Origin of the sequence: Parabacteroides sp. PF5-6 (assembly GCF_029504695.1) — a bacterium.
In the GTDB taxonomy this organism is placed as follows: domain Bacteria; phylum Bacteroidota; class Bacteroidia; order Bacteroidales; family Tannerellaceae; genus QVMG01.
In genome coordinates this window covers 1-115,343 of sequence record NZ_JAQFIN010000003.1, presented here as the reverse complement: position 1 = coordinate 115,343, position 115,343 = coordinate 1, and the positions used below count along the sequence as shown (strand labels likewise).

The following is a 115,343-nucleotide window of genomic DNA, read 5'->3' as shown; positions in this document are numbered from 1 at the left end:
GCCCAATCCGGTCCTCTCGACCATGGAACACTTCTGGGATGAATACATTGCGCATGTGAACAAGAGCTGTCCGTCGCATCAGTGTACGAAGCTGACGCAGTTCTATATCAACCCCGAGAACTGTAAAGGCTGTACGGTCTGTGCCCGGATCTGTCCGGTACATGCCATTATCGGCGAACGCAAAGTACCACACGTGATCAACTCGGCCGAGTGTATCCGTTGTGGCTCTTGTCTGGAGAAATGTAAGTTCAACGCCATTTATGTCATCTAAGTCTAAAGAATCATGGAAACAATCAAACTAATCATAGATACAAAACCTGTAGAAGTAGAAAAGGGAGCGACCATCCTGGACGCGGCCAAGAAGTTAGGGATTCGCATCCCGACGCTCTGCCACCTGAATCTGCATGAGTTTAATTATAAGAACGAACCGGCTGCCTGCCGCATCTGCGTGGTGGAAGTCGAAGGACGGCGCAACCTGGCTCCGGCCTGTAAGACGGCGTGTACGGAAGGTATGGTAGTCAAGACCTATAGCCCACGCGTAGTGAATGCCCGGCAAGTTGTGATGGAACTGATCCTGTCGAACCATCCGAGCGACTGTCTGATCTGTAGCAAGAACGAGAAGTGCGAACTGCAGACCGTGGCTTACGACCTGCACATGCGCAACGTACGCTACGAAGGCAAGAAGGTATCGAGCCGCAAAGACCGCTCGGTATCGATTGTGCGGGATATGAGTAAATGTATCATGTGCCGCCGTTGCGAGACGATGTGTAACTCCATCCAGACCGTGGGTGCGCTCTCGGCCGTGAACCGTGGGTTCGAGTCGACCGTGCAGACGGCGTTCGATAAAGATATTGCCGACAGTACCTGTACGTTCTGCGGCCAGTGTGTGGCGGTTTGCCCGGTGGGTGCACTGAGTGGCCGTAGCCATACGCAGTTCGTTTTGGATGCGATCGCCGATCCGACTAAAACAGTGATCGTACAGACCGCTCCGGCTGTACGTACGGCACTGGGTAATGACTTTGGATTCCTTCCCGGCTCGTTGGTGACCGGTAAGATGGTAACTGCCCTTCGCCTGTTGGGCTTCGACTATGTGTTCGACACCGACTTTGCTGCCGACCTGACGATCATGGAAGAAGGCACTGAGTTATTGGGCCGTTTGGGTAGCCACCTCAAGGGCGACAAAGAAGTGAAGCTGCCATTGATGACCAGTTGTTGTCCGGGATGGGTCAACTTTGTAGAGAAGAACTATCCCGATCAGAAAGAACACCTATCGACCGCCAAGAGTCCGCAGCAGATGTTCGGTTCGATCGCCAAGAGTTATTTTGCCGAGAAGTTGGGTATCAAACGGGAAGACCTGGTGGTTGTCTCCGTTATGCCTTGTCTGGCGAAGAAATACGAAGCCGGACGGCCGGAGTTCGCGGTGGATGGCAATCCCGATGTGGATGTATCGATCTATACCCGTGAATTGGCGCGCCTGATCCGCTATGCGAATATTGACTTCAAGAACCTGCCCGATAGTGACTTCGACCAACCCTTGGGCGAGTCTACCGGTGCATCGGTGATCTTCGGAGCAACCGGTGGCGTGATGGAAGCGGCATGCCGTACGGCATATGAAGTGCATACAAAGAAAACGCTCGAAGACGTGAACTTCGAATGCCTCCGCGGTTTGGATGGTGTGAAGACAGCAACGGTCGACTTCGACGGCATCCCTGTTAAACTGGCCATCGCCAGCGGCCTGGGTAACGCCCGCCAACTGATGGAAGAAGTGAAAAACGGCACCTCGCCTTACCATGCCATTGAGATCATGGCCTGTCCGGGCGGTTGTATCAACGGTGGCGGACAACCTTTCCATCACGGTGATATCGATGTGGTCAAACGGCGTGCCTCCGTCCTCTATCAGGAAGACCGGGATAAACCGCGGCGGAAGAGCCATGAGAATCCGTATATCGTCTCTTTGTATAAAGAATACCTGGGTGAGCCCTGTGGCCCGCTCTCGCATAAACTCCTGCATACGCATTACCACGACCGCCGTCCTCATCTGCCGAAGAACAAAGCTGATGAGTTGCTGGCGATCTGCGCCCGCTACAATAACGATCCGGGCGAACTGATCAATGTCTTGCACGCGACGCAGGGACTATTGGGTTATATCCCGAAGGAAGCACAGGAAGTGATTGCCTCCGGCCTGCAAATCCCTGTATCAAAGGTGTTTGGTGTGGTTTCATTCTATTCTTACTTCACGATGACGCCGAAAGGGAAATACCCGATCTCAGTTTGTATGGGAACGGCCTGTTACGTGCGCGGTGCGGAAAAAGTCTTGGATGAGTTCCAACGTCAATTGGATATCAAGGTAGGCGAGACAACAAAGGACGGCTTGTTCTCGATCGACTGCCTGCGTTGTGTCGGCGCTTGCGGTTTGGCTCCGGTAGCGATGATCGGCGACCGGGTGTACGGACGAGTCACACCGGAAAAGGTACGCGATATCCTAAGTGAATATTACACAAAAGAAGGATAGGAGAGTTGAAAATCCTATGTGGAAAGTGTATGTGTAAATAAAAAACTATACATTTGCACGAGAAAGGGGTAGGGAGGATCTCTACCCCGTGTAATTTGCTTGGTACAATATACTTCAATGAAACAGATCTTGATAACCGGGGGGGCCGGCTTCATTGGCTCTCATTTATGTGAACGATTACTCCAGGAAGGGAATGATGTGATATGTCTGGACAACTACTTTACAGGCTCAAAGGATAACATCATCCATCTCTTTAAAGATCCCCATTTCGAAATGATCCGTCACGATGTGACGATCCCTTATTTTGCCGAGGTAGACGAGATCTACAACCTGGCCTGTCCCGCCTCGCCGGTCTATTATCAGATCGATCCGATCCAGACCGTCAAGACTTCGGTGATGGGTGCGATCAATATGCTGGATCTGGCACGGCGTACTTCGGCGCGGGTGCTTCAGGCATCGACCAGTGAGGTGTATGGCGATCCGATCGTTCATCCGCAGGTCGAGTCGTATTGGGGCAATGTCAATCCCGTAGGGCCGCGCTCCTGCTACGATGAAGGCAAACGTTGTGCCGAGACGCTCTTTATGGACTATCACCGGCAGGGGAACCTGACCGTGAAGGTGGTGCGTATCTTTAATACCTACGGGCCGAAGATGAGTATCAACGACGGACGTGTAGTTTCCAATTATATTATGCAGGCGTTGCGCGGAAAAGACATCACCGTCTATGGCGATGGCTTGCAAACCCGCAGTTTCCAGTATGTCGACGACCTGGTAGAAGGCATGATCCGCATGATGCGCACCGATGATTCCTTTACCGGACCGGTCAATATCGGTAATCCGAATGAATTCACCATCCTCGAACTGGCACATCTGGTGATCCGCCTGACCGGAACTTCCTCCAAGATTGTCTATTGCCCGCTTCCCGGCGATGATCCCCGCCAACGCAAGCCCGACATCAGCCTGGCCAAAGAAAAGCTCGATGGCTGGCAACCCTCTATCCAACTGGAAGAAGGATTAAAGAAAACCATTGCTTATTTCAAATCGCTGTAAGCTTTTATAAGTAGTTAGTAGTTGGTAGTTAGTAGTTAGAAGAAATACCGCATTGCGGCGACTTACTACTAACTACCAACTACTAACTACTCTTTTTTTTGTACTTTTGTATCTTCTTTTAAAGTGCGAAGTATGGAAGAGTATCTCAAACAATTGAATGAAAGCCAACGGGCGGCGGTTACCTATACCGACGGCCCTTCTTTGGTGATTGCCGGCGCGGGCTCGGGAAAGACCCGGGTATTGACCTATAAGATCGCTTACCTGTTGAACAAAGGCATTCCGCCCTATGCGATCCTGGCGCTTACCTTTACCAATAAGGCGGCGCGGGAGATGAAAGAGCGTATCGCGACGATCGTAGGTGAACCGACAGCCCGCCGCCTGTGGATGGGCACGTTCCACTCGATCTTTGCCCGTATCCTTCGTTCGGAAGCCGAGTTTATCGGTTATCCTTCCCACTTCACGATCTACGATTCGGCCGACTCCAAGAGCCTGATCAAAGCGATTATCAAAGAGATGCAACTGGATGATAAACTCTATCGTCCCGGTATGGTGCAGAGTCGCATCTCCAACGCCAAGAACGCCTTGATCACCGCCCGCGCCTACGAACACAACAAAGACCTGGTCGAATACGATATCAAAGCGAAGGTGCCCCTGATCCGGGATGTCTATAAACGTTATGAGAGCCGGTGCCGACAGGCGGGAGCGATGGACTTCGATGACCTCCTGTTGCAAACCAATATCCTGTTTCGCGACCATCCGGCGGTATTGGATAAGTACCGCCAGTTCTTCCGCCATATCCTGGTGGATGAGTATCAAGACACGAACTTCGCCCAGCACCTGATCGTGCAACGCCTGAGCGAAGGGCACGGACAGCTCACCGTCGTGGGCGACGACGCGCAAAGTATCTACTCTTTCCGCGGGGCGAATATCGATAATATCCTGCAACTCAAACGCGTCTATCCCACGTGCCGCACCTTCAAACTGGAACGCAATTACCGCTCGACGCAAAACATCGTCAACGCGGCAAATAGCCTGATCCATAAGAACAAAGAACAGATCCACAAGACCGTCTATTCCGAAAAGGAGCAGGGCGATAAATTATTGGCTTTCTCGACCTATTCCGATTACGAAGAAGGTTATGCCGTGGCCTCGAAGATTGATGAGATGCGGCGGAAGCGGAACTATGAATATGCCGACTTTGCCATTCTCTATCGCACCAATGCGCAGTCGCGTATCCTCGAAGAGGCCTTGCGCAAGCGTGGTATTCCCTATAAGATCTATGGCGGACTGTCTTTCTATCAGCGGAAAGAGATCAAAGATGTGATTGCTTATTTCCGCCTGATTGTCAATCCGCACGACGAGGAAGCGCTCAAGCGCGTGATCAATTATCCTGCCCGGGGCATCGGCGATACGACGGTGGGCAAACTGATCGCGGCGGCCTCCGAACGGGGTGTCAGCCTCTGGTCCGTCCTGAAGGAGCCCTTGGAGTACGCCGTGAAGATCAATAACGGAACGGCACAGAAACTAAATACTTTCCGGGAGCTGATCGGGGAGTTTATCACCTATAGCCAGGAGAATCCGGCGGAAGAGACGGCGGCCCATATCGTGAAGCAAAGCGGCATCTATTCCTCTTTCCTGGTCGATCAATCGGTCGAAGGCATCAGCCGGCGGGAAAACCTCGAAGAGCTGTTGAAAGGTATTGCCGAGTTTGTGCAGATCCGCCGGGAAGAAGGGCTTGAAAGGGTGTCGATCGCCGATTTCCTTTCCGAAGTGGCCTTGTTGACCGATCAGGATAACGACAAAGAAGAGCAAGCCAATAAGGTTACGCTGATGACCGTGCACGCGGCGAAAGGCCTTGAGTTTCGGAATGTATTTGTGGTTGGCTTGGAAGAAGACCTCTTCCCTTCGATGATGGCGAAAGACAGTATGCGGGCGATCGAGGAGGAGCGGCGCCTGTTTTATGTGGCCATCACCCGGGCGGAAGAGAACTGTATCCTGTCGTATGCCAAGAGCCGTTTTCGCAACGGTAAGACCAGTGTCTGTTCGCCCAGCCGTTTCCTGCGGGATATCGATACACAATTTGTGGAACTGCCTGAAGATCCTGCCGCACGAGCGGATTCGTTCGACAGCGAAAGGGAACGCTACGGCGCCCGTCCGGCTTTCCAGTCGCCATTCCAGCAACGCCGCGCGGCAGAAGAGCCGGTTCAAATCGTTAAACCAACCCCTCCACCGGCGCGTATGCGTAAAGTAGAAGCTACAGCCTCACCAGCTTCCGCTTCATTACCCTCAGCTTCCCAAGCTGATGTTCATGGTTTGCAAGTCGGCACCCGCGTCAGCCACGACCGCTTCGGCGAAGGCGAAGTCACCGCCATCGAAGGCGAAGGCGGCAATGCCAAAGCTACGGTCGTATTCCAACACTTCGGACAAAAGCAGTTATTATTGAAGTTTGCGAAGCTTACAATCCTTTCACCTTGATGATTATGGGGTTCGCGTCTTCATCCATTTGAGAGGCGAACTGCCGGATCTGCTCAAACTTCTCGCCGTACGTGTCTTTCTGTTCCTGATGATTTAAGGAGAGTACCTGCTCTTTGAAATCTTCTGCCTGCATCCACATACTCATGGTACCGTCTTCTTCGATCTGCTGCGGGAAGAAGTTCACTCCTCCGTTCAGGTCGTTCACGATTCCTTTGTTGCCTATATTCTTCGTTTCCCCTGTTCTTTTATCAAAAAGAACATACTGGAAGTTGTCGCTGGCTCCCCAAATGAGTGTGATATACAGATAATTTTTATCTTCACATATACGATAAACCAAAAGCTTGGATGAAAGCTCCTCCATCTGCTGCTCTGAAAAACCGGCGGTATTCACTTCGCGCTTCATGTAACCCAACGAACAAACGGCATAGGTTTCGTTCGCTCCTTCGTTTGTGATGACCTTCAGCGTGTCATTGCCATAATCCATATAATGGATCCTGTCTTCATATTTGTAGAAAGGAATCGGACTGACGATCATGCCATTAAACGTGGACTCGATCGGAGAGGCATTCGGAATTTGTCTGATCACACGGCCGGATGTATCCATTTCGGCAAAAGAATAAATAGGCGAGGTGTCACCAACCTTTTTGAAAGTGCTGCCCAGATAGATCAGGAACTTATCCGGCCCTGTCATCAACCCGGTATATCCTCTGATGCTTTTGTCCTGAAAAGAGCGGGAGGTCATAAAGTCGGCCTGCTGGTCATAGACAATCATTTTACCGGATGTCAATAGATAGAGATGATGCGATGCGTCATCTTTGATCAGGGTATTGACGTAGTTGTAGTCCGCCGGGCCGGAACCTTTATTCCCGATCTTTTTGATGTGTTTACCTTCCGAAGTAAAGGCGTGAAGATGACTGAAATCAGTAACCAATAACTGATCGTTATAATAGAGGTACTGATGTACTCTCTTCAACAATATATCAGAAGAAGTTTCCAGCGGTATATAATCAATCTGTTTGGCTATCTCCGAAAGAGAGAACGGCTCTTCTTCCGCAAGGGCTTTTTCCAGGTCGATGGAATAAGGAGGTGTCAACCCTATTTCTTCCTTCTCTTTTTTTTCTTCCTTCTCTTTTTGTCCCTTTCCGGAACATGCTCCGAAAAAGAGACAAAAGAGAAAAAATAGACAGGTGAGTCTTTTCATATGCAGATTATAACTTAAACGTAATCGGCACCGTATAGCGTACATGCACCGGCTGACCTTCTTCCTGGCCGGGTGTCCATTTCGCCATCAGGGCGGCTACGCGCAGGGCTTCTTTGTCCAAAGCCGGGTCGATGCCTCTGATCACTTCGAATTCGGTCGGTGTCCCATCTTTCTCCACAATAAACGTCATCACCACCCGTCCCTGGATTCCGTTGTCTTTGGCCGCTTTCGGGTATTGAATATTATCCGCTAAGAACTTCATCAATGCCGGATCGCCTCCCGGATACACAGGCATGCGGAAAACAGAGGTGTACACCTTTTCACCTTTGTGTTCTTTGGCCAATGGCTTACTCTCGACAGGCGTTGATTTTGTTGTGTTTTTCTTTACCGGTTCGGAGGGACCCCGGTTCATCTTGAATTGAATAGGCACGGTGTATTTCACCCGCACGATTTTCCCTTCGTTCTTGCCCGGCGTCCATTTGGGCAAGGTGTTGATGACCCGAAGCGCTTCCTGGTCTAATGACGGATCGATCGATCTGACCACTTCCGCTCCGCTTATACTTCCGTCTTTCTCTACCGTAAAACTGACAACCACCCGTCCCTGTATGCCATTCTCAAAGGCTATGACCGGGTATTTCAGATTGGTAGAGATATACTTCAACAGCTCGGCGTCGCCACCCGGGAACTCGGGCATCACATCGACCTGGGTGTACACCTTGTCGTCGTCGGGTGGGATAGGGGCTTCCACTTCTATGGCAACGGTTGCAGTCGCCGGTTCAATAGGCTCGGGTGCGATCCGCGCCATCACATCCATATTATTGGCAATCAACAAAGCCGCTGCCAATGGCGCAAGGGCCAGATATTTAACTACTCCGGCACGATGCATTCTCTTTTTATTCAGCATGGTAATTCTTTTCTTTAAAGGTAAAACACTAAAATAATTATATAGGTTTGCTGCAGCCATAGGGGGATGTTTCAAGCCGATCAGGTGATACTGGTATTCTTTTTTGTTGAATCCGGCATCCATAACTTCTTGATCGGCAATAAATTCATGATTTATACTTATTTCTTTCTTTAACAACCAGGCAAAAGGATTAAACCAACACAGGATCGTTACAATCTCGCCCAATACGACATCCAGCGAATGGAGCTCGCGTACGTGCGTAGCCTCATGGATCAGGATCTCGGACAATGTGCGCGGATTGTATTTCTCCGGCTGGATAAAGATCCGGTCGAAGAAAGAGTAAGGCTCTTCTATCTCGGATGAAACATATACGGGTATGCCGTTGATTTCCTGTTTCCGGCTTCTTCCGGAGATGCGGTAGATCGATAATAGTTCAGCCATACAGCGGAAAAACAAAACGAATATACCGGATAAATAAAATAGAGTGCCGATTTTTCTCCAGTCGATCGCCGGGGAAGGAGAGAATGTGGCTTCGGCTTTACCGGCCGGTTGCACCTCGGCTTCCTGCATCTCTATGGTATAAGAAACGGCCTCGTTGGACTGATAAACCGAAGAATACGCCTGGACATATTCAACCAATAGCGGTTGCTGTGCGACCCAGTTCTTTATATCGGGCAACGGATACAGGAAAGCCAACAAGATAATGCCCAATAAAGTAAGCCTTCTCAGCCGGAAGAACGTATCCTCCCGGAACAACAGGCGATACACCATATATAATAGGCCCAGGGCCAGATTCACTTTGATAAAGTATAGTCCCATACTTGTACTCAATTAATAATTAATAATTAACAATTAATAATTACTCTTCCTTCTCAATCTGCTTCATCAGCTCTTCCAGGTCACCCCGCGTGATCTTCCGGTCGCGTACAAAGAAAGAAACCATCTCTTTATAAGAACCCGTGAAATAATCGCGCACCACATGCGACATAAAGACCCGTTTGTATTCGCTTTCTTTGATGATAGGCGTAAATTGTGTGATCACCCCGAACTTCGTCGGCGACACGTATGCCTTGCGTTCCAGATTACGTACGACGGAAGCCACACTGGTATACGGCGGTTTGGGCTCCGGCATCTCATTCAGGATATCTCGGATAAAGCAGGGACCCAGCTTCCAAATGTACAACATGATCTCTTCTTCCTGTATTGTCAATCTCTCCATTTTGAATCAATTACTAAGATTTAGTACTAACACTCCGCAAATCTACTTAAATTTAGTAGCTCTGCAAGTTTTTCGTAAATAATAATTGTTAATACGCTTTTTTTGCTTCACGCTTGCACAGTAGCTGAAGCAGATCGGCTTACCCTGCCCTAAATAATTTCAAATCGGCCAGAATCTGAAAATGCTGATAATTGTCGGCACAAGTGCCGATAGCTATCAGCACAAGTGCCGATAATTATCAGCACAAGTGTCGACAGTTATCAGCACAAGTGTCGATAGTTATCAGCACAAGTGCCGACAATTATCGGCACTTTACGACTTCGGCAGTATGAGATTTAAATTGCCTATATTTCAATTGTTTACTGGCTTTCCGGATTGGTCACCAAGTTTTGCGAATTTTTACAACGTTTTTAGGGAGAAAAGAGAAAAGAATTTGACGATTTTTCTGTCAAGTGAGAAAAAGTCATTATACTTGTCATAGTATAAGATATGGTTTCAATAAAGAATATGCAGATGAAAATAAATTTCTTGTTCATATCGTTATTTTTGATTGGAAGTCAGGTGATTGAAGCCCAATCAAAAACAGGTGACATACCCGTATTTAATTTTACGAAAAACTATCCTCAAAAGAAATTGAAGCTACATGATATAGCTGATATTGAATATGTACCGCTTGAGACCACCGACGATATTTTGTTGGGTGGGATGGCAGCCCTTTCTGCTGTTACTGAAAAATATATTCTTGTACATGAGGGGCAACTGGGAGATGTATTTGTTTTCGATCGTCATACGGGAAAACTCTATTCGCATTTCAATCACAAAGGGGCAAGTGGTATGGAATATACATGGATTAAAGACGGTACGGTGCTGGATGAAAAGAAAGAGGAAATCTATGTGTGTTCTCACAATATTCAGGTCTATTCGTTAAAAGGAGAGTATAGGCGAACGTTGAAAATTAATATGTATGGGAGTGATAAGAAAGTTCTGAATTTTGATGATGAATCTTTACTTATCTATGATGATGTAGTTATAGAACCCGGCCGCGAAAAAGAAACAAAAGGAGACCCTTATCGTCTTGTGTCAAAAAAAGATGGCAGTCTTATCTCCGTATTGGGTCTTCATTTTGAGAAAAGATACTCAAAAGCGATTGCTCAACATCTTGAGAATGGCATGTGGAGGCCATATAAATTTTTTTATCCCCAAAATATGCATTATGGTTCGGATTTAATCATTGCGGATATATCATCCGATACGATATACCAAGTATCTTCCGACAAAAGGCTAATGCCGTTATTGACTCGTAAACCCTCGATACATACCACTGATCCTCGAAGTATATGGGTACCTCTTTTAACAACCGATAAATTTATGTTGTTCGGTACGTTCGTTTTAGATTTTAATACGACAGGAGGAAAGATTCCGACATTCATGTATGAATATGCAACGAATGAAATAAATAAAGCCCCTATATTGGATACTGAATATGATACAAAACCCTGGAGTGAAGGCAGATGGTCTCCGGAGACATGCCCTGCCATCACCAAAAACAGGACTGCCGATTTGATTCAGGCGTCAGCAGTCCTGGAAGCCTATAAAGGAAAACGATTGAAAGGAAACGGTGAACAAGTAGCCAAAAAACTGAATGAAGATGATAATCCGGTAGTAAGGATTCTAACATTTAAGTAATATGATAAAAAAGTTAACCTATACGAGTCTATTATGGATTGTGTTCTCTTGGGCCGTCCCGGCTCAAACGGGGAATGATACCCTTTTCCATACGGTAGCCAAGCGCTTACATGAATTTCAGTACAATACTCCCCGTGAGAAAGTGTATGTTCATCAAGACCGGACGCAGTATGTGGCCGGAGAGACGATGTGGTTTAAGGTGTATCAGTCGTCTTCGCCCGAGTTTCCGGTAGAAAGCGGGGTGGTGTATGTAGAACTGATTAATGGTATGAACCAGGCCGTGGCTGAAACGAAATGGAAATTGGAGAATGGCAGCGCGGCAGGACATATCGAACTGCCCGACACACTGACCAGCGGCCTGTACCAGCTTCGCGCCTATACCCAATGGATGCAGAATTTCGACGCGGAGGGGTTCTTTACCCGGGAACTCCGGATTGCCTCCCGTTATACTGAGCCCTGGGGCATTGAAACCGAATTTTCCGTATCGGGCAATACGCTTTCGGCAGCTTTACGGTTTATGGAAGTTCCACAAGGACGGTTGCGCTATAAACTACGACTCAATGGAGAAGTTTCCCGTTCTTTCCCGTTAGAACCGGATGAAGAGGGAATTGTGCTTTTGGATATAGAGCTTCCCACCAATAGAGTGTTGGAAGGAACTCAGTTCTTTATTGTGGAAACCCCGGAAGGGCAACGCGAGTTTCCCATTCCTTTTTCGTCTCCGGTAGAGCTTAGTTTCTTTCCGGAAGGAGGACATTTAGTTGCCGGACTACCTTCTAAATTAGCTTTTAAGGTAACCGATCGCCAAGGGAAAGGGATTGAAGCTTCGGGCGTGATTCAAGACCTGGAGGGAAATGAGGTGCGGCGTTTTGAAACCCAATACCAGGGAATGGGTTCTTTCTCTTTTGAACCGGAGGCAGGAAAACGTTATATTGCCCGCTTAGATGACTCGGAGGTGCGAATGACATTGCCTGATTCCTATGCCAAAGGGTTGGTGATGTCGCTGGGGTATCGCGATGACCGTTTGCGCATCACCCTTCGCCATAATTTGGATACCCTTCGTGCCTTGATGCCTTTTTATCTGACGATCCATCAAGAAGGGACGTCGTGGTTTAATGCCCGCGTGAATATGCAGCAGCGAATGAATGTCTTTGATATACCGAAAGAGAAACTACCGACGGGTGTGTTTGTGATAACGATTTACGATGAGAACCTGTTTGCCTATACGGAACGGCTTGCTTTTGTGAACTACCCGGAACGATTGGAAATGAAAATGAAGCCGGATAAGGCGGAATATGGTATCCGGCAAAAGGTAACGGTAGAAATGGAGATTCCCAAGCAGGGTGGAAATATCGCCAGAGATTTTTCTGTCGCGGTGGTGAAATCGAACCTGGACGATGCAAATACACGGAACAATATCTATACGGATTATTTCCTGACAAGCGAACTGAAGGGACGTATTGACAATCCGGAGTATTACTTTAATCAAAGCGATAGTCTTATCGCGCAGCACCTCGACCTGCTTTTACAGACGCATGGCTGGCGGCGTTATTTATGGGACAGGGTTGTTTCGGAAAGGGTTCCGGATATGCATTTCCCGGTAGAAAAGAGTTTGACATTCTCGGGCAGGGTATATCCCCGCAGTAAGAGTCAAAAGATGGAAGATATCGAATTGACCGCTTCATTCCGTCAGGATACGATTCACGATATCATCTCCTTCCATCCCGGTGAAGAAGGACTGTTCATGTTTACCAATTATGATTTCCGTGATACGGCTGAGGTAATCCTGTCGGCACAAGACCATCGGAACCGTATTCTGGATATATCGCTTATTGAACATCAGAAAACGCTTTTTGATTATTACTCCTATGGAGAGGGTTTTACGAAAAAGGAGAATCAGGAATTATATGTAGAACTGAAAGGCACAATGCCACAGGGAGGTATCGTGGGGATAGACAAAATCGTACATCAGCTGCCCGAAGTGAGTGTAACGGCAAAAAAGAAACGTCATCCCCATAAGATTCATAATGAAGCCTTTTCCAATTTAATATATGAAGTTCGGAGAGACATGTCTTATAGTGCCAGAATAGGGGCCGTAGGCATTTTGTTATACGTTCCAAATGGAACAGCAAGAGGCTTAGGTAGCAGGTTTTTAGGCAGCAGTAGTGGTGACCGGATTAATGTGGATGGAACAAAGACTTTTGTATTGTTGGATGGAGTACGAACTTCAGTAGAAAATTTAAAATCCATTCCTCCAGGCTTTATTGATCATGTAGAGATGCTTTCTATGGGTTCGGTTATGCATTATACCAGTGGAAGTACAATTACCGATGATGTTTTTTACCCCATTGCTTTTTGGACAAGAGACCGGATGTCGTATGCGCAACCGGTGAGAAGTGTGACCTACAAATTCCCCGGTTATAATCAACCGAAGGAATTTTACTCTCCCGATTATGCAAAGACAAATGAATACATCAATCCGGATCACCGCAACACCCTCTACTGGCAACCTCATGTAACGATCAACGCGGACGGGAAAGCCGAATTTAGCTTCTTTACTTCGGACGACAAAGGAGAGTATGTGATTCATTGTGAAGGGAAAACAGAAGATGGAGAAATTGGAACTGGTTTTTCTTTGATTCAGATAAATTAAATAATATAAAAACTAATATTTATGAATAAAAATCTAAAACAAATTCTGATTCTTCTTCTTTCCTTACTGACGATAGTTCATACAGATATCTATTGTCAGAAATTGGAAGGAGTTGTTTTTGATAGAAATAATCAGATTCCTGTTTTCAATGCGAATGTGTATCTGGAAGGAGCTACTTTGTTCACAACAACAGATAGTCTTGGCCGATTTGAATTAATGGCAAAAGAGGGAATAAATACTCAACTTGTTATCAGCCATGTTTCTTATGAAACGGTTTTTATACCTGAGCCTTTTTCCTTTTTGGCAGATACTATTTTTCCTGAAGAAAGAGTTTTGCTTATAGGCGAAATCATTGTTGAAAAAGAAACATTTGATAGGGAACAGATGCTAAAAGCATTTTACAGGCAATTTCTGGGAACTTCCCGAAGTGCTCGTTCATGCAAGATTCTAAATGAAGAAGATATTATTTTGTACTATGATAAGAACGAACGTCTTTTATCTGCTGTTTGTTACAAGCCCATACGCATTGAAAACAGGCATTTGGGATATAATATACATCTGGATTTGAACTATTTCAATATAAAGTATCGTGGCAAAACAATACGGGGGGATGATGTGAGTTCCACCGGATTTGAGGGGAGTTTCTTTTTTGAAGATATTTTTCCGGATAATGAAACCATAAAGAAGCGGCGGCATCAGGTGTACGACGGTTCTGCCGCTCACTTTCTTCGTACCATTACTAATGGGAAGTGGGAAAAAAGCGATAATATTATTTATCGGGATGCTGAGTATATACTTTATAAAGATGGCGATCGATTGGGACGTTATGCGGAGAATTGTTTCACTATTTCTGATTCGTTATCTTATAAAAAAGTAATGCTTGATTATATTATTCAACAACGCAATGCAACTTATGAAGGAAGACCTCTTGTGGCTAAATTATATGTCTTACGTAATGAAAAAAAGTCGGAACTAATCTTCTTTAAGGATCAATTTATTGTGGATGGTTCCGGTCTTATGCAAAATCCGGAAGATATTCTATTTAAAGGGCATATGGGCAGTCAACGCATAGGCGACCAGTTGCCTGTTGACTATGGGCTGGAATAAAACTTTACTCCTTTGGCGGTACAAAGCCGATAGGGTTTCGGGGTTTATCGGATTGCTTACGGTCGGCTTGCAGCTCGGCAAGGGATTCGTTGATCAACTCCAACTGCATTCGGGTGTCTTCATGCAGGTCGTTGTAGTCGGTGAATACTTCTTCGATATACGCTTTGAGTTCCCGCACTTCGGTTTGGTGTTCGGTGTATTTGTCGATCGGCGGATTGGCCAGTAGTTGCCGGACGGCCACAAAGGCACGCATGATGGAGATATTGACTTCAATGGCTATATCAGAGTTAAGTACACTGCTGAGCATCGAAACACCTAACTCTGAAAAGGCATAGGGTTGATATTTAGAATGTTGGCCACGTCCGGTGTTTAAGGTGCAATTTCTGCACCTTAAAGAATTATATTCTTCTCGGGTTAACTCAAACATAAAATCCGAAGGAAAGTGTTTGATAAGGTCTTGGTATTCAGCTCTGTAATATTATCTTTTAAACTACTGGTAGTTTGTGAACAAAATATCAGTAGTTTGCGCACAAAATATTAGTAGTTTGTCGACAAACTACCGGTAGTTTATTTTTATAGTCATAAGTGCGGCTGTTTGGCTGGCTGCGCTGATACAGAAATTGAATAGGAGAGACTTTTTCACTATCTTTGTCGCCTCAATATAATCCGATCATCAAATGATACTTATCGATCAAATTCCTTCTCCCTGTTATGTGATGGAAGAAAGGCTGTTACGGGAAAACCTGGCGCTTATCAAAAGTGTGAAGGAAAGGGCAGGGGTCAATATTATCCTGGCATTCAAAGCTTTTGCCTTGTGGAAATCTTTTCCGATCATCCGTGAATATATCCCTTATTCTACGGCCAGTTCCGTTTACGAAGCGCAGTTGGCCTATGAGGAGATGGGCAGTCGGGCGCATACCTATTCGCCGGCTTATACAGAGGCGGATTTTCCGGTTCTGTTGAAGTATAGCAGTCATATTACTTTTAATTCGCTCACGCAATTCGGACGGTTTTATCCCCAGGTCGTTGCCGATGGGAACAAGGTTTCCTGTGGCATACGGGTCAATCCGGAGTTCTCGGTCGTAGAGACGGATCTCTATAATCCTACGGCGCCGGGATCGCGTATGGGGATTGTCCGCGATCTATTGGGCGATGAATTGCCTGAAGGGATTGAGGGTATTCATTTTCATACGCTTTGCGAATCGACCTCATACGATTTGGAGAAGACACTGGAGGTGGTTGAGCAGCGTTTCGGGTGTTTCCTTCCCCAACTGAAATGGCTAAATATGGGCGGAGGACATTTGATGACTCGCAAAGGGTATGATGTGGAACATCTGATCGGCCTGTTGAAATCGTTTAAAGCGAAGTATCCGAACCTGGAGATCATCATGGAACCGGGAAGTGCCTTTGTCTGGCAGACCGGCTTTCTCTTGACCACGGTGGTGGATATCGTTGAGAATCACGGCATCAAAACGGCTATTATCGACGCCTCTTTCACCTGCCACATGCCCGACTGCCTGGAAATGCCCTATCAACCGGTGATCCGGCAGGCGGTGTCCGAAGCAGAAGGCCGTTACAGCTACCGCATCGGTGGGAATAGTTGCCTGAGTGGTGACTTTATCGGCGACTGGCACTTCAAGAAACCGCTGCAAGTGGGTGATAAACTGATCTTTGAGGATATGATCCATTACACCACCGTGAAGACCAATATGTTCAACGGAATACCGCATCCCGCCCTGGCCTTATGGAGCAATGATGACCAATTGATCATGTACCGCAAGTTCGGATACGAAGATTATAAGAACCGGATGAGTTGAAACTGCTATTTGGTTTATACGTTTATTATTCGTATTTTTGTGAGAGAGAAATCGTTATAACATAACGATTTGGCAAGAAGTTTTTTACAACTAATGGATCAGATTAAAAATGAATTACAACGTATCATTCTCGGAGATGAACAAGTTGGCGATACAAGCAAACTCAAAGCCATACAAAGTTTCCTTAGAAAAAATGCGGGAATCAGTTATGGCAGTGAAAAGCCAAAGTCGATCAAAAGAGAAGAAGAAAAGCTTTTATAACACTTGATAGTCCTTCGAAGTAAGAAGTATCAATTAAAAACACTATTTTCGCACATTATTTTAAAAATGAGACAGTAGTAATGGGTATTTTCAGCTTTTTCAATAAAGAAAAAAAGGAAACATTAGATAAAGGTTTATCGAAAACGAAAGAGAATGTTTTTTCCAAGTTAACCCGTGCGGTTGCCGGCAAGAGCAAGGTGGACGACGAGGTATTGGATGACCTGGAAGAAGTATTGGTCACCTCGGATGTGGGAGTCGATACGACCTTGAAGATCATCAGTCGGATTGAAGATCGTGTGGCAAAAGACAAGTATGTCACCACGAACGAGCTCACCTCCATCCTGCGCGAAGAGATCGCTGCATTATTGACGGAGAACCATACGGAAGATGGCGAGGGATTCGATTTGCCGGACAATAAGAAGCCTTATGTGATCATGGTGGTAGGGGTTAATGGAGTAGGCAAGACGACGACGATCGGCAAATTGGCTTATCAATTCAAGAAAGCCGGGAAAAGCGTGTACCTCGGAGCTGCCGATACCTTCCGTGCCGCCGCGGTGGAGCAGCTTGTGATCTGGGGCGAAAGGGTAGGAGTTCCCGTTGTCAAACAAAAGATGGGATCCGATCCGGCTTCCGTGGCGTACGATACCTTGAGTTCAGCCAAAGCCAACAACGCCGATGTGGTGATTATCGATACGGCCGGCCGCCTGCACAATAAGATCAACCTGATGAACGAATTGACCAAGATCAAGAACGTGATGAAAAAGGTGGTGCCCGATGCGCCGCATGAAGTGCTCTTGGTATTGGACGGATCGACGGGACAGAATGCGTTCGAACAGGCCAAACAATTCACGGCGGCGACGGAAGTTAATGCCTTGGCCGTTACCAAGTTGGACGGAACAGCTAAAGGAGGGGTTGTGATCGGCATATCCGATCATTTCCGTATTCCGGTGAAATATATCGGGCTTGGAGAAGGAATAGAAGACCTGCAGGTTTTCAATAGAAAGGAATTTGTCAATTCCCTGTTTGGAGAGTAAAAAGGCCTCTCCAACCTCCCCCAAAGGGAGGCTTAAAAATGCAAAAAAGAATTATGTAACATAACAACAGCTCTTTTAGCCTCCCTTTGGGGGAGGTTGGAGGGGCTTTTTTTATATGCGAAAAAATAAAGTAGATATCATTACCCTGGGTTGCTCGAAGAACCTGGTAGACTCGGAACAGCTTTTACGTCAATTCAAGGCAAACGGTTATACGGTCGCTCACGACCCGGAGAAAATCAACGGCGAGATCGTTGTAGTCAACACCTGTGGCTTTATCGGCGACGCGCAGGAAGAATCGATCAATATGATTCTGGAACTGGGCGAAGCGAAGAAAAAAGGCAAGATCGGCAAGCTCTTTGTAATGGGCTGCCTGTCGCAACGTTTTCTGAAAGAGATGAAAACCGAACTGCCCGAGGTCGATCGCTTCTACGGTAAGTTCAATTGGAACGAATTGATCACCGACCTGGGCAAGCCCTATTTTCAGGAACTGGCGAACGACCGGATCCTGACCACTCCCAACCATTATGCTTACCTCAAGATCGGGGAAGGCTGCAACCGGACCTGCTCGTATTGCTCGATCCCGTTGATCACGGGGAAGTATCAATCGCGCCCCATGGAAACTTTGGAAGAGGAAGTGCGTATGTTAGTGGATCAGGGCGTCAAAGAATTTCAACTGATCGCCCAAGATTTGACGTATTACGGACAAGACCTTTACAAGCGGTTAGCTCTGCCCGAACTGGTCGAGCGGATCTCGGATATTCCCGGCGTAGAATGGATCCGCCTGCATTATGGCTATCCGGCTAAGTTTCCTTATGATCTCTTGCGGGTGATGCGCGAGCGCGATAATGTGTGTAAGTATATGGATATTGCCTTGCAACATATCAGCGACCACATGCTGAAAGTGATGCGCCGGAATATTACCAGCCAGGAAACCTATGAACTGATTGCCCGGATGCGGGAAGAGGTGCCGGGATTGCACCTGCGGACCACCCTAATGACCGGTCATCCGGAAGAGACAGAGGCGGATTTTGAAGAGATGGTCGAGTTTATCCGCCGAACACGTTTTGAGCGCATGGGCGCCTTTGCCTATAGCCATGAAGTCGGTACCTATTCCCACAAACACTATGCCGACAACATCCCGCAGGAAGTGAAAGAGGAGCGATTGGACTATATTATGCGGATCCAGGAAAAGATCTCCGCACAGATCAGTGAAGAGAAGATCGGAAAGACGTTCCGTACGCTTGTCGACCGCGAAGAAAGCGACTTTTATATCGGCCGCACCGAGTATGATTCGCCGGAAGTCGACCCCGAAGTCCTGATCGCCAAAGACCGCGAACTCCAACCGGGCGAATTCTACGAAGTCCGGATCACGGATGCCCAGCCTTTTGAACTTTATGGGGTCGTATGAATCCTGATTCGGATTTATTATTTGTTTAATTCCTAAATATTTAGTAATATAGCACCCGAAAAGATAAAACGGGTGTTGGAATGAAAAACAAAGAGCTGGTTTCCGAATTGGCGAAACGCATGGAATGGACCCAACAGGAAGTAACGGATATGATGGCCGCTTTAAGCTCGGTGGTAAGCGCCAAGCTGATGGATAGCGATACCGTTTATTTCCAGGGATTTGGGCAATTCGAAGTAAAAAAGAAAGATGAGCGCATTACAGTAAACCCTGTAACAGGAAAGCGCTACCTTGTCCCTCCAAAATTGGCGCCGGTGTTTAAACCCGGAACGACGATCAAAAACAAATTAAAAGCATTGAAAGAGAATGAATAACCGGTTCACACTACAAGATCTGGCCGGTATATTAGCTACGCAGACCGGTCGCACCCGAAAAGAATCCGAAGAGTTCCTGAAAGAATTCATCGCCGTGGTTGTCGATGGCGCTTTCACGGATCGAATTGTCAAAATCAAAGGACTGGGCACCTTTAAGGTCATTGAAGTGGAAGACCGGGAAAGCATCAATGTCAATACCGGAAAACGCTTTGTCATCCCCGGCCACTACAAATTCAATTTTACTCCGGACAAAGAACTTAAGGAGTTGGTAAACAAGCCTTTCTCTTTCTTTGACACGACAGAAATCAACACAGAAGATAACCCTCAGGAAATTCAAGGCGAGAATTTAGAAATTCAAGGCGAGAATTTGAAAAAAGAAGGGGAGAATTTGGAAATTCAAGGCGAGAATTTTGAAGAAGAAGGGGAGATTGAAACAGAAGCTGTTGAAACGGCAGAAACTATAGAGGAAAAACCGGAACCACAGCCGGCAGTAGATATTCCGGAGAAACCGCAAACTGCGCCGCGGAAGGGAAATAAAATTGGGTTGATTGTCTTTCTTATTCTTCTGGTTGCCGCTATCGGTCTGTCGGTTTACTATTTTACCCGGCATTCTCCGCAACCCAAATTCCAATCAGCGGTGCCGGTTGAAACAACCCAGCAAGAATCCGCCCGTGAAACGCCGGAGGTGACTGCCATATCGGACAATCAACCTTCGGCAGAACCGGAGCCTGCCGAAACCACTCCAACAGCTTCGACCGAAACCGCCACTTCCGACAGCATACTGGGTCATATCACGATCGAACCCGGAAGCCGCCTGACCCTGATCTCCCTTGAATATTATCAACATAAAATCTTTTGGGTCTATATCTATACCTATAATAAATCACTTATCGAAGATCCCAACAACATACCGGTAGGAACAAAATTGGCCATTCCGGCCCCTGAAGTGTATGGGATCAATGCGAATGATCGTGAATCCATCGAAAAGGCATCCCTTTTGCAGACTGAGATTATCGCCGGTGAAAAGTGAAAACTTTTTTCCATTTTATAATTTAAATAAACCCCGTATGTCAGTTATAATAATTTAACTGCAAAAGTTTATCCCACGTATTTAACATTTCTAATTTTGTGCAACATTTAAAAAATAATAAAATCTATGAGTCAGACAGTAGATATTCGAGAGTTGAATGAGCGAATAGAAAGTAAAAGTTCGTTTGTGAATATGATTACCATGGGAATGGATCAGGTAATTGTTGGTCAGAAGCATTTAGTGGAATCTTTGTTGATAGGTTTGTTATCGGATGGACATATCTTACTGGAAGGGGTTCCCGGTCTGGCTAAGACCTTGGCGATTAAAACACTGGCGTCACTGATCGATGCCAATTACAGCCGTATCCAGTTTACCCCTGACTTGTTGCCGGCCGACGTGATCGGTACGATGATCTACAGTCAGAAAAACGAAGAGTTTCAGGTGAAACAAGGGCCGATCTTCGCCAATTTTGTATTGGCCGATGAAATCAACCGTGCCCCGGCTAAGGTACAAAGTGCCTTATTGGAAGCGATGCAGGAGCGTCAGGTCACGATCAGCGAGCATACCTATAAATTGCCCAAGCCGTTTTTGGTCATGGCCACACAAAACCCGATCGAGCAGGAGGGGACCTATCCGCTGCCGGAAGCGCAGGTCGACCGTTTCATGCTGAAGGTGATCATCAATTACCCGAAAAGGGAAGAAGAAAAACTGATTATCCGGCAGAATATATCGGGCGTAACGCCGGAAATCAAACCGGTATTGACTAAAAAAGAAATCCTGGAGGCACGTGAAGTCGTTCGTGAGGTGTATCTGGACGAAAAGATCGAGCGTTATATCGTAGATATCGTATTTGCTACCCGTTTCCCGCAGGAATATGGCATGCCGAACCTGTCTAATATGATCTCTTTCGGGGCTTCTCCGCGTGCATCGATCAATCTGGCCCTGGCCGCCCGTGCTTACGCGTTTATCAAACGCAGAGGGTATGTGATTCCGGAAGATATCCGGGCGGTTTGCCACGACGTGATGCGCCATCGTATCGGCTTGAGCTACGAAGCAGAAGCTAATAATCTTACTTCGGATGAAGTGGTAAGTGAAATTCTGAACAAAGTAGAAGTACCTTAATGGAGACAAGTGAACTACTCAAAAAAGTTCGTCAGATAGAAATAAAGACCCGTGGGCTTTCGCGGAATATCTTTGCCGGACAGTACCACTCGGCGTTCAAAGGCCGGGGGATGGCGTTCAGCGAAGTGCGCGAATACCAGTTCGGTGACGATATCCGGGATATCGACTGGAACGTAACAGCCAGATATGCACGTCCTTATGTCAAGGTATTTGAAGAAGAACGTGAATTGACGGTTATGCTTCTGATCGATGTATCGGGAAGCCGGGAGTTTGGTACGGCCAGCGTCATGAAAACGGAGATTATCACCGAGATAGCCGCCACATTGGCCTTTTCAGCCATTCAGAATAACGATAAGATCGGGGTGATCTTTTTCTCCGATAAGGTAGAGAAGTTTATTCCGCCGCAGAAAGGGAAAAAGCATATCCTTTATATCATTCGTGAATTGATCGATTTCCATCCCGATGATCAGGAAACCGATATCAGCCAGGCGTTGAAGTATCTGACGAATGCGATAAAGAAACGGTGTACGGCCTTCCTGATCTCAGACTTCATCGATAAAGGTGACTTTAAAGACGCCTTGACCATCGCCAACCGCAAACATGATGTGGTGGCTATCCAGGTGTACGACCGTCGGGAAGCCGAACTGCCGGCTGTCGGATTGATGAAGATCAAAGATGCCGAAACCGGCATGGAACGGTGGATCGATACCTCTTCGGCCCGCGTGCGCCAGGTGTATAAAGAATGGTGGGAGAAGAGACAGACCAAAATGAATGACTCATTCAAGAAAAGTCGGGTCGATTCGGTTTCCGTGCGGACTGAAGATGATTATGTGAAAGCATTGATTGCTCTTTTTCAAAAACGAAATTAAAGAGAAGGAATGAAACAAATACATAAATGCATACTGTTACTTTTATTGATAGTCGTTGGGACGGGAGAGAGTTTGTATGCACAACGGACATTGATTGATGTTTCCCTCGATTCGGCGGCAATCCTGATAGGCGAGCAAACGACATTGAGCCTAACGGTGACAGCCGACAAAGATCGGGCGGTCCAAATCGTCTTGCCCGGCGACACAATCATGCGGGGCGTAGAAGTATTGGCCATTTCGAAGCCGGATTCCTCCGTGATTGAGAATGACCGGCTGTTGATCAAACAGGATATACTGATCACTTCCTTTGATTCCCTCTTGTATCTGTTGCCTCCCATGCAGGTGATCGATGGAACGGATACGATCCATTCCAATCAGGTCGCCCTTAAGGTGAGCACGGTGCCTGTCGACGTAGAGAATCCGGAACAGTTCTTCGATATCAAGGAAGTATGGAAACCTCCTTTCGTTCTGGCTGATTATTATCCGTTGATCTTCGGCATCTTATTGGGGCTTTTCCTGATCTGTGTCGTATTCTATCTGGTCAAACGTCTGCGCAACAAGAAGTCTCTTATTCCTTTCAAAAAGGAAGAGCCCAAACTGCCTCCGCATTTGCAGGCGATCAAAGAGCTCGACGAGATCAAACAACAGAAACTGTGGCAACAGGGACGCAACAAAGAATTCTATACCCTCATTACGGAGACCTTGCGTCGCTATATGGTAGAGCGCTTTGGCGCCGGCGCTATGGAAATGACCTCGGGAGAGATTCTGGATTTCATCAAGAAGCAAACGGAAGCCGATTCGGTTTACGAAAACCTGAAACAGATCCTTCAGTTATCCGACTTGGTGAAGTTTGCCAAGATCCATCCGCTGCCGGATGAAAATGATTTAAGTATGATGAATGCTTATCTCTTCGTTAACCAGACAAAGATTGAAGAAGCTCCCAAGCCGGGTGAGAAACCGGAAGAGGAAGGCAAGGATGAAGTAACGGAAGGTAAATCAACTCTAAATCAAGAATAAAATGGTATTTGCAAATCCTACATATCTCTATCTCTTATTATTACTGATTCCGCTGATCGGATGGTACGTTTATAAGCTGCGCAAAACACAGGCCAGCTTACAGGTGTCCGCTTCCGACCCGTTTGATCTGCCGCAGGCCAAGTCGTGGAAAGTATATCTGCGCCATGTGCCGTTTGTCTTGCGGATGGTGATCATTGCGTTGGTGATTATTGTCCTGGCTCGTCCGCAATCGACGAACAGTTGGCAGAACTCATCCACCGAAGGAATCGACATCATGCTGGCCTTGGATATCTCGACCAGTATGCGGGCGGAAGATTTGAAACCCAACCGCCTGGAAGCAGCAAAAGATGTGGCGGCTTCTTTTATCAACGGTCGTCCAAATGATAATATCGGATTGGTAGTTTTTGCCGGAGAGAGCTTCACGCAATGTCCGTTGACCACCGACCATACCGTGTTGTTGAACCTGTTCAAAGATATCCAGATGGGAATGATCGAAGACGGGACGGCAATCGGACTGGGGCTGGCCAATGCGGTAAGCCGCATCAAAGACAGCCAGGCGATCTCCAAAGTGATCATTCTGTTGACCGACGGGGTGAATAATATGGGAGAGATTGCTCCGGTAACCGCTGCCGAAATCGCAAAGACTTTTGGTATCCGGGTCTATACGATCGGGGTGGGGACACAAGGAACAGCTCCTTATCCCTTTCAGACCCCGCTGGGCTTGCAGTATAGGAACATCCCTGTTGAAATTGACGAGCCGGCGTTGAAGCAGATTTCGGCCATTACAGGCGCTCAATACTTTCGTGCCACGGATAATGCCAGTTTGAAAGCGATCTATTCGGAAATCGATCAATTGGAAAAGACCAAGATCAGCGTACAGCAATTCAGCAAGAAGCAGGAAGAATACAAAATGCTGGCGATTTGGATCTTTATCCTGTTGTTGTTTGAGATCTTGTTGAGAAATACATTGTTGAGGAATATACCCTAAATCAGAAAGCTTATGTTTCGTTTCGCAAATCCGGATTATTTATATCTGTTATTTATACATCCTTTTCTCGTCGGCTTTTATGTTTACGCTTTGATTGCGAAGAAGAAAGCCTTGAAGAGATATGGGAACCCCCAATTGCTTTCGGAATTGATGCCGGAAGTATCGCCTAAGCGGCAATATCTGAAGTTCTGGCTATTGTTTGCCTCCATTACGCTGGTTATTTTTATTATTGCCGGGCCGCAATTCGGTTCCAAACTGGAAACCGTGAAGCGGGAAGGAGTGGAGATCATGGTCTGCCTGGACGTTTCGAACTCGATGCTGGCAGAAGATGTGGCGCCCAACCGTTTGACTAAAGCCAAACAGATGCTATCCCGCCTGACCGATGGCTTTTCCAACGACAAACTGGGATTGATCGTTTTTGCCGGGGATGCTTTCACGCAGTTGCCCATTACTTCGGATTATATCTCGGCCAAGATGTTTCTCTCTTCGATCGATCCCTCGATGGTTTCGACCCAGGGAACGGCAATCGGGGCGGCAATCAATCTGGCTATGCGCTCGTTTACACCGAATGAGACTTCGGACAAAACGATTATCCTGATCACCGACGGCGAGAATCATGAAGACGATGCCATCGGGGCGGCCAAGAAGGCAGCGGAGAAAGGAGTGCATGTCAATATCGTAGGTATGGGACAACCGCAGGGGTCACCCATTCCGTTTGGCGGAGGCAATAACTTCATGAAAGACAAAGAAGGAAATGTGGTGGTGACCAAACTGAACGAACAAATGTGTCAGGAGATCGCTGCTGCCGGAAACGGCATGTATGTGCGGGCCGATAATACCAATGCTGCCTTGAAAGCCTTACAAAGTGAAATAGAGAAAATGAATAAATCCGAACTGGACAGTAAAGTCTACTCGGAATATAATGAGCAATTCCAGGTATTGGCATGGATTGCCTTATTCCTCTTGATCGTTGAGTTCCTGACAATGGACAGGAAGAATCGGATATTCAGAAAAGTCAAATTATTCTCTTAAATCAATTGAAGAAGATGAAGTATATTCGGAAAACGATAGTGTGGTCGATCGCATTACTTTTTGGAAGTGGAGTCGTTTTTGCCCAAAAGGCAGAACGGAAGAATGTTCGTGAAGGGAATAAACTATACACGGCTGAAAAGTACACAGAGGCCGAAATCGCTTATCGCAAAGGAGTGGATGTGAACCCCCGTTCGGCGGAGGGAACTTATAATTTAGGAAACGCGTTGTATAAACAAGGGAAATTCCCGGAGGCGGCTGAGCAATATCAACTGATTGCCGGACAAAGTCAGAAGATGATGGAGACCAACGAAGGGAAAGAACGGCTGGCCGGCGTTTATCATAACGTAGGCAATATCTTTATGCAAGAGAAAGACTATGGCAAAAGTGTCGAAGCCTACAAACAATCGCTGCGCATCAATCCGAAAGATGATGAGACGCGTTACAATCTGGCGTTAGCCCAGAAACTGTTGGAAGATCAGCAGAACGAAGACCAGGGTCAGGATCAGCAACAAGACGAGCAGAATCAGGACCAGGAACAAAATCAAGATCAACAGGATCAACAGCAGAATCAAGACGATCAGAAAGAAAACAAAACGCAGGAAGAAGAGCAACCCAATGAACAGATGAGTCAGGATAATGCACAACAAATCCTGGATGCTTTCCTGCAAGATGAAAAAGATACGCAGGAAAAGGTAAAGAAAGCACAAATGGAGCAGCGCGAACGCCGCAGAACCGAAAAAGAATGGTAATTTTGTGTGGTCTAATTGGTAAAAAACGAAAAAGAGATATAAAGATGAGAAGAATTCTTTTCTTGTTTTCACTTATTGTAGTTGCCGGGCTTTCCGGTTTGAAAGCCCAGGATGTTGAATTTAAGGCGATAGCTCCGGAAGCGGTTGTGGTAGGGCAACAGTTCCGGCTGACTTTCTCCGTCAATGCGGAAGCCAAAGATCTGCGGGTTCAGGAATTGCCCGACTTTGACGTGTTGATGGGCCCGACGCCGTCTCAATCGCATAGTACGGTCATCACTAATGGAAAAAGAACGAGTGAGACCAATTATAGTTTCACTTATATTCTAATGGCCAAGAAGGAGGGAACGTTCAATATCCCGCCGGCAACGATCAAAGTAAAGAATGCCAACTATACTTCGAACGCATTAGTCGTCAAGGTACTGCCAGAAGACAAAGCCAGTGAGGCAGCCAACCAAAACGCACAGGGTGCAACCGGCATATCGGACAAAGATCTCTTCATGCGCATGATCGTTTCCAAACGGAAGATCTACGAACAGGAGTCTATCCTGGTCACCTTCAAGCTTTATTTCCTCTCTTCCGTTACCCCTCAGAACTTTAAATTCCCGACATTTGAAGGTTTCCTGGTACAAGAGATCGAGCAACCTCAAAATGGAATCCCAACCAAGATGGAGAATTACAACGGCCGGAATTATCAAACCGCTGTGATGAAAGAAGTATTGCTGTTCCCGCAACGCAGTGGCAACCTGACCATCGAAGGCGGAAAGTATGAGATCGTTGCCCAGGTAAGAAATACGAATCAACGGAGACAGAGTTTCTTCGATGATTTCTTTGATATGTACCGGGACGTAAAAGTGACCTTAACGACTGCACCGGCAACGATAGAAGTCAAGCCACTGCCGTCGGGTAAGCCGGCCGGATATGGCAATGCGGTGGGTAACTTTACGATGACCTCCAGTATCAGTGCCACGGAGGTGAAAGCCAATGAAGCGGTGACGATAACGGTGAAAATAAACGGTACGGGTAACCTGCGTGTGATCAAGAACCCGGAAGTAGTATTCCCGAACGACTTCGATGTCTTTGATCCGAATGTCTCTCTGAACGCTAAGAACTCGACCTCGGGCGTAAACGGCTCTAAAACGATCGAGTATATGGCGATTCCCCGCTATGGTGGTGAATTTGAGATCCCGGCCATTACATTCTCTTACTTCGATCCGAAGACAGAAACGTATAAAACGATCCAATCCGAGCCGTATAAGCTGCAAGTGGAAAAAGGAGAAGGAGAGGGGAATGCGCCTGTTGTCTCCAACTTTACCAACCGGGAAAGCGTACGCGTCTTGGGACAGGATATTCGTTACCTGAAAGTGAAAGGAATCAATTTCGTTTCGAATGAAGAGATCTTCTTCGGCTCTTTCCTTTATTATATGGCTTACCTGATTCCGACCATTCTGTTCATTATCTTCTTCTTTATTTACCGTAAGCAAGTGAAGGAGAATGCGAATATTGCTTTGGTACGGACAAAGAAAGCGAATAAGATGGCCGTCCGTCGTCTGAAGAATGCCGGTAGACTTCTGAAAGATAATAAGAAAGAAGAATTCTATGAAGAGGTATCGCGTGCATTGTGGGGATATTTGAGTGATAAACTAAATATGCCTCAGGCGAAGCTGACGAAAGACAATGTAGAGACCGAACTCTTGAAGTATGGAGTCAATGAAGAGTTGATCAAAGAATTCCTGGATATCCTGAATACCTGTGAGTTCGCCCGTTATGCCCCTTCACAAGCCTCGGATGCGATGGATCAACTCTATACCTTGACGGCAGATGCTATCGGTAAAATGGAAAATACAATCAAAAAGTAAAATGAAGACGAAGACAAATCAATATATGAAAAGGATACTTTTTTTCTTGTTTATCTTTTGTGCCGGTTTTTCCGTTTATGCACAGGATGAAGCGATAAAAGAAGCTGAAATGGCGTATACACAGGAAAACTATGAAGAAGCCATTCAAAAGTATGAAGCGATACTGACCAGTTATGGCGAATCCTCGCAGATCTACTACAACCTGGGGAATGCGTATTACAAAGCCGGACAGATTGCCCCGGCCATATTGAATTACGAACGGGCACTTCTGCTCGATCCGGGAGATGCTGATATTCGTTTCAACCTGCAATTGGCCAAACAAAGAGCTGTCGATAAGATCGAACCGGTAGGGGAGTTCTTCCTCACGCGATGGTTCCATGCCATAGCTAATATGGGATCAACCGATTCCTGGGCTAAGTTAGGTATATTCTGCTTCCTGTTGTTTATCGGTTGTCTGTTATTATTCTTTTTCTCCCGTTGGGCCCGGATGAAGAAAGTCGGGTTCTACCTGGGCATTGTCTTATTGGTGATTGTGATCTTCTCGAATATCTTTGCCCGGAATCAAAAGAATGAACTGATCAACCGGACGGAGGCGATTGTCTTTTCTCCGACCGTGACGGTCAAGAGCTCGCCCGATGCCAGCGGAACAGATTTGTTTATCTTGCATGAGGGAACGAAAGTCTCGATTAAAAGTACTTTGGGCGAATGGAATGAAGTCGAATCGGAAGATGGCAATGTGGGATGGATGCCTAAGAAAGATATTCAGATTATCTAAACTATATCTAATACATGCTTGAAAAAATCCTGGACTACGAGAGGGAACTCTTTTTTATGCTTAATGGCAGTGACTCTGTTTTCTTAGATCACTTCATGTGGCTGTTTTCCGGGAAAATTGTTTGGTTGCCCTTGGCATTGTTCATCTTGATAGTCCTGACTTATAAAGTAAACTGGCGCGAATCTCTCTTGGTGTTATTGGCTATAGTGCTGGTGGTTACGCTTTGCGATCAGTTTGCTTCCCATCTGTTCAAGCCCCTTTTTATGCGTTTCCGACCGACCCATCATCCGGCGTTTATGGATGAAGTGCAAACCGTGTTCGGGTATCGAGGCGGTAAGTATGGCTTTATCTCGAGCCATGCCGCCAATGCTTTTGGATTTGCCATGTTTATGACTTTGCTTTTTCGGTACAAACCCCTGTTTACCAGCACTGTTTTTCTTTGGGCAATAGTTACGGCTTATACCCGTATCTATTTGGGAGTTCATTTTATTTCGGATATCGTTCCGGGCATTCTCGTCGGATTAGTCTTCGGCTATCTGGTTTATCTTTTGTATGCTTGGGTCAGACCGAAAATAGTCGGATGGGGTGGGAGAGATGTGCCTCCGATTTCTGTTGTTTACCCGATCCGGCGACAGCGATTAATCGTTATTGCCATTCTTATTACAGTTATTCTTATCATGCTTTTGAACGCCCAGCTGGTTTCCATGTTGCGGTAAGCTTTTATTCCTCCTTTCTGCCGTAAAGCATATTTATTTGATTGTCCCGCATACATATAATGGCTAAGTTAGTAGCATATTTAATGCTTATTAATTTTCTAAATAGAACAAGTTATGATGACAAAGACAATCACTTTTAATGAATTGCGAAGAGTCAAAGACAGTTTACCAGACGGAACTTCCCATCGGATAGCAGATGAGTTGGGCGTATCCGTCGAAACTGTCCGGAATTATTTTGGAGGACAAAACTTCAGGGACGGGAAAAGTTGTGGAATTCACATCGAACCGGGACCTGACGGAGGTTTAGTTGTCTTAGACGATACCACGATATTCGACCGTGCTTTGGAAATACTGAATGAAAGCCGTGCAGTAGCCGAAGCACCCAGTTTATAACGAAAACTCGCATTGTTCTCTGAAAGTCCCGATGTCTGCATAAGAATTTGGGACTTTTTTGTAACTATTCAAACTTAAGTATTGTTCTATTAATACCTACTAAACTAAAAAAATATGGAAGATAAACTAATCACATTAGCAATCCACACCTACGAGAAAGCTCAGATATTGAAGACTTTACTGGAAACGGAAGGGATAGACGTCTACATTCATAATGTAAATCAAATCCAACCCGTCGTTTCGGCAGGTGTGCGTGTAAGAATTAAAGAAAGCGATCTGCCTCATGCCTTACGAATCATAGAAGATAGTAATTGGTTGAAAGAATCGGACGAGGAACCGAAAGAAAAAGAAGTCAAACAGAAAAAGATACTGATCCCTGTCGACTTTTCCGACTACTCGATCCGTGCCTGTGAGATCGGTCTGAACTATGCCGCGGCAATCCAGGGCGAAGTCATGATTATGCATGCCTACTTCAGCCCGTATTTCCCAACCGCCATTCCTATTGGAGACTCTTTAGCCTATCAGGTGAACGAAGAAGAAAACGCGCACCATGTATTAAAAAGAGTCCAGGTGGATATGGACAATTTATCTAATCTAATCAAAAGAAAAATAGAATCCGGAGAACTTCCCCGAGTGAAATTCGACTGTATCCTACGCGAAGGCCTGCCCGAAGAAGAGATTATAGCCTATAGCAAGGAGTATAAACCGACGTTGATTATCATGGGAACCCGTGGAAAGAGCCAGAAAGAAATGGATCTGATCGGAAGTGTGACCGGCGAAGTTTTTGAAGCACATAAAACACCGGTTTTAGCTATTCCGGAAAATACACCTTTCAAAAATCTGAAAGAAATAAAAAATGTTGCGTTTGCTACTTCGTTTAATCAAAGAGATTTAGTTATCTTTGACAAGTTTATGGAGTTGGTCAAAGGATTTGACTTCACTATTCATCTCTTTAATATCTCAACCAGTAAAAACGAATGGAATGAGATTCGTCTGACAGGGATAAGTGAATACTTTAAGCGACAATATCCTGAGGCTAAAATCAACCATACGGTGTTAGCAGATGGTGATCTGCTTTTGGCGATTGAGAAGTTTGTCCGCGATGAAACGATCGATGTGATTGCTTTAGGCACGCAAAGACGAAATGTCATCGCCCGGATGTTCAATCCGAGCATAGCACGAAAGATGCTGTTCCATACGGATACACCTTTGCTTGTTATGCATTCGTGAAGATTTCTTTGCTCTTAATGAACATTCTGATTTTGTTTGTTGTTATAGAGTAAAGAGAGTTTGTTAGTAGTATTTGTTTTTTCATATAAGTAGAGTTTGTTATTTGTTTGTCCGTATATGGCTGTGAAGTTGTATACGGATCTTTTTTTGTACCTACCGGTAGTTTGTTCACAAACTACCGGTAGGTTCTGAGGGAGATATTGACGCCTCATTTTCAGCGAGTTGCAAATATCCCTCTTATTATCACTTAATTAATTTATAATTACGATTATGTTTAATTGATTTTGTCTGGAGAGAATCTAAAGTGTATAGAACGAAAAAAGCTGTCCCCTTCTTGGAGACAGCTTTTCTTTTTTATCGGATCGACTATAAGATTAATTGATCTGGTTTGAGATTCAGTTGATCTGATTTCTGGATCAGTTGGTCCTGATTCCGGATCGATGATCAATTGTTCATCTTGGCTTCGATTTCTTCAAATTCTTTACCCATAGAGAGATTATAATAGATACCTCTCAAGGCTACCATATATTCTCTTTGTTCGGGTTTAAGCTGATGTGCTTTTTCGAAATACGGACGTGCTTTTTCGAACAGAGCTTTAGCTTTTGCAATTTCTTCCTGATACAGTTTGTTGTCGCTGAGCATATTGGCATCACCTTGCGCACTAATTGCCTGATTGTAATAGACACGCCCCAGGTTGGACAATGCGTCAACATAATCGGGATCTAACTCCAATGCTTTCGCGTAGTTCTTTTCGGCATTGTCGAAATCTTTCAAACCGGATTCGTATACACTTCCTAAAACATCGTAATACTGTGCGTTGTTCGGTTCGGCAGCGATTGCTTTAGTCAGATAATCGATTGCTTCTTCGTTTCTGTTCGTATAGATATAGATGTTGATCAGATTAAGGATGAAGAATGGTTCCTGCGGGAAGATCGCAAGACCTTCTTTGGCCACCATTTCCATGTTTGCCGTATCTCTCAACTCCTGATATTCGTAATACAGGTATTGATACGTATCGCTTTGTCTGTAACCATATTCTTTTGCACGATTAAGAGTAGCAATTGCTTTCTGCCGATCGCCCAGCTGTGTGGCAGCCACTCCGGCATAGAACTGAACCGTCATGTAGTTTGAGTCTCTTGCAGCGACTTGTTCACCTGCGAACATCGGTAAATCAGAGATTTTCAGATACTGTTCGAATGCTTCAGAAGCATTTTTATAATCTCTTTCATCAAAGTAAAATGCACCGGCGTTGATGTAATACACATGGTTGGCGCTTAATATTCCTTTGATGTCTTTGGTGAATTTAGGTTTTACCTTTCCTTTAGCATCGGGCAACTGGTCTAATTCATACGCTTTTTCCAGATAGGGTAATATATTCAAAAGGGCTTGATACATCACCGGTTGATTAGGCTGTTGGCCTAAGAGTTCTTTCATTCTTTCCGCACTGAATTGTTGATCTTCAACATATCCGGCAACATACCAAGTCTTTGCATCATCTTTAGTTTCAGGATCTTGCAAGGCGCCTTTGACTAAGGTTCTTGCTTCTGCAAAATCAGCATTATTTCCCTTAGCGATACTTTGAGCCTGGCTAACAGCTTTCTTTTGTGCAAAGGCACCTGTTGCTGCCACGCATAGTGCAATTGATAATAATAATACTCGTTTCATGCAATTTCTAATTTGAGAGATTAATATTCTATTTATTATTCTGTTTCTTCTTCACGACCTTCTGAATCATCGTTTGGTTCATCATCATCCGGCAGATCGGCAATCACATCCGGAGTCAGGACGGACTCATGCACTTCCCTTTCCAACAGGGCATCACGTTCCGCTTTTTGTTCTGCTATCTCTTCATCCGTTTCAGACAAGACTTTACATACAGAAGCGATTTCATCGTGTCGTTTTTCCAGATTGATCAGACGAACACCTTGCGTAGCACGTCCTATCACACTGATATCCGCCACTTTCATCCGGATCGTAATACCTGACTTGTTAATAATCATCAGGTCATTATCTTCTGTGACATTTTTCATGGCCACAAGTTTACCCGTCTTATCGGTAATATTAATAGTTTTTACACCTTTTCCACCTCTATTAGTAATTCGGTAGTCTTCGATGTGCGATCTTTTTCCATATCCTTGTTCGGATACAACCAGGATGGTTTCTTTTTCCATATCTTTGATTGTCACCATTCCGATTACTTCATCTTCCTCGTTGTCGAGGGTCATTCCTCTGACTCCGGAGGCGGTTCTACCCATCACCCGGACAGCGCTTTCATGGAAACGGATTGCCCGTCCATTCTTATTGGCAATAAGCACTTCGTTATCTCCATTGGTCATCTTCACCTGGATCAAACCGTCGTCTTCGCGAAGACCGATGGCGTTGACACCGTTCTGACGCGGACGGGAATAAGCTTCCAATAAGGTTTTCTTGATCACCCCTTTCTTGGTACAGAACAAGAGATAGTGTGAATTGATAAACTCGAGATCCGAGGTCAGTTTCTTCACACGGATAAATGCCTGTATCTTATCATCCGGCTCGATATTCAATAGATTCTGGATGGCACGTCCTTTGGCATTCTTGGCTCCTTCGGGTATTTCGTAGACTTTCAACCAGTAACATTTACCTTTTGCCGTAAATATTAATAAGGTAGCGTGCATAGAGGCCGGATAGATATATTCCACAAAGTCTTCATCACGGGTTTCAGAACCTTTAGCCCCTACTCCACCTCTTCCTTGCGCACGGAACTCCGTCAGCGGTGTGCGTTTGATATATCCCATGTGTGAGATGGTGATGATCATTTCATCATCCGAATAGAAGTCTTCCGGATTAAGCTCTTCCGAAGCATAGATAATATCGGTTTTTCGCTTATCGCCGTATTTATCTTTCACTTCCTGCAATTCGTCTTTCACCACCTGCATACAGACATCTTCGTTTTCGAGGATTTCTTTCAAGCGGGCAATCAGTTTTTCTATTTCTTCGTATTCGGCGTGCAACTTATTCTGTTCCAGTCCGGTAAGCTGACGCAAGCGCATCTCGACAATCGCCCGTGCCTGTATATCGGAGAAAGAGAAGCGTTCGATCAACCGTTCGATTGCTTCCTGCGGGCTACGGGAAGAGCGGATAATAGAAATCACTTCGTCGATATTGTCGGAAGCGATAATCAATCCTTCCAGGATATGTGCCCGTTCTTCGGCTTTCTTCAGTTCATAACGGGTACGCCGCATGACCACATCCTGACGATGATCGACAAAAGCTTTGATCATATCTTTCAGGTTCAGCTGTCGTGGACGGCCGTTGACCAGTGCAATATTGTTCACGCTGAACGACGACTGCAAGGCAGTCATCTTATAAAGCTTATTGAGGATCACATTGGCATTGGCATCTTTTTTCACATCCACAATGATTCGCATACCGGAGCGGTCGGATTCATCGTTGACATACGAGATACCATCCAGGCGTTTTTCGTTAACCAGGTCAGCAATATACTTGATTAACTCCGCTTTATTGACTAAATAAGGAATTTCGGTGATCACGATCCGGTCATGGTTCTGTGCCGGTTCAATTTCCGCTTTTCCGCGCAGGATAACACGTCCCCTACCCGTTTCGAAAGCTTCTTTGACGCCGGCATAGCCGTAAATTGTGGCTCCCGTGGGGAAGTCCGGTGCTTTCACGTACTCCATCAGTCCTTCCACATCGATCTCTCCACGGCTATCGATGTAGGCTACACAGCCATCCAGTACTTCGGACATATTGTGCGGCGGCATGTTTGTTGCCATCCCCACGGCGATACCGGAAGCTCCATTGACCAACAGGTTGGGAATACGGGTGGGCAGAACCGTCGGTTCCTTCAACGTATCGTCGAAGTTCAGCTGAAAATCAACCGTATCCTTATCGATATCCCGAAGCATCTCTTCGGCCAGTTTACTCAACCGGGCTTCGGTATAACGCATAGCCGCCGGGCTATCACCATCGACGGAACCAAAGTTTCCCTGTCCGTCTACTAACGGATAGCGTAACGACCAGGGTTGCGCCAAACGCACCATGGCATAATATACGGAGGAATCGCCGTGCGGATGATATTTCCCCAATACGTCCCCCACTATTCTAGCGGATTTCTTATAAGGTTTATCTGAATTGTTACCTAATTCATTCATACCGAACAAAACACGGCGATGAACCGGTTTGAAACCATCTCTTACATCAGGAAGCGCACGTGAAACAATAACCGACATTGAATAATCAATGTACGCTGATTTCATTTCATCCTCAATGTTAATCTTTATAATTCTGTCTTGATCAACCATTTAGCTTTTTATTTAATACACTCACAATTTCATCACTGAAAAACCGCACTAAGGTAAGGCTTTTCCCTTTACTACAAAAGTATTTGGGCCGAAATTTTGCTTCGAAAGGCTTTTCTAAACTCAATTCAAAACAATGGCATGAATTTTGCTGTTTAGATGATAGAGATTATTAATTTTGCATATCTATAGTACATTATATAATAGGATGAAAAGTAACTATTCAAAGAGATTGATCGATGTGATCGAGTATGGCCGGGAGGAGGCTATCCGCCTTCAAAACAGCTATATCGGACCGGAGCATCTGATGTTAGGGATTTTACGGGACGGTGAAGGAAAGGCCATGCAGATCTTGCACGAGTTGAACGTGACCGGCCTGGACATTAAGAGAAAGATTGAAGATGAAATCCGTCATACAATCGAAGGAGAAGACAGTATCCAACAGGAGATTGCCATTACCAAAACGACTGAACGCGTATTGCGTATGAGTATGCTCGAAGCCCGTATGTTTAAGAGTGATGAAACGGATACCGAGCACCTTTTGCTGGCTATTCTGAAAGAAGAGTTCAACGTGGCCGCCCGCATTTTAACGAAAGAGGGCGTGAGCTACCGAGCGGCATACAACTATTTAATAAGCGGAACGGGATTGTCGGAATACGAAGAAGTAGAAGAGATCAGCGACGGCTATACGGACGACGAGGACGAGGATGAAGAAGAATTCGCCTCTCCGCGTGATCCCCGTGGCGGACAGTCTGCGGCTAATCTGCCCAAATCGCCCAACGATACGCCTGTATTGGATAATTTCGGAACGGATATGACCCGTGCCGCGGCAGAGAACCGCCTGGATCCGATTGTCGGACGCGAAAAGGAGATCGAACGCCTGGCGCAGATCTTAAGCCGGCGCAAGAAGAACAATCCGGTATTGATCGGTGAGCCGGGTGTCGGTAAGTCTGCCATTGTGGAAGGTTTAGCTTTGCGCATCACGCAGCGCAAGGTCTCGCGTATCCTTTTCGATAAGCGGGTGATCAGCCTCGATATGGCTTCTATCGTTGCCGGAACCAAGTATCGCGGGCAGTTTGAAGAGCGTATCAAAGCGATACTGAACGAGTTGTCGAAGAATCCGAACATCATTCTCTTTATCGATGAGATCCATACGATTGTCGGTGCCGGCTCGGCTTCAGGTTCAATGGACGCGGCCAATATGTTGAAACCGGCGCTGGCCCGTGGCGAGATTCAATGTATCGGAGCCACCACGCTCGACGAATACCGCAAGAATATCGAGAAAGACGGTGCCCTGGAACGTCGTTTCCAGAAGGTGATTGTCGATCCGACTACGGCGGAAGAGACCTTACAGATCCTGAAGAACATCAAACCGCGTTACGAAGAACATCATAATGTCGCTTATACGGACGCGGCTTTGGTCGCGTGTGTCAAATTGACAGAGAGATATATCAGCGACCGCAACTTCCCCGACAAAGCCATTGACGCGTTGGATGAAGCCGGTTCGCGTGTACATATATCCAACATTATCGTGCCCAAAAGCATCGAAGAGTTGGAAGGCCGGATCGAGGATACCAAAGTAGAGAAGCTGGCTGCGGTCAAATCGCAGAACTTCGAACTGGCCGCGAGCTTTCGCGATAAAGAACGCCAGTATCTGTTGCAGCTCGAAGCCGCCAAAACGAAATGGGAACAGGAGATGCAGGAACACCGGGAAACGGTAGATGAAGAAAAGGTGGCCGAAGTGGTTGCCATGATGTCAGGTGTTCCCGTGCAACGCATTGCTACGGCAGAGAACATCCGCCTGCTTGAAATGGGTGAGATCCTGAAGAAACAGGTGATCGGTCAGGATGAAGCGGTGCAGAAGATCGTCAAAGCGATCCAGCGCAACCGTGTCGGACTGAAGGATCCGAACAAACCGATCGGCACATTTATGTTCCTCGGGCCGACAGGCGTGGGTAAAACCTACCTGGCAAAGAAATTGGCGGAATATCTTTTCGACTCGGCCGATTCGCTGATCCGTATCGATATGAGTGAGTATCTGGAGAAGTTCGCTGTCTCCCGCCTGATCGGTGCCCCTCCGGGATATGTGGGGTATGAAGAAGGCGGACAGCTGACGGAAAAGGTACGCCGTAAACCCTATTCGGTGGTCTTGCTCGATGAGATTGAGAAAGCACACCCGGATGTGTTCAACCTCTTGTTGCAGGTCTTAGACGAAGGACGCTTGACCGACAGCCTGGGGCGCCGGATCGACTTCAAGAACACGATCCTGATCATGACGTCGAATATCGGTACGCGCCAGTTGAAAGACTTTGGGCGAGGCGTCGGTTTCAACACCGCCGGGCCGAACGAGACAGACAAAGACTTCTCCCGCGGCGTGATCCAGAAAGCCTTGAATAAAGCTTTTGCCCCCGAATTCCTGAATCGTGTAGACGATATCATCATGTTCGACCAGTTGGATAAAGCTGCCATTCACCAGATTATCGATATCGAACTGAAAGGACTCTACAAACGTGTCGCAGATCTGGGCTTCCAACTGCGGATCACCGATGAAGCCAAAGACTTTATCGCCACGAAAGGATACGATGTGCAGTTTGGTGCCCGTCCATTGAAACGGGCTATCCAGAAGTATGTAGAAGACGAAATGGCCGAAATGATCATCCGTGCTTCTGTTGGCGAAGGCGATGAGATTGTTGTCGACTTCAACAAAGAAGAACAACAGATCAAGACGCAAGTGGTCAAAAACGAAAATAAAGTCCATCCGGAAGTCCCGAATCCGACGGAAGAGGGTTTGCATTAATACAATAGTGAGTTGCTACAAATAAAGCCGGCGCTAAATCCTTCAGGACTTAGCGCCGGCTTTGTCGTTTTTCCTCCCTATATATCGTTCGCTTGGCCGGACTATGTATTCAACTCCCGTTGCCGAACGAATTCCACCTTCTCCATCTCTTCCTTAAGCCTTACCGAAGGCCGGAAAGAGATGCTTTTGACCTTGACTTTCCTGGGCTTCAGATCCTCTTTCGTACTTACCACATCACTGGTGATCGAAGCCGTAAAGATGCCCAACTCCCCCATCTGAATGCTCCGTCCGTACTTCAGCTCCATCTCGATCTCCTCGGTCAAGGCCTCCAATACTCCTTTTACGTCCGCGCTGGTGAGCGAACACCGGTCGGAAATCTTCTGACACAACGTATGGGTTGTGATCATGCCGGAGGGCACTTTGCCGGCGAAATAACCTGTTTTCTCTTTTCCGGGGATTACACTGACCATCTTTCGGGGTTTGTAAATAATACTCATATCGCTTTTGTTTTATAAGGTTTATATAAACATAAAGATACGGCCGTTTTTACACGATGTCAAGACTTTTTCCGCAACTCCAGCCTCTTTTTTTGACAAAATAAGTCGGAAAAACCAATAAGAGGCAGGTATAAAACATGTAAGAGGTACCTCAAAACAAATTATGACGTACCTCAAAACGGATTATGACGTACCTCATACTCATTTTTGAGGTACCTCTTACCAAAAAACCCGGCCGGTAATGCCCCTAAAAGACCGACGCAGAGCAAAAAATCGCTCTGCGTATTACCCAAATCAGAGCATATGAATTTCCTCGGGGGCTAAAAGTTTTATTATATTTGCACCCTTATAAAACGACACGACATGAATAGACATGAACTCTGCTGTATTGGTCATATCACGCTCGATAAGGTGATTACTCCGCAAAAAGCGGTGGATATGCCGGGGGGAACGGCTTTCTATTTCTCGCAGGCGATCAAAAAGTTTGATGATGTAGACTATGCATTGGTCACTGCAGTGGGAGAAGCGGAGATGCATGTGGTCGAACAGCTCCGTCAGGAGGGTATTCTTACCCATGTCATGCCCAGCCGCCATTCGGTTTGTTTCCAGAACATCTACAAAGAGAATCAGGATAACCGCACCCAGCGGGTGACGGCCAAAGCCGATCCGTTTACGGTCGGTTATCTGCAAGAGATGGATGCGGAGATCTACCATCTGGGCAGTTTGCTTGCCGACGATTTCCCGGCGGAGGTCGTCAAGTTCCTGGCGGGGAAAGGAAAGATATCGATTGATTCCCAGGGCTACCTGCGGGAAGTGCGCGATACGCAGGTGTTTGCTGTCGATTGGCCCGACAAAAAGGAACTTTTGCCTTATATTCATTTTCTGAAGGCGAACGAACATGAGATGGAGGTATTGACCGGATACAACCGGATTGCCGATGCGGCGAAACAGTTATACGACTGGGGCGTGAACGAGGTGTTGATCACATTGGGCAGTCTGGGTTCAGTCGTTTACGACGGGCATGCATTCGCGCGCATCCCGGCTTATACGCCGCGCGAGGTGGTTGATGCCACCGGTTGTGGCGATACGTATATGACCGGCTACCTGTACAAAAGGGCTAAAGGCGCCGATATTGAAGAGGCCGCTTGCTTTGCTGCCGCCATGTCGACTTTAAAGATCGAAAAGCACGGTGCGTTTCAGGGAACCGTCGCCGACGTGATCGCCTGCAAAGCGCATTCCACCAGTTGCCAACTGCCTCACTTATAAAGCTTGGGGTACGGACTGTCGGCACGCGACAGGTAGCGGATCAGCTCGCAGGTCAACTCAATATCCTGCACGACCCCCGACCAATCCCATGTTGGGTCGTAATTGTCGTGAGGCGTATGATATACATTCCGCACAAAATCATTATACGTCTTTTCCGCCCATTCTTTCCCATGCGTTTGACTGTCGTAACAGCCCAATGCCCAGGAAGAAGCCACTCCGGCTTTATAGAATGAATAATGATCGCTCCGGAAAAAGAGACCGGATTCCGGCTCCGGGTCGGGAAGGATATACCGGCCTTGCTTGTCGGCATAGATACCGAACAGCGAATCCAGTTGCGAATGGCCATAGCCGATGATCGTCAGGTCGTTCATCGCCCCGCGCGGAATCATGATATCATTATTGAAGCAGGCAACCGTTTGGCTCATGGGTACGATCGGATGTGCCGTGTAATAAGCGCTACCGATTAGTCCTTGTTCTTCGGCGGTTGGGAAAAAGAGAATAAGGGATCTTTCCGGTTTTATCTGACTTTCTTTTATCAATCGGCCGATCTCGAAGGCCCAGGCGATGACCGTTGCGTTATCGACGGCTCCGTTGAAGATCGAATCTCCCCTACTCGCTTCGCCAATCCCGAAGTGATCCCAGTGTCCGGCAACGACGATCGCTTCCTCCGGCCGTACACTTCCTTTCCAGATGCCGGCGACATTGTGGGAAACATTGCGCACCACTGTGTTTTCAAGCGTAACGCTGATCGATGCCTGCATCGGAAACGCGTTGACCGCCCGGCGGGCCGACTGGCGACGGAGCTCTTCGATATCGTATCCCAAGCGATTGAACAATCGCTCGGCTGCTGCGGCAGAGATCCAACCGGCCAGCTTGCAACGGTCCCATACCGTAGCGTCGTCGATATAGAGATGGGAACTGATCGCGCTGTTGCGTGGCACGTTATAGCCATATCCTGCCCCGGTCTCTTCGTGAATGATCAGGATGCCTTCGGCACCCAACTCCGCGGCTTTCTCAAACTTATACGTCCACCGCCCGTAATAGGTCATTTCTTCGCCTTTGAACAAGGAGGGGTCGCCGGTGTACAGTCCGGGGTCATTGATAAATACCACAAGGGTCTTGCCTTTCAGGTCCATCCCTTCGAAGTCGTTCCATCCGTACTCCGCTGCTTCGATGCCGAAACCACAGAATACCAGTTCGGAAGCCTCGATCGTTATCTGCTCCGCAGGATACGGCGCGTGGATGGCAATCTCATCGGGTGCATCGAATACAATCGTTTCGTTGCCGAGCGCGATCGTACAGGCGCCCTTAACCCGGGACGTAGCTTCCAGTACGGGTACTTCCTGTAAGTACGAATCGCCGAAGCCCGGCGCGTAACCGATCTTCTGCAGCTCTTCCTGTAGATAGTTTAGGGTGAGTGCTTCTCCTGCAGTGAATGGTTTTCGGCCCATGAACGCATCAGAGCCTAAGGTGGAGCAAATCCTTTTCAGGTTGTCGACGGATACTTCCGCATTTTTATCAGATAGGTGGGAACAAGCGACCAGAAGGGACAATAATCCCGGCAGCAGGTATGCAAGAGGAGTTTTCATGTTGGCGTTTTTTAGGTTTAACAGAAGCAAATATAGTATTATTTCTTTTCCGCCGGATCGCTTAGTGATTATTTAACGCCAGGGGGATACCTATTCCCATGTTCTCTTCGAAAGCATTGAGCTTCTCTTTCTCGCCAGCCAGTAAGAGTGTGTCATGTGCTTCGAAGGTGAAGTCCGGAGCGATCGTGATCGTGGAGACATCGTCGCGCTCGATATTGATAATCATGCATTCGGTGCGGCGTTGTATGTCCAGTTCCTCAAGGGAACGGCCAATCATAGGCGAGCCGTTCTCCACGATGTATTGCGAAAGGCTGACATGGCATTGCGGAAGATCTTCCTCTACCGTCCCCTGCTCGCGATAGGCAATGAGCTGAATCATCTTTTGCAGGTTCTCATCCGATCCGGCAACAATGATCTTATCGAAGGGGTAAAGCCGTTCGTCGGCCTCAGGGATATTGATCTTCCGGCTGCCCCGAAGGATGGTGACAATATGTACGCCCAGGTTCTTACGCATATCCAGTTCGCGTAAAGTGCGCCCGGCCTTGGGCGAAGCGGGCGATACCTCAATCTCTTCCAGATGAATGTCTTTCGACAGGAGCGCATGGGCGATCTTGGGATGGATAGGCGCTTTGCGTTCGTCGGCGTACTGTTTCTGGTTCAGGTTCGCCAGAAACTGGGCTTCCATCATACGCGATTGCGTCTTAAAGCCCTGAAAGAAGATAATAAAAGTGACTACCCCACCGGAAATAACGAATTGCAGGATCATCGTATTGGGAAACAATGGCACCAAGACCATCATCACCAGAGCAATGCAGATCGTTACCCGCAAAGCAATCAGCGAGATCAATGCACCCCGGTTGAAATGATTATCACTCCACAGTTTGCGGAACTCTTCCGAACGGTTCTTCTTCATCATGATGGCACGCAGGAAAGGAGCGATCAATAACAAGGTCAGGGCGGCGGCGAGTGCACGTCCCCAGACGGTCGGGATATAAGAAAGGATGAAAGGCGTGAATACCTGTTCGCACAGATAGATCACTGATAAGGAAATCACGGCGTAAACCAACGTAAACTGCAGGCTACTCTTCAATAGACGGGTCCAATCGTTCTTTTTGTTGACTACTTTCAGGTTCGACGAGGCATAACCTTCGATCAGGCGCCCCCATGGGGAAGGGATGTAACGTTCGATAAAGTGGTACAATGGCGTAGATAGCTTGATGAAGTAAGGCGTAGTAAAGGTCGTGATGATCGAAACCGCCACGATGATCGGATAAAGCGAGTCGCTGATCACTCCCAGGCTGTTCCCCAATGTAGCAATGATGAAAGAAAACTCTCCGATCTGCGCCAGACTGAAGCCTGCCTGCAAGGCGACTTTCAAGCCCTCGCCCGAAGCGAGCACACCGATCGTGGCAAAGATCACCCGACCGATCAATACCACGAAGGTAAGGATCAGTATCAGACCAACATTCTCAACGATCACACCGGGATTCAGCATCATTCCGACCGAAACGAAGAAGATCGCACCGAACAGGTTCTTGATCGGCTCAACCAGGTGTTCGATCTGCTTCACCTTGATCGTCTCCGCCAGGATAGAACCCATAATGAACGCACCAAGAGCAGCGGAGAAGCCGACCTTAGAGGCAAACAATACCATACCCAGGCACAAACCGATGGAAACGATCAACAGGGTTTCGTCGTTGAGGTAGCGCTTCAGTTTCTTCAGCAGGGTAGGTATCAGGTAGATGCCTACGATAAACCAAACCATCACGAAAAAGATCAAGCGCAACAGGCTGTTCAACAATTCCATCCCTTCGATCGTATGACTGACAGCCAAGGTAGAGAGCAACACCATCATCAGGATCGCCGCCAAGTCCTCCACGATAAGCATGCCGAACACAATGCCTGCAAAACGCTGCTTCTGCAAACCCATATCATTGAACGCTTTGATAATAATAGTCGTCGACGACATCGAAAGCATCCCGCCCAGGAAGAGACTATCCATCTGCGACCAGTCTAAAAGCTGCCCTACGATATAACCGATCAGGATCATCGAACCCATATTGATCAATGTGGCAATGGAAGCCGTGCCACCTACGTCCATCAGTTTCTTGAAACTAAATTCCAGGCCCAAAGCAAACAAAAGGAAGATCACCCCGATCTCCGACCAGACTTCCACGTTGCCCATATCGGTGACGGTAGGCAGAAACGTGATGTGAGGACCGGCAATAAAGCCCGCAACGATATAACCCAGAACGACGGGTTGCTTCAACCATTTGAATAAGATTGTGGCAATGCCTGCGGAGATGAGAATTAACGCCAGGTCGCCAATAAAGTCATGTAGATGCGTCATAGTCAGATTTTATTTATGTTACAAAGATACGAAAAAGGAGGAATTTTGCAATAGAAGGTGACAGATCTGACACTGCAAAATTGGCAGAATTAGATAAAAAGAGAGCGATTAAGGCCTTTGGCATTTATTTTGCTGATAAGAATAGCGAGTGGCTACCCCGAAGTGGGTTCAACTTTAATAAGAAGTAAAACAACCAATATATATTAAATAAAAGAAATTATGAGTAAACAAGGAAACATTGGTGTTACAAGTGAAAACATCTTCCCCATTATCAAGAAGTTCCTTTACAGTGACAATGAGATTTTCTTACGTGAGTTAGTATCCAACGCGGTCGATGCGACGCAAAAGCTGAAAACACTGGCTTCTGTCGGCGAGTTCAAAGGTGAACTGGGTGATCTGACCGTTCGCGTGAAGTTTGACGAAGAGAAAATAACGATCTCCGACCGGGGCATCGGTATGACAGGCGATGAGATCGATAAATATATCAATCAGATCGCTTTCTCAGGTGCGGAAGAGTTTGTAGAGAAATACAAGAACGATGCCGCTTCCATTATCGGGCATTTCGGGCTGGGTTTCTATTCTTCTTTTATGGTTTCCAAACGGGTAGAGATCATCACCCGCTCCCATCAGGAGAATGCGGTCGCCATGAAGTGGAGCTGCGACGGTTCGCCCGAATATACGATGGAAGAGACTGAAAAAGAAGACCGCGGAACGGATATCATTCTCTATATCGACGACGAAAGTAAAGATTTCCTGAACAAACAGAAGTTGGAAGGTCTATTGACCAAATACTGCCGCTTCCTTCCGGTGCCTATCGCTTTTGGCAAGAAACAGGAATGGAAAGATGGTAAGTATGTCGATACGGATGAAGACAATATCATCAACGACACCACGCCGGCATGGACCCGTAAGCCGGCCGAGATGACCGACGAAGACTATAAAAAGTTCTATCAGGATCTTTATCCGATGAGCGAAGAACCGCTGTTCTGGATCCATCTGAATGTGGATTATCCCTTCAACCTGACCGGTATCCTTTATTTCCCGCGCATCAAGAGCAATATGGACCTGCACCGCAACAAGATTCAGTTGTATTGCAACCAGGTGTTCGTTACCGACTCGGTGGAAGGTATCGTACCCGAATTCCTGACTTTGTTGCACGGGGTGATCGACTCACCGGATATTCCGCTGAACGTTTCCCGTTCCTACCTGCAAAGCGATCAAAACGTGAAGAAGATCTCCAGCCATATCACCAAGAAGGTGTCCGACCGCCTGGAAGAGATCTTCAAGAAAGATCGCCCTTCCTTCGAAGAGAAATGGGACAGCTTGAAACTCTTTATCCAATACGGTATGCTGTCGGATGAGAAGTTCTACGAACGTGCCGCCAAGTTCGCTTTATTAAAAGATGTGGACGATAAGTATTTCACTTTCGAAGAATACCGGACACTGACCGAAAGCAATCAAACCGACAAAGAAGGCAACCTGATCTATCTCTACACCAACAGTAAAGAAGAACAGTACAGCTATATCCACGCCGCGAAAGACAAAGGCTACAGTGTCTTGTTTATGGACGGTCAACTGGATTCGCACGTGATCGGGCAGTTGGAACAGAAGTTCGAAAAGACCCGTTTTGTCCGGGTCGACAGTGATGTGGTCGACAACCTGATCCGCAAAGAAGAGAACGGTAAGATTACTTTAGATCAAGAGCAGCAAAACGCGCTGAACCAAATGTTTAAGAGCCAGATGCCAAAGATGGAAAAGACTGAGTTTATGGTTGCTTTCGAAGCTCTGGGGGAAAATGCGAATCCGGTCATGCTCACGCAAGGCGAATATATGCGCCGGATGCGCGATATGGCGGCGATGCAACCGGGCATGTCGTTCTATGGTGAACTGCCCGACAGCTACAACCTGGTATTGAATACCGACCATGCCCTGATCCAAAAAGTATTGGCCGACGAAGAAATTGCTCTGAATGAGAAACTGGCGCCTATCACCGCTGATATCAAAGGCTGGGAAGCCCGTCAGGCCGATCTGCGTGAGTCTCAGAAAGATAAGAAAGAAGAAGAGATCAGTACGCAGGAGAAAGAAGATATGACGAATACGAACAAAAAGTTGGATGAACTACGTGAACAGCGTGATAGCATCATTTCCGAATATGCCGCCTCCAACAACCTGGTAAGCGAATTGATCGACCTTGCCCTATTGGGTAACGGCATGCTCAAAGGCGAAGCCCTGAGCCGTTTCATCAAACGCAGCGTACAGATGATCGGATAAAAAAGGATATATAAAGGGTATATAAAAAGAGATCGTCCCTCGAGGGAACGATCTCTTTTTGTATGTATTCTCAAAGATTCTTAGTCTTCCAAAGCAGCCTGAGCAGCCGATACGCGGGCGATAGGCACACGGAACGGTGAGCAGGAGACGTAGTTCAGACCTACCTTATGGCAGAACTTCACCGAAGAAGGTTCGCCACCATGTTCGCCGCAGATACCGCATTTCAGGTCAGCACGTGCTGCGCGGCCTTTCTCGGTTGCCATACGTACCAATTGGCCTACGCCGTTCTGGTCTAACACTTGGAACGGGTCGAACTTCAGGATCTTCTTTTCCAGGTAGATCGGCAGGAAGGAAGCGATATCGTCGCGAGAGTAACCAAAGGTCATCTGCGTCAAGTCGTTTGTTCCGAACGAGAAGAACTCGGCATGCGAAGCGATACGGTCGGCAGTCAAGGCGGCACGTGGGATCTCGATCATTGTTCCCACCTTGAAATCGATCTCATCACCCATTTCAGCGAACAGCGCCTTGGCGGTGTCACGGATGATCTTTTCCTGTTCCAGGAATTCGTATACGATACCGGTCAGCGGCACCATGATTTCAGGAATAGCCGTTACGCCTTCTTTCTTCAGTTCCAAAGCAGCGCCAAGGATCGCGCGGGTTTGCATTTCCGTAATTTCAGGATAGGTATTACCCAAACGGCAACCACGGTGTCCCAGCATCGGGTTGAACTCTACCAAGGCTTCTACACGACGACGAATCGTTTCCACCGGCAAGCCCATAGCTTCCGCCATTTCGTTCTGGCCTTTATCATCGTGGGGAACGAACTCATGCAAAGGAGGATCCAACAGACGTACAGTCACCGGACAGTCGTGCATCGCTTTGAAGATACCTTTGAAGTCTTCTTTCTGATACGGCAAGAGTTTCTCCAACGCTTTCTTACGGTCTTCCAACGAGTCGGCCAGAATCATCTCGCGCATGGCACGGATCTTATCGCCTTCAAAGAACATATGTTCCGTACGGCAAAGACCGATACCGCAAGCACCAAAGTTACGGGCTACCGTTGCATCGTGCGGCGTATCCGCATTGGTACGAACGCCCATCTTGGTATATTTATCCGCCAGTTTCATCAGTTCTTCGAAGTCGCCGGTTACTTCGGCTTCCATCGTTTTCACCTGGCCGTCGTATACTTCACCGGTCGTTCCGTTCAAAGAGATAAAGTCGCCTTCGTTGAATACGCGGCCATCGATCTCTATGGTTTTCTTCTTGTAGTCGATATTCAAAGCGCCTGCTCCGGATACACAGCACTTGCCCATACCACGTGCCACAACAGCAGCGTGAGAAGTCATCCCACCACGAGCGGTAAGGATTCCTTCGGCAGCCGCCATACCGGCCAAGTCTTCGGGAGAGGTTTCGATACGAACCAGCATGACCTTTTTACCGGCTTTATACCATTCGGTCGCGTCTTCGGCGAAGAATACGATCTGGCCCGTTGCCGCACCCGGAGAAGCCGGAAGCCCTTTGGCCAATACTTTTGCACTCTTCAAGGCAGCTTTGTCGAATACCGGGTGAAGCAGTTCGTCGAGTTTCAACGGCTCGATACGCATTAATGCAGTCTTTTCGTCGATCATGCCCTGACGCAACAGGTCCATAGCGATCTTTACCATTGCTGCACCGGTACGTTTCCCGTTACGGGTTTGCAAGAACCAGAGCTTGCCTTCCTGAACGGTGAATTCCATATCCTGCATGTCGCGGTAGTGGTTCTCCAGTTTCGTTTGGATGGCATCCAGTTCTTTATAGATCTCCGGCATCGCTTCTTCCATAGAAGGATACTTTGTGGCGCGTTCTTCTTCAGGGATACCGGCACGCTCGGCCCATACCTGTGAACCGGCCTTGGTGATCTGTTGCGGCGTACGGATACCGGCCACTACGTCTTCACCCTGTGCGTTGATCAGGTATTCACCGTTGAACTCATCGTCTCCGTTTCCGGCATCGCGAGAGAAACATACACCTGTAGCGGAAGACTCACCCATATTACCGAAGACCATCGCTTGTACGTTCACGGCCGTTCCCCACTCAGCAGGAATACCTTCCATCTTGCGATAGAGGATAGCACGGTCGTTCATCCAGGAGTCGAATACCGAACAAACGGCACCCCACAACTGTTCGTAGGCATCGGTCGGGAAGTCTTTGCCGGTCTGTTCTTTGACAGCCGCTTTGAACTTACGCACCAGTTCTTTCAGGTCATCCACCGACAATTCATTGTCCAGATGAACACCTTTGGCTTCTTTTACTTCTTCGATGATCGCTTCAAACGGATCGATCTCCTCTTTGCTGGTGGGTTTCATACCCAATACCACGTCGCCATACATCTGCACAAAACGACGGTAAGAGTCCCAGGCAAAACGGGCATTCCCTGTTTTGCGTGTCATTCCTTCCACCACTTCGTCGTTCAACCCCAGGTTCAGGATCGTATCCATCATACCCGGCATCGAAGCGCGTGCGCCTGAACGAACGGAAACAAGTAACGGGTTTTCTATATCACCAAACTTGGAGTTCATCAGTCCCTCAATCTCTTTAATTGCCTTCTCCACATCGGTCTTAAGTAATTCAACCACCTTGTCTTTGCCCAGTTCATAGTACTCGGAGCAGACTTCGGTTGTGATCGTAAATCCCGGAGGCACGGGTACGCCGATCAGGTTCATTTCAGCAAGGTTAGCACCTTTTCCTCCCAGCAGGTTTTTCATCTCTGCTTTTCCTTCGGCCTTTCCATTGCCGAAAGTGTAAACTCTTTTTCTTTCCATAAGAATAAATAAGATAGTGTATATAGTATAATAGTTGGCTTTCCTCTCGCTTTTGCCATGTCGAGTTTGCAAAGATACGAATAGTTCTCTAATTCACAGCATAACTTTCAATCGTGAAAAAGAATTAATAATGTGTTTTATAACTATATGGAAGCAGAGATAAAGCTTAAATGCGTACATTTGCGTGGCGAAATTTTTAAACGTAAAAACATTGGCAAGGAAAAACAAACAGCTCCCCCTGTTGGAAAAGGTAGAAATAACCGATATAGCCGCTGAGGGTAAGGCGATTGCGAAAGTAGATGAGAAAGTAGTCTTTGTACCTTTTGTCGCTCCCGGCGACGTAGTAGACATCCAGATAACCCGTAAAAAAAACAAATATGCGGAAGGACGAGCCGTCTTTTTCCATACATATTCCGAGCAACGAAGCGAGCCTTTTTGCGAACACTTCGGTACGTGTGGAGGCTGTAAGTGGCAACATATCCCTTACGAAGAGCAGATCCGCCATAAACACAAACAGGTGATCGACAACCTGACCCGCATCGGGAAGATCGAAGCCGAAGAGGTATTCCCTATTCTGGGATCGGAGCGAACGACGTTCTACCGCAATAAACTGGAGTACACTTTCTCGAATAAGCGTTGGCTGACCGAAGAGCAGATCAAGTCGGGCGAGTCGTTTGCGATGGATGGCCTGGGTTTCCATATCCCGGGTATGTTCGACAAGGTATTGGATATCCGCAAGTGTTGGCTACAGGATGACATCTCCAACCGGATCCGTCTGGCTGTTCGGGAGTACTGCCTGAGCCATGAAGGTTATCCGTTCTTCGACTTGCGCAATCAGGAAGGACTGATGCGTACGTTGATGATTCGTACCACTTCGACCGGTGATCTGATGGTGGTGGTCGTATTCTTCTACGAAGACCGCGAACGCTGCGAGGCGCTCCTCTCCTACCTGGTGGAGCAGTTCCCGGAAATCACTTCCCTGCAATATGTGATCAATGGCAAGGCCAACGATACGATAACCGATCAGGACGTGATCGTCTTCCACGGCAAAGACCATATCATCGAACAAATGGAAGGCCTTTCCTTTAAGATCGGTCCCAAGTCGTTCTATCAGACCAATAGCGAGCAGGCGTATACCTTATATAAGGTCGCACGCGAATTTGCCGGCCTGACCGGTGATGAATTGGTGTACGACTTATACACCGGTACAGGCACGATTGCCAACTTCGTTTCCCGCCAGGCGCGTAAGGTGATTGGCATCGAATACGTGCCCGAAGCGATCGAAGATGCCAAGGTGAACTCCGCCTACAACAAGATAGAAAACACCTTGTTCTTCGCCGGTGACATGAAAGATATCCTCAATGAAGACTTTATCACGGAACATGGCCGTCCGGATGTGATCATTACCGATCCGCCCCGTGCCGGCATGCACGATGATGTGATCAAGACTATCTTGTTTGCTGCTCCCGAGCGGATTGTGTATGTAAGCTGTAACCCGGCGACACAGGCGCGCGATCTGCAGTTACTCAACGATCTGTATGCTGTAAAGAAAGTACAGCCCGTCGATATGTTCCCCCATACACACCATGTGGAGAACGTCGTCTTATTGGAGAAAAGATAATGTTTTTAATACATAAAAAACAACCTTTCCACCACCGCAAGCGGCGGTTCCCAATTCCCCTCCTGCCTGAGGAGGGGTGCCCGAAGGGCGGGGTGGTGGGAGTCCAGGAGAGGAGCCGAAATAGTATTTCATCGCTATTAAAATGGAGTACCTTTTTTCTTTTACTGATTACATTATCCGCTTGTCAATCTAGGGAGAAGAAAAAGGAAGCAGTGCCTTTATCCAAAGATCTCCCCCAACTGATTGAAGAAGGGGAAATCACCGCTGTTACCCTGTATAGCTCAACGACATACTTCCAGTACAAGATGGATGAGATGGGTTATGAATACGACCTGATCAAAGACTTTGCCCGGAGTCAGGGGTTGAAATTAAAGATCAAGGTGGCAGAGAACAGTTCACGCCTGATCGAGATGTTACAAGCAGGCGAAGCCGACGTGGTGGCCTACCCCATTCAGGTGACTAACACCTTGAAAGAGACTGTTCTCTTCTGCGGCCGCGAAACCCAATCGACGCAAGTATTGGTGCAACGGACCAACCGGGGCGATACGATCCTGAAAGACGTGACGGAGCTGATCGGTAAAGAAGTACACGTACAGGCCAACACCCGCTATGCCCGCCGGTTGGAGAACCTAAACAAAGAACTCGGCGGCGGCATCCATATTCAATACATCGCCAAGGACACCGTTGCAACGGAAGACCTGATCGAGATGGTCTCTACGGGCGAAATCCCCTATACGATCAGCGACGATAAAACCGCCCGGCTCAATAAGACATACTTCTGGAACATCAACGTCGATCTTCCCGTTAGCTTTATGCAACGCTCTTCATGGGCAGTAAATAAGCACAGTCCGTTATTGGCTGCCGCTATTGATGAATGGGCTTCCGGACAAAGTGGGAAGCAGAACTACCGGGCGATCGTTAAGCGTTACTTTGAACTGAGCAAACAACCCCTCGAGTCGACGATGCCCGAAGTGAAAGACGGGCATATCTCTCCTTACGATGATCTTTTCAAGAAATACGCCTCCCTCCTGGGTTGGGACTGGCAGCTCTTAGCCTCTATCGCCTATCAGGAGTCGCATTTCAATCCGCAGGTAGTCTCCTGGGCGGGTGCGGAAGGACTGATGGGCATTATGCCCAATACGGCACGGGCTCTGGGGGTTAGTCCGCATGAACTGAAAGACCCGGAAGTGGGGATCCGTAGCGGAGTTGAAGTGCTTCGCCGCTTCCGTCAGGGCTTTTCTAAAGTAGAAGACCCGACCGAGAAGATTAAACTTACCTTAGCTTCCTACAATGCCGGTATCGGGCATATCTACGATGCCCAACGCTTAGCGGAGAAATACGAACTGGATCCTAATGTCTGGGATAAGAATATCTCTGAATGCATTCGCTGGAAGAGCGACCCCGCCTATTATAACGATCCGGTCTGCAAGCACGGTTATCTGCGCGGACGGGAGACGTTGAACTACGTGTATGAGGTGATGAACCGCTATAACTATTATAAGGAGAAGACGAGTAAGCCCTAAAAGGAGTTTAAAGGATTTAAGGAGTTTAAGGGGATTAAGGAGTTTAAGTTTAAGGGGAAAAGAGATTTAAGGAGTTAAATCTTTAATGAAGGTTTTCCCGAATCATTTCTTCTAACCACACCGTCACCTTGGGCAGGCTTAGCGGGATGCCATCCAAGGCTTCTTTTATTTCTTCGGTACTAATTATAAAAGTGTTTTGATCGGTTTCATAACGGAAACAGATGTTCACTTCGGGATTGCCGGTGATTGTTGTGGCAACGGTTGCCGCCAGGTCGCCCCAGGGGGGACAATCGATATGGCTGGCGATAAAACGGGCCGACACATCGGTTCCTTCGCCAGGAACGGAAGAGATCACGACCTTTCCTCCCGTCTGTTCGGCGTTCTGGATCAGGAAAGGCAGGCCCAGTCCTACTTTTCGGGTGGTGCGGGTGGTATAGAAAGGATTAGTCACCCGTTGCAGGGTTTCCTGATCCATGCCGCAGCCATTATCCTTTACCTCGATAGTAATCGTCTCTTTTACAGCTATGGCAAGCGTCACCTGCGTGGCACCTGCCCGAATACTATTCGCTACAATATCTGTGATATGAAAACTCAGGTTGTTCATTTTCTTTTAGAATTCACCGCCAAAGGTAGAAGAGATCGAACAGCCCTCCTGCCGGCGAAAGGCACGCGCCAGATTCTCAAAGGTAAGTGAAGGGACTTTGAGTAATGCGCAGGGATCGCCGATCTGATCCGGATAATGGGCGTCAGAAGCGCTGTACTGCGTATAATTATTCAGATAGGAATGGCCTTTCAGAAGCTTTTCGAATCGCCGTTGGCTGTTATACTCGATGGCGTCGATCGGCAAGGCGGGATCGATAAAACCCAATTGCCCGATCACACTATTGGACGGACGTTCTACATGTGCCGGGATAAACAGACAGCCCAACTGTCGGGCATAGGCCGCGACCTGATCGATGCTCTGCCGGATCGCCGAGATCAACAAATAGGGATAAGTGCCCTGTATCTCTTCCCGCCGGTTCACCCATACCTGATCGCCAAAGCGTTCCGGGTCATTGGGAATAGGCGGTAGATGTTTTTCAAGATAGGCTTGGAACTGCTGCCGCACTTCCTCCGAAGGAAACAATACGATGCAATGCGCCTCTTCCCGTGTGGTTACTTCCACCCCGGCAAAGACCGTCAGGCCCGCCTCCTTCCCTAACGCCTGTATCTCGGGGCATTGTAAGGTCGTATTATGATCGGTAATGGCAATGGCCGACAAACCATTATGAATAGCATTACGCACAATAGCCGACGGGCTCATCTCCAGATCCCCACAAGGAGAGAGACAAGTATGTATATGCAGGTCGACCCAGTACTCGTTCATCACGCTTTCAATAACTGATAGATCAAACCACTTACCTCAAAGGCCGATAGTTCGGTTCCAAGAATAGGAATAGCCTCTTCCCTGCCTTTGTCCAACATCTCATCGTCCGGCTCATAACCATTGACGATCAAGACAGCGGCAGCATCTTTCAACGAAGCGACCGCCACCACGTTCTGATGGGTCTGCATCGTCACCCAGATCATACCCTCTTCGATATTACCCATCACATCACTCAATAGATCACTGGTGTAGCCACCGGTTACTTCATTCGTTACTCCCTCTTCTCCGCAGAAAAGGGTCAGCTCTAACTTCTCAATCAGTTCATTGACCTTCATATTTAGCTCCTTTCTTATAACAATCTTTATTTAAGCGGTCTTTGCCCCATGTCTTTTCGATCAGGCGGAAAGCATGTTCTTTATCCAGCTTGCCATGCTTCTCCATATTGCGTTGCATAAAGATGCAATCGCTGAACTGGGCTTCCTGGCGCACGATATCCTCGGCCAGGTTGCGGCAGTTGGGGCTTCCGCAAGCGCCACAGTCGATGCCGGGCAGGAAACACATCATATCCCTCACCTGCTCCATCTTTCGCAGTATCTCTTCCCGGGTACCTTTGTACAACAATTTCGTTTTAGGCTGAATAGGTGGCATGGTGATATGTTGTTTTAGATACGCCAAGGCTTCCAGGTCTTCCGAAGCATAGATCATCGGGATCTTATCGCGGTTTTGCGAACGCTTCATCATACGTTCGGCAGTCAGGAAGCGGTTGGCTACGGTCAATACACCTCCGGCACAGCTTTTATTACAAGCCCTGAGCTCGAGAAAGTCGACATTGCGCACTTCATCGGTCGTCTCCATCCGTTCCAGGAAGTCGATCACATTGTGAATCTCATCGATCGCCAGGCTACGGCCGGGGAAGTGTTTGGCTTCTCCTCCGGTCTGGCTCCAGCGCATCTCTTTCTTGGTCAATGAAGGCGGCATCTTGCAATCGATGGTATAGTCTTTCGGGCGGTTCTTCAACACATGGTATACCTTATTATATAATGTATCCATATTGATTACCCCTTTGATAGCCGAGGTATACCCCTCCTCTCCTTTCAGGGCAGCGATCTTCGCGGCACAGGGCGTGACGTAGAAGATGCCGATATCGTCGACCGCTACACCCTGGTCTTCCAACACCTTATGGTAATAGGTGGCTGAAGCGTTCACCGGTGGTTTAACCAACAGGATATTATCGACCAACATCGGAAAGCGAATCTGGATCAATCGCACAATGGCCGGACAGAACGAGCTGATCACCGGCTTCTCCTCGGCATGCTCCATCTGGCGCATCATCTCCCGGTGCACCATATCGGTAGAAAACTCCACCGGGAAGACATGGGTAAAGCCCAATTCATAGATAGCGCTGATGATCTCTTCTTCGGTGGTGTACTTGGAGAACTGCCCGGTGAACACCGTCGGCAGTAAAGCGACCCGACAAGGATAGTCGAAGATCTTACGGAAGTCGTCTTCTTCGACGTAGATCGCCAGCGTTGGACAAGTCTTCAGGCATTCTCCGCAATCGACACACCAGTCTTTACGGATCTGTGCTTTCCCGTCGCGGATGCGGATGGCTTTTGTCGGGCATTTAGTCATGCAACGCGTGCAACCCAAGCAACGGTCATGATCTATCTCCAGGGCATGATAAAACTTCTCTTCCATGGTTCTTATCCTCCTTCATTCGTAAACCGGGTGATCATACGGACATTCGTTCCGACACCGATACGACTCTCTATATGTAGTTCGTCTACGTTCTTTTTCATATTGGGCAACCCCATACCCGCACCGAACCCCATCTCACGCACAGCCGACGAGGCCGTCGAATAGCCTTCTTGCATGGCCAAAGGAATATCCGGGATGCCCGGTCCTTCATCGTTGAGTGTCAGGGTGATCTGATCGGCCTCCACATCCGCCAATACCTCTCCTTTCCAGGCATGGGCCACCACATTGACCTCGGCTTCATACAAGGCCACCACAATCCGCTTGATCACTTTCGGATCAACAGACAATTGCTTCAGTGTCTTTTTGATTTCACTCGACGCGTATCCTGCTTTGGAGAAGTTTCCTCCTTCCAGTTCATATCTGAACAGCATAGACTTATCCCCCTTCCTCGTTAATAAATGGGTTTTAATCCATTCGTATATAATTCGCCTACCGTACGAAACATAGAGTGTTCGGTGGTCATCAGAACCATCTGGTTCTCATTAGCCAACTCGATCATATCGGGCGTGACCTTCTTGCCACGCACAAAAAGGATACAGCCGACTTCGGCCATCTCCGCCGTGCGGATGGTTTGCAGATTACATAATCCGGTGATTAACAAAACATCATTGCAGTCCAATGTAAGCACATCACTCATCAGGTCGCTGGCAAAAGCGGAGAGCAACTCTTGCTCTTGCCCATTCTCTCCGCATACGACAGTTGCTTCGGTCAGCATCTGTATCTGTTGAATATTCATAATCTCTTTCTTATTAGTATATAAGGCGCTCAAACAAACTCTCTTTCGCAATGCAATATAGGAATAAATAACAAATTTCCAATTGTCAGTTCTTAATTTATCCCTATATTTGGTCGCATCTATAAACAAAAAAGACAAACTATGTTCGCAAAAGAAACTTACATCGCCCGCCGGGCGAAGCTGAAACAAGCCGTTGGATCAGGCTTATTATTGTTTATCGGCAACGACGAAGCCGGTATGAACTACGCCGACAACACTTATCATTACCGGCAAGACTCCACCTTCCTTTATTTCTTCGGACTGCCCTACGACGGGCTTTCGGCGGTGATCGATATCGATAACGACCGGGAAATTATCTTCGGTGATGAATTGTCGATCGATGCCATCGTATGGATGGGCACGCAACCCACGCTGAAAGAAAAGAGTGAATTGTCGGGCATGAAAGAGGTATTGCCCGCCAAAGAGATCGTAGCTTACCTGAAGAAAGCACAAGAGAAGAAACAGGAGATCCATTACCTGCCGACTTACCGGCCGGAACATCAGATCAAACTGCAGAACTGGCTGGGTATTTATCCGGGAACCGAGAAACCGTCCGTGCCGTTTATCTATGGCGTGGTCAACCAGCGAAATTACAAGACGGAGGAAGAGATCGTCGAGATCGAAAGAGCATGTAACGTAACGGTCGATATGCACGCAGCAGCCATGCGCATGATCCGTCCGGGTATCAAAGAATATGAAGTGGCCGCCGTTGTGGCCGAAGCGGCCAAGAAACAGGGTTGCGAACTCTCTTTCCCGATCATTGCTACGATCAACGGGCAGACGCTTCACAACCATTACCACGGCAATACGCTCAAGAGCGGCCAGATGCTTCTGCTCGACGCCGGAGCGGAGACCGATTCCTGCTATGCCGGCGATATGTCATCGACCATTCCGGTCGATTCGAAGTTTACGACCCGCCAACGGGATATTTATGATATCCAGGTCGCTTCGCACGAAGCAGCCGTTGCCGCTCTGCGTCCGGGCGTTAAGTTTGAAGACGTCTATGACCTGTCACTGACGGTGATTATGGATGGATTGAAAGAGCTCGGCTTTGTGAAAGGCGATACCAAAGAAGCCGTTAAAGCCGGTGCCGCTGCCCTGTTTATGCCTTGCGGACTGGGCCATATGATGGGTATGGACGTGCACGATATGGAAAACCTGGGTGAAGTCTACGTCGGTTACAACGGACGGCCGAAAAGCACACAGTTCGGACGCAAGTCCTTGCGCCTGGGACGCGAATTGGAACCGGGCTTTGTATTGACTATCGAGCCGGGTATCTATTTCATCCCCGAACTGATCGATCTGTGGCGCAAAGAAAACCGCTTCGCCGAGTTTATCAATTACGATAAGGTGGAGACGTACAAAGACTTCAGCGGTATCCGCAACGAAGAAGACTTCCTGATCACCGCCGACGGCGCCCGCCTGTTGGGTAAGAAATTGCCGCTTCACGCCGAAGATGTGGAAGCCTTGCACTGCTAAAATAACTGTCCGAGGAAAAAAGAGAAACGAGGACATCCCGTTGGGGATGCCCTCGTTTTCTTTAGGGTCTCTATTGTTTGATCAATAAATATTCTCTTCGACCAAATCCGAATTCGGCGTTTCGTACCAATCTTTATTATTCAATCCGTTCGATTCCACCCATTCGGTGAACTGGGGATACGCATCATTGATGTCTTTTCTCTCCAGAACCCACTGGAAATCAAGCTTAGGAACATCCAGAGCAAAAGGATAACGCTTGTCGGCTACGTAATAGATGTTACGGTCGGGATCCGATTTGTCATTCGATTGCCCGAACAGACCATAATCCATGAAAGGAGTCGGACGCTTGTTGATCAGATGCACCTCATGTTCTCTGCGGCTGTCGGAATGCACAATGATAAAAGGATTATAAGGAGGAACAAGCGTTGAAACCTGGCCTTCGACAAACTCGGTTGTGACAACAATCGGCTCGCCCATTACGATTTTTTTCATATTATCCAATAAGATCATCGTCTGCAGAGCCTGTCCCGGCTCGGATTCCTCACCGTTCATAAAAGTTGAAGGCTCTTGTACGCCATAGTCGATAACCGAACTTTTCACCTGGCCCACCTGTACATCGTCGTACTGATAACCAAAACCACTGATGATCGTTCCCCCGTAATTCAACGGAGTAAACGTATCCACCACCCGGGTGATCATATTGTTTTTATCACGTTCGATAATCGATTCGTAACGCATCACGATGTCATTGATATCGTAGTCGCCTTTGCCCGGCCATAAGTCTTCGAACATCACCACCCCACTGCCTTCGCTGACAGCTACGTCTTCGCCTTCTTTCGGAGGTAAGGGATTCATATTATCCGTATCGATCGCATTGGCTTCGGCTACAAACACACTGAACAGAGCATCGTTGAAGTCCTGGTCCCAGGCCGGACAATCTTCGAAACCTAAAGCGATCATCTGGTTTGTTCCTTCTTCATAAAGAGCCACGGCACGGTTCTGCCCGACAGGATAGGTTGAGCTATTCAACGCCTTGGTCGTGTAGATAATATTAGCTCCATCTTTGATATTTCCGTCTTCATAGGCATCCTCAGCGATAAAGAAGCCGACACTGTAACCGGCCGGGAACGTAGCAGTCAAGCCGTTCTCACCGGGAAACATCAATTCGATCTGATTGCCCGCCTGCAAAGGGAGAGGTAATTTATACGGGTTATTCGTTAAACGCGGGAAAGTAACCATATAGTTCTTCACGTCGGCAGCAGTCGTCGGCGGGTTATTTGTTTCGTACACATAATAGCCGGCAGTGTTCTGATAGCTACTGTTCGACTGGAGATAAACCATACTGATCTTGGTGTCTTCAATAATATGGATATCCATACTCTTATCGGCCGCAAAGATTTCCGGATTCCTATCCCAGATCGCATCACCACGCCCTTCTTCTTTTCCACCAAACATATAATACATATCTTCCAGGAAATTGGAATAGAACGTATGATTCTTCGAAAGCAGATAATCCGGTAAACCGGCTATGTTCCAATCACCCAGTGTCACCCAATCTTCGTTGGGGAGTGTATAGCTGTTAGCCGCACGGGTTTTTGTCGTATTGAGCAGGCTCGCCAGGTATTCCTTCTGATTGAAAGCGATCGTTCCATTGGCAACCGGCACTTCTACCAGCCCCAGTGCGCCAAAATGATTACAAGCCAAAAAGACCGTTTTCAGCGCCGACGGCAAAGTGATCGTACCGGAGAACTTCCCGGTCTTATCCGTCCACGCACTATACAAAGGCAAAAGGCCTTCTTTCTTTGTACGATTACCGGCCTGATCATAATCATAAGGCATCTCATCATACAGATTGAACAGTACCTGATAATTCCCACCGGCAATCAAATCGCTAAAACCATAGTCAATAGACAGATCGATTCCCTCTTTCATGTTAAAATCAAAGAAGTCATCATCGGTAGGCTCTTCTGTTATGGGATCGGTTTTCCCATTGTCCTCAGAAACATCTTCATCCCAACAGCTTTGAAGGGAAATTGCGAACAAGAAACTTAACGCAACGAAAAAAACGGATTTCAAATTTAAATGTGTTGTCATACTTCTTAAAACGGTATTACTATTAGAATTTTCTTTTATTTGATTTTCATGACTTAGAGGCTATTTACACGCATCCGGTCATATAACAATTTTGTTTTCTTTTTGTTCGCCCGACACTCCATTTTTTTAAACATCGCACTTTGGTCAACCAAAGCGCAATGTTTTGTTCACCAAAGTGTAATGTTTTTTCGCCCAAAGTGCAATGTTTTGGAAAAGGGGGTTTTGGCGGGGTTCAAGTATTTTGAGATGTGAAGATTTTTGAAGCCGCATAGCGGCTGTCTGTATTCAGCCCCGTGCGGAAGCGCGGGGTCATGGATATCCCAATCAAACAGCGCCACGTAGTGGTGCTATGTAGATGGATGACAAACGCATAGCACCACTACGTGGCGCCTTTTCTTTTTATATACCAGCAACCCCGCGCTTCCGCACGGGGCTGTATGCAGTTGGCCGCTATGCGGCCTCCAGGACACCGGCCCACCTTCCCATTTCCTTCGATACGAATGGACCTTGCAGATTTCTAAATCATTGAAAATGAATCGTTAATATTCTCTTCAAAAACTACCGGTAGTTTGCGCACCAACTACCGGTAGTTTGGCGACAAAATATTAGTAGTTTGCGCGCAAAGTACCGGTAGTTTGAAAAAGGGGGGTGTGGGAGGTTTCAAATATGGATACCCGGCACAAAAAAAAAGCGCCTATAACTGCCGGGAGTTATAGGCGCTTTTGTTGTTCTACCAAGACTCGAACTTGGACAAACAGGACCAGAATCTGTTGTGCTACCATTACACCATAGAACAATCGCGAATGCGGAAATCGTCATTTCCGGCTGCAAAGATAAGTACTTTTTTAAAAGATACAAAAAAACGGATATTTTTTCTTATTCAGTAGACAAAAGTGAAGCAATCAAAATTTAGAGTTATATTTGCACCTTGCAAACAGTAAATAAAGTAAATGGATCAAGCAAAAGTTTTAGTAGACACAATTGTAGCAGGCCTTCAGGAAAAGAAAGGCAAGAATATCGTCACAGTAGATTTAACCCAATTCTCCGGAGCCATCTGTCGGTACATGGTGATCTGTGAAGGGAACACCCCTTCGCAAGTTTCCGCCTTAGCCGATTCGGCATGGGAATTCGCCCGAAGAGAAATGAACGAGAAACCGCTTTCGACCGAAGGCTATCAGATGGCTCAATGGATCGGAATGGATTATGGCACGGTTCTTGTCCATCTCTTTGTGCCCGAGCTGCGTTCCTTTTACAACCTGGACACGCTCTGGGAAGATGCCCAATTGACCCATATCCCGGATATGGATTGAACCGGTTCATAAAAGATAATTGTTAGATAAAGAGTTTATGGAAAATAAAAATGATATACCCAATAAGCCTCCCCGGCCGAACAACAATAACAAGCCGAAGCTTCCCCGTGTCAACCTGTATTGGATGTACGGGCTTATCTTATTAGGGCTGGCGGCGCTTTGGATGACCAACGATACGTCGAGCACGAAAGAGCTGGGATGGACCGAGTTCCAACAGTTGACCCGGGAGAATGTCTTCGAGAAGATGGTGGTTTACAACAAGAAGAACCTGATCGAAGCTTCTGTCAAACCGGACAAACTGAGTGTGGTGTTCAAAGGAGATACCTCCAACTTAGGTGTGGCTCCCAAAGTGTTCATCAAGATCCCATCAGCCGATAAGTTCACGGATTTCTACGAGAGCGCGGTCAGCGAATACCAGATTGACGCTCCGATTCGTTTCGAAGAAGGGGATGATGTGCTCTGGAATTCGATCCTGACCTTATTGCCGTTTATCCTGATCATTGTTATCTGGATCTTCGTGATGCGGAGGATGTCGGGTGCCGGAGGGGGTGCCGGCGGTGCCGGGGTCTTCAATGTCGGGAAGTCGAGAGCCCAACTCTTCGATAAGGATAACGACCGGAAAGTGACCTTCAAAGATGTTGCCGGACTGGCCGAAGCCAAACAGGAGGTGGAAGAGATTGTCTCTTTCCTGAAAGATCCGGGCATATACACCGAACTGGGTGGAAAGATCCCCAAAGGAGCGCTGCTGGTTGGTCCTCCGGGAACGGGAAAGACCCTGTTGGCCAAAGCGGTAGCCGGAGAGGCGAACGTGCCGTTCTTCTCGTTGTCGGGCTCCGACTTCGTGGAGATGTTTGTCGGCGTCGGGGCTTCCCGTGTGCGCGACCTGTTCCGCCAGGCGAAAGAGAAAGCGCCCTGTATTGTTTTTATCGATGAGATCGATGCCGTCGGGCGTGCCCGTGGCAAGAATGCCAATATGAACAGTAACGATGAGCGCGAGAATACGTTGAACCAGCTCTTGACCGAGATGGATGGATTCGGCTCCAATAGCGGAGTGATTATTCTGGCAGCCACCAACCGGGCTGACATTTTGGACAAAGCGTTATTGCGCGCCGGACGTTTTGACCGACAGATCCATGTGGAACTGCCCGACCTGAACGAACGGAAAGAGATCTTCGGCGTGCACCTGCGTCCGATCAAGATCGATGAGACTGTCGATACCGACTTCCTGGCCCGTCAGACGCCCGGCTTCTCCGGTGCCGACATTGCTAATGTCTGTAACGAAGCGGCATTGATCGCTGCCCGTGGCGGAAAGAAATTTGTGCAGAAAGACGACTTTATGAATGCGGTCGACCGGATTGTCGGCGGACTGGAAAAACGATCACGCATCACCACGGCCGACGAGCGCAAGAGCATTGCGATTCATGAAGCGGGACATGCGACATTGAGCTGGCTGTTGGAACACGCCAATCCGTTGGTGAAAGTCACCATCGTTCCCCGCGGGAAAGCCTTAGGCGCCGCCTGGTACCTGCCGGAAGAACGGCAGATCACGACCCGCGATCAACTGCTGGATGAGATGTGCGCCACCCTGGGTGGACGGGCTGCCGAAGAATTATTCATGGAAAAGATCTCCACCGGAGCATCGAACGACCTGGAACGGGTGACCAAACAAGCCTATGCAATGGTGGTTTATTTCGGGATGAGCGATAAGCTTCCCAACCTGAACTACTACGATTCCACCGGGCAGGAATGGGGATTCACCAAACCCTACAGCGAAGAGACAGCCAAGCTGATCGACGTGGAAGTGCAACGCATCATCAACGAACAATATGCGCGCGCCAAACAAATTCTCACCCAGAACAGCCAAGGACATAACACCCTGGCGGAAGTCCTGCAGGAAAGAGAAGTGATCTATTCGGAGGATGTCGAACATATCTTCGGTGCACGACCCTGGAAGTCGAGATCCCAGGAGATTATGGCCATACAGGAAGAAGAAAATAAGAAGAAACAAGAAGAGCCGGAAGCCATTCAAGCGGAAGATGTATCGGCGGAAGACAATTAATTCTTTATATTTACAGGCAAAACAATTACTATAGCTGTGTTAAGGAATCTAATAAAAAGAGCGTGCACCGGTATTATATTCGTAGCGGTCATCATCGGTGCCATCTGGCTTCATTCTTATTCCTACCTGGCGCTTTTCAGCCTGGTTGTCGCTCTTCTGTTGTGGGAGTTCTACGGATTGGTGGAGCAATCGGAAAAGGCTTACCTCAAACACCTCTTGTATTCCCTGGGCGGAGTCTATCTTTTCTGCGCCAGTTTCACTTATTCGCACAGCCTGTTGAGCAGTATGGTGTTCCTGCCCTATATCCTGTTCCTGATGGGCGTTCTGATTGCCGAATTGTATATCAAAGGTGCCAATCCGATCCGGAACTGCTCGTTGGCGATCTTCGGACAGCTTTATATCGCCGGTTCTTTTTCCCTGTTGAACTTCATCTCCGCCCAACCCAATACACCGGGCGAGATCTCCTACGTTCCCATCTACGTATTAGCGATTTTTGTTTTTATCTGGCTGAACGATACGGGCGCTTACCTGATCGGTTCCCTACTGGGCAAGCATCGTTTGTTTGAACGTATCTCACCGAAGAAATCATGGGAAGGTTTCTGGGGGGGATTCATCATTGCCCTGCTCTCCTCGTTGATCTTTCCCCAAACGCTTACCGGTGCCAACGGGCTGATTTGGCTTGGGTTTGCCACTGTAGTGGTGATTGCCGGAACGTATGGCGACCTGTTCGAGTCGTTAATGAAACGGACGCTTGAAGTGAAAGACTCCGGTAAGATCCTTCCCGGACATGGCGGGATGTTGGACCGGTTCGACAGTATCATCTTCGCGATCCCTGCCGCTTATATCTATATTGAAATCTGGATGCAGCTCTGAATCGTGCCGGATGGATGCCGCGGAAAGAGAAAGCGGCTCTCCGGATCATGCATTTGGCCGACTTACGGCTCTCTGTTGGTGACTAAAACCTTATCGATACGCGCGCCGTCCATATCCACTATTTCCAGATCGAATATCATCCAGGTCAATTTCTCTCCCGTACGGGGAACATGTTCGAGAATCTCGAGTATCAATCCGCTCAACGTATTATAATCATGCTCGGCATAGAGGTCTACCAGATCAAAATACTCCAGGAAATCATAAAAAGAGAGTTGACCGTCGACCAACCAGGAACCATCCGCCCGTTGAACGATCTCCTCTTCTTCGCCTTCTTCCGGCACAGCGCCGACCAATCCTTCGAGAATATCTTTCATGGTCACAATGCCCTGGATACCGCCAAACTCATCGGTAACGATTCCGTATTTGTCGCGCGCGCCCTTGAACTGTGCCAGTGCATTGTACACGCTTTGATTCTCCGGAAGATACTCTGCCGGACGGATCACGTTCTTCAGGCTGAAGTCCGGCTTGTCGAGATACAGGAAGAGGTCTTTGAGGTAGACCACGCCTTCCAATTCATCCAGCTTGCCGTCGACAACGGGATATATATTGTATAGGTTTTCCTGCACTTTCTCCCGGATTTGCGCAGGCGTATCGGCGATATCGAGCCATACCAGGTCGCTGCGGTGCGTCATGATCGAACCGACGTTGCGATCGCCCAGGTTGAATACACGTTCGACAATATCCTGTTCCACTTCCTGCACCTCTCCCCCATCAAAGCCCTCCTGCACAATGGCTTTGATCTCTTCTTCGGTCACTCTGTTATCATCCGAAGCTTTCAAGCGCAAGACCTTCACCACCAAAGCCGTGCTTTGGGAAAGGATCCAGACAAAAGGCGAAGCGATGACCGAGAGATAATGCATGGGTTTGGCGATTACCTTCGACACGGACTCGGCAAACCCCATTCCGATACGTTTGGGTACCAGTTCACCGAAGATCAATGTCAGGTAAGTCACCAGAATGACAATCGTCGTTTTGGCAATGCCCAAAGCATACGGCTGCAACAAAGGGATGCCCGCCATGACTTCCGCCAGGTCGCCGGCAAAGGCTTCACCGGAGTAAAGACCGGTCAGGATACCGATCAACGTAATACCGATCTGAACCGTCGAAAGAAACCGATCCGGCTCATTGGCCAGCTTCAACGCGGTTCTTGCGGATTTATTTCCTTTTTTGGCATCGATCTCCAGACGGGACTTACGGGCTGAGACCAGAGCGATCTCCGACATAGCAAACACACCATTCAATAAGATTAGCCCGAGAATAATGATAATTTCCATTTACTCCTTAACGTTTAGAATACAAATATATTCATTCTGCAATACCTTTACATAAAGAACAAGAAGAATTATGGATTGTTTATTCACTTTGACCGCAGGCGAGTTCTTATTTTTTTCTTGCACCATTCAAAAGAAAGGACTACTTTTGCGTGTCTAATTTGAAATTGGGAATAAAGATGCTCGATAAAATCAAAACACTTCGGCAGGAAGTGGAGAATATCAAGGCGGCGAATGCCGACGAACTGGAAGCTTTACGGATCAAATACCTCAGCAAAAAGGGGGAGATCTCCGCGTTGATGAATGACTTCCGTCATGTGGCCGCCGAACAGAAACGGGAAGTAGGAAGTCTCTTGAACGAACTGAAAGACTATACCCAGGGAAAGATCAACGCACTGAAAGAAGGATTTGAAAACACCCAGACCTCGGACGAGGATATCGACCTGACGCGTTCGGCTTACCCGATTGAATTAGGTACCCGCCATCCGATCTCTATCGTGAAGAAAGAAATCTGTGATATCTTTGCTACCCTTGGTTTTTCTATTGCCGAAGGTCCGGAGATCGAAGACGACTGGCATGTGTTTACCTCCCTGAACTTTGCCGAAGACCATCCGGCACGCGATATGCAGGACACATTCTTTATCCAGCATAACCCGGATATCTTGCTTCGCACACATACTTCTTCCGTACAGACCCGGGTGATGGAGAGAGAGCAACCGCCGATCCGCATTATCTGCCCGGGACGTGTCTACCGCAACGAAGCCATCTCTTACCGTGCGCATTGTTTCTTCCACCAGGTGGAAGCCTTATATATCAATAAAGATGTATCTTTTGCCGACCTCAAGCAAGCCTTATTGTTCTTTGCCAAAGAGATGTTCGGACAAGAGACAAAGATCCGTTTACGTCCCTCCTACTTCCCTTTCACCGAGCCTTCGGCCGAAATGGATATCTCCTGTAACCTCTGCGGAGGCAAAGGATGTCCGTTCTGCAAGCATACCGGCTGGGTGGAGATTCTGGGTTGTGGTATGGTCGACCCGAATGTGCTCGACAACTGCGGCATCGACAGCAAAGTATATTCCGGTTATGCCCTGGGCATGGGGATCGAACGTATAACGAATTTGAAATACCAGGTGAAAGACCTACGAATGTTCTCGGAGAACGATATCCGTTTCCTGAGGCAATTCGAATCGGCCAATTAAATTGTGATCTGAGAAATCTTACCAGCCCCCCGGGGTCCACTCAAAGAGCCCGGGGGAAACACACAAGTGGGACAATCCCCATTCTGGCTTATGCGTAAAGAAGAGCGTTACAAAGGGGTTATCAACTGGTTCCGGGAGAATATTCCGGTAGCCGAAACCGAACTGCACTACGACAATCCGTTTCATTTATTAATTGCGGTGATCTTATCGGCGCAATGCACCGACAAGCGGGTGAATATGATCACTCCCGCCCTGTTCGAAGCCTTTCCCACGCCGGAAGTATTGGCGGCATCCTCGCCCGAGGTGGTCTACGAATACATCCGCACGGTTTCTTATCCCAACAACAAAGCGAAACATCTGGTCGGCATGGCGCGTATGCTGCTCGACGACTTCGGCGGCGTGGTTCCTTCCGACGTCGACGAATTGCAGAAGCTGCCGGGTGTAGGGCGAAAGACGGCGAATGTCATCGCTTCGGTCGTCTATGATCTGCCCGCTATGGCTGTCGATACCCATGTTTTCCGCGTGTCGAACCGGATCGGACTGACCACCAACAGCAAAACTCCCTTAATGACGGAGAAAGAGCTGGTAAAGTATATCCCCGTTGAATTAGTAAGCCGGGCGCATCACTGGTTGATCCTGCACGGCCGTTACGTCTGCCAGGCCAGGAAACCGAAATGCGAGAGTTGCGGCTTGAAGCCCTGGTGTAAATATTTCCTCAAGCAGCCATGAAACGGTACGTCAGGGAAATATTCACCGCTTTGTTCCTGATTCTGGCGTTGATCGCCGGTATTCTCTATTTCTATCAGCGCATTCAGGCCGGAAAGCGTACTGAACTGATCAACCTGCATACCCTGATCGCTTCCCAACCCGAGATGATTATCCGCTTGAACCGTCCGCAGGTGGTTGCCTCGCTTATTCTGACGCATAAGGACGTGAAGAGCCTGTTTCATTCGGTTGTTCCCGGTGTTTTCCTCTCCTTGATCGAACAGAGTCCCTCCTCTTCCACCCCGCTCCTGTCGGTTCATCCGCAAGGGATTTTATTTTATACCAAAGCGGAAGACAAGGATGTGAAAAGGTTTGAGAAAGAGGTATTCAAAAGGCATTTCCCCGCCTATCATCCGACAGTGGAGAAGAAAGACGATATAACTTACGCCTTCTATCCCGACACGGCCAATCGCTTCTTCGGCTATTACCACCATGAAGGGGTCCTGGTGGCCGGATACAACCTCAAACTATTGGAAGAAGTAGCTGTGCGGCAGCAGGATATACTCCGCGATTCAACTCTTTCTTTGCAGATGGAGCGCTATAGTTCCGACAAACAGGCACCGATGAACCTGTTCTTCCCGGTATCGACGTTCGATCTGCACTTTGCGCTGAATGATTCCGTCACCTGGCATGCCGGGAAGGAATGGTTCGCGACAGATATCTTCAGCAGCGAAGGGAAAATATGCTGTTATGCCCGTTTGGAAATGCCGCAAGCGCTCGATTCATTGCATCTCTCGCTGGCGGCCGATACGTTGTCGCGCCAGATCGAGCGGTTATTGCCCGATCTCGAGATGGAATCGCAATGGTTTCAGGAAGATAATCTCTTGAATTATACGGGTTGTACCTCTAATCCGTCGTAAGCCAGAAAGACATTCGCGGGCAATGCCTCTGCAACGATCCGGTGAAGACCGATCTTGTGGCTCATGTGAATCAGGTAGGTACGTTTCGGCCGGATCCGTTCGATCTGCTGCAACGCTTCGCTTACACCTTCGTGGGAGAAGTGGCGCGAGTCGTGGCGTAAGGCATCGAGCACCAGTATATCCAGGTCTTTCAGGTGGGCATACGACGACTCGGGAAGGGTTTTCAGGTCGGTCAGGTAAGCCATCGCGCCGATGCGGAAGCCCAGGATAGGCAGTTGCCCGTGCATCACACGGATGGGTTGCACCCGGATCCCTGCCGCGTCGAATGCTTCCAACCCGACAGCTTGAAGATTCAGTTGCGGCACGCCCGGATAAAGATGCTCGCGGAAAGCATAAGGCAGGCGGGTACGGATAGCCTCTACCACATCTTCTTCCGCATAGATCTTCAACGCATGGTGATACAGAAAGGGGCGCAGGTCGTCCAACCCACTCACATGATCGTAATGTTCGTGCGAAAGCAAGACCGCATCCAACTGTTCGATCCCCTGCTTGAGCATCTGCCAGCGAAAGTCAGGGCCGCAATCCAGCAAGATCCGCTTTCCATCGGTCTCCACCAGTACGGACGTGCGCAACCGCCGGTCGCGCGGATCCCGACTGCGGCATACTTCACAATGACATCCTATCTCGGGTACACCCGTCGAAGTGCCCGTGCCTAAGAACGTGATCTTCATTATCCTACATATTTTACTTCAGGCATCAGTTCAACACCGAATTTGTTTCTGACGGCGTTGCGGATACTCTCGGCCAATACGGCGATATCATTGCCGGAGGCCTCTCCGAAGTTGACCAATACCAAGGCTTGTTTCTCATAGACACCCACCGATCCATAGCGCTTGCCTTTGAATCCGCATTGCTCGATCAGCCAACCGGCGGAGAGCTTCACCCGCCCATCCGCGGCCGGATACGAAGGCAGTTCGGGGTAAGACGCTTTTATCTTTTCAAAATCAATGGCGGAAACCACCGGATTCATAAAATAACTGCCGGCATTACCTACGACTTCCGGATCGGGCAGTTTCGATGCCCGGATGCCGATCACCGCCTCCCGAATGCGCTGCGGCGAAAGGGCTTTGCCTTCGAGTTCCTTTTGCAACAGCCCGTAATTGAGGCAGAACGTTTGGGGCGCTTTCGTCAATCGGATGACAATGTAGGTGATGATATACGGATCGTTATGTTCATCTTTGAAAAAACTGTGACGGTAGGCATACCGACATTCCTCCGGCGTGAAAACACGCTTCTCCGCTGTGAGCTGGTTCCAGGCTTCCACCGCGACGATCACCTCTTGGATTTCCCGGCCGTATGCCCCGATATTCTGAATGGCGGCAGCACCTGCCTCACCCGGGATATGCGAAAGGTTCTCGATCCCTCCCCATCCGGCCGATACGGCATAAGCCACCACATCGTCCCATACTTCGGCGGCACCCACGCGTAAGATCACATCCGTTTCGGTCTCTTCAACCACCTCCATGCCCCGGATCGCGGAATGCAATACGATCCCGTTGAAATCGTTCAGAAACAACAGGTTACTCCCGCTCCCGATATGTATCGACCGGTTCTCCTGAAAATACTCATCGCGCAGGATCTTCTGCAACTCCTCTTCATCGGCGTACTCCATAAACCAACGCGTACTGACCGGAAGGCGGAACGTGTTCCACTTCTCCAGGGAAAAATTCTCTTCTATTCGCATTCTTTTCTGTCTTTAACTTCGAGTAAACAAAAGTACGTGTTTTTTCATCGACATCGGGAAGAAAAATCGGAAAAGTACGGAGCAAATCCGGAAAGACCGGGCAGGAAAATCAGTAAGAGGTACCTCTAAAATTATTTTGACGTACCTCTAAATCGATTTTGACGTACCTCTAAATTACTTTTGACGTACCTCTAAATAATTTTTGAGGTACCTCTTACCAAAAAAGGCGGCCTATCTTTCGCAAAAAAGACCGGGATAGCGCGAAAAAAATACCTACTTTTGTAGCGTTTTTACTTAATTTATTCCCATGAGAAACCGATTAATTTATATCACTGCAGCACTATTAAGTATGATGAATATGAGTCAGGCACAAAACAACCCCTTTTTAGGGAAGTATACGACACCTTTTCAGACGCCGCCGTTCGACCGGATCCAAACCGCGGACTACGAACCGGCTTTTGAAGAAGGCATCCGCCAACTGGCGGCCGAAGTGGAATCGATTGCCGCGAATCCCGAACCGCCGACATTCGGCAATACGGTTGTCGCCCTCGAACGCAGTGGAGAGTTGCTGGAGAAAGTCAGTTCGGCATTCTTCAACCTCTTGCATGCCGAGGCAAACGACGAGATGATGGAGATCTCCCAGCGTATTTCTCCGAAACTGTCGGAGAGTTCAAACCATATTTACCTCCATGCCCAGCTGTTCGAACGCATCCGGACGATCTATGAACAAAGGGCCAGCTTGGGGCTTTCGATCGAGGAGGCTAAATTATTGGAAGATAAATACATATCCTTCAAAGAACACGGTGCTACTTTAAGTGGCGAAGCGAAAGAGAAATACCGTCGGTTGAGTACGGAATTAAGCCTCCTGGGTCTTCAGTTCGACCAGAACGCTTTGAAAGACAAGAACCGCTTTGAGATGCTCTTGACCGACGAAAAAGACTTATCGGGCCTGCCCGAAAGTATCCGCGAAGCAGCGGCGGCACTGGCCCAGGAGAAAGGGCGGCAAGGCTGGCTTTTCAACCTCTCGGCGCCCAGCTATCAGCCTTTCCTGCGCTACTCCGATCAGCGCCACCTGCGCGAAAAGATGTATCGCGAGTATATGAGCGTGGCCAATAAAGGCGATGAATACGACAATAAGGAGATTATCCGCAAAATCGTGAATATCCGCACGGAGATTGCGCATCTGATGGGCAATCAGACCTTTGCCGAATACAAACTGGAACACACGATGGCGGGGCGGCCCGAAGCGGTCTACAGCCTGCTCAACGAACTGTTGGAAGCTTACCGTCCGGCAGCCCTCAATGAGTATAATACGGTCAAAGGATTCGCCATCGGCCTGGAGAAAAAGGATATAACGGTCATGCCCTGGGACTGGAGTTATTATTCCGAGAAGCTGAAAGACATACGCTTCGAAGTGAACGACGAGATGACCCGCCCCTACTTCGAACTGAATAACGTCAAGAAAGGAATCTTCGGACTGGCTACCCAATTGTACGGGATCACCTTCCGCGAGAATCGGGAAATACCCGTGTATCACTCGGAAGTGCAGGCCTACGAGGTGTACGACAAAGACGGAAGTTTCCTCTCCGTACTCTATACCGACTTCCATCCGCGCGACGGCAAGCAGTCGGGCGCCTGGATGAACGACGTCAAACCGCAGTTCCGCGACGCAAGCGGGCAAGACAGTCGTCCGCAAGTCATTATCGTCATGAACTTTACCCGTCCGACGGCGACTAAGCCTTCGTTATTGACCTTCGACGAGGTAGAGACGTTCCTGCATGAGTTCGGCCACGCCCTGCACGGCATGTTGGCCCGGGGAACCTACGCCAGCCTCTCGGGTACGAACGTGTACCGCGACTTTGTCGAGCTTCCGTCCCAGATTATGGAGAACTGGCTGACCGAAGAAGCCTATCTCGATCAGATCGCCGTTCATTATCAGACGGGCGAGAAAATACCCCGGGAGCTGATCGGCAAACTGGTCGATGCGTCTAACTTCAACGTCGGTTATGCCTGCCTGCGCCAGTTGAGTTTCGGATTCCTCGATATGGCATGGCACACACAGACCGAAGCGTTCGAAGGCGATGTGATCGCTTTCGAGAAAAAAGCCTGGGCACCTGCCGCCATCCTGCCCGAAGTGGCCGGCACATTGATGAGCAGCAGCTTCGGACATATCTTCTCCGGAGGATACGCCGCCGGATACTATGGTTATAAATGGGCGGAGGTATTGGATGCCGATGCCTTCTCGGTCTTCAAAGAAAAAGGCATCTTCAACCGCGACGTGGCACAGTCGTTCCGCAATCATATCCTTTCCAAAGGCGGAACGGAAGATCCGGCGGCGCTCTACCGCCGTTTCCGTGGACAAGACCCTACAATCAAAGCGTTGTTGGAAAAGAACGGAATAAAATAAATTACTTATCTTTGTCTGTTGAGCGAATAGATGAATGAATAGATGAATGAATGAATAAGTTACTTGTATATCTTCAAGAGGAAAAACAAGCCAAACGAAAAGGAGGCTTGTATCATAAGACGCAGGTAAACCTGGCTTATAATTCCAACCGGATAGAAGGAAGCCGGTTGACTGAAGAACAGACACGTTATATCTTCGAAACCCGCACGATTGGATTCAAGGATCAGGAAGCTGTTCCGGTAGATGATATTATTGAGACCTCGAATCACTTTGTGGCTTTTGATTATATATTGGATACGGCAAACGCGCCGCTTACTTTGCCGGTTATTAAAGAGATTCATCGTATTCTGAAGAGCGGAACAGCAGATGCGTCCATCGATTGGTTTGCCGTTGGCGACTGGAAAAGAAGAGCCAATGAAGTCGGTGGCGTTCAAACCGCATTGCCACAAGAAGTGGATCGCGAGATGAACGGGCTAAGTGAGTGGTATCATTCCCTGCCGGAAATCACATTCGAAAACATTGTAGAGTATCACTATCGCTTTGAGAAGATACATCCATTCCAGGATGGAAACGGACGAGTGGGGCGATTGATCTTATTCCGCGAATGCCTGAGGAATGATATCATTCCGTTTATCATTGACAACGAACATAAACAATTCTACTATAGAGGACTGCATGAGTTCGCTTCGATACGAGGTTTCCTAATCGATACTTGTCTTTCGGCACAGGACACGTATACGGAGTGGATCAAGTACTTTAGTGTCGAGATTGTATAGAAACAGAGGAAAAAATGAGTGAGAAAACGAATAAACAATACGAAGTCGATAAGCGTTACCTGCGCATGGCATTGGTTTGGGCTGAGAATTCCTATTGTGAGCGTCGAAAGGTAGGAGCATTGATTGTAAAGGATCAGATGATAATCTCGGATGGATACAACGGGACCCCTTCGGGTTTTGAAAATGTCTGCGAAGATGAAAACAATGTGACCAAGCCGTATGTTCTACACGCAGAAGCAAACGCCATCACCAAGGTAGCAGCATCATCCAACAGCAGCAAAGGGGCAACGATCTACGTTACGTCGGCTCCCTGCATTGAATGTGCCAAACTGATTATCCAGTCGGGAATCCGCCGGGTGGTTTACTCGGAGAAATACCGCGTGGAAGATGGATGCCAGTTACTTCAACGTGCCGGCATTTCCGTTGAATTTATAGAGATGTAAAGATTAAAACAAATGATGAGTAATAGAAAATTAGCTGTCTGGCTTCCGGTGATCATCGCCTTTAGTGTGGCTCTGGGAATCTTTGTCGGGAATTATTATCTGAACCTGTCGAAAGGCAAAAGGGCGCAGGCGTCCTATTACGGGGGAGGAAATAAGATCAATGCGGTGCTCGATATCATCAACCGCCAATATGTCGATACGGTGAACATGGGCAAGCTGATCGAAGGAACGATCCCCAAGATATTCAGCGAACTCGATCCCCACTCGGTCTATATCCCTGCCGAAGATGTGGCCATCGCCAATGAAGACCTCGAAGGATCATTCAGCGGGATCGGCGTATCGTTTAATATGCAGACAGATACCATCCTGGTGATCAGCGTGATCAGCCAGGGACCGGCGGAGAAAGCCGGACTCCTGCCTTTCGACCGGATCATCACCATCAACGATTCGATCTTTGCCGGCCAACAAATCAGCCAGGCGAAGATCATGCGTACGCTGCGCGGCGAGAAGAACAGCACAGTAAAATTGGGTGTCAGACGGGGAGGCAACGAAGATTTGATCTATTTCGATGTGACCCGTGGCGATGTGCCGGTTCATTCGGTCGATGTGTCTTACGCGGTCAGCGATGAAATCGGATACATCAAATTGAGTAAGTTCGGACGAACGACATACAATGAATTTATTACGGCCATTGCCAAACTGAAACAGGAAGGCTGCAACTCTTTTATCCTTGACCTGCGGGGAAATACCGGAGGCTACATGGATGCGGCAATCAATATGATCAATGAATTTATGCCCGAGGGACGGTTGATCGTTTACACCGAAGGGAAATCATTCCCGCGCTCCGATGTATATGCCAACGGCACAGGCACGTGCAAGGAAGATGCGATAGTGCTTCTGACCGACGAATCGTCGGCTTCTGCCAGCGAGATCTTTGCCGGAGCGATACAGGATAACGACCGGGGACTGATTATCGGACGCCGTACGTACGGCAAAGGATTGGTGCAGACACCGATCAGCCTCAATGACGGTTCGGAGATCCGCCTGACGATCGCCCGCTATTATACGCCATCCGGCCGGAGCATTCAGAAAGAGTACGAACTGGGCAAAGGGGATGATTACGACCTGGATATCTACAACCGCTATATGCACGGCGAATTCGATACGGCCGACAGCATCAAATTGGATGAGAATATGCAGTACGAAACGGTGGGCGGACGTACCGTTTACGGCGGCGGCGGCATCATGCCCGATATCTTTATCCCGCGCGATACAAGCGGGGTGACTTCGTATTATACCAGTGTGATCAATACCGGAACACTCTATCAGTACGCCCTGGAATACTCGGACAAGAACCGGCAGATGTTCTCCGCATTCAACCACTGGAATGAATTATATGACTACCTCAAAAGCCAGCCATTACTGAATGACTTCATCCATTATGCCGCCAACAAAGGCATAAAGAGACGCCCCAACCTGATTGCCATATCCGGTTCGCTGATCGAAAGACAATTGCAGGCTTATATTGTCCGTAATTTCTTTGATGAAGAAGGCTTCTACCCGATCTTCCTCAAAGACGATGTGACGTTGCAACGTGCCGTGAAAGTATTGAAAGAAGGGAAATCCCTTTCCACCACGCAATTCATCAAACAATCCGTAGAAAATGGAAATCTCCAAAGCCAAGCAGGCGCTGCGAAAAGATATGGCCTGTCGAAAGAAAGAATATTCACCGACCTGGTTGTACGCACACTCTCTTGAAGCCCTAAACCGCCTCGAGACATTGGACGTTTTCAAGCAGGCCCGGCGCATCGCCCTCTATCATGCCCTGCCCGGTGAAGTCGAAACAGCCGATTTCATCGAGAAGTGGGCCGAAACAAAGAGCCTATTCCTGCCCGTAGTCGAAGGAAACGACCTGAGCCTCCATCCCTACCGGGGAAAAGAATCTCTTCAGTCGGGCGCTTTCGGTATTATGGAACCCGGACGGGAAGAAGCCTGCCGGGTGGACGAGATAGAGCTGATGATCGTTCCCGGTATCGCCTTCGACCGGCGATGTAACCGCTTGGGACGGGGAAAAGGATATTATGATCGGCTACTGACAACAGGCTCCATACCCAAGATCGGACTATGCTTCAGCTTTCAGCTTGTCGACGAGATCCCGATGGAACCGTTCGACATCCCAATGGACTGGGTAGTCACCGATAAAGAAATTCATAGAACTCCTTAAACTCCTCCCCCCTTAAACTCTTTAAACTCCTAAAAACAATATATGGAAAAGATAGCGAAACAGTTGACCGACCTGATCGGTCGGACTCCCTTATTGGAGTTAAGCCGGTATAATCAAGCGAAAGAGATAGCAGCCCGGATCCTTGCCAAGTTGGAGTACTTCAACCCGGCCGGCAGCGTAAAGGACCGCGCGGCATTGGCGATGGTCGAAGCGGCCGAAGCGGAAGGTGCGTTGCGACCCGGCGGAACACTCATCGAACCCACCAGCGGGAATACGGGCGTTGGCCTGGCTTTTGTCGCGGCAGTCCGCGGCTATAAGCTGATCCTGACGATGCCGGAGACGATGAGCATCGAACGCCGTAGTCTGTTGAAGGCGTATGGAGCGACCCTGGTCCTGACGCCGGGAACGGAAGGCATGAAAGGAGCCATCGCCGAAGCGGAAAGGTTATGCAGAGAAACACCGGGTGCGATCATTCTTCAACAGTTTGAGAATCCGGCCAATCCGGAGATCCATCGATCGACAACCGCCGAAGAGATATGGAACGATACGGACGGCCGAGTCGATCTGTTCGTTGCCGGAGTAGGTACCGCAGGTACGATCAGCGGGGTGGGCAGAGGATTAAAGCAACATAATCCGGCTGTGCGGATCATTGCCGTCGAACCCGCCGCCTCACCGGTATTGGAAGGAGGAAAGCCGGGACCGCATAAGATACAAGGGATCGGTGCCGGTTTCATTCCCGGAAACTACGACCCGGATGTCGTAGATGAAGTGATCGCCGTAGCGAATGAAGCGGCTTTTCAAACCAGCCGGGAAGTAGCGCGTAAAGAAGGTCTTTTGGTTGGCATCTCTTCCGGCGCAGCCCTCTATGCCGCCACCCAGGTTGCTTTGCGACCGGAAAACAAAGGGAAAAACATTGTGGTTCTTTTGCCCGATACGGGAGAAAGATATTTATCTACGGCGCTTTTCCAGTAAAATATAAAGCAATAATGCCAAAAATAAAAGGGTAGCCGATTAAAGCTACCCTTTTGTTTTATAAGCGAAATCCGAAGATCAGAAGCAATAGCCTACCCGGACGGCAAACATCGCCTGATCGAAGTCTTTCACGATATTATACTTCACTTCCAGCCCTACGGTGATTTCACTGGTTGCATACACTTCACCGCCTAAACCGATATTGGCTCCGAAACGCGTCCAGTCCAAATGCTTACCGGCATCCCAGAATGAAAGGCTAAGGCCTCCCAAAGGATAGAAACCGAACATATCGCTCAAACGAACGATATAATGCGCATTCATGTCGAGCATCCAGCCTTTCAGGCCATTACTCTTCACCATGTGGGTGATAGACGGACCCAAACGGAATTCGTCGGTCACACAATACCGGTAATCCACTCCTAAAGTGGCGTTCTCCGTGTCAAAACCATAGCCTACATTAAAACCGAGTGACGACTGACCTTGACGGTTTTGGGCAAAGGCCGTCAGACTGACAACGGCCATCAAACAGATAACTACTAATCTTTTCATACCTAAATAATTTAATTAAATATATAAATGGAATTATTCCGAAACTTTCAGTCGGTCGCCGGCCGAACGGACAATACTGCGATAGTATTCTTCATCGTAACCCGGGAAGTCGGGATAAGCGGACAATCCGTAGCCATTGGTCATGAATTGGCCGTTCTCCTCTTTCTTTACGTTGCCGTCGATATACTTCACGATCAGGTATTCACCCAGTTTCTTCCAGCGGGCAGTCGCATCATCGGCGGTAGTGGTGCTGAACCAGGTCAGGAATTTACGGGCTTCCATCGGATCTTTGGCGTAGAGTTCCGCCGCTGCTTTGTCGATGGCCGGCAACGTGGCTTTGAAGCCGTTCTCCAACTCCTGTTGTACCTTGCGGATATCCTCAATCATGAAACTATATTTGTGATAAGCCATGTTAGCCACCCAGTTGTGCACCCAGAAGGCAGACGTCCAGGAGAAGTTCATCATATCGCCATTGCCTACACGGAAACACTCCGGTGAATCGAGGATACCGCAGTAGAGCGGAGTGAAAACCGTCATGTCGGGGTCGTCCGTTCCGAACCAAAGGATACCACCAATGGCATCGGGCAGCCAATCGCGCATCTGCGGCACGATCACAAAACCAGCTTGCTGCGTAGCAATCGCTCTTTCATTCACGTATGTTTTACCATCGACTGTGAAATTCATCGGACGCCAACGATACGGCACTTTGTACGGACCGGCACCGGCATCTTTCGTCATATCCAGGTCGGTTCCTTCGTAATGGTCGCGCATAGCATTTTGCACATCCTGTACGGAAAGCTTACGATCGGGCTTGATATACAAAGGCATCGGTTCTTTAGTCGGGTCGCCTTTGATGAACTCCGTGTATTGATCCATCGATTTATCGTACTTGCGGAAGAACGACCATACGCGTGCTTCACAACCACGCAAGCCACTGAAATCATACGGGTTATAGGCCTTAGCAAAGCTAAAGTCCTTATCGCTTCCTTTATAATAGCCTTTCTCACGTGCCAACGAAACGACATCGGGCGAATACATACAGTTTTCTTTATCGGCAAAAGGGATCTGTTGGATCCGCGACTGATTGGCATGAGCGGCAATGCAATCGTCCGGGATCCGGATAGCCACCCATACGGCGCCTTTCTTGCCCGGGCCTTTACCGATCATCTCCATGATCCAGGCTTCGTTCTTATCGGCGATAGAGAACGACTCGCCACTGCTGCAATAGCCGTAATCACGCACCAGGCCGGTCATCACTTCGATGGCTTCGCGCGCCGTCTTGGCACGTTGCAAGGTGATATAGATCAAACTTCCGTAATCAATGATACCGGTCGTGTCGACCAATTCGTTATGTCCGCCCCAGGTACTCTCGGTAATGGCCAACTGGTGTTCGTTCATATTGCCGATCACCGAATAGGTATGTTCTACCTGCGGAATCATTCCCGTCGGCCGGCCGGTATCCCACTCGACCACCTGCAACATCGAGCCTTTCGCCCAATTCGCAGCCGGCCAGCGATAAAGCTCACCATACAAAGAATGGGAATCGGCCGAATAACTGATCATGACCGATCCGTCTACCGAAGCTTTTTTTCCCACTAACAGACCCGTACAGGCCATCGCTTCCATACTTCCTAATAGAATTGCACAGGCAATCCCTACTTTCCATTTCATTTTCATACATATAAACGTTTAAGTAAATAAACAACGCCTATAACGCACACGATGCGCTAAATTTCAGTATACAAAAGTAAGATAAATATTGGGACCCGTCTGTTTTTGCAGAAGAAAATGATTTTTAGACGAATTTACTTGCACATGTGACGAATGTTGCTTAACTTTGGGTTTTCATAGTTAAGGTTTTGGTTAAATGTGGAAAGGATGACTTGTGAAAGTGGTCCTTTCATTTTTTTGTCCCTTAGCCAACACTCTCCAACGCCCCTGTCAGTTCCTGTACCGATTGAAAGCCATGCCGGTCGCAATAACTATTCAACCCATCGATGACCTGGATCGAGACGGTCGGATCCACAAAGTTATACGTGCCGATCTGAATCGCCGTCGCACCGGCCAATAGAAACTCAACGGCATCTTTCCAGCCCGAGATACCCCCCAGCCCAATGATCGGAATCTTCACCGCTTTATAGACTTGCCAGACCATACGCAGCGCAACCGGTTTGACGCAAGGACCCGATAATCCGCCGGTTACGGTAGATAAGACCGGTTTCCGCTTTTCCGCGTCGATAGCCATGCCCAACATGGTATTGATCAGCGATACCGAATCGGCACCTTCCGCTTCGACCGCACGGGCGATCTCCGTGATATCCGTCACATTGGGAGAGAGCTTCACGATCAAGGGCTTAGGATATACCTTCCGGACGGCACGTACCACCTCGGAGGCACCGGCACAGGTCACGCCAAAGGCCATACCACCTTGTTTGACATTGGGGCAAGAGATGTTCAGCTCGATCGCCGGGATATGTTCCAACGCGGCCATCTTCTCGGCACATTCCACATACGACTCAATGGTAGAACCGCTAACGTTCACGATCATATTCGTGTCCAAACCTTTGATCTCCGGGTAGATATGTTCCACGAAATAGTCCGCGCCTTTGTTCTGCAAGCCAACGGCATTCAGCATACCGGCAGGTGTCTCCGCCATGCGGGGGTAGTTGTTGCCTTCACGGTGTTCCGCTGTGGTGCCTTTCACAATGATCCCGCCCAAGCGTTCGATATCGATGAAATCGGCATATTCCACCCCGTAACCAAAGGTGCCCGAAGCCGTCATCACCGGGTTTTTCAGCGCCAGATCGCCGATCTTTACATTCAGATTTGCCATGATAATTCCTTTATATTAAATACCGGTCCTTCGGTACAGACACACACATTATGATTTTCTTTTGTTTTCTCTACACAGCAGAGGCAAGCGCCAATGCCACAGGCCATCGTATTCTCCAGCGAGACCTCACAATCGATCGCTTGCGAAGCGGCATACCGGGCCACGGCCATCATCATCGGTTTGGGGCCACAGCTATAGATCCGGTCAAATCGTTCCTTGGTAAGGATCGAATGATCCGTCACATAGCCGCGTTCACCAGCCGAGGCATCTTCGGTAGTCAGATAAACCGGACCGATCGTTTCGAACGCTTTGATTTGCATCAGATCAGCCTCGGAACGGGCGCCCAATAGGAAATGGGGCTGGAAACCTTTTTCTTTCAGGCAGTATCCCATATATAACAAGGGAGCCGTGCCGACTCCGCCACCGACCAACAGGAACTTTTTGTCTTTCTCGTCTGCCGTCGGAAAGCTATAGCCATTACCCAATGGAAGCATGATATTCACCATCTCACCAGGCAAATAAGCCGCCATCCGGCGCGTCCCGTCACCAATAAGCTGTACCAATAGCCAGAGTTCATTCTTCTCTCTGTCCACAAAGTTAATCGAAATCGGCCGACGCAGGAAAGTAGAAGTAGAGCCCTCGACCTTAACCTGCACAAACTGCCCGGGAATCATCGGCGGCAAAGCCTCTTCAGCTGTAAACTTTAACAAACAATAGTTCGCATGAAGGCGAATATTCTCTACCACCTTCAGATCCAACAGATATTTCTTCATACTATACATTATATTATAGGGCAAACATCCTATCTTCAATTAATCTTGCAAAGATAGTGAAAGCCGAGCGGTAAAAGCCAAGCTCGCTTGAGATTTTACCCGAGGCGCCTCTATCTTCGATTCCATTTATGGAATCAAAGATAGTGAAAGCCGAACACAGAGGCAAGCTTGCTTGACTATGTTGCTGTTTACGCCTTTTGTTCCGGAACTATTTCCGGAATAAAGGTATCGAAGGTATTATCGGAATAGAAGAGCATAATTTTGGTTACTGTTTTTGCAGGCGCTTCTATGATCTTAACTTGCTCTATTTTTGGTATTTCCGGTATATGAACAGGTGGATTTGGCTTGATTTCCTGCGCATATTTGGTAACATCTGTATCTTCGTCGGGAAATAACGGCGTATTTTTAAACAAATGCGGCACTTCAGTCGTGTTTTTTGTATCCTTATACATTTCTCCCTTGCCGAATAACAACCAATCCGAACTGACTCTCGGAAAACGATGCAATATCTTAGTCACCACATCCAGACTCGGATTATTCCGCCCGGTCAATATATGTGATACCGCTGCCCGTTGAATCCCGATCTCTTCCGCAAAGCGGGTCGAGGTCAATGCCTCTTTCTTCATAATCTGATCTATACGCTCTTTCATGGTCTATAGCTTGTTTATCTTGTTTCCTTTTACGCCATTTTGTCCGTATCCGCATGTTTAGTATCGTATACATAACCGAGCAACAAATATAACAAAAAAATCCATACGACTATGTATGATTATATATTTGTGATCGGATACAAATCTAATCGATAAAAATACAAATATAACACACAAGATACATCGGTAACGGAAAGCGTAAAACAAGGGTTGAATTATTCATTCGCAATATTGCGTTATTTCATTGGAATATAGACATATAGTGAGAGAATATAATAAGAAAAAGACCTTATATATCTTATAATATACAAGAATAACGTCGGTCTTTCATTTAAACTTCAGATAATAAGTATTTATATATGGATATCAAGTATTTAAGCTGAATTTAGTTGTGTATATTATAGAGCAAAGAAATTAAATATATATATAGCGATACAACTGTCTTTGTCTATGTATACAAGATAATACGCAAATACGGGACGTAACATTATACATAAATACACATATACGGGATACATTTATATCGTTATCTTTTATATTGGCTTAAACAGATGTATTCACTTGTATTCTTGCGTTTATTTACATTTGTATCAGTCTGTCATTTTGTCCCATTCCTTTTATTCGATACAAAAAAATCATCCCGGTTTCAGGAATGTAAACATTCTTATCCTCGATAATTTGCGTATTTGTATACATCTGTACGGTTATTTCAAAATATTAAAATCTTAGCGGGTTAAAATCCACATAATTCCCTATATATCAATAGGCAAACAACAAAACAAAATAGACTCTTTTCTTCTCTTCCAAGAGAACAAGAAGAAAACGCGTGTTTATCGGCAGATATATTATTTCTGCTGCCGAAGAGAAGCTGTTTCCGATTAAAGGTAATTGGAGAATCGCTTAGTGAAGTATTTTATAGAGTAGCTCTTTCAAGAGCTCGCCATCACCGGCAGAAGGATTGCCTACTCCTTTCGAGCGGGCGTCGGTGGTGCGGATATCGCTGATCAGGTTGAAGACTTTCATCGCCGGGTAATGGCGCATACCGGTCGTATAATCTTTCACCTGAAAGCTATTGCGAAGGCCTAAGGCATTCATCAGGCCTTGTTCCGAACGGTCTTTCGCATAATAACAGATTAATAGGTTGGAGAAATAATTGAAAAGAATAGGCAGGGTGACCTGGATGGGATTGTTTTTCGGATTCTTCTCGAAGTATTGAATGATACGGTTGGCCTTCAACACATCTTTGACGGCGATGGCTTTCAAGAGCTCGAAGTTATTGAATTCCTTACTGATGCCAATGTTTCGCTCGATCAGTTCCGGCGTGATGCGTTTAGGAGCATTCTCAGGCAATAAAAGCGTCAGCTTGTCTAATTCCTTATCCAGGCGCACCAGATCGTTGCCAAGAAAGTCGGAAAGCATCTGAATGGATTTCGGATCAATGCCAATATTGCGTTGTTGCATCAAGGATGAGATAAAGGCGGGCATTTTGTAATCGGGAATCTTTTTCGAATCGAACAATACACCGTTCGCTTCCGTTGCCGAGGCCAACATTTTCCGTCGGTCGAGGGTTTTGTATTTGTAATTGACCACCAATACGGTTTGCATCAATGGTTTCTTCACATAATGTGCCAATAATTCAATATCCCGGATCATTTGTGCTTCGCGAACCACGACAAGCTGATAGTCGGACATCATCGGGAAACGGCGTGCCGCGTTAATCACCTGAGCCGCATCGGCATCCGCGCCGTAGAGAATGGTTTGGTTGAAATCCCTTTCAGCTTCGCCCACCACATTGTCGATCAACAGGTCGGTGATCTTATCCATAAAGAAAGGCTCCTCGCCCATTAAGATATAGACCGGTGCAAACTGCTTCTGCCGGATATCCTGACAAATTCCCTCAAATGTATGTTCTTTTTTAGCCATTTTTCTGTGTATTCATTATGGGCTTCACCAACTGAAGCGGATATGCTGGATGGTTTTCTTTTCTTCGATAATCTGTCGCAGTGTTTCAACGCCAAGAATAACATGTTCGCCGGCAAACTGTTGGGTTACTTTCCGGTCGCTTTCTTCGGTTTTGACTCCGTCTTCTTCCAACGGTTTGTCCGAGATCATCAATAAGGCTCCGGTGGGGATTTTATTGGCAAAGCCGGCGGTAAACAAGGTGGCCGTTTCCATATCCACTCCCGTCGCATGGGTTTTGATCAGGTAATCCTTAAACGAGCTGTCGTATTCCCAAACGCGCCGGTTGGTGGTGTAGATCGTACCCGTCCAATAGTCTTTGCCGCAGTCCCGAATCGCCGATGAAATGGCTCTTAACATCGAGAAAGCAGGCAATGACGGCACTTCCGGCGGCAGGTATTCATTCGAGGTACCTTCCCCCCGGATCGCAGCGATCGGCAACACATAATCTCCCAACGCATTTACTTTCTTGATGCCTCCGCATTTGCCCAGGAAGAGAACCGCTTTGGGTTTGATCGCCGACAATAGATCCATGATCGTAGCCGCATTGGCGCTTCCCATACCGAAATTAACGATCGTCATCCCATGGGCCGAAGCATTGGGCATAGACGATTTCAGTCCCAGTATGGGCACATGGAAGTGTTCGGCAAAGATCTCCACATACTTGGTAAAATTGGTAAGCAATATATAATCGGTGAAATCCTCCAACTGCCTTTCCGTATACCGAGGCAGCCAATTCTCAACTATCTCTTGTTTTGTTTTCATAAATCCCTACCTTTGTTGTTGCTACAATATATTCACGGAGTATTATCCAAAAGAACAACAAATATAATAAATGCTTGCTTTAAACCTACCGATATTCCCGGCAAAAGTAACCGAGAGAAAGGGAAAGAAACTGATTTTTGATCTTGTGCGCCGAAAGTACGTCGCCCTGACTCCCGAGGAATGGGTGAGGCAACATTTTGTGCACTACCTGATTACAGAAAAAGGATATCCGGCCGAATTGGTGGCGAATGAAGTGGCGATTAAATTAAATCAAACGAATAAAAGATGTGATACGGTGGTTTACGATCGTTATCTGACTCCGGTGGTGGTGGTGGAATACAAATCGCCGGGGATAGAAATCACTGATCGTGTTTTTGATCAGATTGTTCGCTACAATATGGTATTGACGGTTCCTTATCTGATGGTAAGCAACGGACTCTCTCACTACTGCTGTCAGATCGACTACAAAACGCAGACTTATAGCTTCTTAGAAGATATTCCTCCCTATGAAGATTTAACTACTCCTTAGGATGTTTTTTTACCACATAAAAAGTTAAACCCAGCCTTTCACCTTTCACCCGGTCGCCAGATCCCTGCATTGATCAGCCTTTCGGGTGAAAGCTCCACCGCCTCTTCACGAATCTTCCCGAACCGAAGGCCGCTTAGCGAAGCGTAAAGCAAAATCTTGTGGAGTCTATTCGCATTGAAGAAAATCGGAAGATTTTCTTCGGTAGTTAGTAGTGGGTAGTTAGTAGTTAGTAGGCGCGCAGCGGTAAATCGAAGAAAATCGGAAGATTTTCTTCAGTAGTTGGTAGTGGGTAGTTAGTAGTTAGTAGGCGCGAAGCGGCAAATCGAAGAAAATTTGAAGATCAATTGTCTGAATCAGGATTATCAGGATTGAATAAATGGGCAGGATTAAAGCCTGTGACACTCGCTTCGCTCGCCTCTAATCTTGTAAATATATTCAATCCTGATAATCCTGATTCAGACAATGGGACCTTCCAACCTCACAATACTTGAATATCCCGCGAAATACCCATGTTGGCCTTGGCAAAAGAGGAAAGGAAAAGAAGTGTTCTGATCTCCATTCACCCGAAACGCTGATCAATACAGGGATCTACCCTCGGGGTGAAGGGTGAAAGGGGATGTGAAAACTTTTATGTGTAGAGGAGTTGCGAAAAAGGCCGCCGGGGTTTTCCAAAAGGCCGTCGGAGTTTTCTAAAAGGCCGTCGGAGTTTTCCGAAAGGCTGCCGGGGTTTTGGGAAGGTTGGCGGGGTTAAAGTTTGAAATCGTACATATACCGATTGGCATAAAAGACAATGGAATCGCTATTTTCGATAGTATCCACCGTGTTGATCCGGGTAGAACGGGTGTCGACAGGTATGGGTTTGTTTATCACCTTCTCTTCCTTTTTATCGATGAAAAGGGAATAAAACAAGATAACTGCGAAAAAGGATAATATCAGAGGCTTCATGTCAATTCTTTTTTTGTACTACATAAGCTTAGATGCTATTAGAACGGGGAATGCTGCACGATATTGTGTAAGATAGAGGAAAAAGAGTTAAAGGAGGTTAAGGGAGGATTAAGGGGATTAAGGGGAGTAAGGGGAGTAAGGGGGATAAGGGGTGTAAGGGGAGGGTGAAAGAAAAGGAGCTGACTAAATAAATAGCCAGCTCCTTTTCTTTATTTGATTATCCGAAGTCATCATTCGATTATCCGAAGTCGTCGAAATGCAACATTTCGCGGGGAACACCCAGGCTGTCGAGCATGCCTTCTACGGCTTTTGCCATCGGGCCGGGACCACACATGTAGTATTCGATATCTTCCGGTGCGTCGTGATCTTTCAGGTAGTAATCGTGGATTACCTGATGGATAAAGCCTACCGGGCCTGTCCAGTTGTCTTCCGGACGCGGTTCCGAAAGGGCGATATGGAACTTGAAGTTCGGGAATTCCTTTTCGATAGCGCGGAAATCTTCTTCGTAGAAGATCTCGTTCTTCGAACGGGCACCATACCAATAAGAAACGGTACGGTCGGTCGTTTTCAGTGTCTTGAACAAATGCAACAGATGCGCACGCAGCGGAGCCATACCCGCACCACCACCGATATACAACATCTCGCGTTTCGTATCCAGGATATGGAAGTCGCCATAAGGACCCGACATCTTCACTTTATCCCCCGGTTTGAGGTTGAAGATGAACGAAGAACCGATACCCGGCTTGATCCCTGCTTTCCAGGTTCCGGTAGCGCGATCGAACGGCGGCGTAGCGATACGCACGTTCAGCGTAATGATATTTCCTTCCGCAGGATAGTTGGCCATGGAATACGCACGAATGGTCTCTTCTTCGTTCTTGCACGCCAGATCCCACATCTTGAACTTATCCCATTCTTCTTTGAAGCGGTCTTCCACAGCGAATTCCGTGAACTTCAGGTCGTATTTGGGAATCACGATCTGTGCGTAGCTACCCGGTTTGAAGTTCATCGCTTCACCTTCCGGCAGACGTACCGTAAATTCCTTGATAAAAGAAGCCACGTTGTGGTTGGAAACCACCGTACACTCCCACTCTTTCACGCCGAACACCTCTTCGGGTACAACGACCTTCATATCTTCTTTCACCTTCGTCTGGCATCCCAGTCTCCAGTTGTCTTTGATCTGTTTGCGCGAGAAGAACCCTACTTCCGTGGGCAGGATATTGCCACCGCCTTCCGGGATCTGGCAACGGCACTGGCCGCAGCTCCCACCGCCTCCACAGGCAGAAGAAAGGAAGATACCCTGGCTTTGCAAGGTTCCCAATACCGTTCCACCCATTGGCACGTCGAATTCTTTCTCGTCATTGACTACCATCTTGATGTTTCCGGATGGTATAAGTTTTGCTTTCGCGAACAGCAACGCACCCACCAGGATCAGGGTAATCAAAAGGAAGATTACCGCTCCGGCTATGATTGTAAGTCCGCCTGACATTAATAAAATCATTTTCTTATCTATTTAGGGCCCCTCCAACCTCCCCCAAGGGGAGGCTAAGAAACCTTGTCATTACTTATTAATCTCTCTATCTCCTTTTTCCCTTTAGCCTCCCTTTCGGGGAGGTTGGAGGGGCCTCTTTTATATACTTAATCCCGAGAAGCACATAAATCCAATCCCCATCAGACCGGTAATGATAAAGGCCATACCCAGTCCTTTCAGTGGTTTGGGAATATCGGAATACGCCAGTTTCTCACGGATAGCCGCCATACCGACAATCGCCAGTATCCAACCGATACCCGAACCCAGTCCGTAGACCGTCGCAATACCGACATTCGCGAATGCTTTCTGCTGCATAAACAAAGAACCTCCCAGGATCGCGCAGTTTACGGCGATCAACGGCAGGAAGATACCCAAAGAGGAATAGAGGGCGGGTGCGAACTTCTCGATCACCATCTCAACCAATTGCACAAAAGAGGCAATGATCGCAATAAAGATGATCAATGAAAGGAAACTCAGGTTGACTTCCGCATACTCCGGGCCTAACCAGCTCAACGCGCCTTCTTTCAGTACATAATTCTCCAACATATAATTGATCGGCAGCGTACAGACCAGAATGAATGTCACCGCGATACCTAATCCTAATGCCGTCTTCACGTTCTTGGAAACCGCCAGATACGAACACATACCCAGGTAGTATGCGAAGATCATGTTCTCCACAAAGATCGAACGTACAAATGTGCTTAAAACTTCTCCCATTTTATGATTTCGTTTTTAAGGTTACACATTAATTTTCTTCCAATAGCTCTTTGTTCCTCGAACGATGCACCCAGATAATCGCCGCCACCACGATCAATGCCATCGGCGGCAGAATCATCAAGCCGTTATTCACATAGCCCAGGTCGTAGAACGCCTGCGGTACCACCTGGATACCCAGTAGCGTACCCGAGCCAAAGAGTTCACGGAAGAATCCGACAATCACCAGGATAATGCCATACCCCAGTCCGTTACCGATCCCATCGAGGAACGACTCCCACGGACCGTTACCCAGCGCGAACGCCTCCAGACGTCCCATCAGGATACAGTTGGTAATGATCAATCCCACAAAGACCGAGAGTTGTTTGTTTACATCGTAAGCAAAGGCTTTCAATACCTCGCTAACAATCGTCACCAACGCAGCCACGACCACTAACTGAACGATGATACGGATCCGGTTCGGGATCGTATTACGTAATAGGGAAATGATCACGTTCGCAAAAGCCATTACCGCTGTCACGGAAAGTCCCATCACAATCGAAGGCTCCAGTTTGGAAGTTACCGCCAGAGCGGAACAAACCCCCAGCATCTGAACGATGACCGGATTGTTCCGGCTCAACGGGCTTGTCAGTACTTCTTTATTCTTATTTGATAATAATGCCATATCTTATTGGTTGTTTGAAGTTAAAAAAGGAACGTAACCTTTCAGGCTATTGTAAATCATCTGGTCAACTCCCTGGCTGGTAATCGTACCGCCCGAGATCCCATCGACATAATCCTGTCCGGCCGCGCTTTTACCGGGTTTCACTACCGCGATCGACTTGTATTCATTGTTCATGAACAGTTTCTTTCCGGCAAACGGGGCGCTGAAACTTTTAGTGGTGATCTCCGCACCCAAGCCCGGCGTTTCTCCCGCATGACTGAAGTCGGCACCATACACCGTATTGCGGTCGTCATCCAGCGAAAGATAGCCCCAGAGTGGTCCCCAAAGTCCGGCTCCATATAATGCCATGATGTATTTGGTTTGTCCGTCCACATTGGCTACGAATACGGGATAAAGGTTTTCAGCAAACGACTTCACCGGGTCAGCGGCAAAGGCATCTCCTTCCACCTTCTGTCCCTGGGCATTCACCAGAAAGGCTTCTTTAATCAATTCATTGTATTGGGCTTCAGCCGCGTCGGCTTTCACATCGACATGGATCGAACGCAGGATCTGTTGCCGCTTATCGTTATCTTCATTCTGCTTCTGGAACGAACGCAGGGATTGAGAGGTAAACGCCAGAACGACGGCTACCAACAACACCATGACCGAAGCATAGATGATCGTATATACATTACTGTCTCTATTCATAATCTTCTATTTTACAGGTTATTTCAAGGCTCTCTTCAAGCGGCGGTTAATATTGGCATCCACCACATAGTAGTCGATCAGCGGAGCGAATGTATTCATCAACAGGATCGCGAGCATCATGCCTTCGGGATAACCCGGATTCAGTGCACGGATGATAATCGCCATGGCTCCGACTAAGAAACCATAGATATATTTCCCGGTTTCCGTACGGGCCGAAGTCACCGGATCGGTTGCCATAAAGACAGCACCAAAAGCAAAACCACCCAGGAACAGATGATCTACAGGCGATACGGTCATCACCACGGTCGTTCCGATCAGATTGAAGATCGCCGCCACAGCCGCTCCCCCAACAAAGACGGAGAGCATCGTTTTCCAGCTTGCGATGCCTGTATAGAGCAGGATGATAGCCCCCAACAGGATGGCGATCACTGAAGTTTCACCGATAGAACCCGGAATAAGACCTACGAAATAATCCCAAGTAGTCAATGGGTTACCCAGGATATCAACCGTTTGGAACGAGCCGATCAGTTCTTTACCGGCCACACCGATCTGTCCCAGCGGAGTCGCTCCGGAATAAGCATCTACCACTTGTCCGGCGCCGATGCCAAAGGTATCTGCCGTACGTACCCAAACCGAGTCGCCCGACATGGCTGCCGGATAGGCAAAGAACAGGAACGCGCGGGTGATCAACGCTACATTAAATATATTATACCCCGTACCTCCGAATACTTCCTTGGCAAAGATCACCGCGAAAGCCGTAGCGACTGCGATCATCCAAAGCGGCGTATCCACCGGTACGATCATCGGGATCAGAATACCCGATACCAGGAATCCTTCCTGGATCTCTTCGTTCTTCCATTGGGCAACGACAAACTCGATACCCAACCCAACGACATACGAAACAATGATCTTCGGCAATACTGCCAGTAGACCGTAAATAAAAGTCATGCAGAAGCCCGGATCGGCGCCCACGGCCAGGTAATGTTGGTATCCGGTATTATACATACCGAAAAGCAAAGCCGGAACTAAAGCGAGCACCACAACGATCATGGTACGCTTTGAGTCTACACTGTCGTGAATATGCACGCCTGATTTCGAAGTGGAGTTCGGAGTAAACAAGAATGTTTCGAATCCATCGAACACAGAACGGAACATCGCCAGCTTACCGCCCGGCTCGAAGTTGGGCTTAATCTTGTCGAGATAATTCCTTAACGCTTTCAATGTATTATGTTTTTAATGTTATTAATTCATTTCTTTATAAAGCAGATCCAGTCCGTTGCGCACGATCTTCTGTATCTCGATCTTCGAGGTATCCACAAACTCACACAGGGCAAAGTCTTCGGGCGCTACCTCATAGATACCCAGGTTTTCCATCTTATCGATATCGAAAGCAATAATCGCTTTCAACAGGTATTCGGGCAGGATATCCATGGGGAATACCTGATCGTATTCGTTCGACATGATCATGGCACGCTTGCCGCCCCGGATACGGGCGTCGATATCGTAGGCTTTGTTCTTGCCCATCATCCAGGTAAGGAACGTACGGCTCACACTGTATTTCTCCAAGCCGGGCATTCCCCAACCCAGGAACTCATGTACATCGTCTCCTTCGGGAATCACTGTGATCTGATTGTCATAAGCCAACAGATAGTCGTCGAGGCTCACCTTCGTTCCGGTCAGTACGTTTCCGCTGATGATACGAATATGCTTCAAGCCCTGGAAGCCGTTCAGGAAGGTCTCTTCCTCCACTTTGCCTTTCAACAGGCTGGCGATGGAGCAACCGGCAATGGCGCGCACATATCCTCTTTCTTTCAGTTCCGAACCGGTAAGCACAACCAGACGGCTGAAGTCAGCGATTCCTTTATTGAACAGGCGGCCAATCAGAATAACATCCTGCGGGTTGACCACCCATACTTTCTCGTCTTTGTTGATCGGGCGGATATGATTGATCTGCACCCCTACATTGGCAGCAGGGTGAGGTCCTTCGAATTCAACGACTTCAACGCCTTTTAACTTCAGCGAGGAACCCGGACGCAGACCGACATACACCTTTCCGGCGGTCAGCTTGGCCAGCGCATCTAATCCGGTCTGGAAATCCGCTTCCTGCCCACCGACGATAAACTCGAAACTGGGTGCCAACGGAGCCGAATAGAATGCCGAGACAAAGATGTCGCGCGGCGTATCCGAAGGCGAGGCTACGATATCGTACGGACGTTGCCGGATAAACGGCCAGAGCCCCCCGTCGAGGAGCGCTTCCTTGATCGCTTCCGCTTTCAGGGAAGCTACGTTTTTCTTACCGAACGCTTCGTATTCGATCTGCGTATCGGCCTTGACCACAATGCTCAGCACTTTACGCTTCTCTCCACGGTTGACGGCAAGCACTTCACCACTGACGGGCGAAACAAACTTGATTTCCGGACGGTTCTTATCCACCATAAGGACAGAACCGGCTTTGACCTTCTCTCCCGCTTTGACAATAACCTTGGGATAAATACCGTTATATGAGTCGGGAACGATCGCGTACGTCGCGCTTGGCTTCCCGGCCAACAGTACCTCCGAGGCTTTGCCTTTGAGATTAATGTCTAAACCTCTTTTAATCTTAATCACATTTGCCATGATACAACAAACATTGTTTAATTATTCGCCTGGCGTACCGACATCCTCCAAACCTTTTGGCGTCTGCTTTGGCTTCTTCAGGCGTTGTTATTTTCTAATTTGCCGCAAAAGTACATAATTTTTCATGCTTAACGACATAAGTTTCTAAATAAATAAAGAAATAATTCCATAATATTCCTGTGTGACCGTTTCTCCGGATTTCTTCTGCTTGGTGTAGGTGAAAAGAGGAAGAAAACCTCACACAGATTAATTCTGTTTTATATAAAAACACTACATTTGTATTGAACTAATTTTAGTTAACACCAATTTTAAGTGATATGATAGTTATTAGTTCGGCGGAATTACGCAATAACATGAAAAAATATTTGGATTTAGCTAAGGATGAAACAGTAGTGATCCAGCGTGGGAGATATGAAACGTTTGTATTGCATGCTGAACAGCGCCTTATTCCAGATGCCGATCTCGCACGGGCTATAACAATGGATGAGTTGCTTGTAGGAGTGAAAGATGATTTACGGACAATGTTTGAAAGAGGCAAAAAATGAGGGTATTAGTCTTGCCCGAAGTTCGGCTATACCTTAACGAGTTGTCGCAAATACTCTATGAAAAGGATTATTTCAGTTATCTGGAAACATCCGAAAGGTATGTAGAAGAATTGTTTGAAGCAATTAAGACTACTCTTCCACGAAAACAAAGACGATATGCATCTCCATTTTTCGATCGCTACGGAAAAGACATGTATTATTCCATTTTTCGGAAGAACAGGCAGACACAATGGTATGTGTTCTTTAATATCTACGAAGATAAAGGCGAATTAATTTACTTGGTGCGTTATATAAGCAACAATCACATGATAGCACATTTATTATGAAAAAGACTTCTCCATTTACATACATAGGGATACGATATCTCGCTTTGTTTCTTTTTGTTTTATCTGTTTTTTCTCTTTCCGCGCAAGAGATTTATCAGACGGATGTGTATGATAAGATGGTGAAATCGCTTCAGGTGGGGGTTGCGGGAGAGAGTCTGTCGAGCCCTTATATTACATTGAATGGAGAACAGGCGATCGGGATTTGCTTTGATGTGCTTGAAGAAGGACATCAACGGTATGCCTACTCGATCGTGCACTGTGATGCCGACTGGAAGCCATCCAGCCTTATCCCGATGGAATATATCAACGGCTTTCAGGGATTACCGATCGAGGAATATGCTCCCGGGATGGGGACGACGGTGTCGTATACCAATTATTACCTGGAACTGCCCAATGCCGATATCCAGTTTAAAGTATCGGGCAACTATGCGGTGCGCATTTACCGCGAAGATCAACCGGATGAAACAGTCTTAACCGCCTGTTTCTACGTTGTGGAAGAGCAGGAACTTCCGATTATGGCTAATCTGACGACGAACACATTGATCGACACCAACCGGTCGCACCAACAGATCAATTTCAGCCTCAACACCTCCCGCTTCACCATCAACCACCCGCAAACCGATCTGAAGATATGGGTTTATCAAAATAACCGGCGCGATAATGCCGTATCCGGCATCATGCCTTCGACCATCGGTGGCAACCGGATTGAATATGCGAACCTGCGGGAGCTTATATTTGAAGCGGGCAACGAGTATCGGCGCTTTGAGTTTCTTTCTACTTCATATAACGGAATGCATATCGAAGAGCTCTCTTTCCACAATCCGTATTATCACGCTACCTTGTATGCCGATGCCCCGCGCAGCCGGAGTGCTTACCAATACGATCAGGATCAGAACGGGCGTTACCTGATCAACTGCCGCAGTTGCAATTACCCGGACACCGAAGCGGATTACTTTGTCGTGCATTTTGCCTTGGATATCCCGCCTTTACTCGATGGAAAGATTTATATCCTGGGCGATCTCTTTCATAATGTGTTGGATGAGAAAAGCCGGATCAACTATAACCCGAAAAGCAATCTCTTCGAGAAAGTTCTTCTCCTGAAACAGGGACATTATAATTATCAATACCTGTTTGTTCCCAATGGAGAGAAAAAAGGAACGACCGCTTTATTTGAAGGAAACTATGCACTGACGGAAAACGAATACGCCATCCATATTTATTACCGTCCGATGGGAGAAAGATACGACCGCCTGATTGGAGTCAATCAGATCAGCGGCTCATTTTAAATAAAGAAGAGAGAAACGCCTAACACGCTGATAACAGCACCTATTACCTCGCGTAGCGTAATCTTTTGTTTAAAGAAGAAGTAGGAAGGCGCCAGGATGAGAATCGGCGTCAGCGCCATCAGTGTGGAAGCAATGCCCGCCTCGGTGTACTGCACCGCCATAAGCGAAAGTGAAACCCCAATGAAAGGTCCGAAGAACGTTCCTCCCGTAGCCGAAGCCATTGCTTTCCGGTCTTTAAGTGAATGGATCAGGGCTTTTCCCTGGCGGGTCCAGCACATAACCGAAAGAAATCCGATCAAACCGACAACGGCCCGGATCTGTGTCGAGGCAAAAGGTACCAGATTGACGGCTACCGTATCCTGCAGATCGACATGTTGCATATAGTAATTCATCCCCAACTTACTGAATACAAGGCCTATCCCCTGTCCCATTCCGGCTCCTATCCCCAACAATACCCCTTTGAGGGGAAGCTTCAGGTTGATGCGCCGCGAAGAAGGCTCTCTCTTGCCGAATATAGAAAGCCCTATGCCCGACATCGTCACAAACATACCCAGCCAGGCATTGACCGGCAAGGTCTCGCCCAAGATAAAGTAACCGGCAACGGCAGCCGACGGCGGTGCCAGTGTCATAAAGAGCTGTCCGAAACGGGAACCGATGATAATATAGGAGGTAAACAAACAGTAATCGCCTAACACATAGCCGATAAAACCCGAAACCGCCAACCAGAACCAGGCTTCCCTTCCGGCATTCACCGGAAAGAACGAACCGGTGAAGTAGAGTAGCGTCAGTCCGAGCATACCGATCGCCAACGACAAACGGATGATATTCAACGACAGTGTCCCTACCCGTTTCCCGGCAAATTCAAAACAAATAGCGGTGATCGTCCACGAAACAGCGACGAACAGGGAGATAATCTCGCCGAGATAATTTCCGTACATCACTTTATCGTATTAAAACGGCATCTCATTCGACCTTGCCGGCTGCAGGAAATCAGACTCCGCCGGAGAGATAGGCGGCGGGGCGCCCATGGTATTCATCGAAGAAGAGTATTCCATAAAAGAAACATCCTCATCGACATTGGTAAACTTGGCGTATTCGTTGCGGAACTTCAGGCGCACATCACCGGTCGCCCCGTTACGGTGCTTGGCGATGATGATCTCGGCGATTCCTTTCAATGAATTGCCCCGTTCATCTTCCAGTATCTTATAATATTCCGGGCGATGGATAAAACACACCATATCGGCATCCTGCTCGATGGCGCCCGACTCACGCAGGTCGGCCAACTGCGGGCGTTTCCCCTCATTCCCCTGACGGTTTTCCACCCCACGGTTCAACTGGGACAGCGCAATAATCGGGATATTCAGCTCCTTTGCCAGCCCTTTGAGCGATCGGGAGATCATACTCACTTCCTGCTCGCGACTGCCGAAGTTCATGCCACTGGCATTCATTAATTGCAGGTAGTCGATGATTATACATGAGATACCGTGCTCACGAACCAACCGACGCGCCTTGGTTCTCAACTCGAAAACCGACAGACTTGGGGTATCGTCCACATAGATCGGGGCATCATATAGCTCTTTTAGCTTAAAGTCCAGTTGCTGCCATTCATGTTCCTCCAAACGTCCGCTCTTGATCTTCTCACCGGGAAGCTCACAGACGTTTACAATCAAACGGTTGACCAACTGCACATTACTCATCTCAAGCGAGAAAAGGGCAACCGGCGTATTAAACTGTACCGCCATATTCTTAGCCATGGAAAGCACAAAAGCCGTCTTTCCCATCGCCGGACGGGCGGCAATGATAATCAGGTCGGACTTTTGCCAACCCGAAGTAATCTTGTCTAACCCTTCAAAACCGGTACGTACACCACTCAGCCCTTCTTTCTGGTTGTACGCTTTCTGCAACATCTCCAGGGCTTCGCCGATAACCGGATTGATCTGTGTCACATCTTTCTTCACATTCCGCTGGGAGATTTCGAAAAGCTTGCCTTCCGCTTCCTGCATCAGGTCGTCTACATCGACCGTATCATCAAAAGCCTGGTTCTGCACCTGGCTCGAGAAAGCGATCAGCTCCCGGGCAAGGTACTTCTGGGCAATGATACGGGCATGATATTCAATATGCGCCGTACTGGCTACCTTACTGGTCAACTGAGAGATATAAAACGCGCCACCGACCTGCTCCAGATCGCCCCGGCGCTTCAACTGCTCGGTCACCGTCAGCATATCCACCGGCCGCTGGCTGACCGCCAGATCGACAATGGCGGCATAGATCAGTTCATGCGATTTGAGGTAAAAACATTCCGGCTTAAGCAATTCACTGACGATCGAATACGCATCTTTTTCCAACATTAACGCACCCAAAACGGCCTCTTCCAATTCAGGGGCCTGGGGTTGCAAACGCCCCATATCCGGGACGATCACTGTCTTTTGCTTACTTCTACCGGTGTTTTTTGCTCTTTCCGCCATGCTTTCTTTTTTATCGAACACAAAATTACAACATTTATTCCATTCGCTTCCGATCGAAACGCTTTTTCTATGAACACTTGCATTTAAGTTATGAACACCGGAAAGAAAAAACCGGTAACAATCCTTGATTTTTCAGAAACAAGCCTTGATTTTCCGGCAACAGGCAGGTACAAAATCAGTATGACGTACCTCTAAAATATTTTTGACGTACCTCTTAGCAAATTATGAGGTACCTCAAAACAGATTATGAGGTACCTCTAAATTATTTTTGAGGTACCTCTTAATAAAAATGCGGCTCCGCCTTATCGGAAAAAGTCCCCGGTAGCGCGGAAATGCCTTCGGTATGCCGCAAAAAAAAGCAGGAGAGAAACCCAAGCTTCTCTCCTGCCCTTTTGTTGGCCGCTTAATTCTCAGCGTTTTACTTTACCTTGTTGATTTCGAACACATGACTGGTCAGGTGGCGGCTCGACAATAGAGGCAGGCCGACTTTCATCAGGTAATCGCCCGAATAGGTTTTACCACTGAAGCGCATGGGGCGCGTGCCCGGGATCAGGTTGATCTCTTCGATCGTGTACTGTGCCTCCGGATCGAGACCCTGCAAACGCACAGGCTGTGTGATCTCCGAATAGCGCGGATGAATATCAAAAGCATAGAGAACCGCTTTATCTTTTGCTTCACTGACGTACATCTGCGAAGCATGATCGGTTTGGTAAGGAGAGACCAGACGGTACAGATCGCCCTCGAGAATCACCGGTTGCAGGCGCTTGAAGTTCTTTACCACGCCTTTGCAGTATTGTTGTTCCGGTTCCGTCATCTCATGGATGCGGATATCGAAACCAAGCTTGCACATCGATGCCACATCGGTACGGAACTTCACCGGCTGCTTGCCCCAGGAAGTCACATGCGCCGCCATGGCTTTCGAAGGGAAGAAATGGCTGTATCCCCACTGGATAAAGATACGCTCCACGCCATCGGTATTATCGCTGGGCCAGAACTCGGTGAAATATTCCAACGCTTTATAATCGGAGCGTCCGCCACCACCGGAGCACAACATCATCGGCAGATCGGGGTATTTGGCTTTCACTCTTTCCAACACATTGTACAATCCGCGTACATGTTCGATATACAGATGCGACTGTTTGTCTTTCAGGTAAGGAGAATAGATATTTGTGATCGGGCTATTGCAGTCCCATTTGAAATAAGCGATGCCCGGATACTTGGTCATCAGATCGTCGACCACGCCAAAGACATAGTCTTGCACCTTGGGGTTGCTCAGGTCTAACACCATCTGGTTGCGGAAGTAATACTCATCGCGATTCGGCAAATGGATGACCCAGTCTTTATGGTTCTCGTAGAGTTCACTCTTGGGATTGACCATTTCGGGTTCGATCCAGACGCCGAACTTAATTCCCTTAGCTGTAGCTTCTTTCACCAACCGACCTAAACCATTAGGTAACTTACCGACTGTCTCCTGCCAGTCGCCCAATCCCTGACGGTCGCTGCTTCGGGGGTATTTATTGGCAAACCATCCGTCGTCCAAGAGGAACATATCCACTCCCAGGTTTACGGCTTCGTCCATGATGCCGATCAGTTTCTCTTCATCGAAATCAAAGTAGGTAGCTTCCCAGTTGTTCAACAGGGTCATGCGCGGTTTGTCGCCGTCTTTCAATTGATAGGCAAGCGCCCAGCGATGAAAGTCGCGACTGGCCTTCCCGGTTCCTTCGGTGCTGTAGGTAAATACAAATTCGGGGGTAAGAAATACTTCGTTCGGCTGCAGTGAATATTCAGAGCCGTAAGGGTTTATACCCGAATGGATGCGCAATTGGTTTAACTGATCCACTTCAAAGGTAAAGCGGAAGTTACCCGTCCAGTTAATCGTTCCGAGCAGTACATCGCCTGCATTTTCCTGCGCCTTATCGTTCAAGGCAACCATAAAGAAAGGCGATGCCTGCATATTGGCCCGGCTGCCCAGTTTGGTATCGACCATACGTTTGCCGAAATCCAATTCATGTTCCGCCATATTCACCTCATGCGCCCATTCGCCCGTGAAGTCGGTCAGGAAATACTTTCCTGCATTCAGATGCAAAAGCGAAGAAGCATAATTGTAAAGGGTAACCGGTTTCTTTTCCTGGTGGCTGATCTCGGTATGTTGCTTGATGATATTCTCTTTGGCGAAAGCCGTAAAGAAAAGTTTGACGGTCACCGGATACTTATCATCTTTCAGGGTGATGACCGTCTCCGTAACATTGGGTTTTGTTGCGTCTTGTGTATGCGAAACATACTTCAACAATAAAGAAGGGTTGCCATCGTTATGCAATACGCGGATCGCCGGTTCGAAATAATCCTCCATCCCATGCGTCAGGTAGGCTTCTTTGCCCAACGGAAGGTTAGCGATATCGGCATCATACCGGAGTTTCTGCCCCAGGTAGCTCTGATACAGGCGTCCGTTCTCTCCTACCTGATAGATCAGGTTGACATTGTCGGTTGCGACCTTAATTACCGTCCGGTTTTGGGCGTATAAGCTTCCGGACACACAGATTAATGCGATTAAAAGGAATAGGTTTGCTCTTTTCATGATCATTAGACTTTAGAGATACATATATTTATTATCAAAACTTTCGGAAGAAGTAGGAAGTCTCTTCGCTACGCAGGATCAATTCGCCGCCCGAACATTTATCGACCGAGAAAGAACGGCTCTCCGACTCCCAATCGGTCAGCGGCAGGAAAGACTCCACCGCAACGGGGCTCGATTTCAACTCCAGCCGGATGCGCGTATCATCTTCCCAGGTCTTAAGCCCGTAGATATACCGGTAAGTATTATTATTCGGTTCATACAGTTGGTACATAAAGAGTGTACTCTGGAAATTATACCAAACCGTATCTACCGCGTGCGCTGTCCCGTCGGTATATACAACGCGCTTCAACAGCCATTTGCCCGCCAGGTAATCGCCCCGGTCGGGCTCGCACGCGGTGAGAATCAGGATCGTTGCAACGATACCGATCCATGAGAAGATCCGTGTGATGCGTGTATTCATAAGGCTCAGAGTGTTCCTTTGGTGGAGGGTAGTTCGTATTTATAGATATCCCGCCGGATGGCCATGCGGATCGCCCGGGCCAATCCTTTGAAGATACTTTCGATCTTATGGTGTTCGTTTGTTCCTTCGGCCTTGATGTTCAGGTTCATTCGCGCCGAATCGCTCAGGCTCTTGAAGAAGTGGAAGAACAATTCGGTCGATACATCCCCAATGCGTTCACGGAAGAAGTCCGCCTCCCAAACGATCCAGGGACGGCCGCCAAAGTCCAGGATCACACTGGCCGCACAATCATCCATCGGCAGACAATAGCCATATCTCTCCGTTCCCCTTTTATCGCCTAAGGCTTTATACAAGGCCTCGCCCAGCGCGATAGCGGTATCTTCGACCGTATGATGCTCGTCGACGCGCAGGTCGCCTTTCACCTTGATGGTCACATCCATACCGGAGTGCTTTCCGATCTGTTCCAACATATGATCGAAGAAACCCAAGCCGGTGGAGATATCCGACTGGCCCGTACCGTCGAGCTTCAATTCGATCCGGATATCGGTCTCTTTGGTTTTCCGCTCGATCGTAGCCGAACGTTCACCGGCAAAGAGGTATTCGGCGATCTTATCCCAGTCGTCGGTGACCAATACCGGCCATAGGTTGCAATGATAAGCCAGCATTTCTTTGTCGGCATTCTCCGGGTTATGCAACCAGATGCCTTTGGCTTCCAGATTCAGCGCCAGTTCCATATCCGTCAGGCGGTCGCCGATCACATAGCTGTTCTCCAGATCGTATTGCTCGGTCATGTACTTGCGAAGCATACCGGTGCCCGGCTTGCGGTTGGGCGATTTATCTTCCGGCAGGGAAGGATCGATCAATACATCGGCAAAGGTAATGCCTTCGCCGGCCAGGGTGTTCATGATAAAGTCGTGCACAGGCCAGAACGTATGTTCGGGGAAAGAGGCCGTGCCTAATCCGTCCTGATTGGAGACCATCACCAGTTCAAAATCCAGGTTTTTCTGCATAAAGTAAAGGTTACGGATCATCTTGGGGTAAAACTCCAGCTTATCAAAGCCATCCAATTGATAGTCAACGGGCGGTTCCTTTACCAATGTTCCGTCACGGTCGATAAACAAAACTCTCTTTTTCATCTGAGCAATCCTTTCATTTTAGTTATTAGCCTATCATTCTCTTCGGGCGTGCCGATCGTTATGCGCAGGCAACCGCTACACAAAGCAATACGGTTTCGGTTGCGCACCACCACGCCTTCCCGGATCAATCCGCTGTACATTCCATCCGCGTCGCCGACTTCTACCAGGAGGAAATTCGCCTCCGACGGGTAGACTTTATAGGAGAACGGCGGCTGACGAAACAGTCCGGCCAGGCGTTCGCGCTCTTCAACGATGCATTTCACCTGACGTTGCATCTGCTCGGCTTCGGACAATACCCGAAGGGCGTATTCCTGCGTCAGTTGATTGATATTGTAGGGATATTTGATCTTATTCAATACACCGATAATCTCTTCCGAAGCAAAAGCCATGCCCAAGCGGATAGCCGCCGCGCCCCATGCTTTCGACAAGGTTTGCAAAACAACCAGATTCGGGAAGCTAAGTAGATGAGTCAGGAAAGAAGGAGCCGAAGCGAAATCGATATAGGCTTCATCCACGACTACAATGCCGGGGAAGTACTTCAATACCTTATAAATCTCTTCCCGGTTCAATAGATTGCCCGACGGGTTGTTGGGCGAGCAGAGATAAACCAGCTTGGTCTGGGCGTCGACTGCCTCAAGCAGTGCTTCGGCATTCAAATCGAAGTCATTATCAAGCAACACTTTAACGCATTTCACATTATTGGTATCTGCTGCTACTTCGTACATGCCGTACGAAGGGGTTATCGTCACGATATGATCTTGTCCGGGCTCACAGAACGCGCGGATCAACAGGTCGATGGGTTCATCACTTCCGTTACCGAGGAAGATATGTTCGGGAGCGATATCTTTCAAGGTGGAGATCCGCTCCTTCAACTCGCGTTGCAAAGGATCCGGGTAACGGTTGTATGGAAGGTTCCAGGGGTTCTCGTTCGCATCCAGGAAAATAGATGCTTCTCCCTGAAACTCATTGCGGGCGGAAGAGTAAGGTTTCATTGCCGCCACGTTAGGTCTTATTATTTCTTTCAGCTTAAATGCCATAGCTGTCTATTCATTCGTCATTTTTAATTCTTATTTCTTCATGCGCAGCGTCACTGCATGCCGGTGTGCCTCCAGCTCTTCATTCTCCGCCATGATGCGGATGGTTTCGCCCAATCCGAGTATCCCGGCATGGGAAATCTCCTGAAAGGTAATCTTTTTGATGAAACTATCCAAGTTTACCCCACTGTATGCCCGGGCATAACCGTTGGTTGGCAGCGTATGATTGGTGCCCGAAGCGTAGTCGCCCGCGCTTTCCGGCGTATAAGGTCCCAGGAAGACACTTCCTGCGTTCTCGATCCGGTCGGCAAGCTCCCGGTAGTCGGCTGTTTGAATAATCAAGTGCTCCGGTGCGTACGCATTGGTGAAACGAATCAGCTCTTCCCGGTCTTTCAACAGGATAATGCGGCAGTGGGCCAGTGCTTTCTCCGTAATTGCTTTGCGAGGCAGGCGATTCAATTGCTTATGGATCTCTTCGACTACCGGATCGATCAGTGATTCGGCCGTAGTCAACAAGAGAGCCTGGCTATCCGCCCCATGCTCGGCCTGGGAAAGGAAGTCGGAAGCGATAAAAGCCGGATCAGCCGTTTCATCGGCAATCACCTCCACTTCGGAAGGTCCGGCAGGCATATCGATCGCTACCTCTTTCAGACTCACCCACTGCTTGGCTGCCGTGACATACTGATTGCCCGGCCCAAAGATCTTGTACACCTTGGGAATCGACTGCGTGCCATACGCCATAGCAGCAATCGCCTGTATGCCACCGACTTTACAAACCATACTGACACCGGCTTCTTTGGCGGCAAACAGGATGGCAGGGTGTATCTTTCCTTCTTTATTGGGGGGCGAACAGAGCACAATCTCTTTACAGCCGGCGATCCGTGCGGGAACGGCAAGCATCAGGACGGTAGAGAACAAAGGGGCTGTGCCTCCGGGCACATAAAGCCCGACTTTCTCGATCGCAACGGCTTTCTGCCAGCAGACAACACCCGGACTCGTTTCGATCTTTTCGCCTTCGAACTGCTGCATGGCGTGAAATGTCTCTATATTGCTCTTCGCTGTGCGGATGGCTTGTTTCAATGCTGGGGAGATTAAGCTTTCGGCTTCGTCCAGCTCATCGGCGGAAACCAGCAAGTCCGAAAGGGCTACCTGATCGAACTTCTCTCCATACCGCTTGACCGCCACATCCCCCTCTTTGCGTACCTCATCCAATACCGTCCGGACCGTATCGAAAAGGTCTGTCACATCCAATGCCGGCCTCTTGATGAGAGAAGCCCATTGTTCTTCCGACGGGTATCTAATAATCTCCATAAATCTACACAATCATTTTCTCTATAGGGAGAACCAGAATGCCTTCCGCTCCCAACGCTTTTAACTTGCCGATAATCTCCCAGAAATGCTTCTCGGCGATCACCGACTGTACAGATATCCAGCCTTCATCGACCAAAGGGGTGATGGTCGGACTCCGCATGCCCGGCAACAACTCGATGATCTCATGCAGTCGTTCCTTAGGCGCGTTCAAAAGTACGTATTTTTTACCTTCCGCAAGCTGTATCGCTTCAAAACGGAACAATAATTCATTCAAAATGGCCTGTTTCTCTTCCGTCAGGTGGTTATTGGCAATCAGTAAAGCCTCACAAGGCAATACCACTTCGACCTCTTTCAAGCGGTTACTCACCAATGTGCTTCCCGAACTGACGATATCGAAGATCGCATCCGCCAGTCCTATACCCGGAGCGATCTCTACCGAACCACTAATCACGTGTAAGGCAGCATTCACCCCGTTCTGCTTGAGATAAGCTCTCAGGACCTCCGGATAAGAGGTCGCGATCGTCTTGCCTTCGAACCATTCCACTCCCTTGTACTCCTCATTCTTGGGAATAGCCAGAGACAAACGGCATTTACTGAAACCCAATCGACGCACCAGCCGGGCCTCCCCGCCTTTCTCCACATATTCATTCTCCCCGACGATACCGATATCAGCCACGCCGTTCGCCACCGACTGAGGAATATCATCATCGCGCAAGAATAACAACTCCACCGGGAAACCCTTGGCGGATAAAAGCAAAATGCGCTTGCCCCGGTTCAGTTTGATGCCTGCCTCTTCCAATAATAACATGGTCTCGTCGTATAAACGCCCTTTCGATTGTACTGCAATTCGTAACATATTTAATAATGTATTAGGAAGTCCCTCCACCCTCCCCGAAAGGAGGCTATTGCCGGGACTTTTGTTGTTAGTAAACAAAAAAGGCTTACCGTATACGGCAAGCCTTAATCTATTCTCTGTATATTTCACTACATACATCAGCCTACCGAACAATTGCCTGCCCAGAATGATGATGATGATGCAATGTGTTTAATTTCATTTGTCCTGTTATTTACGCCGCAAAGTTACAATAATTATTTAAACCGCAAATAATTCTGACAAAAAAGCATCAAATCGCCAAGATTCGCTTATCCAATAGGCAAGTTTGCTTCTACGCTCGGCTTTCACTATCTTTGGATTGCTTTCTTTGCTTCTACGCTCGGCTTTCACTATCTTTGTTCCCGAATCAAATAATTAAAACAATGAGCGAATTCCCAACTTGTCCGATATGCAACTCGGAAAACACGTATTTTGACGGTACCTTATATATCTGCCCCGACTGCGGATGCGAATGGAACAACGACAACTCCGCCGACAACGACCAGACGCCCAAAGACAGTAACGGCGCCGAGCTGGCCGATGGCGACAGCGTAACCGTAATCAAAGATCTGAAAGTCAAAGGCTCCTCCATGGTCATCAAACGCGGCACCAAAGTCAAAAGCATCCGCCTGACCGACAACCCCGAAGAAGTAGACTGCAAAATCGACGGCAGCAGTATCGTATTGAAGACCTGCTTCCTGAAGAAATAACGCAGGCTTCGCCCTAAAACAAACCGCATCAAAAAGGCCCCTGCCGTTCATCGAACGACAAGAGCCTTTTTCTGTTGTGGAGCTGGAGAGATTCGAACTCTCGTCCAAACGAGGAACTAATTTGCTTTCTACATGTTTATCTTCGCTTGGGTTGTCGGGAGAGAGCAAGACCGAAGCTACCTACTCTAACCTTATCCTCTAAAGTTTCACCAAAAGCCCGAGGCTTACTTTTGGCTATCTCCGATATTGCTGCACCACCTGATCGGAACGCTTCGGAGCCACAGCATCCGGGTGATGTCACGTTCCAGCACCTTGTGCCGGAATTAAGCTACGATCTACTATACTTCGATCAAGCAGCGTAAGCGTAATTGTTTTCGCCAGTTGAGATTCTGTCAGCTGAGATTAAAGTGCAAACCAACCACGCACTACATGCTTACAAACCACTTCTACCCGCTGTCAAAACCGGTCAGCCCCAGGTTTCTTGGGCGAGTGATGAAGAACGCTTTCTTCATCTTTCTCTTTTGAGAGGGCAAAGATAGCGATTTTTATGCGTTTATGCAAGGAAAGCGGCCTTTATGCGCTGGGTTGTTAAATCTTTTTAAGTCTATTCGCGCGGCACTACACGGGATTACTTCTATCTTCGCAACATATTTAAATGCTAAATGATAAAATTATGAAAAAGTTAATTACACTTGCCACGGTTTGTGTCATGTTCTTATCTGCTTGTAGTGAGAAAGGCTATAAAATTGAAGGGACGGTATCGAATGCTGACCTGAATGGGAAGTATGTGTATCTGTATGCGTATGGGAATGCAGCTGCAAGCCCTATGGATAGCGCGTTGGTCGAAAACAGTAAGTTTATTTTGAAAGGCCTGCAGGAAACGCCCCAACTCAGCACGCTTCGCTTCGCCAATGATGCGATAGAAGCGAAGCGGGTCGGTGCAGGAGAGAATGCCCCCTACTCCGTTGTTTTTGTTTTGGAAAACGCACCGCTCAAAGCCGAACTGAGCGAAGTACCGGTATTGACAGGAACGCCTGAGAATGATGCGTTTGCCGGTCTGCAGAAAGAATTGAAAGCGTTCAGGGCCGACTCCGAGCAACTGATTGCCGATATGCGTTCGGAAGATGCGGAGAAAGTGGCTCAGGCCGAAAAACGTTACCAAGAGATGGACGAAGCGGCAACGGCTGCCGTCAAACAATACATCGCGGATCACCCCGACCGGCAGACGGCCGCGAAGTTATTGTACGACTTCCGCCACAGCCTGGACGAGAACGAACGAAGAGACATCATCGCCCGTGCCGGGGAGACCTTCAAAGCGACGCCGGGTATCGATAAGATCATCGATCACCTGAATGTGTTGGAAAAGGTTGCCGTGGGTAAGAAGTTCACCGACTTTGAGATGGCCGATCCCGACGGGAAGATGCATAAACTGTCCGATTTTGTGGGGAATGGCAAGGTGGTATTGATCGACTTCTGGGCTTCCTGGTGTCCTCCCTGCCGTGCGGATATGCCTCACCTGGTGGAGCTTTACGCCGAGTACAAGAAGAAAAACTTCGAGATCGTCGGTATCTCTCTCGACCGTACGGCGGATGCCTGGAAGAAAGGTATTCAGGATTTGAATATGACCTGGCCGCAACTGTCGGACGTGAAGTTCTGGCAATGCGAAGGCGCTGCATTATATGGCGTGAACAGCATTCCGCATACTGTCTTGGTAGATAAAGACGGAACGATCATCGCCAAGAATCTGCGCGGCGAGGCATTGGATGCCAAGCTCGCTGAAATCTTAAAATAAAATCAGATAAAATGGGAATGAGCCGAAGAAAAACATTTATCACAGTGATCATTACACTGATTGCTCTCATCGCTATTGCATCCGTCGTGTCTTATTTCGTGATCGCGCCGGAAAAGCCCTGGAAGGCCTTTTTTGTGGCTTGTTGCGGAGGTGTTTTAGTGGTCAACCTGTTGCTTTCGCTCTTCCTGGTGATGAAAAACTTTAAGAAGTAGAAATGCAAATGATGAATTATGAATGATGAATTATGAGAACTGAGTTGCCTCTTCTTTCTCATAATTCATAATTCATAATTCATAATTACTTTTTTATATAGTCCTGTAATGCTTTCACATACTGCTCGAAAGCATCGATTCCGCGGGGCGTGATCTTCAAGACGGTACGCGGTCGTTTCCCATCAATAAACTTATGGATTTCAATGTATCCCGCCTCATTCAATTTCTCCATGTGCGTGCTCAGGTTGCCTGCCGTCGCTCCGGTCTTTTCTTTGAGGTAGACGAAGTCGGCTTCTTCCACTGAGATCAGTAAAGAGACGATAGCCAGTCGCAATTGCGAGTGCAAGAGCGGATCCAGATCCTTAAACATTTTGTTTCGCTTTTCGATTCAACTGATGTCCCGGCAGAATAAACCCACCGACGACGCACAAGGCAAAGATAAGGTATTGTCCGCTATCTTCACCCGTCAGATAGAAATAAAACAGACACGCCAGCGCCCCGATCCAAAAGACCGCCGCGCCCCAATAAAAGGGTTTGTAGCGACAGGCTACGGCCGTTATAAACTGTGCAAAGCCCGTCAACGTCAAGATCGCCGGGGTGATCAGCAGCAGCAGATTCCAATCGTTCAATACCAGGGAGAATCCGGACAACAACAGGAACATAATTCCCATAGCCCACATAAACGCTCGCCATACCCCTCCTGTTATCGCATCGATATGCGTACGTACCGCCGCCTGCCGGTCGTCCTTCCGCCCTTTGTAGAAAGAGTAAAAGATCACCGGAGCCATCAACGCCCAACTCCAATGCGCCAGGTAAGAAGGGTTCAACAGATGCAATAGAATCGCATCCAAAACCGAGGTGATCACCAGTCCATAACCAATCAACAGGTAACTGAACGCATCTTCCTGCCGCAGATTGTTCTTCGCCTGCGCAATCATCTCGCTGATCAACCGCAGGCTCTCTTCTTCATTCCATTTCTTTTCCATACTGTTTCTTTTTTAATGTATTATCAATCGTTTTCTTTGAGCTCGGAGCAAAGATAATTAAGTTTGTAATGCAAACCAAATTAAAACGCAGACTATTTTGCGCTAATCGCAATCTTTTTTTTATCCAATCCGGGAAAAAATGCAATTTCTTCACCCAGTATTTGGTATATATGCGTTAATATCTTATCTTTAGGCAACGAAAAAAGGCTTTACGACCCCGGTGACAAAGGTTTACGACCGGGGTGGTAAACGTTTACCACCGGGGTCGTAAACCTTTATCACCCCGGTCGTAAAGAAAAATCAGGGGCAAAAAGCAAAAACAATTAACTATAAAACCCCAAAAAGACCATGAGTGCACAATACAAGATTCAGGAAGATCCTCCAAAGACTCCTAATCAGACGGCTCCCTCCTATCATGCCCGGTTCATCCCGGGAAATACGGTGCGTATCGATCAGCTATGCCAGGAGATCTCGGATATGTCATCGTTTACCCCCGGCGATGTGCGGGGAATTATCCAGGCCTTGACCGACCGGATCGTGTTTCATCTGGAATACGGCGACGATCTGGATATCGAAGGGTTGGGACATTTCACGGCTTCGCTCCATTGCGATCAGCCTCAAAACGGCATACGATTTAGCGCGGCTCATGTGAAATTCAAGACCGTCAAGTTTCGCTGCTGTAAGCTACTGAAAGAAAGATTGCAGTCTATGCGATTCAAGCCAGTACCCAAAGAAGAAAGATATAGCGGCATAGCGGTTGAGAAACGGAAAGAGAACATCCTCAATCACCTGAGGAACAAGAGCGTTATTCAGTCGTCGACCTGCATGGCGATCAACAGTTGCTCACGTTATATGGCTATTCAGGACCTGAAAGCCTTGATCGCGGAAGGCAAGATCGTTCAGATCGGCAATAAAAAGTCAGCGATGTATCGACAAGAGACAACCCCATAAACAGATGATGAAACAACGACAGCCTATATCCCGCAATCCCCTATTTTGGGCCCTGTTCTTCCTGTTATTTTTTGCTTCGCAACGACTGATGGCGCAGGAAGACAGTACGCGCACGCTGCGCGACAGTACACAGTTGAAGCTGATCGGTGGGTTCGACGAGATGATAAAGCCGCTTCCCGAAGATTCGTATCCGTTGCGGCTCAACCCTCCCCGGCCAGTCGACAGGAGCCGGATGCCTACTTATTCCTTCAGCAATGAATTGCATCTGCCCTATCATGTCGACCGCAATCCATTGTTTCGGGGCGATTTCAGCACCAGTGGCATCCTGTGGCAGTCGCGCCATGGGGCGATTTACGGTACAGGCGGGCAGGAAACCGTTCCGGGCATTGGGCGTTTCAACGAGGCCTCGGTGGGCTACAGTCATATCTTCAACGATCGGTTCGCCCTGCAGGTGGGAGTTGACGCGATGAAGATCAACCGGATCAATTTCGTGGGTGAGACTTTCGGTACCTCGGGAAGACTGTCTTATCAGGCTACCGACCGTTTGGGATTCAATGTCTTTGGTACATATAATATAGGGAATACGTACGGAATGAGTACCGACCGCTACGGCGCCTCGGTATCCCTCGTGATGTCCGACCGCTTTCGTATGGAAGTCGGCGCCCAGCGTGTCTACAACGCCATGACGGGCCGTTGGGAAACAATCCCCGTGGCTATTCCGACGTACCGCTTCGACAACGGCTTCGAACTGGGATTGGATGTTGGCGCCATCATCTACGAAATACTACGCAACACCTCCATCGGCAATGGCCAGCGCCGCGAAGGTCCCACCATCGCACCGCCACGTTTGGAGATGCCGATGCGATAGGTGTACTTATTTAGTCTAATTTCAATACGGCAAGGAACGCCTTCTGCGGCACTTCGACCGTACCGATCTGTTTCATGCGTTTCTTTCCTTCTTTCTGTTTCTCCAACAATTTGCGCTTACGGGAGATATCCCCTCCGTAACACTTGGCGGTCACATCCTTACGCACGGCTTTGATCGTTTCGCGCGCGATGATCTTCGAACCGATAGCGGCCTGGATGGCGATATCGAACTGCTGGCGCGGGATCAATTCTTTCAGCTTTTCACACATCCGACGGCCGAAGGTGACACTATTGTCAAAGTGTGTCAGGGTCGACAAGGCGTCGACCGGTTCCCCGTTCAAGAGGATATCCAGTTTAACCAATTTACTCGGACGGAAGTCGTGGAGATGATAATCAAACGATGCGTATCCTTTGGAGATACTCTTCAACTTATCGTAGAAGTCGATCACGATCTCACCCAAAGGCATATCGTAATGGATCTCGACGCGATCGCCTGAAATATATTCCTGTTTCAGGAGTATGCCACGTTTACCAAGACAAAGTGTCATGATCGGGCCGATATAGTTGGTAGTCGTTATGACAGAGGCACGGATATACGGTTCGTCGATATGTTCGATCTGCGTAGGATCGGGCAAACCGCTCGGGTTGTGCACTTCCATGCAATTGCCTTTCTTATCATATACCTTATAAGAAACGTTCGGCACCGTGGTGATCACATCCATATTAAACTCCCGATCCAGACGCTCCTGTATGATCTCCATGTGCAAAAGACCGAGGAATCCGCAACGGAAACCAAAGCCCAGTGCCGCAGAACTCTCAGGCTGAAACGTCAACGAAGCATCGTTCAACTGCAGCTTCTCCAGCGAAGCACGCAGATTCTCAAAGTCTTCGCTATCGATCGGATAAACACCGGCAAACACCATCGGCTTCACTTCTTCGAAGCCGGCAATGGCCTGGGTAGCGCCGTTCTTTACGTGGGTGATGGTATCCCCCACCTTGACTTCACTCGAAGTCTTGATTCCGGAGATGATATAACCCACATCCCCGGTACGCACTTCCTTGCGTGCCACCATATCGAGCTTCAAGATACCGACTTCATCGGCATCGTACTCCTTACCGGTATTGATAAACTTCACGCGATCGCCTTTGCGGATCACACCGTTCACCACCTTGAAGTAAGCAATGATACCCCGGAAAGAATTGAACACCGAGTCGAAGATCAAGCACTGCAACGGGGCATCGGGATCGCCTTTCGGTGCCGGAACCCGGTTGACCACCGCATCCAATATGTCGAAAACCCCTTCGCCCGTCTTGCCACTGGCACGAAGGATCTCACTGGGATCGATGCCTAAAAGCTCAACGATCTGGTCTTCCACCTCGTCGGGCATCGCATTGGGGAGGTCTATCTTATTAATGACCGGAATAATCTCCAGGTCGTTCTCTATAGCCATATACAGGTTGGAGATCGTCTGGGCCTGAATACCTTGTGCCGCATCGACAATCAAAAGGGCGCCTTCGCAAGCGGCGATCGAACGGGATACTTCGTAAGAGAAGTCCACATGTCCCGGCGTATCAATCAGATTCAGCGTATACGATTCACCATCCTTGACGTAGGTCATCTCAATCGCATGGCTTTTAATCGTAATGCCACGCTCACGCTCCAGATCCATGTCGTCCAAAACCTGGGCTTGCATGTCTTTTCCTTCTACTGTTTTGGTGTATTCCAGCAAACGGTCGGCCAATGTGCTCTTACCGTGATCAATATGGGCAATGATACAAAAATTGCGAATATTCTTCATCTGCTATTTCTTTTTAGGTGTGCAAAGATAAAGAAATTAGGCTGAATTGTATACTTTTGGCATATCATTTGTTACAGAGAGAGTATGACAATACAAGAAATAAACAAAGCCTATAGCCGTATTATCGGCGCATTGGACGGCAAAGAACTGCGCAACGCGTTTGCCTTTCTACAAGGACTGATTGCCTCCACCCGGGAATACCAATTCCAGGACTCCCTGAATAAACTACAGGAAACTTACCAGTATATGCTGCGCTACCGGACGGAAGGCGCCAAAGATCCGATGCAGGAACAGATCTATCAGCACCTGTTGACGTCGACCTACGAACTGGCCGACCAGGTGAAACACAAGACCCTGTTCGCCGAATCACCACTCGCCTACTATAATCGCCGACGCAGTATCGCCGCGACTCCGGAAAACATGGAGTACGATGAGATACACCAGAAGCTGATCAAGGCATCGGAAAATAGTCGGTTGGAGTTCTTCTACGAGACCGGCTTGAAACTATTGTTCCATAAGATATGGGTAGCCGATAGTTTTCTTTCCCACGACAAACAAGCCATCAAAGACATACTCAATGACGACAACCTGCCCGATAGCACGGGAAGCCTGGTGGTGAGCGCCCTCTTTCTGGCACTGCAGGACTCGTTCGACAAAGAGAAGATGGATCTGCTGTTCGACGCCGCCCAATCGCCACAAGACGAGATCCGGGTCAGGGCTTTGGTCTGTATCCTGCTCACGCTCTATACCTACCGCAAAAGAATCCACCTTTATCCGCAAGTAAAGAATCGCCTCGAAGCACTCGCCGAAGGCAATCCGGGCTTCAGCGCAGCGATACAAACCATCACCCTGCGCTTTATCCTGGCCAGGGAAACGGAAAAGATCACCCGCAAACTGCAGGAAGAGATCATTCCCGAGATGATGAAGCTCACGCCAAAGATCGGACGGAAGATCAATCTCAAAGATTTCTCCGCCGAACAGATGGGCGACGATATGAATCCCGAATGGGAAATGATTATCAGTGAACATAGCGAGTTGGGAAAGAAAATGCAAGAGTTTGGCGAACTGCAACAAGAGGGGGCCGATGTGATGCACTCTACCTTCGTGCACCTGAAGAACTTCCCGTTCTTCCGCGAACTAAGCAACTGGTTCCTGCCGTTCATCACCAATCATACCGCGCTGGCGATGCCGGGAGAAGACAAAGGTGTCAATATCATTCTCGATACCTTGTCGATCGCTACCTTTATGTGTAGCTCCGATAAGTACTCTCTCTATTTCAGTATGCTGCAACTGCCCGACGCCCAACGGCAAATGATGCTCGGCCAATTCGATAGCCAGGCAACCGGCATGGTGGAGCAAGCCAAAGAGGAACTGATGACCCGGAAAGGGAAGATAGAAACTATTGCCGGGCAATACATTCAAGACCTTTACCGGTTTTACAAGCTTCATCCGTCGCGCCGGGATTTCGACGACATCTTTACCTGGGCATTGGACTTTCATAATCTGCCAATCTTGCAACCCTATATCTCCGATCCGGAAAGCCTGCGCACGATCGCGGAGTATTATCTGCGTAAAGGCTATTATGCGGATGCACTCGTGCTCTTCAGCCGCTTGAGTGAAGAAGACCAGGAGAGTGATATCCTCTTCCAAAAGATGGGGTATTGCCGGCAGATGCAGGGAGAGATAGACCTGGCTCTACAGGCTTACCTGCGGGCCGATCTACTCAATCCGGACAGCAAATGGGTGATCCGCCGCATCGGTGCCTGCTACCGCAGCCTCAAGCAACCGGCACAGGCACTCCCTTATTATCAACGTTGCGAAGCCTTATTGCCGGACGATCTGACGATACAAATGAGTATCGGGCATTGTTTGTTGGAAATGAAAGAATACGACGAAGCATTGAAATATTACTTCAAAGTGGATTATCTGGATCATAAGAGTAACAAAGCCTGGCGACCGATCGCCTGGTGCTCGTTCCTCACCGGACGCTACGACCAGGCGCGTAAGTATTACAAAAAGATCACCGAAGCCCATCCTGTCACACAAGACTATCTCAATGCCGGGCATACGGAATGGGCACTGCAACATATCAAAGGGGCATTAGGCTTCTATCAGCAAGCTGTAGAGATGGAGTCGGGCGACTACCAGAAGTTCCTCGAGCAATTCAATCAGGACATCCCCGACCTCTTAACCGCCGGTATCGAAGAGAATGAAATCCCTCTGATGCTCGATCAATTGCAGTATCAATTAGGGGAATGAAGAATGAGGAATGAAGAATGAAGAATATTGGTTAGTACCATCCTTACATTCTTCATTCCTCATTCTTCATTCTTCATTTTTATGTGTTTCTTCAGAATATGAAACGCCGGCGCCGCCATCGCTCCATGGTCGTAGCCGTCTAACTCATAAAGGTAGGTTTCTTTATGTCCGGCGACTTTCATCATGCGCCAGAAGTAGGCATTCTCTTCATAACGACCCAGCATCTCCAGTTCCCGGTCGCCGGAAACAATAATCAAAGGAGGCGCATCCGCCCGGACATAGTATAAAGGGGCAAACTCATCGATGCTCGGTTGATAGTCTTTCATCCCTTTGGCCTGGCGATAGGCAAAATGACTGATCGCATGGCCACTGAACGGGATAAGCGCGGCAATCCGGTCGGCATCCACATCATATTTCGCCAGCCATTTCTTATCCAGTCCGATCATACCCGTCAGATAACCACCTGCCGAATGTCCGGACACAAAGATCTGATCCGTACTTCCGCCATACTTCCCAATCTCCCGGAAAGTCCACGCCACCGCTGCTGCCGCATCATCAATGCAATCCGACAACTCCGCCTTGGGCAATAACCGGTAATTCACCGCCACCACAGCCAAGCCGGCATCCTTCAATTCCTGCGGAATAAACTTACTGCCTCCCGACAAGCCCCCGCCATGAAACCAAACCACCGTAGCAAAGCCCTTTTGCCCCACCGGATAATACACATCCACCTTACAGCGCTCCTGCGCATACACATCCCCCGCAGCACGATAAGCCACATCCGTCAGCACCACATACGGTTCTTCCCCATCTGTGAGCACCGCATACGAACCCTCCCCTTCTGCCAGCAACACCGACACATGAAAAAGAAAGAAAAGAAAAACAACAGCTCTCTTCATATCATCTTAATCTTATTTTGTGGCAAATATAATCATAAGAACTCATAGGAACTCATAAGCCTCGTAGGAATTCATAAGATCTCATCCCTTAATCCTATTATAGCACACAGATAACGCAGATAAAGCACAGATGACCGCAGATTATTATTGTTTACAACTTTATCTGCGGTCATCTGTGCTTTAGTCTGCGTCATCTGCGTGCCCTATCCCCTAGCCCTCCTAGGATTCCTATGAATTCCTATGAATTCCTATGAGTTCCTATGAATTCCTAAAAACAAAAAGAGCCTGTCCCCTCTCGGAAACAAGCTCTCTTACTTAAAACGGCAGCTACCTACTCTCCCACCTTGTGAGCAGTACCATCGGCGTGGTGAGGCTTAACTTCTCTGTTCGGAATGGGAAGAGGTGGATCCCTCACGCTATAACTACCTTAATGTCTTCGCTTCGCTCGACATTTAATTGACAATTGATAATTGATAATTGACAATGAATACCTGTCGGCGATGCATATATAACATCTTGGACTTCAATAAAGTATTAGTTTCACTCCTTCTATCAGCTCTGTACTATTAATTGTCAATTAGCAATTGTCAATTGGCAATTAGCCGAAAAGTATGCTAATACTTGAGGCAGAAAGTCACGGGCAATTAGTAACGCTCAGCTACGCACATTACTGCACTTACACTTGCGTCCTATCAACGTCGTAGTCTACAACGACCCTTAA

At 47.9% G+C, this 115,343-nt stretch carries 96 protein-coding genes, 1 tRNA gene, 2 rRNA genes, 1 other RNA gene and 2 pseudogenes (1 of these 102 running past the window's edge); 52 read left to right on the top strand and 50 right to left on the bottom strand.

Features of this window, described 5'->3' with window-relative positions:
- From M2133_RS04700 to M2133_RS04680, 5 genes and pseudogenes are all read left to right on the top strand, one after another.
- On the top strand, positions 1–271 hold the final stretch of the coding sequence (locus tag M2133_RS04700) for an NADH-quinone oxidoreductase subunit NuoF (protein WP_277464836.1). The gene continues 1,520 nt to the left of window position 1, outside the view; only the last 271 of its 1,791 coding nucleotides appear in the window; its start codon lies off the left edge, out of view; it ends in the stop codon at positions 269–271.
- A 12-nt stretch (positions 272–283) separates the two neighbouring features.
- Positions 284–2,032, top strand: a pseudogene (locus M2133_RS04695) (NADH-dependent [FeFe] hydrogenase, group A6); the annotation flags it as partial.
- Positions 2,006–2,512, top strand: a complete 507-nt coding sequence (locus M2133_RS04690; RefSeq protein ID WP_277465101.1) for an NAD(P)H-dependent oxidoreductase subunit E — start codon at positions 2,006–2,008, stop codon at positions 2,510–2,512. The pseudogene M2133_RS04695 and the gene M2133_RS04690, both read left to right, overlap by 27 nt.
- A gap of 117 nt (positions 2,513–2,629) precedes the next feature.
- Positions 2,630–3,562 carry a UDP-glucuronic acid decarboxylase family protein gene (locus tag M2133_RS04685; protein ID WP_277464835.1) on the top strand — a complete coding sequence of 311 codons (933 nt, stop codon included), beginning with the start codon at positions 2,630–2,632 and terminating at the stop codon, positions 3,560–3,562.
- A gap of 132 nt (positions 3,563–3,694) precedes the next feature.
- A complete protein-coding gene (locus M2133_RS04680) occupies positions 3,695–6,037 on the top strand; it encodes a UvrD-helicase domain-containing protein (protein WP_277464834.1) in 2,343 nt (780 codons plus the stop codon).
- On the opposite strand, the gene M2133_RS04675 is transcribed toward M2133_RS04680, so the two are convergent.
- The 3 genes from M2133_RS04675 to M2133_RS04665 form a co-directional block, all read right to left on the bottom strand.
- Positions 6,018–7,130 carry a 6-bladed beta-propeller gene (locus M2133_RS04675; RefSeq protein WP_277464833.1) on the bottom strand — a complete coding sequence of 371 codons (1,113 nt, stop codon included), beginning with the start codon at positions 7,128–7,130 and terminating at the stop codon, positions 6,018–6,020. The genes M2133_RS04680 and M2133_RS04675 overlap by 20 nt on opposite strands.
- Positions 7,131–7,245: 115 nt before the next feature.
- The gene (locus M2133_RS04670) at positions 7,246–8,961 is read right to left on the bottom strand and encodes a M56 family metallopeptidase (protein ID WP_277464832.1); all 1,716 of its coding nucleotides are present in this window, start codon (positions 8,959–8,961) and stop codon (positions 7,246–7,248) included.
- A 40-nt stretch (positions 8,962–9,001) separates the two neighbouring features.
- Positions 9,002–9,361 carry a BlaI/MecI/CopY family transcriptional regulator gene (locus M2133_RS04665; protein WP_277464831.1) on the bottom strand — a complete coding sequence of 120 codons (360 nt, stop codon included), beginning with the start codon at positions 9,359–9,361 and terminating at the stop codon, positions 9,002–9,004.
- A 513-nt stretch (positions 9,362–9,874) separates the two neighbouring features.
- On the opposite strand from M2133_RS04665, the gene M2133_RS04660 reads away from it, so the two are divergent.
- From M2133_RS04660 to M2133_RS04650, 3 genes are read left to right on the top strand one after another with little or no spacing between them, the layout of a single operon-like run.
- Positions 9,875–11,047 carry a 6-bladed beta-propeller gene (locus M2133_RS04660; protein ID WP_277464830.1) on the top strand — a complete coding sequence of 391 codons (1,173 nt, stop codon included), beginning with the start codon at positions 9,875–9,877 and terminating at the stop codon, positions 11,045–11,047.
- A gap of 1 nt (position 11,048) precedes the next feature.
- On the top strand, positions 11,049–13,697 hold the full coding sequence (locus tag M2133_RS04655) for a hypothetical protein (RefSeq protein WP_277464829.1): 2,649 nt from the start codon (positions 11,049–11,051) through the stop codon (positions 13,695–13,697).
- 21 nt (positions 13,698–13,718) lie between these two features.
- Positions 13,719–14,804, top strand: a complete 1,086-nt coding sequence (locus tag M2133_RS04650; protein ID WP_277464828.1) for a carboxypeptidase-like regulatory domain-containing protein — start codon at positions 13,719–13,721, stop codon at positions 14,802–14,804.
- Between the two features lie 4 nt (positions 14,805–14,808).
- On the opposite strand, the pseudogene M2133_RS04645 reads toward M2133_RS04650, so the two are convergent.
- Positions 14,809–15,255 (bottom strand): annotated as a pseudogene (locus M2133_RS04645) (ORF6N domain-containing protein); the annotation flags it as partial.
- Between the two features lie 226 nt (positions 15,256–15,481).
- Here M2133_RS04645 and nspC point away from each other — a divergent pair.
- From nspC to M2133_RS04560, 17 genes are all read left to right on the top strand, one after another.
- Positions 15,482–16,621 carry a carboxynorspermidine decarboxylase gene (nspC, locus tag M2133_RS04640; RefSeq protein ID WP_277464827.1) on the top strand — a complete coding sequence of 380 codons (1,140 nt, stop codon included), beginning with the start codon at positions 15,482–15,484 and terminating at the stop codon, positions 16,619–16,621.
- 93 nt (positions 16,622–16,714) lie between these two features.
- Positions 16,715–16,882 (top strand): hypothetical protein, encoded by a 168-nt coding sequence (locus M2133_RS04635; RefSeq protein WP_277464826.1) that lies wholly within the window; start codon positions 16,715–16,717, stop codon positions 16,880–16,882.
- Positions 16,883–16,962: 80 nt separating this feature from the next.
- Entirely contained in the window at positions 16,963–17,916 is a 954-nt protein-coding gene (gene ftsY, locus M2133_RS04630) for a signal recognition particle-docking protein FtsY (RefSeq protein WP_277464825.1), read from the top strand.
- Between the two features lie 115 nt (positions 17,917–18,031).
- A complete protein-coding gene (gene rimO / locus M2133_RS04625; protein WP_277464824.1) occupies positions 18,032–19,324 on the top strand; it encodes a 30S ribosomal protein S12 methylthiotransferase RimO in 1,293 nt (430 codons plus the stop codon).
- Between the two features lie 80 nt (positions 19,325–19,404).
- Positions 19,405–19,695, top strand: coding sequence for an HU family DNA-binding protein (locus tag M2133_RS04620; RefSeq protein WP_277464823.1), 291 nt, complete (start codon positions 19,405–19,407; stop codon positions 19,693–19,695).
- Positions 19,688–20,725 (top strand): HU family DNA-binding protein, encoded by a 1,038-nt coding sequence (locus M2133_RS04615; RefSeq protein WP_277464822.1) that lies wholly within the window; start codon positions 19,688–19,690, stop codon positions 20,723–20,725. The genes M2133_RS04620 and M2133_RS04615 overlap by 8 nt, the downstream gene beginning before the upstream one ends.
- Before the next feature lie 126 nt (positions 20,726–20,851).
- Entirely contained in the window at positions 20,852–21,847 is a 996-nt protein-coding gene (locus M2133_RS04610) for a MoxR family ATPase (protein WP_277464821.1), read from the top strand.
- Complete coding sequence (locus M2133_RS04605; RefSeq protein ID WP_277464820.1) at positions 21,847–22,716, top strand: DUF58 domain-containing protein; 870 nt, start codon at positions 21,847–21,849, stop codon at positions 22,714–22,716. Before M2133_RS04610 ends, M2133_RS04605 begins: the two co-directional genes overlap by 1 nt.
- A 9-nt stretch (positions 22,717–22,725) precedes the next feature.
- Positions 22,726–23,733 carry a hypothetical protein gene (locus tag M2133_RS04600; protein ID WP_277464819.1) on the top strand — a complete coding sequence of 336 codons (1,008 nt, stop codon included), beginning with the start codon at positions 22,726–22,728 and terminating at the stop codon, positions 23,731–23,733.
- Position 23,734: 1 nt separating this feature from the next.
- Positions 23,735–24,721 carry a VWA domain-containing protein gene (locus M2133_RS04595; protein ID WP_277464818.1) on the top strand — a complete coding sequence of 329 codons (987 nt, stop codon included), beginning with the start codon at positions 23,735–23,737 and terminating at the stop codon, positions 24,719–24,721.
- A gap of 12 nt (positions 24,722–24,733) precedes the next feature.
- The gene (locus M2133_RS04590; RefSeq protein ID WP_277464817.1) at positions 24,734–25,753 is read left to right on the top strand and encodes a VWA domain-containing protein; all 1,020 of its coding nucleotides are present in this window, start codon (positions 24,734–24,736) and stop codon (positions 25,751–25,753) included.
- A 14-nt stretch (positions 25,754–25,767) separates the two neighbouring features.
- Positions 25,768–26,502, top strand: coding sequence for a tetratricopeptide repeat protein (locus M2133_RS04585; RefSeq protein ID WP_277464816.1), 735 nt, complete (start codon positions 25,768–25,770; stop codon positions 26,500–26,502).
- Between the two features lie 44 nt (positions 26,503–26,546).
- Positions 26,547–28,358, top strand: coding sequence for a BatD family protein (locus M2133_RS04580; RefSeq protein WP_277464815.1), 1,812 nt, complete (start codon positions 26,547–26,549; stop codon positions 28,356–28,358).
- Between the two features lies 1 nt (position 28,359).
- Positions 28,360–29,133, top strand: coding sequence for a tetratricopeptide repeat protein (locus M2133_RS04575; protein ID WP_277464813.1), 774 nt, complete (start codon positions 28,360–28,362; stop codon positions 29,131–29,133).
- Positions 29,134–29,147: 14 nt separating this feature from the next.
- Positions 29,148–29,849, top strand: coding sequence for a phosphatase PAP2 family protein (locus tag M2133_RS04570; protein ID WP_277464812.1), 702 nt, complete (start codon positions 29,148–29,150; stop codon positions 29,847–29,849).
- A gap of 117 nt (positions 29,850–29,966) precedes the next feature.
- On the top strand, positions 29,967–30,242 hold the full coding sequence (locus M2133_RS04565) for a DNA-binding protein (RefSeq protein ID WP_277465100.1): 276 nt from the start codon (positions 29,967–29,969) through the stop codon (positions 30,240–30,242).
- A gap of 114 nt (positions 30,243–30,356) precedes the next feature.
- The gene (locus M2133_RS04560) at positions 30,357–31,472 is read left to right on the top strand and encodes a universal stress protein (protein WP_277464811.1); all 1,116 of its coding nucleotides are present in this window, start codon (positions 30,357–30,359) and stop codon (positions 31,470–31,472) included.
- Positions 31,473–31,916: 444 nt separating this feature from the next.
- Here the strand turns inward: M2133_RS04560 and M2133_RS04555 are convergent, their stop codons facing one another.
- Positions 31,917–33,137 (bottom strand): tetratricopeptide repeat protein, encoded by a 1,221-nt coding sequence (locus M2133_RS04555; protein WP_277464810.1) that lies wholly within the window; start codon positions 33,135–33,137, stop codon positions 31,917–31,919.
- Positions 33,138–33,172: 35 nt separating this feature from the next.
- Positions 33,173–35,776, bottom strand: a complete 2,604-nt coding sequence (gene gyrA / locus M2133_RS04550) for a DNA gyrase subunit A (protein WP_277464809.1) — start codon at positions 35,774–35,776, stop codon at positions 33,173–33,175.
- 205 nt (positions 35,777–35,981) lie between these two features.
- Here gyrA and M2133_RS04545 point away from each other — a divergent pair, with 205 nt between their 5' ends.
- Positions 35,982–38,570, top strand: coding sequence for an ATP-dependent Clp protease ATP-binding subunit (locus M2133_RS04545; protein ID WP_277464808.1), 2,589 nt, complete (start codon positions 35,982–35,984; stop codon positions 38,568–38,570).
- Positions 38,571–38,671: 101 nt separating this feature from the next.
- Here M2133_RS04545 and M2133_RS04540 read toward each other — a convergent pair whose 3' ends face one another.
- Positions 38,672–39,067, bottom strand: a complete 396-nt coding sequence (locus M2133_RS04540) for an HU family DNA-binding protein (protein ID WP_277464807.1) — start codon at positions 39,065–39,067, stop codon at positions 38,672–38,674.
- A gap of 363 nt (positions 39,068–39,430) precedes the next feature.
- Between M2133_RS04540 and M2133_RS04535 the strand changes: the two genes are divergently transcribed.
- A complete protein-coding gene (locus M2133_RS04535) occupies positions 39,431–40,333 on the top strand; it encodes a PfkB family carbohydrate kinase (protein WP_277464806.1) in 903 nt (300 codons plus the stop codon).
- On the opposite strand, the gene M2133_RS04530 is transcribed toward M2133_RS04535, so the two are convergent.
- Together M2133_RS04530 and M2133_RS04525 are read right to left on the bottom strand one after the other, a co-directional pair.
- Positions 40,324–41,922, bottom strand: a complete 1,599-nt coding sequence (locus M2133_RS04530) for a M28 family peptidase (protein WP_277464803.1) — start codon at positions 41,920–41,922, stop codon at positions 40,324–40,326. The two genes, M2133_RS04535 and M2133_RS04530, sit on opposite strands and share 10 nt — an antisense overlap.
- Before the next feature lie 61 nt (positions 41,923–41,983).
- Positions 41,984–44,272: a cation:proton antiporter gene (locus tag M2133_RS04525; RefSeq protein WP_277464801.1), complete on the bottom strand. Its 2,289-nt coding sequence runs from the start codon at positions 44,270–44,272 to the stop codon at positions 41,984–41,986.
- A gap of 219 nt (positions 44,273–44,491) precedes the next feature.
- On the opposite strand from M2133_RS04525, the gene htpG reads away from it, so the two are divergent.
- Positions 44,492–46,543 (top strand): molecular chaperone HtpG, encoded by a 2,052-nt coding sequence (gene htpG, locus M2133_RS04520; protein ID WP_277464799.1) that lies wholly within the window; start codon positions 44,492–44,494, stop codon positions 46,541–46,543.
- An 80-nt stretch (positions 46,544–46,623) separates the two neighbouring features.
- Here the strand turns inward: htpG and ppdK are convergent, their stop codons facing one another.
- Complete coding sequence (gene ppdK, locus M2133_RS04515) at positions 46,624–49,344, bottom strand: pyruvate, phosphate dikinase (RefSeq protein ID WP_277464798.1); 2,721 nt, start codon at positions 49,342–49,344, stop codon at positions 46,624–46,626.
- Between the two features lie 211 nt (positions 49,345–49,555).
- On the opposite strand from ppdK, the gene rlmD reads away from it, so the two are divergent.
- Entirely contained in the window at positions 49,556–50,965 is a 1,410-nt protein-coding gene (gene rlmD / locus M2133_RS04510) for a 23S rRNA (uracil(1939)-C(5))-methyltransferase RlmD (protein ID WP_277464797.1), read from the top strand.
- Between the two features lie 164 nt (positions 50,966–51,129).
- On the top strand, positions 51,130–52,488 hold the full coding sequence (locus M2133_RS04505) for a transporter substrate-binding domain-containing protein (protein ID WP_277465099.1): 1,359 nt from the start codon (positions 51,130–51,132) through the stop codon (positions 52,486–52,488).
- Between the two features lie 82 nt (positions 52,489–52,570).
- On the opposite strand, the gene M2133_RS04500 is transcribed toward M2133_RS04505, so the two are convergent.
- The 6 genes from M2133_RS04500 to M2133_RS04475 are packed head-to-tail and all read right to left on the bottom strand — an operon-like array spanning position 52,571 to position 56,348.
- Positions 52,571–53,092, bottom strand: coding sequence for an ATP-binding protein (locus tag M2133_RS04500; RefSeq protein ID WP_277464796.1), 522 nt, complete (start codon positions 53,090–53,092; stop codon positions 52,571–52,573).
- Positions 53,093–53,098: 6 nt separating this feature from the next.
- A complete protein-coding gene (locus M2133_RS04495) occupies positions 53,099–53,854 on the bottom strand; it encodes a PHP domain-containing protein (RefSeq protein ID WP_277464795.1) in 756 nt (251 codons plus the stop codon).
- On the bottom strand, positions 53,854–54,189 hold the full coding sequence (locus tag M2133_RS04490) for a DRTGG domain-containing protein (protein ID WP_277464794.1): 336 nt from the start codon (positions 54,187–54,189) through the stop codon (positions 53,854–53,856). The genes M2133_RS04495 and M2133_RS04490 overlap by 1 nt, the downstream gene beginning before the upstream one ends.
- Positions 54,176–55,552: a [Fe-Fe] hydrogenase large subunit C-terminal domain-containing protein gene (locus tag M2133_RS04485; protein WP_277464793.1), complete on the bottom strand. Its 1,377-nt coding sequence runs from the start codon at positions 55,550–55,552 to the stop codon at positions 54,176–54,178. The genes M2133_RS04490 and M2133_RS04485 overlap by 14 nt, the downstream gene beginning before the upstream one ends.
- A 5-nt stretch (positions 55,553–55,557) precedes the next feature.
- A complete protein-coding gene (locus tag M2133_RS04480; RefSeq protein ID WP_277464792.1) occupies positions 55,558–55,983 on the bottom strand; it encodes an ATP-binding protein in 426 nt (141 codons plus the stop codon).
- Positions 55,984–56,003: 20 nt separating this feature from the next.
- Positions 56,004–56,348: a hypothetical protein gene (locus M2133_RS04475; protein ID WP_277464791.1), complete on the bottom strand. Its 345-nt coding sequence runs from the start codon at positions 56,346–56,348 to the stop codon at positions 56,004–56,006.
- Between the two features lie 141 nt (positions 56,349–56,489).
- On the opposite strand from M2133_RS04475, the gene M2133_RS04470 reads away from it, so the two are divergent.
- Entirely contained in the window at positions 56,490–57,866 is a 1,377-nt protein-coding gene (locus M2133_RS04470; protein WP_277464790.1) for an aminopeptidase P family protein, read from the top strand.
- Between the two features lie 81 nt (positions 57,867–57,947).
- Here the strand turns inward: M2133_RS04470 and M2133_RS04465 are convergent, their stop codons facing one another.
- Positions 57,948–59,798 (bottom strand): LruC domain-containing protein, encoded by a 1,851-nt coding sequence (locus M2133_RS04465; RefSeq protein ID WP_277464789.1) that lies wholly within the window; start codon positions 59,796–59,798, stop codon positions 57,948–57,950.
- Positions 59,799–60,685: 887 nt separating this feature from the next.
- Positions 60,686–60,756, bottom strand: a tRNA-Gln gene (locus M2133_RS04460).
- A gap of 154 nt (positions 60,757–60,910) precedes the next feature.
- On the opposite strand from M2133_RS04460, the gene rsfS reads away from it, so the two are divergent.
- The 3 genes from rsfS to M2133_RS04445 are packed head-to-tail and all read left to right on the top strand — an operon-like array spanning position 60,911 to position 64,202.
- A complete protein-coding gene (gene rsfS, locus M2133_RS04455) occupies positions 60,911–61,270 on the top strand; it encodes a ribosome silencing factor (protein ID WP_277464787.1) in 360 nt (119 codons plus the stop codon).
- 37 nt (positions 61,271–61,307) lie between these two features.
- Positions 61,308–63,329, top strand: coding sequence for an ATP-dependent zinc metalloprotease FtsH (ftsH, locus tag M2133_RS04450; RefSeq protein WP_277464786.1), 2,022 nt, complete (start codon positions 61,308–61,310; stop codon positions 63,327–63,329).
- Between the two features lie 36 nt (positions 63,330–63,365).
- Entirely contained in the window at positions 63,366–64,202 is an 837-nt protein-coding gene (locus M2133_RS04445) for a phosphatidate cytidylyltransferase (RefSeq protein ID WP_277464785.1), read from the top strand.
- Positions 64,203–64,264: 62 nt separating this feature from the next.
- On the opposite strand, the gene M2133_RS04440 is transcribed toward M2133_RS04445, so the two are convergent.
- The gene (locus M2133_RS04440; protein ID WP_277464784.1) at positions 64,265–65,536 is read right to left on the bottom strand and encodes a hemolysin family protein; all 1,272 of its coding nucleotides are present in this window, start codon (positions 65,534–65,536) and stop codon (positions 64,265–64,267) included.
- A 176-nt stretch (positions 65,537–65,712) separates the two neighbouring features.
- On the opposite strand from M2133_RS04440, the gene pheS reads away from it, so the two are divergent.
- The 3 genes from pheS to M2133_RS04425 all read left to right on the top strand — a co-directional run bounded on the left by pheS (position 65,713) and on the right by M2133_RS04425 (position 68,357).
- On the top strand, positions 65,713–66,732 hold the full coding sequence (pheS, locus tag M2133_RS04435; RefSeq protein ID WP_277464783.1) for a phenylalanine--tRNA ligase subunit alpha: 1,020 nt from the start codon (positions 65,713–65,715) through the stop codon (positions 66,730–66,732).
- 90 nt (positions 66,733–66,822) lie between these two features.
- Positions 66,823–67,461, top strand: a complete 639-nt coding sequence (gene nth / locus M2133_RS04430; protein WP_277464781.1) for an endonuclease III — start codon at positions 66,823–66,825, stop codon at positions 67,459–67,461.
- Positions 67,458–68,357 (top strand): hypothetical protein, encoded by a 900-nt coding sequence (locus M2133_RS04425; RefSeq protein ID WP_277464780.1) that lies wholly within the window; start codon positions 67,458–67,460, stop codon positions 68,355–68,357. Before nth ends, M2133_RS04425 begins: the two co-directional genes overlap by 4 nt.
- Here the strand turns inward: M2133_RS04425 and M2133_RS04420 are convergent.
- Entirely contained in the window at positions 68,327–69,088 is a 762-nt protein-coding gene (locus M2133_RS04420; RefSeq protein ID WP_277464778.1) for an MBL fold metallo-hydrolase, read from the bottom strand. The genes M2133_RS04425 and M2133_RS04420 overlap by 31 nt on opposite strands.
- Positions 69,088–70,101: a UDP-N-acetylmuramate dehydrogenase gene (gene murB, locus M2133_RS04415; RefSeq protein WP_277464777.1), complete on the bottom strand. Its 1,014-nt coding sequence runs from the start codon at positions 70,099–70,101 to the stop codon at positions 69,088–69,090. The genes M2133_RS04420 and murB overlap by 1 nt, the downstream gene beginning before the upstream one ends.
- A 358-nt stretch (positions 70,102–70,459) precedes the next feature.
- Between murB and M2133_RS04410 the strand changes: the two genes are divergently transcribed.
- From M2133_RS04410 to cysK, 6 genes are read left to right on the top strand one after another with little or no spacing between them, the layout of a single operon-like run.
- Entirely contained in the window at positions 70,460–72,508 is a 2,049-nt protein-coding gene (locus tag M2133_RS04410; RefSeq protein WP_277465098.1) for a M3 family metallopeptidase, read from the top strand.
- A 50-nt stretch (positions 72,509–72,558) separates the two neighbouring features.
- The gene (locus M2133_RS04405) at positions 72,559–73,284 is read left to right on the top strand and encodes a Fic family protein (protein WP_277464776.1); all 726 of its coding nucleotides are present in this window, start codon (positions 72,559–72,561) and stop codon (positions 73,282–73,284) included.
- 14 nt (positions 73,285–73,298) lie between these two features.
- Positions 73,299–73,727, top strand: coding sequence for a dCMP deaminase family protein (locus M2133_RS04400; protein ID WP_277464775.1), 429 nt, complete (start codon positions 73,299–73,301; stop codon positions 73,725–73,727).
- Positions 73,728–73,739: 12 nt separating this feature from the next.
- Positions 73,740–75,485 (top strand): S41 family peptidase, encoded by a 1,746-nt coding sequence (locus M2133_RS04395; protein ID WP_277464774.1) that lies wholly within the window; start codon positions 73,740–73,742, stop codon positions 75,483–75,485.
- A complete protein-coding gene (locus tag M2133_RS04390; RefSeq protein ID WP_277464773.1) occupies positions 75,430–75,951 on the top strand; it encodes a 5-formyltetrahydrofolate cyclo-ligase in 522 nt (173 codons plus the stop codon). The genes M2133_RS04395 and M2133_RS04390 overlap by 56 nt, the downstream gene beginning before the upstream one ends.
- 42 nt (positions 75,952–75,993) lie before the next feature.
- On the top strand, positions 75,994–76,923 hold the full coding sequence (gene cysK, locus M2133_RS04385) for a cysteine synthase A (protein WP_277464772.1): 930 nt from the start codon (positions 75,994–75,996) through the stop codon (positions 76,921–76,923).
- A gap of 78 nt (positions 76,924–77,001) precedes the next feature.
- Here cysK and M2133_RS04380 read toward each other — a convergent pair whose 3' ends face one another.
- The 7 genes from M2133_RS04380 to M2133_RS04350 form a co-directional block, all read right to left on the bottom strand.
- Positions 77,002–77,472: an outer membrane beta-barrel protein gene (locus M2133_RS04380; protein ID WP_277464770.1), complete on the bottom strand. Its 471-nt coding sequence runs from the start codon at positions 77,470–77,472 to the stop codon at positions 77,002–77,004.
- A gap of 33 nt (positions 77,473–77,505) precedes the next feature.
- On the bottom strand, positions 77,506–79,149 hold the full coding sequence (locus M2133_RS04375) for a C69 family dipeptidase (protein ID WP_277464769.1): 1,644 nt from the start codon (positions 79,147–79,149) through the stop codon (positions 77,506–77,508).
- A gap of 238 nt (positions 79,150–79,387) precedes the next feature.
- Positions 79,388–80,305 (bottom strand): dihydroorotate dehydrogenase, encoded by a 918-nt coding sequence (locus M2133_RS04370; RefSeq protein ID WP_277464768.1) that lies wholly within the window; start codon positions 80,303–80,305, stop codon positions 79,388–79,390.
- The gene (locus M2133_RS04365) at positions 80,293–81,078 is read right to left on the bottom strand and encodes a dihydroorotate dehydrogenase electron transfer subunit (RefSeq protein WP_277464767.1); all 786 of its coding nucleotides are present in this window, start codon (positions 81,076–81,078) and stop codon (positions 80,293–80,295) included. The genes M2133_RS04370 and M2133_RS04365 overlap by 13 nt, the downstream gene beginning before the upstream one ends.
- Positions 81,079–81,266: 188 nt before the next feature.
- Entirely contained in the window at positions 81,267–81,728 is a 462-nt protein-coding gene (locus M2133_RS04360) for a helix-turn-helix transcriptional regulator (protein WP_277464766.1), read from the bottom strand.
- A 900-nt stretch (positions 81,729–82,628) separates the two neighbouring features.
- A complete protein-coding gene (gene holA / locus M2133_RS04355; protein ID WP_277464765.1) occupies positions 82,629–83,651 on the bottom strand; it encodes a DNA polymerase III subunit delta in 1,023 nt (340 codons plus the stop codon).
- A gap of 24 nt (positions 83,652–83,675) precedes the next feature.
- On the bottom strand, positions 83,676–84,452 hold the full coding sequence (locus M2133_RS04350) for an AMP nucleosidase (protein WP_277464764.1): 777 nt from the start codon (positions 84,450–84,452) through the stop codon (positions 83,676–83,678).
- 70 nt (positions 84,453–84,522) lie between these two features.
- On the opposite strand from M2133_RS04350, the gene M2133_RS04345 reads away from it, so the two are divergent.
- On the top strand, positions 84,523–84,981 hold the full coding sequence (locus M2133_RS04345; protein WP_277464763.1) for a type I restriction enzyme HsdR N-terminal domain-containing protein: 459 nt from the start codon (positions 84,523–84,525) through the stop codon (positions 84,979–84,981).
- 747 nt (positions 84,982–85,728) lie between these two features.
- Here the strand turns inward: M2133_RS04345 and M2133_RS04340 are convergent.
- From M2133_RS04340 to M2133_RS04310, 7 genes are all read right to left on the bottom strand, one after another.
- Complete coding sequence (locus M2133_RS04340) at positions 85,729–85,926, bottom strand: hypothetical protein (protein ID WP_277464762.1); 198 nt, start codon at positions 85,924–85,926, stop codon at positions 85,729–85,731.
- Positions 85,927–86,164: 238 nt separating this feature from the next.
- Complete coding sequence (gene nqrF, locus M2133_RS04335; RefSeq protein ID WP_277464761.1) at positions 86,165–87,424, bottom strand: NADH:ubiquinone reductase (Na(+)-transporting) subunit F; 1,260 nt, start codon at positions 87,422–87,424, stop codon at positions 86,165–86,167.
- A 129-nt stretch (positions 87,425–87,553) separates the two neighbouring features.
- Entirely contained in the window at positions 87,554–88,171 is a 618-nt protein-coding gene (gene nqrE / locus M2133_RS04330) for an NADH:ubiquinone reductase (Na(+)-transporting) subunit E (RefSeq protein ID WP_277464760.1), read from the bottom strand.
- A gap of 28 nt (positions 88,172–88,199) precedes the next feature.
- Positions 88,200–88,832, bottom strand: coding sequence for an NADH:ubiquinone reductase (Na(+)-transporting) subunit D (locus tag M2133_RS04325; RefSeq protein WP_277464759.1), 633 nt, complete (start codon positions 88,830–88,832; stop codon positions 88,200–88,202).
- A 3-nt stretch (positions 88,833–88,835) separates the two neighbouring features.
- Positions 88,836–89,519, bottom strand: coding sequence for an NADH:ubiquinone reductase (Na(+)-transporting) subunit C (gene nqrC, locus M2133_RS04320; protein ID WP_277464757.1), 684 nt, complete (start codon positions 89,517–89,519; stop codon positions 88,836–88,838).
- 18 nt (positions 89,520–89,537) lie between these two features.
- Positions 89,538–90,740: an NADH:ubiquinone reductase (Na(+)-transporting) subunit B gene (locus M2133_RS04315; protein ID WP_277464755.1), complete on the bottom strand. Its 1,203-nt coding sequence runs from the start codon at positions 90,738–90,740 to the stop codon at positions 89,538–89,540.
- 21 nt (positions 90,741–90,761) lie between these two features.
- On the bottom strand, positions 90,762–92,135 hold the full coding sequence (locus M2133_RS04310; RefSeq protein ID WP_277464754.1) for a Na(+)-translocating NADH-quinone reductase subunit A: 1,374 nt from the start codon (positions 92,133–92,135) through the stop codon (positions 90,762–90,764).
- A gap of 317 nt (positions 92,136–92,452) precedes the next feature.
- Here M2133_RS04310 and M2133_RS04305 point away from each other — a divergent pair, with 317 nt between their 5' ends.
- Together M2133_RS04305 and M2133_RS04300 are read left to right on the top strand one after the other, a co-directional pair.
- Positions 92,453–92,680, top strand: a complete 228-nt coding sequence (locus M2133_RS04305; RefSeq protein ID WP_277464753.1) for a hypothetical protein — start codon at positions 92,453–92,455, stop codon at positions 92,678–92,680.
- A 355-nt stretch (positions 92,681–93,035) separates the two neighbouring features.
- Positions 93,036–94,292 carry a DUF5103 domain-containing protein gene (locus M2133_RS04300; protein WP_277465097.1) on the top strand — a complete coding sequence of 419 codons (1,257 nt, stop codon included), beginning with the start codon at positions 93,036–93,038 and terminating at the stop codon, positions 94,290–94,292.
- On the opposite strand, the gene M2133_RS04295 is transcribed toward M2133_RS04300, so the two are convergent.
- The 8 genes from M2133_RS04295 to hisG form a co-directional block, all read right to left on the bottom strand.
- On the bottom strand, positions 94,289–95,230 hold the full coding sequence (locus M2133_RS04295; protein WP_277464752.1) for a DMT family transporter: 942 nt from the start codon (positions 95,228–95,230) through the stop codon (positions 94,289–94,291). The two genes, M2133_RS04300 and M2133_RS04295, sit on opposite strands and share 4 nt — an antisense overlap.
- A gap of 12 nt (positions 95,231–95,242) precedes the next feature.
- On the bottom strand, positions 95,243–96,757 hold the full coding sequence (gene dnaB, locus M2133_RS04290; protein ID WP_277464751.1) for a replicative DNA helicase: 1,515 nt from the start codon (positions 96,755–96,757) through the stop codon (positions 95,243–95,245).
- A 418-nt stretch (positions 96,758–97,175) separates the two neighbouring features.
- Positions 97,176–99,332, bottom strand: a complete 2,157-nt coding sequence (locus tag M2133_RS04285) for an alpha-galactosidase (protein ID WP_277464749.1) — start codon at positions 99,330–99,332, stop codon at positions 97,176–97,178.
- A gap of 34 nt (positions 99,333–99,366) precedes the next feature.
- Positions 99,367–99,792: a lipocalin-like domain-containing protein gene (locus M2133_RS04280; RefSeq protein WP_277464748.1), complete on the bottom strand. Its 426-nt coding sequence runs from the start codon at positions 99,790–99,792 to the stop codon at positions 99,367–99,369.
- A 5-nt stretch (positions 99,793–99,797) separates the two neighbouring features.
- Complete coding sequence (gene hisB / locus M2133_RS04275) at positions 99,798–100,928, bottom strand: bifunctional histidinol-phosphatase/imidazoleglycerol-phosphate dehydratase HisB (RefSeq protein ID WP_277464747.1); 1,131 nt, start codon at positions 100,926–100,928, stop codon at positions 99,798–99,800.
- The gene (hisC, locus tag M2133_RS04270; RefSeq protein ID WP_277464745.1) at positions 100,925–101,965 is read right to left on the bottom strand and encodes a histidinol-phosphate transaminase; all 1,041 of its coding nucleotides are present in this window, start codon (positions 101,963–101,965) and stop codon (positions 100,925–100,927) included. Before hisC ends, hisB begins: the two co-directional genes overlap by 4 nt.
- Before the next feature lie 30 nt (positions 101,966–101,995).
- Positions 101,996–103,273 carry a histidinol dehydrogenase gene (gene hisD / locus M2133_RS04265; protein ID WP_277464744.1) on the bottom strand — a complete coding sequence of 426 codons (1,278 nt, stop codon included), beginning with the start codon at positions 103,271–103,273 and terminating at the stop codon, positions 101,996–101,998.
- Between the two features lie 4 nt (positions 103,274–103,277).
- Positions 103,278–104,129, bottom strand: coding sequence for an ATP phosphoribosyltransferase (hisG, locus tag M2133_RS04260; protein ID WP_277464743.1), 852 nt, complete (start codon positions 104,127–104,129; stop codon positions 103,278–103,280).
- A gap of 401 nt (positions 104,130–104,530) precedes the next feature.
- Here hisG and M2133_RS04255 point away from each other — a divergent pair, with 401 nt between their 5' ends.
- Positions 104,531–104,857, top strand: coding sequence for a zinc ribbon domain-containing protein YjdM (locus M2133_RS04255; protein WP_277464742.1), 327 nt, complete (start codon positions 104,531–104,533; stop codon positions 104,855–104,857).
- A gap of 74 nt (positions 104,858–104,931) precedes the next feature.
- Here the strand turns inward: M2133_RS04255 and ssrA are convergent.
- Positions 104,932–105,331, bottom strand: a transfer-messenger RNA (tmRNA) gene (gene ssrA / locus M2133_RS04250).
- 199 nt (positions 105,332–105,530) lie between these two features.
- Here ssrA and M2133_RS04245 point away from each other — a divergent pair.
- A complete protein-coding gene (locus tag M2133_RS04245) occupies positions 105,531–106,649 on the top strand; it encodes a TlpA disulfide reductase family protein (RefSeq protein ID WP_277464741.1) in 1,119 nt (372 codons plus the stop codon).
- Positions 106,650–106,666: 17 nt separating this feature from the next.
- Positions 106,667–106,861 (top strand): hypothetical protein, encoded by a 195-nt coding sequence (locus M2133_RS04240; protein WP_277464740.1) that lies wholly within the window; start codon positions 106,667–106,669, stop codon positions 106,859–106,861.
- An 85-nt stretch (positions 106,862–106,946) separates the two neighbouring features.
- Here M2133_RS04240 and M2133_RS04235 read toward each other — a convergent pair whose 3' ends face one another.
- The gene (locus M2133_RS04235) at positions 106,947–107,231 is read right to left on the bottom strand and encodes a transcriptional regulator (protein WP_277464739.1); all 285 of its coding nucleotides are present in this window, start codon (positions 107,229–107,231) and stop codon (positions 106,947–106,949) included.
- The gene (locus tag M2133_RS04230) at positions 107,224–107,847 is read right to left on the bottom strand and encodes a hypothetical protein (RefSeq protein ID WP_277464738.1); all 624 of its coding nucleotides are present in this window, start codon (positions 107,845–107,847) and stop codon (positions 107,224–107,226) included. Before M2133_RS04230 ends, M2133_RS04235 begins: the two co-directional genes overlap by 8 nt.
- A 348-nt stretch (positions 107,848–108,195) precedes the next feature.
- Between M2133_RS04230 and M2133_RS04225 the strand changes: the two genes are divergently transcribed.
- A complete protein-coding gene (locus tag M2133_RS04225; protein WP_277464737.1) occupies positions 108,196–108,798 on the top strand; it encodes an HU family DNA-binding protein in 603 nt (200 codons plus the stop codon).
- Between the two features lie 7 nt (positions 108,799–108,805).
- A complete protein-coding gene (locus M2133_RS04220; protein WP_277465096.1) occupies positions 108,806–109,666 on the top strand; it encodes a hypothetical protein in 861 nt (286 codons plus the stop codon).
- Positions 109,667–109,676: 10 nt separating this feature from the next.
- Here the strand turns inward: M2133_RS04220 and lepA are convergent, their stop codons facing one another.
- Entirely contained in the window at positions 109,677–111,464 is a 1,788-nt protein-coding gene (lepA, locus tag M2133_RS04215; protein ID WP_277464736.1) for a translation elongation factor 4, read from the bottom strand.
- A gap of 84 nt (positions 111,465–111,548) precedes the next feature.
- Between lepA and M2133_RS04210 the strand changes: the two genes are divergently transcribed.
- Positions 111,549–113,723 (top strand): tetratricopeptide repeat protein, encoded by a 2,175-nt coding sequence (locus M2133_RS04210; protein ID WP_277464735.1) that lies wholly within the window; start codon positions 111,549–111,551, stop codon positions 113,721–113,723.
- A 59-nt stretch (positions 113,724–113,782) separates the two neighbouring features.
- Here M2133_RS04210 and M2133_RS04205 read toward each other — a convergent pair whose 3' ends face one another.
- From M2133_RS04205 to M2133_RS04195, 3 genes are all read right to left on the bottom strand, one after another.
- Positions 113,783–114,622 (bottom strand): alpha/beta hydrolase, encoded by an 840-nt coding sequence (locus tag M2133_RS04205; protein ID WP_277464734.1) that lies wholly within the window; start codon positions 114,620–114,622, stop codon positions 113,783–113,785.
- 318 nt (positions 114,623–114,940) lie between these two features.
- Positions 114,941–115,052 (bottom strand): 5S ribosomal RNA (gene rrf, locus M2133_RS04200).
- A gap of 193 nt (positions 115,053–115,245) precedes the next feature.
- Positions 115,246–115,343 (bottom strand): 23S ribosomal RNA (locus tag M2133_RS04195); the annotation flags it as partial.

Excerpts from the sequence above, each read along its gene's own strand:
- M2133_RS04685 (WP_277464835.1), top strand. The coding sequence starts at position 2,630 with ATGAAACAGATCTTGATAACCGGGGGGGCCGGCTTCATTGGCTCTCAT.
- M2133_RS04680 (WP_277464834.1), top strand. The coding sequence starts at position 3,695 with ATGGAAGAGTATCTCAAACAATTGAATGAAAGCCAACGGGCGGCGGTT.
- M2133_RS04670 (WP_277464832.1), bottom strand. The coding sequence starts at position 8,961 with ATGGGACTATACTTTATCAAAGTGAATCTGGCCCTGGGCCTATTATAT.
- M2133_RS04665 (WP_277464831.1), bottom strand. The coding sequence starts at position 9,361 with ATGGAGAGATTGACAATACAGGAAGAAGAGATCATGTTGTACATTTGG.
- M2133_RS04660 (WP_277464830.1), top strand. The coding sequence starts at position 9,875 with ATGAAAATAAATTTCTTGTTCATATCGTTATTTTTGATTGGAAGTCAG.
- M2133_RS04655 (WP_277464829.1), top strand. The coding sequence starts at position 11,049 with ATGATAAAAAAGTTAACCTATACGAGTCTATTATGGATTGTGTTCTCT.
- M2133_RS04650 (WP_277464828.1), top strand. The coding sequence starts at position 13,719 with ATGAATAAAAATCTAAAACAAATTCTGATTCTTCTTCTTTCCTTACTG.
- nspC (WP_277464827.1), top strand. The coding sequence starts at position 15,482 with ATGATACTTATCGATCAAATTCCTTCTCCCTGTTATGTGATGGAAGAA.
- M2133_RS04635 (WP_277464826.1), top strand. The coding sequence starts at position 16,715 with ATGGATCAGATTAAAAATGAATTACAACGTATCATTCTCGGAGATGAA.
- ftsY (WP_277464825.1), top strand. The coding sequence starts at position 16,963 with ATGGGTATTTTCAGCTTTTTCAATAAAGAAAAAAAGGAAACATTAGAT.
- rimO (WP_277464824.1), top strand. The coding sequence starts at position 18,032 with ATGCGAAAAAATAAAGTAGATATCATTACCCTGGGTTGCTCGAAGAAC.
- M2133_RS04620 (WP_277464823.1), top strand. The coding sequence starts at position 19,405 with ATGAAAAACAAAGAGCTGGTTTCCGAATTGGCGAAACGCATGGAATGG.
- M2133_RS04615 (WP_277464822.1), top strand. The coding sequence starts at position 19,688 with ATGAATAACCGGTTCACACTACAAGATCTGGCCGGTATATTAGCTACG.
- M2133_RS04610 (WP_277464821.1), top strand. The coding sequence starts at position 20,852 with ATGAGTCAGACAGTAGATATTCGAGAGTTGAATGAGCGAATAGAAAGT.
- M2133_RS04605 (WP_277464820.1), top strand. The coding sequence starts at position 21,847 with ATGGAGACAAGTGAACTACTCAAAAAAGTTCGTCAGATAGAAATAAAG.
- M2133_RS04600 (WP_277464819.1), top strand. The coding sequence starts at position 22,726 with ATGAAACAAATACATAAATGCATACTGTTACTTTTATTGATAGTCGTT.
- M2133_RS04595 (WP_277464818.1), top strand. The coding sequence starts at position 23,735 with ATGGTATTTGCAAATCCTACATATCTCTATCTCTTATTATTACTGATT.
- M2133_RS04590 (WP_277464817.1), top strand. The coding sequence starts at position 24,734 with ATGTTTCGTTTCGCAAATCCGGATTATTTATATCTGTTATTTATACAT.
- M2133_RS04585 (WP_277464816.1), top strand. The coding sequence starts at position 25,768 with ATGAAGTATATTCGGAAAACGATAGTGTGGTCGATCGCATTACTTTTT.
- M2133_RS04580 (WP_277464815.1), top strand. The coding sequence starts at position 26,547 with ATGAGAAGAATTCTTTTCTTGTTTTCACTTATTGTAGTTGCCGGGCTT.
- M2133_RS04575 (WP_277464813.1), top strand. The coding sequence starts at position 28,360 with ATGAAGACGAAGACAAATCAATATATGAAAAGGATACTTTTTTTCTTG.
- M2133_RS04570 (WP_277464812.1), top strand. The coding sequence starts at position 29,148 with ATGCTTGAAAAAATCCTGGACTACGAGAGGGAACTCTTTTTTATGCTT.
- M2133_RS04565 (WP_277465100.1), top strand. The coding sequence starts at position 29,967 with ATGACAAAGACAATCACTTTTAATGAATTGCGAAGAGTCAAAGACAGT.
- M2133_RS04560 (WP_277464811.1), top strand. The coding sequence starts at position 30,357 with ATGGAAGATAAACTAATCACATTAGCAATCCACACCTACGAGAAAGCT.
- M2133_RS04555 (WP_277464810.1), bottom strand. The coding sequence starts at position 33,137 with ATGAAACGAGTATTATTATTATCAATTGCACTATGCGTGGCAGCAACA.
- gyrA (WP_277464809.1), bottom strand. The coding sequence starts at position 35,776 with ATGGTTGATCAAGACAGAATTATAAAGATTAACATTGAGGATGAAATG.
- M2133_RS04545 (WP_277464808.1), top strand. The coding sequence starts at position 35,982 with ATGAAAAGTAACTATTCAAAGAGATTGATCGATGTGATCGAGTATGGC.
- M2133_RS04540 (WP_277464807.1), bottom strand. The coding sequence starts at position 39,067 with ATGAGTATTATTTACAAACCCCGAAAGATGGTCAGTGTAATCCCCGGA.
- M2133_RS04535 (WP_277464806.1), top strand. The coding sequence starts at position 39,431 with ATGAATAGACATGAACTCTGCTGTATTGGTCATATCACGCTCGATAAG.
- M2133_RS04530 (WP_277464803.1), bottom strand. The coding sequence starts at position 41,922 with ATGAAAACTCCTCTTGCATACCTGCTGCCGGGATTATTGTCCCTTCTG.
- M2133_RS04525 (WP_277464801.1), bottom strand. The coding sequence starts at position 44,272 with ATGACGCATCTACATGACTTTATTGGCGACCTGGCGTTAATTCTCATC.
- htpG (WP_277464799.1), top strand. The coding sequence starts at position 44,492 with ATGAGTAAACAAGGAAACATTGGTGTTACAAGTGAAAACATCTTCCCC.
- ppdK (WP_277464798.1), bottom strand. The coding sequence starts at position 49,344 with ATGGAAAGAAAAAGAGTTTACACTTTCGGCAATGGAAAGGCCGAAGGA.
- M2133_RS04500 (WP_277464796.1), bottom strand. The coding sequence starts at position 53,092 with ATGAACAACCTGAGTTTTCATATCACAGATATTGTAGCGAATAGTATT.
- M2133_RS04495 (WP_277464795.1), bottom strand. The coding sequence starts at position 53,854 with ATGAACGAGTACTGGGTCGACCTGCATATACATACTTGTCTCTCTCCT.
- M2133_RS04490 (WP_277464794.1), bottom strand. The coding sequence starts at position 54,189 with ATGAAGGTCAATGAACTGATTGAGAAGTTAGAGCTGACCCTTTTCTGC.
- M2133_RS04485 (WP_277464793.1), bottom strand. The coding sequence starts at position 55,552 with ATGGAAGAGAAGTTTTATCATGCCCTGGAGATAGATCATGACCGTTGC.
- M2133_RS04480 (WP_277464792.1), bottom strand. The coding sequence starts at position 55,983 with ATGCTGTTCAGATATGAACTGGAAGGAGGAAACTTCTCCAAAGCAGGA.
- M2133_RS04475 (WP_277464791.1), bottom strand. The coding sequence starts at position 56,348 with ATGAATATTCAACAGATACAGATGCTGACCGAAGCAACTGTCGTATGC.
- M2133_RS04470 (WP_277464790.1), top strand. The coding sequence starts at position 56,490 with ATGTTCGCAAAAGAAACTTACATCGCCCGCCGGGCGAAGCTGAAACAA.
- M2133_RS04465 (WP_277464789.1), bottom strand. The coding sequence starts at position 59,798 with ATGAAAGAGGGAATCGATCTGTCTATTGACTATGGTTTTAGCGATTTG.
- rsfS (WP_277464787.1), top strand. The coding sequence starts at position 60,911 with ATGGATCAAGCAAAAGTTTTAGTAGACACAATTGTAGCAGGCCTTCAG.
- ftsH (WP_277464786.1), top strand. The coding sequence starts at position 61,308 with ATGGAAAATAAAAATGATATACCCAATAAGCCTCCCCGGCCGAACAAC.
- M2133_RS04440 (WP_277464784.1), bottom strand. The coding sequence starts at position 65,536 with ATGGAAATTATCATTATTCTCGGGCTAATCTTATTGAATGGTGTGTTT.
- pheS (WP_277464783.1), top strand. The coding sequence starts at position 65,713 with ATGCTCGATAAAATCAAAACACTTCGGCAGGAAGTGGAGAATATCAAG.
- nth (WP_277464781.1), top strand. The coding sequence starts at position 66,823 with ATGCGTAAAGAAGAGCGTTACAAAGGGGTTATCAACTGGTTCCGGGAG.
- M2133_RS04425 (WP_277464780.1), top strand. The coding sequence starts at position 67,458 with ATGAAACGGTACGTCAGGGAAATATTCACCGCTTTGTTCCTGATTCTG.
- M2133_RS04420 (WP_277464778.1), bottom strand. The coding sequence starts at position 69,088 with ATGAAGATCACGTTCTTAGGCACGGGCACTTCGACGGGTGTACCCGAG.
- murB (WP_277464777.1), bottom strand. The coding sequence starts at position 70,101 with ATGCGAATAGAAGAGAATTTTTCCCTGGAGAAGTGGAACACGTTCCGC.
- M2133_RS04410 (WP_277465098.1), top strand. The coding sequence starts at position 70,460 with ATGAGTCAGGCACAAAACAACCCCTTTTTAGGGAAGTATACGACACCT.
- M2133_RS04405 (WP_277464776.1), top strand. The coding sequence starts at position 72,559 with ATGAATAAGTTACTTGTATATCTTCAAGAGGAAAAACAAGCCAAACGA.
- M2133_RS04400 (WP_277464775.1), top strand. The coding sequence starts at position 73,299 with ATGAGTGAGAAAACGAATAAACAATACGAAGTCGATAAGCGTTACCTG.
- M2133_RS04395 (WP_277464774.1), top strand. The coding sequence starts at position 73,740 with ATGATGAGTAATAGAAAATTAGCTGTCTGGCTTCCGGTGATCATCGCC.
- M2133_RS04390 (WP_277464773.1), top strand. The coding sequence starts at position 75,430 with ATGGCCTGTCGAAAGAAAGAATATTCACCGACCTGGTTGTACGCACAC.
- cysK (WP_277464772.1), top strand. The coding sequence starts at position 75,994 with ATGGAAAAGATAGCGAAACAGTTGACCGACCTGATCGGTCGGACTCCC.
- M2133_RS04380 (WP_277464770.1), bottom strand. The coding sequence starts at position 77,472 with ATGAAAAGATTAGTAGTTATCTGTTTGATGGCCGTTGTCAGTCTGACG.
- M2133_RS04375 (WP_277464769.1), bottom strand. The coding sequence starts at position 79,149 with ATGAAAATGAAATGGAAAGTAGGGATTGCCTGTGCAATTCTATTAGGA.
- M2133_RS04370 (WP_277464768.1), bottom strand. The coding sequence starts at position 80,305 with ATGGCAAATCTGAATGTAAAGATCGGCGATCTGGCGCTGAAAAACCCG.
- M2133_RS04365 (WP_277464767.1), bottom strand. The coding sequence starts at position 81,078 with ATGAAGAAATATCTGTTGGATCTGAAGGTGGTAGAGAATATTCGCCTT.
- M2133_RS04360 (WP_277464766.1), bottom strand. The coding sequence starts at position 81,728 with ATGAAAGAGCGTATAGATCAGATTATGAAGAAAGAGGCATTGACCTCG.
- holA (WP_277464765.1), bottom strand. The coding sequence starts at position 83,651 with ATGGCTAAAAAAGAACATACATTTGAGGGAATTTGTCAGGATATCCGG.
- M2133_RS04350 (WP_277464764.1), bottom strand. The coding sequence starts at position 84,452 with ATGAAAACAAAACAAGAGATAGTTGAGAATTGGCTGCCTCGGTATACG.
- M2133_RS04345 (WP_277464763.1), top strand. The coding sequence starts at position 84,523 with ATGCTTGCTTTAAACCTACCGATATTCCCGGCAAAAGTAACCGAGAGA.
- M2133_RS04340 (WP_277464762.1), bottom strand. The coding sequence starts at position 85,926 with ATGAAGCCTCTGATATTATCCTTTTTCGCAGTTATCTTGTTTTATTCC.
- nqrF (WP_277464761.1), bottom strand. The coding sequence starts at position 87,424 with ATGATTTTATTAATGTCAGGCGGACTTACAATCATAGCCGGAGCGGTA.
- nqrE (WP_277464760.1), bottom strand. The coding sequence starts at position 88,171 with ATGGGAGAAGTTTTAAGCACATTTGTACGTTCGATCTTTGTGGAGAAC.
- M2133_RS04325 (WP_277464759.1), bottom strand. The coding sequence starts at position 88,832 with ATGGCATTATTATCAAATAAGAATAAAGAAGTACTGACAAGCCCGTTG.
- nqrC (WP_277464757.1), bottom strand. The coding sequence starts at position 89,519 with ATGAATAGAGACAGTAATGTATATACGATCATCTATGCTTCGGTCATG.
- M2133_RS04310 (WP_277464754.1), bottom strand. The coding sequence starts at position 92,135 with ATGGCAAATGTGATTAAGATTAAAAGAGGTTTAGACATTAATCTCAAA.
- M2133_RS04305 (WP_277464753.1), top strand. The coding sequence starts at position 92,453 with ATGATAGTTATTAGTTCGGCGGAATTACGCAATAACATGAAAAAATAT.
- M2133_RS04295 (WP_277464752.1), bottom strand. The coding sequence starts at position 95,230 with ATGTACGGAAATTATCTCGGCGAGATTATCTCCCTGTTCGTCGCTGTT.
- dnaB (WP_277464751.1), bottom strand. The coding sequence starts at position 96,757 with ATGGCGGAAAGAGCAAAAAACACCGGTAGAAGTAAGCAAAAGACAGTG.
- M2133_RS04285 (WP_277464749.1), bottom strand. The coding sequence starts at position 99,332 with ATGAAAAGAGCAAACCTATTCCTTTTAATCGCATTAATCTGTGTGTCC.
- M2133_RS04280 (WP_277464748.1), bottom strand. The coding sequence starts at position 99,792 with ATGAATACACGCATCACACGGATCTTCTCATGGATCGGTATCGTTGCA.
- hisB (WP_277464747.1), bottom strand. The coding sequence starts at position 100,928 with ATGAAAAAGAGAGTTTTGTTTATCGACCGTGACGGAACATTGGTAAAG.
- hisC (WP_277464745.1), bottom strand. The coding sequence starts at position 101,965 with ATGGCATTTAAGCTGAAAGAAATAATAAGACCTAACGTGGCGGCAATG.
- hisD (WP_277464744.1), bottom strand. The coding sequence starts at position 103,273 with ATGGAGATTATTAGATACCCGTCGGAAGAACAATGGGCTTCTCTCATC.
- hisG (WP_277464743.1), bottom strand. The coding sequence starts at position 104,129 with ATGTTACGAATTGCAGTACAATCGAAAGGGCGTTTATACGACGAGACC.
- M2133_RS04255 (WP_277464742.1), top strand. The coding sequence starts at position 104,531 with ATGAGCGAATTCCCAACTTGTCCGATATGCAACTCGGAAAACACGTAT.
- M2133_RS04245 (WP_277464741.1), top strand. The coding sequence starts at position 105,531 with ATGAAAAAGTTAATTACACTTGCCACGGTTTGTGTCATGTTCTTATCT.
- M2133_RS04240 (WP_277464740.1), top strand. The coding sequence starts at position 106,667 with ATGAGCCGAAGAAAAACATTTATCACAGTGATCATTACACTGATTGCT.
- M2133_RS04235 (WP_277464739.1), bottom strand. The coding sequence starts at position 107,231 with ATGTTTAAGGATCTGGATCCGCTCTTGCACTCGCAATTGCGACTGGCT.
- M2133_RS04230 (WP_277464738.1), bottom strand. The coding sequence starts at position 107,847 with ATGGAAAAGAAATGGAATGAAGAAGAGAGCCTGCGGTTGATCAGCGAG.
- M2133_RS04225 (WP_277464737.1), top strand. The coding sequence starts at position 108,196 with ATGAGTGCACAATACAAGATTCAGGAAGATCCTCCAAAGACTCCTAAT.
- M2133_RS04220 (WP_277465096.1), top strand. The coding sequence starts at position 108,806 with ATGAAACAACGACAGCCTATATCCCGCAATCCCCTATTTTGGGCCCTG.
- lepA (WP_277464736.1), bottom strand. The coding sequence starts at position 111,464 with ATGAAGAATATTCGCAATTTTTGTATCATTGCCCATATTGATCACGGT.
- M2133_RS04210 (WP_277464735.1), top strand. The coding sequence starts at position 111,549 with ATGACAATACAAGAAATAAACAAAGCCTATAGCCGTATTATCGGCGCA.
- M2133_RS04205 (WP_277464734.1), bottom strand. The coding sequence starts at position 114,622 with ATGAAGAGAGCTGTTGTTTTTCTTTTCTTTCTTTTTCATGTGTCGGTG.